The organism is Rhizobium sp. BR 317 (genome assembly GCF_047445835.1).
Classification (GTDB): Bacteria; Pseudomonadota; Alphaproteobacteria; order Rhizobiales; family Rhizobiaceae; genus Rhizobium; species Rhizobium paranaense.
In genome coordinates this window covers 288,358-402,535 of the sequence record NZ_JARWLB010000003.1, presented here as the reverse complement: position 1 = coordinate 402,535, position 114,178 = coordinate 288,358, and the positions used below count along the sequence as shown (strand labels likewise).

The 114,178-nt window shown below is 60.7% G+C and carries 110 protein-coding genes (2 of these 110 running past the window's edge); 62 read left to right on the top strand and 48 right to left on the bottom strand.

Going from position 1 to position 114,178, the window contains the following annotated elements:
* Positions 1-262 carry the 3' portion of a hypothetical protein gene (locus tag QD357_RS06940; protein WP_245407524.1) on the top strand. It extends 176 nt beyond the left edge of the window, so only the last 262 of its 438 coding nucleotides appear in the window; its start codon lies beyond the left edge, outside the window; its stop codon occupies positions 260-262.
* 141 nt (positions 263-403) lie between these two features.
* Positions 404-1,045, top strand: a complete 642-nt coding sequence (locus tag QD357_RS06935) for a DUF1007 family protein (RefSeq protein ID WP_107109676.1) — start codon at positions 404-406, stop codon at positions 1,043-1,045.
* Between the two features lie 112 nt (positions 1,046-1,157).
* Here QD357_RS06935 and QD357_RS06930 read toward each other — a convergent pair whose 3' ends face one another.
* Entirely contained in the window at positions 1,158-1,415 is a 258-nt protein-coding gene (locus tag QD357_RS06930) for a DUF1344 domain-containing protein (protein WP_107109677.1), read from the bottom strand.
* Between the two features lie 312 nt (positions 1,416-1,727).
* Between QD357_RS06930 and QD357_RS06925 the strand changes: the two genes are divergently transcribed.
* The 5 genes from QD357_RS06925 (at position 1,728) to QD357_RS06905 (ending at position 6,000) form a co-directional block, all read left to right on the top strand.
* Positions 1,728-1,988 carry a hypothetical protein gene (locus QD357_RS06925; RefSeq protein ID WP_107109678.1) on the top strand — a complete coding sequence of 87 codons (261 nt, stop codon included), beginning with the start codon at positions 1,728-1,730 and terminating at the stop codon, positions 1,986-1,988.
* A gap of 24 nt (positions 1,989-2,012) precedes the next feature.
* A complete protein-coding gene (locus tag QD357_RS06920; RefSeq protein WP_107109679.1) occupies positions 2,013-2,816 on the top strand; it encodes a hypothetical protein in 804 nt (267 codons plus the stop codon).
* Between the two features lie 139 nt (positions 2,817-2,955).
* The gene (locus tag QD357_RS06915; protein ID WP_107109680.1) at positions 2,956-3,633 is read left to right on the top strand and encodes a winged helix-turn-helix domain-containing protein; all 678 of its coding nucleotides are present in this window, start codon (positions 2,956-2,958) and stop codon (positions 3,631-3,633) included.
* A complete protein-coding gene (locus QD357_RS06910) occupies positions 3,620-4,981 on the top strand; it encodes a sensor histidine kinase (RefSeq protein WP_107109681.1) in 1,362 nt (453 codons plus the stop codon). Before QD357_RS06915 ends, QD357_RS06910 begins: the two co-directional genes overlap by 14 nt.
* 227 nt (positions 4,982-5,208) lie before the next feature.
* Positions 5,209-6,000, top strand: coding sequence for a MipA/OmpV family protein (locus tag QD357_RS06905; RefSeq protein ID WP_107109682.1), 792 nt, complete (start codon positions 5,209-5,211; stop codon positions 5,998-6,000).
* Here the strand turns inward: QD357_RS06905 and QD357_RS06900 are convergent.
* The 11 genes from QD357_RS06900 to QD357_RS06850 form a co-directional block, all read right to left on the bottom strand.
* Positions 5,941-7,281 carry an SAM-dependent methyltransferase gene (locus QD357_RS06900; RefSeq protein ID WP_107109683.1) on the bottom strand — a complete coding sequence of 447 codons (1,341 nt, stop codon included), beginning with the start codon at positions 7,279-7,281 and terminating at the stop codon, positions 5,941-5,943. The two genes, QD357_RS06905 and QD357_RS06900, sit on opposite strands and share 60 nt — an antisense overlap.
* Positions 7,281-7,706, bottom strand: coding sequence for a DMT family transporter (locus tag QD357_RS06895; protein ID WP_181316109.1), 426 nt, complete (start codon positions 7,704-7,706; stop codon positions 7,281-7,283). Before QD357_RS06895 ends, QD357_RS06900 begins: the two co-directional genes overlap by 1 nt.
* Entirely contained in the window at positions 7,707-8,855 is a 1,149-nt protein-coding gene (locus QD357_RS06890; protein ID WP_107109684.1) for a GNAT family N-acetyltransferase, read from the bottom strand.
* Positions 8,836-9,651 carry an alpha/beta hydrolase gene (locus QD357_RS06885; RefSeq protein WP_107109685.1) on the bottom strand — a complete coding sequence of 272 codons (816 nt, stop codon included), beginning with the start codon at positions 9,649-9,651 and terminating at the stop codon, positions 8,836-8,838. Before QD357_RS06885 ends, QD357_RS06890 begins: the two co-directional genes overlap by 20 nt.
* On the bottom strand, positions 9,641-10,516 hold the full coding sequence (locus QD357_RS06880; RefSeq protein WP_107109686.1) for a fatty acid desaturase family protein: 876 nt from the start codon (positions 10,514-10,516) through the stop codon (positions 9,641-9,643). The genes QD357_RS06885 and QD357_RS06880 overlap by 11 nt, the downstream gene beginning before the upstream one ends.
* Positions 10,513-10,866 carry an EamA family transporter gene (locus QD357_RS06875; RefSeq protein WP_107109687.1) on the bottom strand — a complete coding sequence of 118 codons (354 nt, stop codon included), beginning with the start codon at positions 10,864-10,866 and terminating at the stop codon, positions 10,513-10,515. Before QD357_RS06875 ends, QD357_RS06880 begins: the two co-directional genes overlap by 4 nt.
* A complete protein-coding gene (locus QD357_RS06870) occupies positions 10,863-11,816 on the bottom strand; it encodes an arginase (RefSeq protein ID WP_107109688.1) in 954 nt (317 codons plus the stop codon). The genes QD357_RS06875 and QD357_RS06870 overlap by 4 nt, the downstream gene beginning before the upstream one ends.
* A gap of 4 nt (positions 11,817-11,820) precedes the next feature.
* Positions 11,821-13,242: an aspartate aminotransferase family protein gene (locus QD357_RS06865; protein ID WP_028751404.1), complete on the bottom strand. Its 1,422-nt coding sequence runs from the start codon at positions 13,240-13,242 to the stop codon at positions 11,821-11,823.
* Positions 13,243-13,262: 20 nt separating this feature from the next.
* Positions 13,263-13,946 (bottom strand): MtnX-like HAD-IB family phosphatase, encoded by a 684-nt coding sequence (locus tag QD357_RS06860; RefSeq protein WP_107109689.1) that lies wholly within the window; start codon positions 13,944-13,946, stop codon positions 13,263-13,265.
* A 170-nt stretch (positions 13,947-14,116) separates the two neighbouring features.
* The gene (locus QD357_RS06855; protein ID WP_414124121.1) at positions 14,117-15,496 is read right to left on the bottom strand and encodes a sensor histidine kinase; all 1,380 of its coding nucleotides are present in this window, start codon (positions 15,494-15,496) and stop codon (positions 14,117-14,119) included.
* Complete coding sequence (locus QD357_RS06850; RefSeq protein ID WP_107109942.1) at positions 15,493-16,149, bottom strand: response regulator transcription factor; 657 nt, start codon at positions 16,147-16,149, stop codon at positions 15,493-15,495. Before QD357_RS06850 ends, QD357_RS06855 begins: the two co-directional genes overlap by 4 nt.
* 239 nt (positions 16,150-16,388) lie before the next feature.
* Between QD357_RS06850 and QD357_RS06845 the strand changes: the two genes are divergently transcribed.
* A complete protein-coding gene (locus QD357_RS06845; protein ID WP_107109691.1) occupies positions 16,389-16,673 on the top strand; it encodes a hypothetical protein in 285 nt (94 codons plus the stop codon).
* 63 nt (positions 16,674-16,736) lie between these two features.
* Here the strand turns inward: QD357_RS06845 and QD357_RS06840 are convergent, their stop codons facing one another.
* The gene (locus QD357_RS06840) at positions 16,737-18,155 is read right to left on the bottom strand and encodes a PLP-dependent aminotransferase family protein (protein ID WP_107109692.1); all 1,419 of its coding nucleotides are present in this window, start codon (positions 18,153-18,155) and stop codon (positions 16,737-16,739) included.
* A gap of 106 nt (positions 18,156-18,261) precedes the next feature.
* Here QD357_RS06840 and QD357_RS06835 point away from each other — a divergent pair, with 106 nt between their 5' ends.
* The 7 genes from QD357_RS06835 (at position 18,262) to QD357_RS06805 (ending at position 22,786) form a co-directional block, all read left to right on the top strand.
* Positions 18,262-19,125: a DMT family transporter gene (locus tag QD357_RS06835; protein ID WP_107109693.1), complete on the top strand. Its 864-nt coding sequence runs from the start codon at positions 18,262-18,264 to the stop codon at positions 19,123-19,125.
* Between the two features lie 82 nt (positions 19,126-19,207).
* Entirely contained in the window at positions 19,208-19,672 is a 465-nt protein-coding gene (locus tag QD357_RS06830) for a DUF1348 family protein (protein WP_107109694.1), read from the top strand.
* A gap of 10 nt (positions 19,673-19,682) precedes the next feature.
* Positions 19,683-20,246, top strand: a complete 564-nt coding sequence (locus QD357_RS06825; protein WP_107109695.1) for a TetR/AcrR family transcriptional regulator — start codon at positions 19,683-19,685, stop codon at positions 20,244-20,246.
* A 56-nt stretch (positions 20,247-20,302) separates the two neighbouring features.
* Entirely contained in the window at positions 20,303-20,557 is a 255-nt protein-coding gene (locus tag QD357_RS06820; RefSeq protein ID WP_107109696.1) for a type II toxin-antitoxin system HicA family toxin, read from the top strand.
* A complete protein-coding gene (locus QD357_RS06815) occupies positions 20,554-20,910 on the top strand; it encodes a type II toxin-antitoxin system HicB family antitoxin (protein WP_107109697.1) in 357 nt (118 codons plus the stop codon). The genes QD357_RS06820 and QD357_RS06815 overlap by 4 nt, the downstream gene beginning before the upstream one ends.
* A gap of 80 nt (positions 20,911-20,990) precedes the next feature.
* On the top strand, positions 20,991-21,302 hold the full coding sequence (locus QD357_RS06810; protein ID WP_280951180.1) for a TetR-like C-terminal domain-containing protein: 312 nt from the start codon (positions 20,991-20,993) through the stop codon (positions 21,300-21,302).
* A gap of 158 nt (positions 21,303-21,460) precedes the next feature.
* On the top strand, positions 21,461-22,786 hold the full coding sequence (locus tag QD357_RS06805) for a glucoamylase family protein (RefSeq protein ID WP_107109699.1): 1,326 nt from the start codon (positions 21,461-21,463) through the stop codon (positions 22,784-22,786).
* Between the two features lie 265 nt (positions 22,787-23,051).
* Here the strand turns inward: QD357_RS06805 and QD357_RS06800 are convergent, their stop codons facing one another.
* The 3 genes from QD357_RS06800 to QD357_RS06790 all read right to left on the bottom strand — a co-directional run bounded on the left by QD357_RS06800 (position 23,052) and on the right by QD357_RS06790 (position 27,054).
* On the bottom strand, positions 23,052-24,041 hold the full coding sequence (locus QD357_RS06800; protein ID WP_107109700.1) for an Ldh family oxidoreductase: 990 nt from the start codon (positions 24,039-24,041) through the stop codon (positions 23,052-23,054).
* An 89-nt stretch (positions 24,042-24,130) separates the two neighbouring features.
* The gene (locus QD357_RS06795) at positions 24,131-25,666 is read right to left on the bottom strand and encodes an aldehyde dehydrogenase family protein (protein WP_107109701.1); all 1,536 of its coding nucleotides are present in this window, start codon (positions 25,664-25,666) and stop codon (positions 24,131-24,133) included.
* A 104-nt stretch (positions 25,667-25,770) separates the two neighbouring features.
* Positions 25,771-27,054, bottom strand: a complete 1,284-nt coding sequence (locus tag QD357_RS06790) for an NAD(P)/FAD-dependent oxidoreductase (RefSeq protein WP_107109702.1) — start codon at positions 27,052-27,054, stop codon at positions 25,771-25,773.
* A 211-nt stretch (positions 27,055-27,265) separates the two neighbouring features.
* On the opposite strand from QD357_RS06790, the gene QD357_RS06785 reads away from it, so the two are divergent.
* The gene (locus tag QD357_RS06785) at positions 27,266-27,502 is read left to right on the top strand and encodes an Lrp/AsnC ligand binding domain-containing protein (RefSeq protein ID WP_107109703.1); all 237 of its coding nucleotides are present in this window, start codon (positions 27,266-27,268) and stop codon (positions 27,500-27,502) included.
* A 402-nt stretch (positions 27,503-27,904) separates the two neighbouring features.
* A complete protein-coding gene (locus QD357_RS06780) occupies positions 27,905-29,107 on the top strand; it encodes a glycosyltransferase family 4 protein (protein WP_107109704.1) in 1,203 nt (400 codons plus the stop codon).
* Here the strand turns inward: QD357_RS06780 and QD357_RS06775 are convergent.
* On the bottom strand, positions 29,074-29,928 hold the full coding sequence (locus QD357_RS06775) for a glycosyltransferase family 2 protein (RefSeq protein ID WP_107109705.1): 855 nt from the start codon (positions 29,926-29,928) through the stop codon (positions 29,074-29,076). The two genes, QD357_RS06780 and QD357_RS06775, sit on opposite strands and share 34 nt — an antisense overlap.
* A 187-nt stretch (positions 29,929-30,115) precedes the next feature.
* Between QD357_RS06775 and QD357_RS06770 the strand changes: the two genes are divergently transcribed.
* The 4 genes from QD357_RS06770 (at position 30,116) to QD357_RS06755 (ending at position 35,584) form a co-directional block, all read left to right on the top strand.
* Entirely contained in the window at positions 30,116-31,630 is a 1,515-nt protein-coding gene (locus QD357_RS06770) for a lipopolysaccharide biosynthesis protein (protein WP_107109706.1), read from the top strand.
* A 10-nt stretch (positions 31,631-31,640) separates the two neighbouring features.
* Entirely contained in the window at positions 31,641-33,428 is a 1,788-nt protein-coding gene (locus tag QD357_RS06765) for an alpha/beta hydrolase (protein WP_107109943.1), read from the top strand.
* An 82-nt stretch (positions 33,429-33,510) separates the two neighbouring features.
* A complete protein-coding gene (locus QD357_RS06760; protein WP_107109707.1) occupies positions 33,511-34,179 on the top strand; it encodes a response regulator in 669 nt (222 codons plus the stop codon).
* The gene (locus QD357_RS06755; protein WP_414124126.1) at positions 34,169-35,584 is read left to right on the top strand and encodes a sensor histidine kinase; all 1,416 of its coding nucleotides are present in this window, start codon (positions 34,169-34,171) and stop codon (positions 35,582-35,584) included. The genes QD357_RS06760 and QD357_RS06755 overlap by 11 nt, the downstream gene beginning before the upstream one ends.
* 39 nt (positions 35,585-35,623) lie before the next feature.
* Here the strand turns inward: QD357_RS06755 and QD357_RS06750 are convergent, their stop codons facing one another.
* Both QD357_RS06750 and QD357_RS06745 read right to left on the bottom strand, forming a co-directional pair.
* Positions 35,624-36,337 (bottom strand): DNA helicase, encoded by a 714-nt coding sequence (locus tag QD357_RS06750; RefSeq protein ID WP_107109708.1) that lies wholly within the window; start codon positions 36,335-36,337, stop codon positions 35,624-35,626.
* A 317-nt stretch (positions 36,338-36,654) separates the two neighbouring features.
* Positions 36,655-37,335, bottom strand: coding sequence for a peroxiredoxin-like family protein (locus tag QD357_RS06745; RefSeq protein WP_107109709.1), 681 nt, complete (start codon positions 37,333-37,335; stop codon positions 36,655-36,657).
* A gap of 350 nt (positions 37,336-37,685) precedes the next feature.
* On the opposite strand from QD357_RS06745, the gene QD357_RS06740 reads away from it, so the two are divergent.
* Positions 37,686-38,177, top strand: coding sequence for a GNAT family N-acetyltransferase (locus QD357_RS06740; RefSeq protein WP_107109945.1), 492 nt, complete (start codon positions 37,686-37,688; stop codon positions 38,175-38,177).
* A 232-nt stretch (positions 38,178-38,409) separates the two neighbouring features.
* Positions 38,410-38,673 (top strand): hypothetical protein, encoded by a 264-nt coding sequence (locus QD357_RS06735; RefSeq protein ID WP_107109710.1) that lies wholly within the window; start codon positions 38,410-38,412, stop codon positions 38,671-38,673.
* Positions 38,674-38,864: 191 nt separating this feature from the next.
* Here the strand turns inward: QD357_RS06735 and QD357_RS06730 are convergent, their stop codons facing one another.
* From QD357_RS06730 to QD357_RS06715, 4 genes are all read right to left on the bottom strand, one after another.
* A complete protein-coding gene (locus tag QD357_RS06730) occupies positions 38,865-39,746 on the bottom strand; it encodes an ABC transporter permease (RefSeq protein ID WP_107109711.1) in 882 nt (293 codons plus the stop codon).
* Between the two features lie 13 nt (positions 39,747-39,759).
* Positions 39,760-40,578, bottom strand: a complete 819-nt coding sequence (locus tag QD357_RS06725) for an ABC transporter ATP-binding protein (protein ID WP_107109712.1) — start codon at positions 40,576-40,578, stop codon at positions 39,760-39,762.
* Between the two features lie 109 nt (positions 40,579-40,687).
* Positions 40,688-41,701 (bottom strand): ABC transporter substrate-binding protein, encoded by a 1,014-nt coding sequence (locus QD357_RS06720; RefSeq protein WP_183937750.1) that lies wholly within the window; start codon positions 41,699-41,701, stop codon positions 40,688-40,690.
* Between the two features lie 234 nt (positions 41,702-41,935).
* On the bottom strand, positions 41,936-42,949 hold the full coding sequence (locus QD357_RS06715) for an ABC transporter substrate-binding protein (RefSeq protein ID WP_183937747.1): 1,014 nt from the start codon (positions 42,947-42,949) through the stop codon (positions 41,936-41,938).
* A 1,310-nt stretch (positions 42,950-44,259) separates the two neighbouring features.
* On the opposite strand from QD357_RS06715, the gene QD357_RS06710 reads away from it, so the two are divergent.
* The 6 genes from QD357_RS06710 (at position 44,260) to QD357_RS06685 (ending at position 49,669) form a co-directional block, all read left to right on the top strand.
* Entirely contained in the window at positions 44,260-44,718 is a 459-nt protein-coding gene (locus QD357_RS06710) for a helix-turn-helix domain-containing protein (protein ID WP_107109714.1), read from the top strand.
* A gap of 352 nt (positions 44,719-45,070) precedes the next feature.
* The gene (locus QD357_RS06705) at positions 45,071-47,023 is read left to right on the top strand and encodes a DNA-binding protein (protein ID WP_107109715.1); all 1,953 of its coding nucleotides are present in this window, start codon (positions 45,071-45,073) and stop codon (positions 47,021-47,023) included.
* Between the two features lie 71 nt (positions 47,024-47,094).
* Positions 47,095-47,310, top strand: coding sequence for a hypothetical protein (locus QD357_RS06700; RefSeq protein WP_107109716.1), 216 nt, complete (start codon positions 47,095-47,097; stop codon positions 47,308-47,310).
* A 40-nt stretch (positions 47,311-47,350) separates the two neighbouring features.
* The gene (locus QD357_RS06695) at positions 47,351-48,571 is read left to right on the top strand and encodes a YcaO-like family protein (RefSeq protein WP_245407535.1); all 1,221 of its coding nucleotides are present in this window, start codon (positions 47,351-47,353) and stop codon (positions 48,569-48,571) included.
* On the top strand, positions 48,568-49,290 hold the full coding sequence (locus tag QD357_RS06690) for a TfuA-like protein (protein WP_107109718.1): 723 nt from the start codon (positions 48,568-48,570) through the stop codon (positions 49,288-49,290). Before QD357_RS06695 ends, QD357_RS06690 begins: the two co-directional genes overlap by 4 nt.
* Before the next feature lie 136 nt (positions 49,291-49,426).
* Positions 49,427-49,669 (top strand): hypothetical protein, encoded by a 243-nt coding sequence (locus tag QD357_RS06685; protein WP_028751435.1) that lies wholly within the window; start codon positions 49,427-49,429, stop codon positions 49,667-49,669.
* Positions 49,670-49,809: 140 nt separating this feature from the next.
* Here the strand turns inward: QD357_RS06685 and QD357_RS06680 are convergent, their stop codons facing one another.
* Positions 49,810-50,493, bottom strand: coding sequence for a TetR/AcrR family transcriptional regulator (locus QD357_RS06680; RefSeq protein WP_107109946.1), 684 nt, complete (start codon positions 50,491-50,493; stop codon positions 49,810-49,812).
* Between the two features lie 99 nt (positions 50,494-50,592).
* Here QD357_RS06680 and QD357_RS06675 point away from each other — a divergent pair, with 99 nt between their 5' ends.
* The 3 genes from QD357_RS06675 to QD357_RS06665 are packed head-to-tail and all read left to right on the top strand — an operon-like array spanning position 50,593 to position 56,102.
* On the top strand, positions 50,593-51,888 hold the full coding sequence (locus QD357_RS06675; protein ID WP_245407525.1) for an efflux RND transporter periplasmic adaptor subunit: 1,296 nt from the start codon (positions 50,593-50,595) through the stop codon (positions 51,886-51,888).
* Between the two features lie 8 nt (positions 51,889-51,896).
* Positions 51,897-55,040, top strand: a complete 3,144-nt coding sequence (locus tag QD357_RS06670; RefSeq protein ID WP_107109720.1) for an efflux RND transporter permease subunit — start codon at positions 51,897-51,899, stop codon at positions 55,038-55,040.
* Positions 55,041-55,079: 39 nt separating this feature from the next.
* On the top strand, positions 55,080-56,102 hold the full coding sequence (locus QD357_RS06665; RefSeq protein WP_107109721.1) for a zinc-binding alcohol dehydrogenase family protein: 1,023 nt from the start codon (positions 55,080-55,082) through the stop codon (positions 56,100-56,102).
* A 26-nt stretch (positions 56,103-56,128) separates the two neighbouring features.
* Here the strand turns inward: QD357_RS06665 and QD357_RS06660 are convergent, their stop codons facing one another.
* The 5 genes from QD357_RS06660 to QD357_RS06640 all read right to left on the bottom strand — a co-directional run bounded on the left by QD357_RS06660 (position 56,129) and on the right by QD357_RS06640 (position 66,727).
* Complete coding sequence (locus QD357_RS06660; RefSeq protein ID WP_107109722.1) at positions 56,129-59,233, bottom strand: efflux RND transporter permease subunit; 3,105 nt, start codon at positions 59,231-59,233, stop codon at positions 56,129-56,131.
* Entirely contained in the window at positions 59,230-62,349 is a 3,120-nt protein-coding gene (locus QD357_RS06655; RefSeq protein ID WP_107109723.1) for an efflux RND transporter permease subunit, read from the bottom strand. The genes QD357_RS06660 and QD357_RS06655 overlap by 4 nt, the downstream gene beginning before the upstream one ends.
* Entirely contained in the window at positions 62,346-63,890 is a 1,545-nt protein-coding gene (locus QD357_RS06650) for an efflux RND transporter periplasmic adaptor subunit (RefSeq protein ID WP_107109724.1), read from the bottom strand. Before QD357_RS06650 ends, QD357_RS06655 begins: the two co-directional genes overlap by 4 nt.
* 363 nt (positions 63,891-64,253) lie before the next feature.
* Positions 64,254-65,417 (bottom strand): amidase, encoded by a 1,164-nt coding sequence (locus tag QD357_RS06645; RefSeq protein ID WP_107109725.1) that lies wholly within the window; start codon positions 65,415-65,417, stop codon positions 64,254-64,256.
* A 200-nt stretch (positions 65,418-65,617) separates the two neighbouring features.
* Entirely contained in the window at positions 65,618-66,727 is a 1,110-nt protein-coding gene (locus QD357_RS06640; protein ID WP_107109726.1) for an RHE_PE00001 family protein, read from the bottom strand.
* A 172-nt stretch (positions 66,728-66,899) separates the two neighbouring features.
* Here QD357_RS06640 and QD357_RS06635 point away from each other — a divergent pair, with 172 nt between their 5' ends.
* Entirely contained in the window at positions 66,900-69,383 is a 2,484-nt protein-coding gene (locus QD357_RS06635; RefSeq protein WP_107109727.1) for a heavy metal translocating P-type ATPase, read from the top strand.
* 11 nt (positions 69,384-69,394) lie between these two features.
* Positions 69,395-69,781 (top strand): Cu(I)-responsive transcriptional regulator, encoded by a 387-nt coding sequence (gene cueR / locus QD357_RS06630; RefSeq protein ID WP_107109728.1) that lies wholly within the window; start codon positions 69,395-69,397, stop codon positions 69,779-69,781.
* A 252-nt stretch (positions 69,782-70,033) separates the two neighbouring features.
* Here the strand turns inward: cueR and QD357_RS06625 are convergent, their stop codons facing one another.
* The gene (locus QD357_RS06625; protein WP_107109729.1) at positions 70,034-71,224 is read right to left on the bottom strand and encodes an acetyl-CoA C-acyltransferase; all 1,191 of its coding nucleotides are present in this window, start codon (positions 71,222-71,224) and stop codon (positions 70,034-70,036) included.
* A 197-nt stretch (positions 71,225-71,421) separates the two neighbouring features.
* Between QD357_RS06625 and QD357_RS06620 the strand changes: the two genes are divergently transcribed.
* Positions 71,422-71,652 (top strand): type II toxin-antitoxin system VapB family antitoxin, encoded by a 231-nt coding sequence (locus tag QD357_RS06620; protein WP_107109730.1) that lies wholly within the window; start codon positions 71,422-71,424, stop codon positions 71,650-71,652.
* A complete protein-coding gene (locus QD357_RS06615) occupies positions 71,652-72,047 on the top strand; it encodes a type II toxin-antitoxin system VapC family toxin (protein ID WP_107109731.1) in 396 nt (131 codons plus the stop codon). The genes QD357_RS06620 and QD357_RS06615 overlap by 1 nt, the downstream gene beginning before the upstream one ends.
* 16 nt (positions 72,048-72,063) lie before the next feature.
* Here the strand turns inward: QD357_RS06615 and QD357_RS06610 are convergent, their stop codons facing one another.
* From QD357_RS06610 to hutI, 7 genes are all read right to left on the bottom strand, one after another.
* Positions 72,064-72,372: a hypothetical protein gene (locus QD357_RS06610; RefSeq protein ID WP_107109732.1), complete on the bottom strand. Its 309-nt coding sequence runs from the start codon at positions 72,370-72,372 to the stop codon at positions 72,064-72,066.
* A gap of 104 nt (positions 72,373-72,476) precedes the next feature.
* The gene (locus tag QD357_RS06605) at positions 72,477-73,916 is read right to left on the bottom strand and encodes an MFS transporter (RefSeq protein ID WP_107109733.1); all 1,440 of its coding nucleotides are present in this window, start codon (positions 73,914-73,916) and stop codon (positions 72,477-72,479) included.
* A 203-nt stretch (positions 73,917-74,119) separates the two neighbouring features.
* A complete protein-coding gene (locus tag QD357_RS06600) occupies positions 74,120-74,782 on the bottom strand; it encodes a sulfite oxidase-like oxidoreductase (protein ID WP_107109734.1) in 663 nt (220 codons plus the stop codon).
* 78 nt (positions 74,783-74,860) lie between these two features.
* Positions 74,861-75,424, bottom strand: coding sequence for a HutD family protein (locus QD357_RS06595; protein WP_107109735.1), 564 nt, complete (start codon positions 75,422-75,424; stop codon positions 74,861-74,863).
* Position 75,425: 1 nt separating this feature from the next.
* A complete protein-coding gene (gene hutU, locus QD357_RS06590) occupies positions 75,426-77,111 on the bottom strand; it encodes a urocanate hydratase (protein ID WP_104824744.1) in 1,686 nt (561 codons plus the stop codon).
* 1 nt (position 77,112) lies between these two features.
* Positions 77,113-78,648: a histidine ammonia-lyase gene (gene hutH, locus QD357_RS06585; RefSeq protein WP_107109736.1), complete on the bottom strand. Its 1,536-nt coding sequence runs from the start codon at positions 78,646-78,648 to the stop codon at positions 77,113-77,115.
* Positions 78,645-79,901 carry an imidazolonepropionase gene (gene hutI / locus QD357_RS06580; protein WP_107109737.1) on the bottom strand — a complete coding sequence of 419 codons (1,257 nt, stop codon included), beginning with the start codon at positions 79,899-79,901 and terminating at the stop codon, positions 78,645-78,647. Before hutI ends, hutH begins: the two co-directional genes overlap by 4 nt.
* Positions 79,902-80,002: 101 nt before the next feature.
* Between hutI and QD357_RS06575 the strand changes: the two genes are divergently transcribed.
* Positions 80,003-81,346, top strand: coding sequence for a formimidoylglutamate deiminase (locus tag QD357_RS06575; RefSeq protein ID WP_107109738.1), 1,344 nt, complete (start codon positions 80,003-80,005; stop codon positions 81,344-81,346).
* 83 nt (positions 81,347-81,429) lie between these two features.
* On the top strand, positions 81,430-82,149 hold the full coding sequence (hutC, locus tag QD357_RS06570) for a histidine utilization repressor (RefSeq protein ID WP_107109739.1): 720 nt from the start codon (positions 81,430-81,432) through the stop codon (positions 82,147-82,149).
* Between the two features lie 74 nt (positions 82,150-82,223).
* Here hutC and QD357_RS06565 read toward each other — a convergent pair whose 3' ends face one another.
* Positions 82,224-82,376, bottom strand: a complete 153-nt coding sequence (locus QD357_RS06565; protein WP_181316122.1) for a hypothetical protein — start codon at positions 82,374-82,376, stop codon at positions 82,224-82,226.
* 197 nt (positions 82,377-82,573) lie between these two features.
* Between QD357_RS06565 and QD357_RS06560 the strand changes: the two genes are divergently transcribed.
* The 7 genes from QD357_RS06560 to QD357_RS06530 all read left to right on the top strand — a co-directional run bounded on the left by QD357_RS06560 (position 82,574) and on the right by QD357_RS06530 (position 87,136).
* Positions 82,574-83,158, top strand: a complete 585-nt coding sequence (locus QD357_RS06560) for a TetR/AcrR family transcriptional regulator (protein ID WP_107109740.1) — start codon at positions 82,574-82,576, stop codon at positions 83,156-83,158.
* A 206-nt stretch (positions 83,159-83,364) separates the two neighbouring features.
* Positions 83,365-83,988: a hypothetical protein gene (locus tag QD357_RS06555; protein WP_107109741.1), complete on the top strand. Its 624-nt coding sequence runs from the start codon at positions 83,365-83,367 to the stop codon at positions 83,986-83,988.
* Positions 83,989-84,179: 191 nt separating this feature from the next.
* A complete protein-coding gene (locus tag QD357_RS06550) occupies positions 84,180-85,037 on the top strand; it encodes a cytochrome b/b6 domain-containing protein (RefSeq protein WP_107109742.1) in 858 nt (285 codons plus the stop codon).
* Positions 85,034-85,810, top strand: a complete 777-nt coding sequence (locus tag QD357_RS06545) for a molybdopterin-dependent oxidoreductase (protein WP_107109743.1) — start codon at positions 85,034-85,036, stop codon at positions 85,808-85,810. Before QD357_RS06550 ends, QD357_RS06545 begins: the two co-directional genes overlap by 4 nt.
* Positions 85,811-85,919: 109 nt before the next feature.
* The gene (locus tag QD357_RS06540; RefSeq protein ID WP_107109744.1) at positions 85,920-86,174 is read left to right on the top strand and encodes a hypothetical protein; all 255 of its coding nucleotides are present in this window, start codon (positions 85,920-85,922) and stop codon (positions 86,172-86,174) included.
* Between the two features lie 303 nt (positions 86,175-86,477).
* A complete protein-coding gene (locus tag QD357_RS06535; RefSeq protein ID WP_245407526.1) occupies positions 86,478-86,810 on the top strand; it encodes a type II toxin-antitoxin system RelE/ParE family toxin in 333 nt (110 codons plus the stop codon).
* Complete coding sequence (locus QD357_RS06530; protein ID WP_107109746.1) at positions 86,810-87,136, top strand: helix-turn-helix domain-containing protein; 327 nt, start codon at positions 86,810-86,812, stop codon at positions 87,134-87,136. Before QD357_RS06535 ends, QD357_RS06530 begins: the two co-directional genes overlap by 1 nt.
* A gap of 143 nt (positions 87,137-87,279) precedes the next feature.
* Here the strand turns inward: QD357_RS06530 and QD357_RS06525 are convergent, their stop codons facing one another.
* On the bottom strand, positions 87,280-87,750 hold the full coding sequence (locus QD357_RS06525) for an Lrp/AsnC family transcriptional regulator (RefSeq protein ID WP_107109747.1): 471 nt from the start codon (positions 87,748-87,750) through the stop codon (positions 87,280-87,282).
* A 147-nt stretch (positions 87,751-87,897) separates the two neighbouring features.
* Between QD357_RS06525 and QD357_RS06520 the strand changes: the two genes are divergently transcribed.
* Entirely contained in the window at positions 87,898-88,647 is a 750-nt protein-coding gene (locus tag QD357_RS06520) for a tryptophan 2,3-dioxygenase family protein (RefSeq protein ID WP_107109748.1), read from the top strand.
* A gap of 16 nt (positions 88,648-88,663) precedes the next feature.
* Here QD357_RS06520 and mntR read toward each other — a convergent pair whose 3' ends face one another.
* On the bottom strand, positions 88,664-89,119 hold the full coding sequence (gene mntR / locus QD357_RS06515; protein ID WP_414124119.1) for a manganese-binding transcriptional regulator MntR: 456 nt from the start codon (positions 89,117-89,119) through the stop codon (positions 88,664-88,666).
* A 203-nt stretch (positions 89,120-89,322) separates the two neighbouring features.
* Here mntR and QD357_RS06510 point away from each other — a divergent pair, with 203 nt between their 5' ends.
* From QD357_RS06510 to QD357_RS06500, 3 genes are all read left to right on the top strand, one after another.
* The gene (locus QD357_RS06510) at positions 89,323-90,678 is read left to right on the top strand and encodes an Nramp family divalent metal transporter (protein WP_107109750.1); all 1,356 of its coding nucleotides are present in this window, start codon (positions 89,323-89,325) and stop codon (positions 90,676-90,678) included.
* Between the two features lie 132 nt (positions 90,679-90,810).
* Positions 90,811-92,622: a M23 family metallopeptidase gene (locus QD357_RS06505; RefSeq protein ID WP_414124118.1), complete on the top strand. Its 1,812-nt coding sequence runs from the start codon at positions 90,811-90,813 to the stop codon at positions 92,620-92,622.
* Positions 92,623-92,817: 195 nt separating this feature from the next.
* The gene (locus QD357_RS06500; RefSeq protein ID WP_107109752.1) at positions 92,818-93,231 is read left to right on the top strand and encodes a GFA family protein; all 414 of its coding nucleotides are present in this window, start codon (positions 92,818-92,820) and stop codon (positions 93,229-93,231) included.
* A gap of 4 nt (positions 93,232-93,235) precedes the next feature.
* Here the strand turns inward: QD357_RS06500 and QD357_RS06495 are convergent, their stop codons facing one another.
* From QD357_RS06495 to QD357_RS06480, 4 genes are all read right to left on the bottom strand, one after another.
* Positions 93,236-94,159, bottom strand: a complete 924-nt coding sequence (locus tag QD357_RS06495; protein ID WP_107109753.1) for an SMP-30/gluconolactonase/LRE family protein — start codon at positions 94,157-94,159, stop codon at positions 93,236-93,238.
* A gap of 256 nt (positions 94,160-94,415) precedes the next feature.
* Positions 94,416-96,704 carry a xanthine dehydrogenase family protein molybdopterin-binding subunit gene (locus QD357_RS06490; RefSeq protein WP_414124117.1) on the bottom strand — a complete coding sequence of 763 codons (2,289 nt, stop codon included), beginning with the start codon at positions 96,702-96,704 and terminating at the stop codon, positions 94,416-94,418.
* The gene (locus QD357_RS06485) at positions 96,701-97,684 is read right to left on the bottom strand and encodes an FAD binding domain-containing protein (RefSeq protein WP_107109755.1); all 984 of its coding nucleotides are present in this window, start codon (positions 97,682-97,684) and stop codon (positions 96,701-96,703) included. The genes QD357_RS06490 and QD357_RS06485 overlap by 4 nt, the downstream gene beginning before the upstream one ends.
* Positions 97,681-98,148 (bottom strand): (2Fe-2S)-binding protein, encoded by a 468-nt coding sequence (locus QD357_RS06480; RefSeq protein WP_107109756.1) that lies wholly within the window; start codon positions 98,146-98,148, stop codon positions 97,681-97,683. Before QD357_RS06480 ends, QD357_RS06485 begins: the two co-directional genes overlap by 4 nt.
* 304 nt (positions 98,149-98,452) lie before the next feature.
* Between QD357_RS06480 and QD357_RS06475 the strand changes: the two genes are divergently transcribed.
* Entirely contained in the window at positions 98,453-99,097 is a 645-nt protein-coding gene (locus QD357_RS06475; protein WP_107109757.1) for a TetR/AcrR family transcriptional regulator, read from the top strand.
* Positions 99,098-99,385: 288 nt separating this feature from the next.
* On the top strand, positions 99,386-99,763 hold the full coding sequence (locus QD357_RS06470; RefSeq protein ID WP_107109758.1) for a DUF427 domain-containing protein: 378 nt from the start codon (positions 99,386-99,388) through the stop codon (positions 99,761-99,763).
* Between the two features lie 54 nt (positions 99,764-99,817).
* Here the strand turns inward: QD357_RS06470 and QD357_RS06465 are convergent, their stop codons facing one another.
* The 4 genes from QD357_RS06465 to QD357_RS06450 all read right to left on the bottom strand — a co-directional run bounded on the left by QD357_RS06465 (position 99,818) and on the right by QD357_RS06450 (position 104,063).
* Positions 99,818-100,888: an ABC transporter ATP-binding protein gene (locus QD357_RS06465; RefSeq protein ID WP_107109759.1), complete on the bottom strand. Its 1,071-nt coding sequence runs from the start codon at positions 100,886-100,888 to the stop codon at positions 99,818-99,820.
* A 21-nt stretch (positions 100,889-100,909) separates the two neighbouring features.
* Positions 100,910-101,758 (bottom strand): carbohydrate ABC transporter permease, encoded by an 849-nt coding sequence (locus QD357_RS06460; RefSeq protein ID WP_107109760.1) that lies wholly within the window; start codon positions 101,756-101,758, stop codon positions 100,910-100,912.
* The gene (locus tag QD357_RS06455) at positions 101,751-102,689 is read right to left on the bottom strand and encodes a carbohydrate ABC transporter permease (RefSeq protein ID WP_107109761.1); all 939 of its coding nucleotides are present in this window, start codon (positions 102,687-102,689) and stop codon (positions 101,751-101,753) included. The genes QD357_RS06460 and QD357_RS06455 overlap by 8 nt, the downstream gene beginning before the upstream one ends.
* A gap of 72 nt (positions 102,690-102,761) precedes the next feature.
* Complete coding sequence (locus QD357_RS06450; protein WP_107109762.1) at positions 102,762-104,063, bottom strand: ABC transporter substrate-binding protein; 1,302 nt, start codon at positions 104,061-104,063, stop codon at positions 102,762-102,764.
* 220 nt (positions 104,064-104,283) lie between these two features.
* Between QD357_RS06450 and QD357_RS06445 the strand changes: the two genes are divergently transcribed.
* From QD357_RS06445 to QD357_RS06395, 11 genes are all read left to right on the top strand, one after another.
* On the top strand, positions 104,284-105,486 hold the full coding sequence (locus tag QD357_RS06445; protein ID WP_107109763.1) for an ROK family transcriptional regulator: 1,203 nt from the start codon (positions 104,284-104,286) through the stop codon (positions 105,484-105,486).
* Positions 105,487-105,629: 143 nt separating this feature from the next.
* Complete coding sequence (locus tag QD357_RS06440) at positions 105,630-106,730, top strand: Gfo/Idh/MocA family protein (RefSeq protein ID WP_107109764.1); 1,101 nt, start codon at positions 105,630-105,632, stop codon at positions 106,728-106,730.
* Positions 106,731-106,754: 24 nt separating this feature from the next.
* Positions 106,755-107,396, top strand: coding sequence for a ThuA domain-containing protein (locus tag QD357_RS06435; RefSeq protein WP_107109765.1), 642 nt, complete (start codon positions 106,755-106,757; stop codon positions 107,394-107,396).
* 181 nt (positions 107,397-107,577) lie between these two features.
* Entirely contained in the window at positions 107,578-108,615 is a 1,038-nt protein-coding gene (locus QD357_RS06430; protein WP_107109766.1) for a CorA family divalent cation transporter, read from the top strand.
* 53 nt (positions 108,616-108,668) lie between these two features.
* The gene (locus tag QD357_RS06425) at positions 108,669-108,851 is read left to right on the top strand and encodes a hypothetical protein (protein WP_107109767.1); all 183 of its coding nucleotides are present in this window, start codon (positions 108,669-108,671) and stop codon (positions 108,849-108,851) included.
* Positions 108,852-109,514: 663 nt separating this feature from the next.
* Positions 109,515-110,597, top strand: a complete 1,083-nt coding sequence (locus QD357_RS06420) for an ABC transporter ATP-binding protein (protein ID WP_107109769.1) — start codon at positions 109,515-109,517, stop codon at positions 110,595-110,597.
* Positions 110,598-110,612: 15 nt separating this feature from the next.
* The gene (locus QD357_RS06415) at positions 110,613-111,683 is read left to right on the top strand and encodes an ABC transporter ATP-binding protein (RefSeq protein WP_107109770.1); all 1,071 of its coding nucleotides are present in this window, start codon (positions 110,613-110,615) and stop codon (positions 111,681-111,683) included.
* 2 nt (positions 111,684-111,685) lie between these two features.
* Positions 111,686-112,558, top strand: a complete 873-nt coding sequence (locus QD357_RS06410) for a carbohydrate ABC transporter permease (RefSeq protein ID WP_107109771.1) — start codon at positions 111,686-111,688, stop codon at positions 112,556-112,558.
* Entirely contained in the window at positions 112,555-113,481 is a 927-nt protein-coding gene (locus QD357_RS06405; protein WP_181316110.1) for a carbohydrate ABC transporter permease, read from the top strand. Before QD357_RS06410 ends, QD357_RS06405 begins: the two co-directional genes overlap by 4 nt.
* Before the next feature lie 12 nt (positions 113,482-113,493).
* Positions 113,494-113,781, top strand: coding sequence for a DUF2160 domain-containing protein (locus QD357_RS06400; RefSeq protein ID WP_107109772.1), 288 nt, complete (start codon positions 113,494-113,496; stop codon positions 113,779-113,781).
* 127 nt (positions 113,782-113,908) lie between these two features.
* Positions 113,909-114,178, top strand: the start of a protein-coding gene (locus QD357_RS06395) for an ABC transporter substrate-binding protein (RefSeq protein ID WP_107109773.1). It continues 1,461 nt past the right edge of the window; the window shows 270 of its 1,731 coding nt (coding positions 1-270); the start codon lies at positions 113,909-113,911; the stop codon falls past the right edge of the window.

Sequence of the window (114,178 nt, the reverse complement as noted above, 5' to 3'; positions counted from 1 at the left end):
ACGGGCGGCGACAGCCGAAGGGGTGATTGCGGTAGTTCTGTTTTGCGGGGTATTCGCGTGCCTTTTCCAACCGGCATGGACCCGCTCCGTGGCTCTCGCGGTCCAGAGTTTTGCCCTTTTCGCAACGCTGATCGGCGCGTTCACCATCGCCATCGGCATCGGCCCACAGACAACGGCAGACCGTGTCTTCCACCTGCTCCTGCTGCTGGTACTGATCTCAGGCTTTGTCGCCACCTTCCGATGGAACAGTCCGGTAGAATGAATGCAACCAGGGCAGCGAATCTCGGTTCGACTTCGCCCGCATCAGCCACCGCGATCGCAACCCTCCAGGGTCTCAAATCAGTCTCAATTGAAGTTCAGGCCTCGACATCAGAGCCCCAGACGGATCACGGACAGAGCCTGAATGAAACGATTGATGATTTTGCCGATCGCGATGCTGTCGCTTCTGCCTGTCCCGGCTCTTGCCCACCCGCATATATTCATCGACGCCAAGTTCGAGGTGGTTGCAGCACCGGACGGCTCGATCGCCGAGCTTCGCAATGTCTGGCGTTTCGACGAGGTGTTTTCCTCGTCAGTGCTGCTGGATTTCGACAAGAACGGCAACATGACGCTGGATACCGGTGAGCTGAAGGCCGTGGGCAAGACGGTCAGGAATTCGCTTGCGCAGTACAACTACTACACAAACGTCACCAGCAACGGCAAAGCGGTCGCGATGGCGAAGCCCGAGACGATACAGGCGGACTATAAGGACAACGCCCTGATACTGACCTTTTCACTGAAACCAGAGCAGAAGACCTTCCTCAAGGGAACCACGATTTTCGGCATTTACGACACGACGCTTTATACGGCGGTCGATTTCGCCACCGATAGCGACATGGCTACCTCCGGCGAGGCATTTGCCCGCTGCAAGCGCAAAGTGGTGCGGCCCAACCCGAAAGAGATCATCGCCCAGAACCAGGCCACACTCACCAGCATGTTTTTCAACGACCCGATGGGAACGAATTATTCACAGCTCGTGGCGACGAGGCTGGAAGTCCAGTGCTGAGATTGCCGCTGGCCTGAGGAACCGTCCCTTTCGCCGGACTGCGTGTGCCGAAACACAATCCCCTGACCCTGTTTCGGGCTAAGGGATCATGCGCTATCACACTGCCAATGTCCTACATAACGGGACGGACGCTTGATACCGTTGTCTTGCCGGCTTTTGTCGTGGAATAGTTGACCCGGACCTTCTCGCCGGCCTTGAAGCGTTCCACTTCAATCTTCTCCGGCAGCCTCACGACCTTTCCGCTCATCAGCGTAATCGAGTCGCCTTTTTTGTCGACGCTCTTGATCGTATCGGTAATTCCCTTTGCAAAGGCTCCCGTCGACGACGCGACCGCAAATATTGCCGCTGCGATGATGACTGATCTTTTCATCTTCCTGATCCTTTTCGAGTTGATTCATTGTTTTGACTCAACGAGTCATTCGCGCCGTGAGAGGCGACAAATCCAACGTGAACTCGCAATTTTGCAGCGAGATTGCCTGGAACATACGGATGCGTAACCTCGCGGGCAGAGACCGCTTGGCGAGACCGAAATGACCGGCGACCGCGCCAACCTTACGAAACCGTATCCTGGCGGCAAAGCCGCCGTAGAGGCACCGCGCTAGATCGCTTGCTCACCGGCTGAGAACATTTCGCCGGTCGATCAATTTGGGCCTGCCGGCCCGCAGGAGCAAAGGAATCTTCCATGAAAAAGATCATCGCCGCCGCCATTCTCACCGTCATTGCAAGCATCGGCTTCGTCGTATCCGGAGCTCACGCCGCCGCCACACCCTGCGAAGAGATGTTGAAGGATATGCGCACAGCCAAGGCAACGGCCAAGCTCAGCGATGCCGATATGACAAAGGTCAACGACCTCGAAGCCAAGGCTATCGAGCGCTGCAATGCCGACGACGACACCCGCTCCGACAAGTTTCTGGCCGACGCCATGAAGATCATGGGCAAATAAGCCGCAAACACCTGGAGAAATCCGATGACACATACTCACACGGCGCCGGTTCAGCAGAACCGGGTTCCCGAGGTCACTATCGATTTCTGGCTGATCAAGCTGATGGCCGTGACCATGGGCGAGACGGCTGCCGACTATCTTGCCGTTAATCTCGGCCTCGGCCTCACCGTCACTTCCCTATTGATGACCGCAGTACTGATTGTCGCCCTGGTGTTTCAGTTTGCACAAAGGCACTACGTTCCGCCCTTCTATTGGGCAGCCGTCGTTCTCATCAGCATCGTTGGCACGCTCGTTTCCGACAATCTCGTCGACAATTTCGGGGTCGCACTTCAGACCACGGCCATCGCATTCACGATCGCGCTCGCTGTGACCTTTGCGGTCTGGTATGCGGTCGAGAGGACATTGTCGATCCACTCCATCTTCACGACGCGCCGGGAAGCCTTCTACTGGCTCGCCATCCTGTTCACCTTCTCTCTCGGAACGGCCGTGGGCGATTTGGTGGCCGAAGTCTTCGCGCTTGGCTATCTCACCACCGGCATTCTCTTCGGAGGCATCATCGCGGCGATTGCGGTTGCCTATTTTGTCTTCAGAATGAACACCATCCTGGCCTTCTGGCTTGCCTATATTCTGACGCGGCCGCTCGGAGCCTCGTTCGGCGATCTGCTGTCGCAGCCGCAGGAATATGGCGGCCTGGGTTTCGGCACGATCGTCACCAGCCTGCTGTTCCTCGCCGTGATCGCCTGCCTGGTGATCTACATGACCATTGCCCAAAAACCTACGGATCAGGAGCCTATGGAGGCGGAGCTCGGAGAGTCCCGGGAGATATGACCTGCTGCGCTTCAGGTTGGTGAAATGAGTTTGCAGTAATCGATATATTCGCACTCGCCAGTCGCCATGAGACGCCGGCGGACGGCGGACAAACCCGCTTTCAAACGGCGCCATTGCCGAAATAGGAACAGATCGTTTCATGCGCATATTGCTCATAGAAGACGACATCAAAATCGGGGAATTCGTCTCGCGCGGGCTGCGGGAAGCAGGGCACGTATGCGACATGCTGTCGGATGGGCAGGATGGACTTTTCCATGCCATTCGCGAGACCTATGACATCTTTATCATCGACCGCATGTTGCCCGGTCTCGATGGCCTGTCAATCATGCGGTCGATGCGCGCCGCCGGCGTCAAGACGCCTGCGCTTTTTCTAACCGCGATCGCAGGCATTGATGACCGGGTGGAAGGTCTCGAGGCCGGCGCCGATGATTACCTCGTCAAACCCTTCGCGTTTTCCGAACTTCTGGCGCGGGTCAACGCGCTCGCCCGCCGTCCGCCCACCGTTTCCGAAAAGACCATGCTGCAGGTTGCCGACCTGACGATGGACGTGATGAAACGCCGTGTCACCAGGGCCGGGGTCGAGATCGAACTGCAGCCGCGGGAATTCACGCTTCTGGAGGTGCTCGCCCGCAACGAAGGCAGGGTTCTCACCCGAACGATGCTCCTTGAACGTGTATGGGATTTCCACTTCGATCCGAAGACCAGCGTGGTCGAAACGCATATCAGCAGGCTGCGCGGCAAGATCGACAAGCCGTTCGACGTACCGCTCCTTCATACGATCAGAAACACTGGTTATTCGTTGCATGCGCCGCGATAGCATTCTGCGCAGCACATCGTTTCGTCTGGCGCTGATCTTTTCGCTGATGTTCATCAGTGCTTTCATAGTGACAGGCTTGATCGTCTATCAGCTTGTCAAATGGGAACTTCAGCAGCGTCAGGACCAGACGATACAGGAGACCTTTGCCGTGATTGCCGCAGCCTACGGCGATCAGGACATCCAGGACCTGCTGGATACGGTTGAGACCTACGCCAAGGCAAGCGACGACCGCCAGCGCGTATTTTCGCTCGTCGATCCCTCGGGAAAGATTCTTGCCGGCAATATCCCCGACCTCAAATTTCCGGAGGGCTGGAGCGACGTTGACGGCGACAAGATGCAATTACAAGGGGACCAGCAATACCGGATCTTCTCCGGCACAGTCGACGAAAATCGCCTGACCGTGGGCCTCAGTCAGAGGGAAACCAAAAACATTGAAGCAATCATGCTGCAAAGCTTCGGCTGGGCCTCGATCATCGTCCTGCTACTTGCAATTTTCGGCGGCGGATTGATTGCTCTGCGCGTGCAAAGGCGTTTTGGCGCCGTTCGAAGCACGATGGAACATGTGGCGCGTGGAAACCTGGATGCGCGCGTTCCAATCGTCGGACGCGGCGATGACGTCGATCTGCTGTCCTATGACATCAACGACGCCCTTGCCCGCCTTGCGGCGACCGTCGATGGAATGCGCCAGGTCAGCACCGATATAGCCCATGACCTGAAATCCCCGCTCAACCGCCTCAAGATGACCGTCGACGAAGCCCTCGCGAAACAGGAAACGGGCATGATGGTGGTTCAGGAACTTGAGGCCGCGAGTTCGGAAGCCGACCGCATCAACGAAACTTTCGAGGCATTGCTGCGGATCGCACAGATCGAAGCGGGAGCCCGAAAGTCCAGATTCGGCAAGGTCGATCTCGGCGATATGCTGCAATCGCTCGATGATATTTATTCCAGCGTCGCCGAGGACAATGGTCAAAGGCTCAGAACCAGCCTTGACCAGCCGCACGAGGTCATTTGGGGCGATCGGGAGCTCCTGACCCAGATGTATGCCAATCTCATCGAGAACGCCATTCGCCATTGTCCGGTCGGGACCGATATCGTGGTCCGGAGTGAAGCAGATGCCAAAACGATCATCACGAGTGTCGAAGACAACGGCCCCGGCATTCCCGAACACGAGCACGACAACGTCTTCCGCCGCCTCTACAGGCTGGAAAAAAGCCGTACATCCAAAGGAAGCGGGCTTGGTCTCAGCCTGGTAAAAGCCATCGCTGACCTCCATGGCGCCGGGATCCTGGTGGAGAACTGCAGACCTGGGCTGCGAATAAAAATCGTTTTTCCGAGGATCGGTCCATGAAGCCTCAAAGAGGTTACAACACGTTTCCCGCAAATTGTACAAGCCGTTCCAACCGCCAAATGGATGCAGCCATCGTCGCTCAAGTTTTTTCTATTTGTATAACATCAGGTTGTGTTAGTAATGCCGCCGGGGCAATCCGCCTGCAAATTGGGCGATTACGAACGGGTGTCGGCAGGGTGTTCAGCGTCAACACATCTTTGTTCAACAGGTTCTCGGCGTTTGCCGGGATGGCTTTGCTGGCGACATCCGCAGCCGGCGCGCTTCCGGCACTGGCGCAGGAAGCGGCGAAGTCTGATTCAACCACCTGGGTCGTGACGCTCGGCGGCACGGTGGAATACGGACCTTCCTACGAAGGATCTAAGCATCTTTCTTTCAGCGGCATGCCATCTTTCGACGTCCATCGCCTTGGTGAAACACAGGACTACAGCGCCCCGGACGACAACATCGACTATAGCCTGTTCGAGGTCGGCGGCATCGAAGTCGGCCCGGTCGTCGGCCTGAGAAGCGGGCGCTCGGCATTCGACGATTCTCATCTGGACGGGCTGCGCAGGGTTCGCTGGAATTTCGATGCAGGCGCGTTCGCGCAATATTGGCCGATGGAAAATCAGTTGCGGGTGCGGGCCGAGACGCGCCAGGCGCTCTGGGGCGGCGATGGTCTCGTTGCCGATCTGTCGCTCGACTGGTTCCAGCCCGTCGGAGACAGTTGGCTTCTCTCCGTAGGCCCGCGCATGTCGCTGGCGAACTCCACCTACATGAGCAACAATTTCGGAATCTCCGAAAGCGAGGCGGCGAAAAACGGTCATATCAACGCCTTTGACGCCGGCGGTGGCCTGAAATCCGTCGGCTTTACGGTCGCGGCGACCTATACGTTCTCGCCCGCCTGGAGCGTGCAGGTCTATAACAAATACAGCCGTTTGGTGGGCGATGCCGCCGACAGCCCGATCACCTCGCAGATCGGTTCACCCAACCAGAACGTTATCGGCTTTACGCTCAACAGAACGTTCGACGTTCGATTTTGAAGCTTGCTCCACTTCGCTGCGGGCGATGTAGTCCCGCGTGACGGGGACAATGTCGTTGCGCTTGCTGATCTGGATCTGGAAGACGACGAGATCTTCGTAGCGGAACGCAGCCTCTGCGGTCGAAAGATAATATTCCCACATCCGACAGAAGCGCTCGTCATAGAGTTTCGTCACCTCGGCCCAACGCGCCATGAAGCGCTCGCGCCAGTTGGCGAGCGTCCAGGCATAGTGCAGGCGCAGCACCTCGACATCGGTGATCGTCAATCCCGCTGCCTCGACTTCCGGTACGATCTCCGAAAGTGCTGGAATATAACCGCCGGGGAAGATGTATTTGTCGAGCCAGGGCGTGGTGAAGCCGGGCGTCGCCGAACAGCCGATGGTGTGCAGCACCATGATGCCATCATCCTCCAGCAACTCGGCGCATTTGCGAAAGAAGGTCCGATAGGATGCCAGGCCGACATGCTCGAACATGCCGACCGAAACGATCCTGTCGAAATGGCCGGTCAGGCTGCGATAGTCCCTGAGCGCGAACTGAACTTCCGCCAGCGATCCGTCCATCGCGCCCGGCACCCGTTTCGAAGCATACTCGTGCTGCTCTTCGGACAGGGTAACGCCGAGGACATAGCCGCCCGGCGCCTGCTCGGCTAGGTGCCGGGCAAGACCGCCCCAGCCACAGCCGATGTCGAGAATGCTGTTGTCCGGCTCGATCGACAGCTTGGCGGCCAGATGCCTTTTCTTCGCCAGTTGCGCCTCTTCCAGCGATTGGTCGGGATGCTCGAAATAGGCGCAGGAATATTGCCGATCCGGATCCAGGAAAAGCTCGTAGAGCCGGCCGTCGAGATCGTAGTGATGCGCGACGTTTGTCTTGGAACGCCCCGGCAGATTGCGGTGACGGAAAATCCGCAGCCTCGTGCGGATATGATCTATGACGCGAGCAATGAGCGGATGCGTGCTATTCTGCGCCTCCCGCAGCATCATCGCGACGAAATCGTAGAGCGAGCCCTGTTCGACGAGGAAACGGCCATCCATGTAGAGCTCGCCGAGCCGCAGGTCGGCATCGACAAGGAAAGCCCACTCAGCGCGGGTATCCGCGAAGCGGACATGGACCGGCTGACCGGCGCCGTCGCCAAACGTCAGGACGCGGCCAGCGGCCGTCGTCACCGTCAGAGATCCCCTTGTCACGATATGCGACAGCGCGCGTTTCAGGCTCCAGTCCGCAAGGCCGGACAAGATGCCGACGCCCTTGTTTTGGCGATGGTCTTCAGCTTGCAATCGGGACATCACTTATCCTTACCCGTGTCGGTACTGAGCGAACCGTGCTTTGAACCCCAGTCATTTTGCTCGGACGGTTCACCCGCGGCGCTTGCGATCAGCCAGACGCCCGTCAGGATCAACCCGCTGCCGATGACCTGCAGGCCCACCACCGGTTCGCCGAAGACGAACCAGCCGGTGGCGATGATCAAGACGTAGCTGATGCCGGAAAGGGGGAAGGCCCGGCTGAGATCAAGCTCGGAAAGCACATTCATCCAGATGAAGAAGCAGAGGATTTCCGCAGCGATCGCCGCCAGGATCCAATGCGACGCCAGCGCCTGCCACAGCCAATCCGCTCCGGCAGCAGCGTCCAATTGCGCGGCCCCGTGCTTGATGAAGAATTGGTACAGCGTGTTCAACACCGGCACAGCCAGCCAGGATAAGCGCATCGACATCTACTCAACCACCTCATCTGTCGAAAACAGCGGAGACACCAGCCGCAATATTTTCTGAAGAACGGGATTGCGATGGCGAAAGAACATCGCATTGGCGGTGAGAGTGCTGCCGAGCCGCACCTTGTTCTCATAATAGGCCTGGCCGCTCTGGTAACGGCCTATGCCGTGTTCCAGGCAATAACGCAGATTGGTGAACCAGCTCAGGAAATAGAGATTGTAGGGTCGGCCCTCTTCGCCATCCATGCAGAAGAATTTATCGATGGCGACGCGCCCGTCATGGACGATCAGGTTGGCGGCAAGGAGCCTGTCCTCGACGAAATAGAAGGCGCAGAAGGAACGACCTTCCATGCGCGAGAGAATTCCCTCGAAATAGCCGGCCGTCAGCTCCTCGAACTGCCATTCGCTGCGATTACGGGTATCGTGGTAGAGCCTCATGACCTCAGGCAGGAAATCGCCGAAATCCGTGCGGATCTCGACCCTGACCTCCCCAAAGGATTTCAACTTGCGGCGCATGTCCTTGCGCGTGCCCGAGGAGAGCCGGGCGAGATATTCGTCGATCGTCTTGAAATCGATATCAAGCCAGGCGGTCGGCAGGCCGCCGATCATGGCGTAACGGCGGGCGGAGAGTGGGCCATCGAGCGCGGGGACAATCGGCTGGGGAATATCCTTCAGGCCCATCAGCGCGCAGTCTTCCGTCGCCGCAAGCTGTTCGAAGAACGACAGCAGCTCCGCAAACAACGCTTCGCGGCGTTCCAGCGCCACATCAGGATGAAAGCCGACCGCGCCCGTTTCCGTGCAGGGCGAGCCGAGACAGGCAAGGCGCAGCGTCAGGAAGCCCGGGAAGCGTTGCCGCACGCGACGTACCATCCTGCGCAGCGCGCCCTCTTCCAGAGTCGTGTCCAGCGCATAGGGGCAGAGGAAAGCCGGCATGGCGGCGCTGACCCGCCCGTCTTCGACGATCGTGATATAGCGCCATTCGAAGCCCTCGATGCCGGCCTCCTCGATGGCCAGCAGGCAATCATAGTCCTCGACCTGATCTTGAAAGCACGCGTTCCAGGCATCGCGGCCGATGGCGCGAATGCTGAAATGCACCTCGGCGACGGGATCGCGGACCGGTGCCGGCGAAAGGCTAGGCAAGGGCTGTGACATGGCTCGTCTCGAAGAAATCTGCGGTGAAGTCGGCTACCTGCCGATGCTGACGGTCGACATGGATCATATGGTAACTATCCTTGATCCATCTGAGTTGGTGCGGACCGCCGATATGGTCGGAAATATAGCGGGCATGCCGGGGATTGCTGAGGTCGTCGTCCTCGGCGTGCAGGATCAGCGTCGGCGTCTTGATCTCCGGCAGTCTGCCCCTGAGGGCCTTGCCCAGCCGATGCATCTCGACGAGCCCCCTGCCGGGGAATTTCTCAAGAACACCCTCACCCCCCATGGCTTCGATCAGCTTGCGCATCCGCTCGTCCTTGATCCCGAGAGATGCGGTCTCGCGAAAATTGAGGCGGTCGAGAAAAGGAATGCGGGATAGCCAGCCGATTTGCGACGACAGCAGCGGATAATAGAAAGGAACGTCCCACCCGTCATAATGAAAGCACGGGGAATAGATGGCCACGGCGCGGATCGTATCGGGGCGGCTTTCGGCCGCCAGCATCGAAAGCTTGCCACCGACGCAGATACCGGCGGCAAAGACCTGCTGCGTTCTCTGCGCGAGCAATTCCGACGCCTGCACGACGCTCTCCAGCCAATCCTCCCATCGCGTGCGCCGCAACGTACCAGCGTCGACGCCATGGCCGGCCAGCAGCGGCGCATAGACGCTATAGCCCTTGCGATGGAGATGGCGGGCGACCAGCTTCATTTCCGCCGGAGCCCCCGTCAGTCCGTGAACAAGCAGCACGCCTTTGTCATTCGAGCCTTCGAGAAAAAAGCTCAGTCCATCAGCCTTCATGATGCGAAAGCTCCGCCTGCCGATTTTCCTTGGCCATGAAGCCAAGCGCGTGGCAGGTGCTGATGACGTGCGTGCCGGCCTTTTCCTGCTCTTCCCTGATCTGCTCGTGCAGCGTGCGCAGTTTCGTCCAATGGGTCCGCGGCCGGTAATGGTGCTCGGCGTGATAGCCGTTGCCGAACCACAGCCAATTGTAGAACGACTTGTGGCTGCTGACGCCCCAGGCGATCGGCTCGTCCGGATCGCCATGCAGATGCTCATAATAGCCGTTGAGCGACGACAGGCAGTTGCCGAAATAATAGAAGGGCACGAAGAACAGCACGGCCTTCCAGTCGTAGATCAGTGCAATCGCAGCAAGGCCAAGGAAGAAGAAGAGCTCGAAACGGCCCCAATTCGCATCGAACGGACGGTTGCGAGCGATGGCCTTATGGATATCGCCGAGGCTGTCACGGAAGAAGCTCAGAAGCGTGTAGGACCACACATTCTCCGGCTCGCCGTTGCGACCGTGGCGATAGATCGACAGCAGATCGATCGTATCGCCCTTTTCATCCGGCCGGTCGCTGTTGCCGGAGTGATGGCGCATATGCACCCAATGATAATAGGTCTGCGAGAAGCCGATCGCGACCGATTCCAGCAGGCTGAACGCATAGTTCATCCAGCGCGGCTTGAAATAGGGCGTGTGGATGAAATTATGGGATATGCTGTTGATATTCCACGAGATCGACACGGCATACAGGCAGCCGAGGACAGCCGAAAGCCACAATGGCCGGCTTTCGAAACCGACGATCAGGTAGATGTCGAAGACGAGATGCGCCGCAGCGGCCAGAACCGGCACGACGTCCCATCTCGAGTGCGCGAAGATTTTCATAGTCCGGTTACTCCCACACAAGCCACGCCGGCGGTCACGAGGAACACACCCGTCGCGTGGCGGAGGTTGATATTTTCTTTGAAGACCAAGGCTCCGGCGAAGACGATGACGACATAGCTCAGCGCCATCAGCGGAAAGGCGATGGATAGGGGGACGTGCTCAAGCACCGCGGTCCAGGCCAACAGCTCCACCGCCCAAAAGAAGATGCCGAGCCATGTCACGGGCTTGGCCAACGCCGAAAGCAAGGTGTTTTGGCTTGCGGACTGCTTGAAGCAGACCTCGCGCGCCGTTTCCGCCAGCACGCAGAAAAGGATCAGGCCAAGCATGGGAAGGGTCAGGCTGCCGCTCATGCCATGTACTCCGCCAAGACCTCCAGCAGCGCGTGGTTGGCGGCACTGTTGATGTTTCTGATCGCGTCGGCCTTCGGCCGGATATGCGGCTGATCGATAAAAATCTCGGCCCTTTTCAAAAGCCTGGTTTGCAAGCTGCCGGCATAGTTCGGGGCGGAGTAGTCGCCGATGACGTCTGCGCCGATAATGCGATGGCGGTTGCCGATTTCGCTGATCAGCGCCAGGAGATAGGGCAACCGCATGCGCCCCTGGTCCCAGTTCGTCACGGCGTCGTCCGCGGCCAGCACGTCCTTGTCGATCGTCAGATAGACGGCTTCGGTACGAATCCGGCTCAGCATCCGGTCGATGAAATTTTCCTCGCCGATCTCGGAGATGGATTTCCAGTGCAAGGCGCCCTTTTCCTGCCGATAGCTGGCGCCGCTGCCGTAATCGGCCAAGACCCGGCTCGGCGGATGTTCATAGGGATAAAGTTCGAGCTTGCCTTCGCCGAGCCAGTGCAGGTTGGCACCCTTGCGCTCCGGGCTGCGAAGGTCGTGGCTGCAAACACCGATGGTAATGACCTTCTGGATATTGCGGTTGGCAAGCGCACTGTTGACCCAGGATCCGCAATGCATGCCACCATTGAAGGTCACCCAGTCCGGGTGGTTGTCAAAATGAATGAGCGTCGCCGACACGGATTGCCGCTCCAGCGCCCCGTCAAGAAGCAGCGCCGTTATGTGATGAAAGTCGCCCGAGCCCATGAAGCAGAGCTGCGGATCCTTGCCGACTGCCGGCGTGTTCCGCACGATATTGCGGCTGAGTTCGGAAAGCGCCGTCTGCTTGCTCCAGAGACGGACCGCCTTGCCGCTTGCTTTATCGACATATTGGCACGCGCCCGCAAACTTGCAGGCGCGCACGAAATCTGGTTGCAACTCCAACGCATCATCGAGATGAAGAAGAAGGAGTTGCACCGACTTACCTCCGGGCCGCGCGCGTGAGAAGCTGATCGAGCAGTGCAATCGCCAGATCGATCTCCTCGCGGGTGATGAGCAGGTTCGGCGCAAAGGTGATGACGTTCTTGTGGTAGCCGCCGACGTCGAGCACGAGGCCGTACATCTTGGAACCGACCTGAATGTCGCCCTTCATGCCCTCGTCGCAGAGCCAGTCCATCGTCGCCTTGTCCGGCGTGTAGCTGTCGTCCTTGCAGATCTCCATCCGCAAGGCCAAGCCGAGACCGTCGACTTCGCCGACAATGGCATGGCGCTTCTGCAACTGTTTCAGCCCATCGAGGAAATAGGCGCCCTTGGCCATGATGGCCGCGCCGAAATCCTCCTCTTCCAACATCTTCATGGTTTCGAGAGCCACGGCGGTCCCCATCGGGTTGCTGGCGAAGGTGGAATGTGTCGAACCGGGCGGGAAGATCTCTGGATTGATCATCTCTTCCCTTGCCCAGACGCCTGAAAGCGGGTTGAGCCCGTTGGTGATCGCCTTGCCGAAGACGAGAGCATCGGGCGAAACGCCGAAATGCTCGATCGACCAGAGCTTGCCGGTGCGGTAGACGCCCATCTGAATTTCGTCGACGACGAGCAGGATGCCGTGATCGTCCAGCACCTTCTTCAGTTCGACGAAGAAGTTCATGGGCGGAATGACGTAGCCGCCTGTGCCCTGGATCGGCTCGATGTAGAAGGCGGCATATTCGGACTTGCCGGCCTTCGGGTCCCAGACGCCGTTGTATTCGCTCTCGAACAAGCGGGCGAACTTCTGGACGCAGTGATGCCCGTATTCTTCCTTCGACATGCCCTTCGGGCCGCGGAAATGATAGGGGAATTCAACAAACTGCGCGCGGTCGCCGAAATGGCCGTAGCGGCGGCGGTAGCGGTAGCTGGAGGTGATCGCCGAAGCGCCGAGGGTACGGCCGTGATAACCGCCTTCGAAGGCGAACATCAGGCTCTTGCCGCCGGTGTAGTTGCGCACCAGCTTCAGCGAATCCTCGACGGCCTGCGAGCCACCGACGTTGAAATGGACGCGGCCCTTGTGGCCGAATTTGCTCTCGGCATCCTGGGCGATCATCGCCGCAAGCTCCACCTTTTCACGGTGCAGATATTGCGAAGCGACCTGCGGCAGCCGGTCGAGCTGACGGTGTGCGGCGGCGTTCAGGCGTTCGTTGCGGTAGCCGAAATTGACGGCGGAATACCACATCTGCAGATCGAGGAACGGCGTCCCGGCCTTGTCGTAGACATAAGAGCCTTCGCACTCCTCGAAGAATTTCGGCTTTGCTGTGTAGTGGACCGTATCGCCATGGGAGCAATAGGTCTCTTCAAGGACACGCAACTCCGCCTCAGATTTGACGTGCGACTCCATCTCGCCACTGAAGGCTTCGACTACATTGGTTTTCATTAAATGCCTCTTGATCTAGTTCATGCGATCTTGGATTGCAGCAGCGCGCGGGGTCCCCGGGCGACGCTCGGAAGAATGGCTTTCATCTTTGGAAGCAGGTCGACGAAGCTTTCGAAGCCGACATAGGGAATGCCCTGGTCCTCGCAATAATCGGCGAGCTTGGCTTTTGCGAAGACAAGGTCGACCTTATCGGAAACACAGAAATCGCTTCGCCCATCGCCGATGTAGATCTGCAGTTCGGTGCCTTTGACAACCCGGCATTTGCAGACGCCTGAACCGGACATGCATCCGGCTGCCGTAAGCGACGGAGAAAGAGAATACAATTCTCGGCCATGAGCGAAGCGATAGGTGAGGACGTTGGCGATTATCCGCAGGTCGTCGATGCCGTGACGCGCCAGGATGTGGCGAATGAAATAGTCGACACCGTCGCTGACGATCGTCACCGGCAAATCACTGCGGTTGCAGTATGAGAGAAAGTCCTCAAAGCCGGGGTCGATGGACACCTCGTCCAGGAGAGCATTGAGATCTTTCCGGCTTGCCTGCACGAGGGCAATCTGCCGGCGCATGCACTCGGCCGACCCGATCAGCCCGCGTTTCCACTGCTGTTCTATATCTTCCCATTCGGAGCCGGCGAAACGGGATAACACCATATCCGTCGCGTCTTCGATGGATATGGTTCCATCAAAATCGCAAAACACCTGCATGAAAATATCCCTTCGCCTTATCCTGAAGTTGCGTTTAACAACGACGGATGAGCCAGGCATGAGGGCAGGATGATGCGAAAATGAAAAATGGAGCGGCTCAAGATTCCGTGAAAAGCTGAACCCGTCCAGCTATGAGAATCGCATATTCAAGGGAAGGTGCAGAGGGCGCTTTATGGGTTTTTGGGCAGCCGCAGGTCGACCCGCAGGCCCGTGCCCCAACGCGGCGTCGATAGCTGGATGGATGCAGCAAGTCGGTCAGCCGTATCGGCGACGATCGCAAGACCGAGGCCAGACCCTTCGGTGTGGAGCGTATTAAGCCGGTAGAATCGCTGGAAGACCGCCGCCCGCTCATCGGGTGGAATGCCGGGTCCGCTATCGCTGATCGATATCCGCCAGAGTGCGCTTTCGGAGGAGATCACCACTTCGATCTTGCCGCCGACGGGCGTATATTTGATGGCATTGTCCAAAAGGTTGCCGATCATCATGCGCAGCAGCGATTCATCTGTTTTGACCTGCGCCGTCTCGTCGCCATCAAGCAAGACATCGAGCTGCCGGCTGGTGATGATATTGCCGAATTCCGCCAGAACCGACGCCACAATATGATAGAGCGTGACGGACGTCGGATTGAGGGGATGGTGGCTTACCCTGGCAAGCCGCAGCAATTGCTCAATCAGATGTATGGCGCGATTGTTGCTGGCCACGAGATCGGCGATGATCGTCTGCCTCTCCTGCTCGCTGTCGCTGTTGCCCAGCATCTGCAGCAACAGCTTCACGCTGGCCTGCGGAGTGCGCAATTGATGTGCCGCAAGGTCAGAGAAGCGCCGCTCGAGTGTCAATGAATGACCGAGTTTTTCGAGAAGCTGGTTGATTGAGCGGCCGAGCGGCAACAGGTCGCGCGGCAGATCTTTGACAGGGATGGCGGAGAGATCGTCGGGCGACCGGGTGCGGATCTGGCGTACCAGCCCATGGATCGTGCGCAAGCCGCTGTTGATGCCGAGCCAGATGAGAAAGCCGATGACCGGCACGAGAACAAGCAGCGGAAAGAAGAGATTGAGCAGGATGTTGGAGACAAGCGTTTCCCGCAGGGCAATCTTTTCGCCGATCTCCATGACGATGGTCGTGTTCGGTATCGGCAGCGAATAGACGCGCCACTCCTCTCCACGGTAGGTAATGGTGGTGAAGCCGACCTTCTGCTGCGGCACGTCGGACATGAAGGCCGTGCTGCTGTAAAAGCGGATGCGGCCATCCACCCAGGCGCGAAACATGTGAGCGTCGGCATAATCGTCAGCGTCCTCGTTGAAGGCTAGCTGATTGTCCATGTTGAAGTCGATATCGTCGATCTTCTTCGGAGAGCGGTCGGGCGATCGTTCCAGAGGGCGGCGCAGCAAGCTCCAGATAACGTTCGCATCGTCGATGAGCTGGGCATCGTAGATATTGTTGATCTCGCGCGTCGCACTGTTGAACGCGAAAGCGCCGATCACCACGATCGTCACCACCACGACCGGCGCGATCCTGAAGAAGAGTTTGCGGGTTAGTGTGGAGGTGCTCATCGCTCGATCATGTAGCCGACGCCGCGGATCGATTTGATGAAATCGGTGCCGAGTTTCTTGCGCAGATTATAGATCGTCACCTCGATGGCGTTGCTTTCGACGGTGTTCTCGGCATCGTAGAGCGCATATTCGATATCATTCTTGGTCACGTATCGGCCGCTGCGCTCCATCAGCAGCTTCAGCAGATGGAATTCCTTGGCGGTGGTATGGACCTGCGCATTGCCCTTGCGGGCGACCATCGCCGATGGGTCGACCTCGACATCGCCGCATCGAATGAGGCTTTCGGTCCGCCCGTCGCGGCGGCGGATCAGCGCGCGCAGGCGGGCAAGCAGCTCGTCAAGATCGAACGGCTTGACCAGGTAATCGTCGGCGCCCTCATCAAGCCCTTCGACTTTCTGCCGTACCGCATCCAGCGCTGTCAGCAGCAGAACCGGCACCGCATTGCCCCGCTGCCGAATGCCTCTCAGCACCTCCATGCCATTGAGCTGCGGCAGGTTGATATCGAGAATGACCGCCGCAAAATGCGAATGCTGTGCGGCTTCGAGACCGGACTCGCCATCGCGCATCCAATCGACGCCGTAGGCATGCTTCTCCAAAGCCTTCTTGAGGGATGATCCAAGAATATTGTCGTCTTCAACAAGCAGAACACGCACGGTCGATCTCGTCTGGTCAACGGGGATTATGAAGCCGATGTGAACCGCAATTGAAGCGGCCTTGTGGCAGAGGTATAATGTGATGCTTGAGTTCAGCAAGACCTGCAAGAGCCTATCCGAGCTGCTTCCTAGTGTCCGATTGTCTTTCCCATCTCTTCCCCGGCGTCAGGCCATACCCAGAGACGCTTGCTTTTTATGTCCTGTCCGTAGATCGCGGACGGAGCTGAGGATGCCGGGATATGAAAACGCTCGCTCTTGTCATTCCGTCGCTCATCTCCGTCACCTTCGCCCTTGCCTTCACCGTCTTGGGCGCCAACGCCGCAACCACGGGAAACAACAATTCCGCCCCATGCGCGAAAATGGTGGACAGCATCAATGAGGGCTTGAAGACATCGACGGTTAGCCCCGCCGACAGAAAGCGGGCACGCGAACTGGTGGCCGAAGGTCTCAAGCGCTGCAAGGCCGACGACTATTCCGGCGCCGACAGCTATTTTCTCGAAGCTTTGAAGATGCTGCACAAGTAACACATCCGGCAGTCTCGCCGGCCGGATCGTCATCGCCCGGGACCTGAGCAGCTACGCCGCCGATCATCCAGACCCCAATCTCCGCATCGACGCCGCCAGCACGTCGAAAATGCGGGCATCCGTCGATTGCGCGACATTGAAGCGGAGGAAATTGCTTGCCGTATCCCTCTGGCTGAAGGCGTTGCCGGGCGCCAGGATGATGCCTTCGGCAAGGCAGGCGCGGGCGATGCCAGTGGCATTCAGGCCCTCCGGCAGCCGGCACCAAAGGAACATGCCGGCCTGCGGCTTCAGCCAAGGCGTGATGCCGATTGCCTCCAATCGGGAGATGGTTTCGCTCATGGCCTTGGCAAGCCGGACCCGCAGCGCCTCGATATGCTTGCGATAGCCTCCGTCCTTCAGGGCCGCAAACAGCAGCTCAGCCCCCAATTGGCCGCCGCTGAAGTTGGTGGCGATCTTCAGATCGACAAGGCTGTCGATCCAATCCTGCCGGGCCGCGATGAAGCCGCACCGGACCGAGGCCGACAGCGTCTTTGAAAAACTGCCGATATGGATCACCCGATCGAGCCCGTCATAGGCGGCAAGCCGTGGCGCTGGCATGTGCTCGAAATCGGCGAAAATATCGTCTTCGATAATGATCAGGTTGGAAGCGTCCGCCAGCTTCAACAGGCGATGCGCCGTCACCGGCGACAATGCGGCACCGGTCGGGTTGTGAACGGCAGAATTGGTGATGTAGAGGCGCGGCTTATATCTTTCGAGCGCCTGAGCGAACAGCTCGATATCCGGCCCCGTCGGCGTGAAGGGCACGCCGACGATATTGGTCCTATGCGCCCGCAAGAGGGCGTGGAAATTGAAATAGCAGGGATCGTCGACCAGCACGGTATCGCCGGGTTCGAGCAGGAACCGGCAGAGAAGATCGATGGCCTGTGTGCCGGATTCCATGAGCATGACCTGATCGGGCGACGCGGTGATACCGTGCTCACCCATGCGCCGAGCCAGAAGCTGCCGCAAAGGCGGCAGACCGAGCGGCGTCCCATAGTTGGTGAGAATGCCGCTGCCGCCGTTTCGCGCCAGGCTTCGCATCGCGCGACGCAACGCCTCCTCCGGCATCCAGGAGGGCGGAAGCCAGCCGCAGCCGGGCTTCAGAACACCGTCGTCCACCTCGAGCGATTGCCGCGAAATCCAGAGCGGATCGACATCGCGTTCGAGCCGGGGAGCGATCTCCGACAGAGAAAGCGGCGCAAGCGGCCCGCAGACGTAGAAACCCGAACCGGGCCGCGAGCGGATGACGCCCTCGGCCGCCAGCCGTTCATAGGCTTCGACCACGGTGGAAACAGACACCTGCATCGTCTTGGCGAAGCTGCGCACCGAAGGAAGCCGCGCACCCGGCGCCAGGCTGCGCGCGGCGATACGATCCGCAATCGCCGCCATCACACCCTGGATACGCGTGCCGCTGGCCGCTTTCATGACGATGACATCGTTCATCCGTACTGCACCTCATACCATAACAGTTTGCGGAAATTGTACTGCACCGTCTCTGGAATGACCAGCCGACTTCGTCGATACCGGCTAGCAAACTTGGAGCATCGCAATGGACAAGACGACAAGCGGCTGGATCTACGGAATGACGGGCGTGCTGATTTTCAGCGGCTCATTGCCGGCAACACGGGTGGCGGTCATGGATTTCGATCCCGTCTTCCTGACGGTCGCCCGCGCCGCAATCGCCGGCATTCTGGCGCTGTGCCTGCTGCTTGCCTTTCGGGAGAAACGGCCCGTTCGCAGCGATATCATCCCCCTTGCCGTCGTGGCATTGGGCTGCGTCGTCGGCTTTCCGCTGCTGACGGCGCTGGCGCTCAAGCATGTCACTTCGGCGCATTCGATCGTCTTCATCGGATTGCTGCCGCTGGCCACGGCCATATTCGGCGTATTGCGCGGCGGCGAACGGCCGCGGCCGGCCTTCTGGCTATTTTCCGCCATCGGCAGCGCCATCGTCTGCGGCTATGCGCTCGCCCAGGGTATCTCCGCCTCGCCGGTCGGCGATCTGCTGATGCTGGCGGCAATCCTCGTCTGCGGGCTCGGCTATGCCGAGGGTGCGGTGCTGTCACGCCGGCTGGGAGGTTGGCAGGTTATTTCCTGGGCATTGGTCCTGTCGCTGCCGGTCATGATCGCGCTTTGCCTGTTCACCATGCCGCAGGCGATCGGTGGCATCGGCGAGCCAGCCTGGATCGGCCTGATCTATGTCTCGCTCTTCAGCATGCTGATCGGCTTCGTCTTCTGGTATCGCGGACTGGCACAGGGCGGCATTGCTGCCGTCGGGCAATTGCAGTTGCTGCAGCCCTTCTTCGGCTTGGCGCTCGCCGCCACGCTGCTGAAGGAAAGCGTCAGTTGGTCAATGCTTGCGGTGACCCTTGGCGTTGTCTGCTGCGTCGTCGGTGCAAAGAAATTCGCGCGATAGCCTCTTGAAGGCGCTGAACTCACTCTTGCTCTTATAAACCGATCGGTCTAGTGTGGCTACATCGGTCTAAAAGGAGCAAGCCATGGCCACCCCACTCGTGCCGCCGTTCACCCGCGAAACCGCGATCGCCAAGGTCCGCCTAGCTGAAGACGGTTGGAACAGCCGCGATCCTGAACGTGTCTCGAAGGTCTATACCGAAGACAGCCAGTGGCGGAACCGCGCCGAATTTCCGCGCGGCCGCAAGGAAATCATCGAATTCCTCACCCGCAAATGGGCCAGGGAGTTGGATTACCGGCTGATCAAGGAGCTATGGGCCTTCGACGGCAATCGCATCGCCGTGCGTTTCGCTTATGAATGGCACGACGACAGCGGTCACTGGTTTCGCTCCTATGGCAACGAGAATTGGGAATTCGACGCTGACGGCCTGATGCAGCGCCGTTTCGCCTCGATCAACGACATGCCGATCAAGGAAGAAGATCGGAAATTCCATTGGCCGCTCGGTCGCCGCCCGGACGATCATCCGGGACTGTCCGATCTCGGGCTCTAAGACGAAGGCGATGACACGCACCATCTTCGAAAAATCGGATGCCATAACCCTCGTCGCCGAAGTCTTTCGCGAACTCGGCTACGAGGGCGCATCGATGAGCAACATCACGGCGCGCACCAGATTGTCGAAAGGCAGCCTCTATCATTTCTTCCCCGGCGGAAAGGAGGAGATGGCGGCGGAGATCATGGCCAACATCGACGCCTGGTTCGTCAACGAGATGTTCAAGCCGCTCGAAGAGGACGACCCGCGCGCCGCCATCGCCCGCATGTGGGAGACGACAGACACGTATTTCCGCTCCGGCCGCCGCATCTGCCTCATCGGCGCCTTCGCACTCGACGAAACACGCGACCGTTTCGCAGGCGCGATCCAGGCCTATTTCTACCGTTGGATCGAAGCGCTTGCCGGCGCTTTGATGAGAGCATGCGTCACGACGGCGGAAGCAAATGCGCTCGCCGAAGAAGCGGTTGTCGGCATCCAAGGCGCGCTGACACTCGCGAGAGCGCTCGGGGACGATGGGATTTTCGGGCGGACGCTTCAAAGGCTGAGGGAGCGGGTGGAGGCTAGGTTGACCTGAGCTATGCACTCAACCTACCGCTTGCATATTCTGCTAGCATCCTCTATATTGCTAGCATAAATAGCAAGCAGATCAGAACTTTTGCCGCGGTTTTCAGAAACCCGATATCTGGCACGATTGATTGGGCCGATATCGAAAGTCTTCTCATCGCAACAGGCGCAAATGTCATCGAAGGAAGTGGCTCGCGCGTGAAGTTCGAAAAAGATGGCGCGGTTGCGAGCTTTCATCGCCCCCATCCGGACAAGGAAGCCAAGCGATATCAAGTTCGTGATGCCAGAGAATTTCTGATCCAAATCGGAGTAAGGCCGTGAACACCATGAGTTACAAGGGCTATCACGCCCGCATCGAATATGACGATGAAGATGAAATCTTTTTCGGCAAGATCGCCGGCATTTCCGACGTTATCGGCTTTCATGCCGAAAGCGTCACCGAACTTAAGAGAGCCTTTCACGAGGCAGTCGATGATTATGTCGCTACGTGTCATCAGATTGGTAAGGAGCCGCAAAAGCCCTATTCCGGCAAGATGATGTTCAGAGTTGACCCGGAAGTTCATCGTCGTGCCGCCATGGCTGCCGAGCTTTCCGGCAAGAGCCTGAATCAGTGGGCGGAAGAAACCCTTGAAAAAGCCGCCGAGCAGGCAGGTCAGACTCGACGGGCCGGATAAGTTTCCAGAACCAAACTCGGCTTCCCGCTAAGCCAAACAACAGGATGTCTCATGCTCGGTAAGACGAAAAGCGCGCGAGCATTTACTGTCCCGCCAATTGCCGCCGCACGCGCTGCGGATACCACCCCGTAAATCTTACCGCACCGGCAAGCGCCGCCCTCGCGGCGCGCCAGGCGCTTATGGCCGCCGTCCAGGCCCGCACATCAGACACATCGGCATCGCCGCTGAAGATGGCGGCACAGGCGACGGCCCTCTGGTCACTGGTGCATGGCTTCGCTATGCTCCGGCTAGAGGGACGTCTGAACGGCATGATCAGATCGCTTCCCGGCGACGAAACGGCCGATGGTTTGCTGGACGCAGTGCTCGCGGCTATTCGTCTTGTCGATGATTGAGCTTTCTGGAGGCGGCCGCCTGCCGGTATATCCGGCGGACGTTTCCATCTTAAACAATCGTCCACAAAAGCGTGGCAGCATCAATCATCTTTGATTTGCAACTGTCCGAGCTCTTGTGCTCAGCAGAAACGGGGGGCGCCGAGGAGATGGATCAGACAATGCTGCAACAGACCAACGAAGCCGACGATGTGCTGATCGATCGCTTGCAACGTTCAGCCTTCGACTATTTCATGCTCTACACCAATCCGGAAAACGGGCTGGTGGCGGATACGTCGATCAAGACGAGCCACTGCAGCATCGCCGCCGTTGGTTTTGCACTGTCGAGCTACCCCGTCGCCGTCGAACGCGGCTGGATCAGCCGCGCGGAAGCGGCAGAGCGCGTGCTGACCACACTCAATTTCTTTGCCGAAAGCCAACAGGGCGAAGAACGCGGCGCCACCGGTTATCGCGGCTTCTACTATCACTTCCTCTATATGGCGACCGGCAACCGCGCCTGGAACAGCGAACTCTCGACCATCGATACCGGCCTTTTCCTGATTGGCGTCTTGACGGCGGCTGCCTATTTCAACGGCCCCGACCAGGACGAAGTGGACATCCGTAAGCAGGCGCAGTTTCTCTACGAGCGCTGCGATTGGCATTGGGCCCTGAACAAGGGCCAAACGATCAGCATGGGCTGGAAGCCGAGCAGCGGTTTCCTGCGCTGGCGCTATCAGGGCTATGACGAGGCGATCTTCCTTTATGTGCTGGCGCTCGCTTCGACCACCCATTCCGTGCCGTCCTCGAGCTACGACGCCTTCGCCTCGACCTATACCTGGATGATGTTCAAGGACACGCCCTATCTCTATGCCGGGCCGCTGTTCATCCATCTCTTCTCGCACGCCTGGATCGATTTTCGCGGCATTGCCGACCGGCATGTGGCCGACAAGGATACGGATTATTTCCGCAACACCCAGACGGCCATCGCCGTTCAACGCGATTACACCGACCGCAACCCCGGCCACTTCATCGGCTATGCTAAGGACATCTGGGGGCTCTCGGCCTGCGACGGCCCGAACCCGACGGGCACCAAGCACAGCCGGCGTTACAGCCCGAAGGTTCTCGGCTATGCCGCCCGCGGTGCGCCGCTCGGTCCCGACGACGGTACGATTGCGCCCTGGGGGCCGCTATCCTGTCTGCCGTTCGACCGCAAAGCCGCGCTCGATGGCACCAGGGCTATCCTTGCCACCTATCCGAACCTGTTGCTGGACGGCCGCTTTCCCGGTGGCTTCAACCCGAGCGTCAGGGGTCCCGGCCCGGAAGGCTGGGTCGACGACCGTTCGGTTGCCATCGATCAGGGCCTGCTCGTCATGATGATCGAAAACGAACGCACCGGGCTGATCTGGAACCTGATGCGGCAATCGCCGATCCTGCGCCGCGGCCTGGAACGCGCCGGCTTTACCGGCGGCTGGCTGGACGAAAAGCAGGCAGCGCCGGCGATCGCCTGAGCTTTGGATCGCGGGTGAACGTCAGGCATCTCTATCAATGTCGCAGCCATGTGCCTGGCCCCTCACCCTAGCCCTCTCCCCGCAAGCGGGGCGAGGGGACGATCGAGTCAAGCAAATACCCTCTCACGCGTACAAGCCTCATGCATGTAGCGCCTTGTTTGCGCGATAGCTCCCTCGCCCCGCTTGCGGGGAGAGGGCTGGGGTGAGGGGCCGTGCACAAGAGCGCGGCAAAAAATACATTCACCCGACCATCACCGTCGGCGGTTCAAAGCCTCTCTATCGCGGCAATCACTGCGTCCTCGACGTCGATGCCCTCACTTAGCGCAAGACGCCGCGCCGTCTGCCCGCGCCGACCCGGCAGGCGGACATTGGGATCTTGGGTGATCTCGCTTGCCAGCAATGCCAGCCGCTGCGCCGTGTCGACGGCGCTCGTGGCTGCCGGATTGATCGCGATGATCATATGGCCGAGTGCCGGAGGCGCCCCTTGATCATCGAAGAGCGAAGAGGACTCGAAGGCATAATTGGCACCGGTCAGGCCAGCCGCCAGTATCTCGACCATGAGGGCGAGGGCTGCTCCTTTCGAATCGCCAGCGGGAATCATCGTGCCGGCCAAGGCTTCTTCGGCATTGGTGGTCGGCTTGCCGCTGTGGTCGAAGGCCCAATCCGGCGGGATCGGCACCCCTTTCTGCCGGGCGGCCATGACCTTGCCGCGCGCCACTTTCGAAAGCGCTAGATCGATCACGATCGGCTCGTCATCGGGAAGCGGCGCGGCAAAGGCGATCGGGTTGGTGCCGAAGACAGGTCTTTTGCCGCCCCAGGGCGCCATGGAAGCCGGGGCATTGGCAACCATCAGGGCCACCAACCCCTGATCGGCAAAACGCTCCACGGTGAGGCCCATGACGCCGGCATGATGCGAACGGCTGATGGCCGCGAGCGCAATCCCCTGCTCGCGGGCAATGACCGAAAGCTCGGCAACGGCAAGGTCGAGCGCCGGATAAGCATAGCCGTTGCCGGCATCGATGCGCAGCACAGCAGGATAGGGCCGAACGAGCTGCGGCTTGGCGAAGCCGTCGGTCTTGCCGATCTTTGCCTGTGCGGCATAGGCGGGCACGCGGCGCAGACCGTGCCCACTCTGCCCGGCCGCCTCCGCCGCCACGAGGGCAACGGCCACCGAACGGGCGTTTTCGGGACTGACCCGATTTCGCCGCAGCGCCTCAGCAACCAGCGTTTCGGCCTCGGCGAGCGACAGATACATGGGGAGGAACCTTGGAACGATTAAGGAGGGCGAAAGCGATCCTACGCCCACGCCCTCCTCATCGCAACGCGACGATTGCCATGCTCGCCTTACTCGACGTCGAACTTGACGCCCTGTGCCAGTGGCAATGTCCTGCCATAGTTGATGGTGTTGGTCGCCCGGCGCATATAGGCCTTCCAAGCGTCGGAGCCGGATTCACGGCCGCCGCCGGTCTCCTTCTCGCCGCCGAAGGCACCGCCGATTTCAGCGCCGGAAGGGCCGAGATTGACATTGGCGATGCCGCAGTCCGAACCGCGCGCCGAAACGAAGGCTTCCGCCTCGCGCATGTCATTGGTGAAGATCGACGACGACAGGCCCTGCGGCACGGCGTTGTGCAGCGCCAGGACCTCGTCGAAATCGCTGTACTTCATCACATAGAGGATCGGCGCGAAGGTTTCATGCTCGACCGGACCGGCCTGCTGAGGCATCTCGACCAGGGCCGGACGAACGTAGAAGGCATCGGCGGTACCGTTTTCGACGCGTTCGCCGCCGGTCACCTTGCCGCCGGACGACTGCGCCTCTCCAAGCGCCGCCTGCATCTTGTCGAAGGCCTGCTTGTCGATCAGCGGGCCAACGAGCGTGCCCGTTTCCAGCGGATTGCCGATGGTGACCGAGCCGTAAGCCTTCTGCAGCCGCGGCACGAGCTGATCGTAGACGCTTTCATGCACGAAGAGGCGGCGCAGCGTCGTGCAACGCTGGCCGGCGGTGCCCATGGCGGAAAAGGCGACGCCGCGCAGCGTCAGGTCGAGGTCGGCCGTCGGGCAGACGATCGCGGCATTGTTGCCGCCGAGTTCGAGGATGGCGCGGGCGAAGCGGTTGGCAAGACGCGGGCCGACAGCGCGGCCCATGGCTGTCGAGCCGGTTGCCGAAACCAGCGGAATCTTCGGGTGATCCACCAGCACTTCGCCGACGTCGCGGCCACCGATGATCAGGGTCGAGAGATTAGCCGGCGCCTCGCCGCCCTCGGCGACATAGCGTTTCAGCGCCTTTTCGAACAAGGCCTGCACGGCAAGCGCCGTCAGCGGCGTCTTTTCCGATGGCTTCCAGACGGTGGAATTGCCACAGACAATGGCGAGCGCTGCGTTCCACGACCAGACGGCAACGGGGAAGTTGAAGGCGGAAATGATGCCGACCGGCCCCAGCGGATGCCAGCTTTCCATCATCCGATGTTCCGAGCGCTCGGTGGCAATGGTCAGGCCGTAGAGCTGGCGCGACAGGCCGACGGCGAAATCGCAGATATCGATCATCTCCTGCACTTCGCCTAAACCTTCGGAGGTGATCTTGCCGACTTCGATGGAAACGAGGCGGCCAAGCGCGGCTTTGCCGGCACGCAACTCTTCGCCAAGCAGGCGGATCAGCTCTCCACGTTTCGGCGCCGGCACGGCGCGCCAGGAGAGAAATGCCTCATGCGCCTTGTCGATTGCGGCTTTCGCTTCGGCAGCCGAATGCTCCCTGAGCCGGCCGATTTCAGCGCCGGTCACGGGTGAGGTGACGGCAAGTGTTCCGCCCGTATAACGATCGGCGGCAACGCTGAGTTCGGTCAGGATTGCCTTTGTCTCGGCGGCGAGATCGAGTGTGGCGGTCATGTCGTCTTCCTCTTCTTGTTTTGATGGTCCAGTTCCCGTCCCCAGGACGTCACTCGCACGCGGACCGGAGCGACCCTTGTGCGTTCAAACGAACTCACGGCGCTTCAGCCCCTCGCGCCAACAAAATGCGCGGCCTGGGCGCCGGCTTCGTACCACATTTCCTTCAACGCCCGAAAGCTGGGCTCTTTGGGATCGGTCGGCGGCAACGGCAGGTCGGCTTCGGAAACGCGGCCGAGAACATGGTCGGACAATATTTTGCCGAACACCGTGCCGGGCGCGATACCACGCCCATTATAGCCGGAAAAGCCGACGACATTCGGCGCAAATCGGTGGAAGCGCGGCAGGGCGTTGTCGGTCATGCCGATCTTGCCGTACCACTCGCTTTCAAAGGCGATGTCTCCGAGTTGCGGAAACAGCTTCTTCAGCGAACGTCGCACCCAGTTCTTGTGGATGGCGAGCCCGGTATTGCGCAATGCCCCGACGCTGCCGAAGACAAGGCGGCCGGCCTGATCCATGCGGAAGGACGACAGGATCTCCTTCGTATCCCACGCCCCCTCGCGTCCCGGCAGGACCGATTTGCGCAGGTTGTCGCCAAGCGGCACGGTGGCGAAATTGAAATAGGGAAGATGCACCTGCTCACTGCGCACCTGTTCCCAGGGGCCGGTGCTATAGGCATCCGTCGCGACGATGATCCAATCCGCACTGACAGTGCCGCCGGCAGTCCCGACGATCCATCGCCCACCGTTCTTCTCGGTCGCCGTCACGCGACTGCCGGTGTGGATGACAACACCGGCCTTGGCCGCCGCATGCGCCAGACCGCGGACATAGGCCAGCGGCTGCAATGTGCCGGCCCGCATATCGAGCAACGCCCCCGCATAGGCAGAACTCCCCACCCGCCGCGCCGTCTCGCCAGCATCGAGGACGGTGACCGGGGCACCGCGCTTGCTCCATTGACGGGCACGCTCCTCGATCTCCTTCAGCCCCTCGGATCCAACGGCGCAATGCAAAGTGCCGTTGCGCTCCAGCTCGCAGGCGATGCCGTGTTTCTCGATCAGCGCCATCACCAGCTTTGGCGCATCGCCCAGAAGCTCCAGCAGCCTTTCGCCATAGACCGGGCCGAGCACGCCGGGCAGGTCTTCGGGCATGACCCACATGCCGGCATTGATCAGGCCGACATTGCGCCCTGCACCGCCAAAGCCGATTTCATTGGCCTCCAGCAGCACGACCTTGGTTCCAGCTTCCGCCAGATGTAGTGCCGAGGAGAGCCCCGTATAGCCGCCGCCGACCACCACCACATCGGCCGAAACATCGCCGGCAAGCGGCTCTGTCGCAGGCGGCGGCGGAGCAGTTTTCTCCCAGAGTCCGTGAGAGCGAGGGTCATTCAGCATCGAGTCGATCCAATTGCCTAAAAGAATCCGGCCAATCTAGCGCCACCTCCCGACTTGCGGAAGCAGGAACAACGACATCCGGTGGATAGAGAAAAACTTGCATGGCCACGCCGCTTTCGACCATTATAGAGCAAAGCGGCGGCCGCCATCGCGGCCGGGACAGAGTCAAGACAGCCGCCATCGCGGTCGCGGACAGAACCAGGACAATCTCATGAAGCCCATTTTCGTTCAGCTCCAATGCGCCCCCGGCAAGACCTACGAGGTCGCCGATGCGATCTACCAGACGGAGCTGGTCTCGGAACTCTATTCCACCAGCGGCGACTACGACCTGCTGCTGAAGGTCTACATCAAGGACGAGCTGGATATCGGCAAGTTCATCAACGACAACATCGCCAATATCCCCGGCATCGTCCGCTCGCTGACCACATTGACGTTCCGGGCGTTTTGAGAGGTCCGATTGAGTGACGGGTTATGCCTCTCTTTCCGAGATGGCCCCTCACCCCAACCCTCTCCCCGCAAGCGGGGCGAGGGGGCATACAGAGTTCTGTGTCCAGGAGCACGGTCACGCCGCGAACACCGAAGCAGTCCCCTCTCCCCGCCTGCGGGGAGAGGGCTAGGGTGAGGGGCCCGGAGCCGCCGGGCACAAAACAACACCCGCCTGACAAGCCCAACCTTCCCTAACGGAACGCTCCGATATTAACCCTCTTGCTTGAAACGCCGCGGCCTCTCGTCCGCAATTAAGCTCTTTTTAACCGGCAAGATGATGTGCTTTGCGCGCTGATCAAGAGACGGCGCCTTCGTGCGCCTGATCGCCGCGGCTTTGCGCGGCTTAGGGATCGAGGGCGGGTCAATGACATCGGCTATTTCGGATATTCAGGCACAGAATGCCGCGGGACCGCTGATCGTGCATGTCGTGCGCCAGTTTTTGCCCAACAAGGGCGGGCTGGAAGACGTGGTTGCCAATCTCTGCCGGCAGTTGATCGGCCGCGGCTATCGTGTCCGGGTCGTCACCTGCAACAGCCTGTTCTCCGATCCCACCCGCGAACTGGCGCCGGCCGAAACGATCGACGATATCGAGATCGTCCGCATCCCCTGGTCCGGCTCCAGCCGTTATCCCTTGGCGCCGCAGGTGTTCAAGCATATCGCCGATGCCGACCTCATCCACGTCCATGCCGTCGATTTCTTCTTCGACGCACTTGCTTGGGGCAAGCTGTTCCATGGCCGTCCGATGGTTGCCACCACCCATGGCGGTTTCTTCCACACGCCGAAATATGTCGCCATCAAGAAGCTCTGGTTCAACACCGCAACCCGGCTTTCCGCCCTCGCCTACGCTGAGCTCATCTGCTGCAGCCTGTCGGACGAACGGCTGTTTTCCAGCATCGCCGGCCGCCGCACCCGCCTGATCGAAAACGGCGCCGATGTCGGCAAATTCGCCAATTGCGCCGCGCTCGAAGCCCGCCGCCGCATCGTCACCATCGGTCGTTTCTCCGTCAACAAGCGGCTCGACCGCATGCTTGATGTCATGAAGGTGCTTGCTGCCCGCAATCCGGATTGGCATCTCGACATTATCGGCGCCGTCTCCGATCTCGATCAGCCGACGCTGGAAAAGGAAATTGCCGTCCGCGACCTTGGCCGCCATGTGTCGCTACATATATCGATCGACAATTGCGCCATCCGCAACATCATCGCCCGCGCCTCGATTTTCGCCTCGGCCTCCGAATATGAGGGCTTCGGCCTTGTGGCGATCGAGGCGATGAGTGCCGGCCTGCTGCCGGTGCTGCACACGAACGACGCCTACAAGGCGCTCGCCGAGACCCATCCGATGCTAATGCTGTCCGATTTTTCCAATCCGGAAACTGCTGCCGACGCCCTAGCCGCCGCTTTCGCACGCTTAGGGGCCGAAGGCCTCGGCCTCAGGGAAGAACTCATTCATGACGCCCGCGCCTATGCATGGGATGAGGTCGCGCAGCGCTATATCGATGCTTATGCCGAAGCCATGACGCCGCGCGGCGAACGGCATCAGCCCCTGCCCCACCGCGGCCAGGTCGCATAACCTTCCAGAATGCCCATCAGCCAGGCCCGCTTGTAACGGGCCGTATCGGCCCTGCATCGTACCAGCGCCGCCAGCCAGCCGGCGACGGGCCGGCACAGGCGATAGCCGACATAGGCGAGCGGAAAGCGCTGCTTGCGCATCAGCGCGCCGAAGCCGCGGCCATACTTGCGCGCCCGCTCGATCTGACGCGGACCGTATTCACTGGTGACCTGATCGTGATGAACGATCAATTCGGGAAAGAACATCAGCCGCTTGCCGGCAGCAAGCGCCCGCAACAGAAAATCCGCCTCCTCGCCGCTTTGGAACGGCGAGTCCGAACCGACCCCGAGATTCTCGTCGAAGCCGCCGATATCAGGCAGTGCTGCACGGCGCACAAAGATGCTGTTGGAATTGCCGCACTTCAGGTAGTTCCAGCGCGTCACCGCAAGCGAGATTTCGCCCGTCGGGCTGACGGAGGCCAAGCCGCCGGCATCGAGCGTGCGGCCGGTGACGATGGCAAGCTCGGGATGCTCGGCGAACAGCCGCTCCGCCATCTCCAGCGTATCCGGCTCATACCAGCAGTCATCGTCGGGAAAGCAGACATAGTCGCCATTCGCTGCCGCCATCCCATTGTTGCGTGCCCGCGAAAGGCCTTTGGGCGAACGGATATGGCGGATCGCGAAAGAGGGCGAAAAGCTTCCGATCAACTCCAACAGCCGATCGTCCGGATTTTGATCGACGAGGATCACCTCGAAATCCCTCTGGCGCTGATTCATCAGCGACAGAAACAGCCTTTCCAACTGGTCGAAACGGTCGATCGTGCAGACGACGAGGCTGAACAAGGAGGACCCTCCGAACAAACGGCAAGCCAGCCAATATGGGGATATCGCATATTAGCTGAAGTAAAAATGAAAGTTACATTAGGAATAGACGGTAAATATTAAGGCATATGAAATACAGCAGACGCTATTCCATGAAGAGCCGGACATTTGCGGCCACTTTCTGCGACCTGGGAAAACGGTAATCTTCATGACGAAGAGCATCATGGCGAATTCGGCGTTGAACGCAGCGGCGGGGCTGACCCTGCTGGCGACCGGTTTTGCCTGTTCGATTATCGCGGCCCGCCTGCTTGGCCCGGAGGCCAACGGCATCATCGCCTTTTCGCTCTGGTTGACGACGACGGGCGCGCTCGTTGCCGAACTTGGCACCGGCATCACGCTGCTGCGCATCCTGCCGCAACTGAAGGTCCAGGGCTATTCGACGGAGGAGCGGCGCGGTTTTGCGGCCTATCTCCTGCATCCAACGATCCTGTCGACGCTGATCCTGCTTGCCGGCTATGCCGCCTATTATTGGGAAGCGGAGCGGATGCATTGGGCAAACGATGCATCGTCCATCATCGTCATCACCGGCGCGTTTTTCGTCCTGCAGTCGCTCGGCGCCTACAGCAAGAACTATCTGGTCGGCGAACAGCAGCTCGGCGCTTTCTTCCGCATGACCCTGACCAGCTCGGTGCTGCAGCTCGCCACCGTGCTTCTCGGCGCCATCTTCTTCGGTGTCACCGGCGCCCTTGCCGGCTATGCCATCGGTCAGATCCCGATGTTCATCTCGAGCCTGAGGATCGCCGCCGCTCCCCGGAACAGTTGCGGCGTCGGCCTTGGCTATCTCGTCCGTTCCTCGCTCATTCTCTCGGCCGAATTCATCAACAGCTCGATCTTCCTGAATCGCATCGAGCTGGTGTTCCTGCAGCATTATTGGGGCATCGAAGCCGTCGGCTTCTATGCTGTCGGCCTGTCGCTTGCCAATCTGGCGCTGCAGCTTCCGGTACAGTTGAGCGGCAGCCTGCTGCCCTATTACTCCGAGCAGATGCATTCGCAGGCGTCGGGCAAGCTGCCGGTCCATGTCTTCGAAGGTGTGGCGCGCGCCATTTCCTATATCACCCTGCCGATGAGCTTCGGCCTTGCGGCGATCGCCCCCGAGCTGGTGGTGACGATCTTCGGCAAACCCTTCGGCCCGAGCGGTGGCATGGTGGCGCTGCTGTCGCTGACCGCAGCCCCTTACGTCTTCATGCAGATCTGCACGCAATATCTCTATTCCATCGACCGCATGCGTGAGCGTACCATTATCGGCGGCGTCGCCAGCGCCATCATGGTCGTCGGTTGCTTCATCGCAGTGCCTCTCTATGGCGGCGAAGGTGGCGCTCTGGTGCGGCTGCTCGCCTTCACCGCCATGTGCGTGCTGATGGTGCGCCGTATGGAATTCGAAGGCTCGATGCACAGCATGTTCGTTAGCCTCGCCAAGGTGACCGGCGCATCCGCGCTCTGCGCCGCCGCGGCCTACGGTTTCGTTCATGTGCTGCCCGGTATTCCCGGCCTCGCCAGCGCCGTCATCGCCGGCATCCTGGTCTACGGCCTGGCGCTCCGGCTGCTGAATGCCGTGCCGCCGGAGGATATCGCCGCCCTGCAACAAATTGCTGCGCGTCTACCCCGGCGCGCGCATCCATTTGCCGTTCACGCGCTGGCATGGCTGGCGCCGCGCCGAATTTGAGGAGAATGCCATGGCTGCGTTGGGAGCCGCCGAATACCAGGGTCCGCTTAAGGAGATGACCGCCGCCGCCATGCCGGTGACCTTCTCCCGAACTGTCGGCCTGTTCACGCCCGCCGTCGCGCCGACGAGCCAGACGGCCGTATTGTTCCTCAGCCCCTGGGGCTTCGAGGAAATGTGCACCCGCAAATTCTGGCGCATCCTCGCCGAAGATCTCGCCAAGACAGGCATCGCCAGCCTCCGCTTCGACTATGCCGGCACCGGCGATGCGCTCGACGTTGACGATCCAGGCGAAGGATTGGCGCTGTGGGAAAATACGGCGCGCGACGCCGCGGCCTTGCTGCGATCGCTCTCCGGCTGCGAACGCCTGATTCTGGTGAGCCAAGGGCTCGGAAGTGTCGTCGCCCTTAATATTGCAGAGCAGCTCTCCACCGCCGACGGCATCGCGCTGCTGGCCCCCACCATCTCCGGCCGGGCTTATCTGCGCGAATTGACCATGTGGTCGAAAATGATCGACGAGGGCATGGGGCTCACCGAAACACAGCGCCGGACCGAAGGCGTCACCATCGCCAGCCTACATATGCCGGACACTACCGCCGCCGCTGTCAAAAAACTCAACCTGATGACGCTTGCCCATGTCGGCGTGCCGGATTGCCTTGTCCTGACACGGCCCGGTCGCCCCGCCGATGCCGATTTCGCTGCTCATCTCGAAACCCTCGGCCCGCGTGTCGAACGCGCTGCCTATGAGGGTTATGACGAGCTGGTGTCGAACCCGACTATCGCCACCATGCCGCTCGAAGCCGGCCGGAAAATTCTGGATTGGGCGCGGTCGATCGCGACGGAATCCACGACGGCATCGCGCAGAATTCTCCGCACGCCCCGTGCCGAAGCGCTTGAGGGCGATGGTTTTCGCGAGACGCCGCTGCGTTTTGGCGAGGGCGACCGCCTCTTCGGCATTCTCTGCGAACCCGCAGGCGCCCGTGCGGGCGCGACAGCATTGCTCTTAACGACGGCCTATGACCGCCATGCCGGCTGGGGCCGGATGTCGGTGACCATGGCGCGGACACTCGCCCGCGACGGCATCCCCTCGCTGCGTTTCGATACCGCCAATGTTGCCGACAGCCCGCCGCTTCCCGACGCGCAGGAGCAGGTGCTTTATTCCCGCGATCAGCAGCAGGACGTTGACGCCGCACTCAACTTTCTGGAGAATCGTGAGCTGCTGCCCGCCTTTGCCGTCGGCCGCTGCAGCGGTGGTTATCTCGCCTTTCAGAGCGCTATCCGCGATAGCAGATGCCGCGGTCTGATCACCGTCAATCCTTACGCTTTCTTCTGGGATGAAACCCAGCCGGTCGACGAAGCCCTGCGCTTCGTGCCGCGTTCGCTTGAGACCTACGGCCTGAAATTCCTGCAGTTCGAGACCTTGAAGCGGCTCTATGGCGGCCAGATCGACGCCAAGAGCGCGGCGCGCAACATCGTCGTGGCGCTGGCGCGGCGCGCCGTCCGTCTCGGTCGCCCGCTGCTCGGCGTTCTCCCCTTCTTCGCCGGCGAGCATGAAACCGTCATCAACGGCTTCCGCACGCTTACAAAACGTCAGGTCGATATTTCGCTGATCTACAGCGCCCACGACATCGGTCTGGATCATTTCCGCGAACACTTTGGCGAAGACGCCGCCGGCCTGAAGAACTTTCCGGACATCCGCCTCACCATCATCCCCGACGCCGATCACAATCTGACACCGTCCTATGCGCGGAAAGTGTACTTGCACGAGGTGAGAGAGATGGCATTGAGGCTCGGCAAATGAGTGCCTATCTCGCCGCTGGCGAGATAGGTGTCGGGCGGCCCAAAACACTCGCAACACCCTGCACTTGCTGTATACTCGCCCCATGAGGCTCCTGATCGTCGAAGACAACCGCGAACTGGCGTCCTGGCTCGGCAAGGCGCTGCGTCAGGCACAATATGCCGTCGACATCGCCTATGACGGCGAGGACGCCGAACATATGTTGAAAGTGGCGGGTTACGCAGTCGTTATCCTGGATCTGTCACTGCCGAAAATCGACGGGTTGACGCTGTTGAAGCGGTTGCGCCAGGGCGGCAACAAAGTGCCGGTCATCATCCTGACCGCCAATGCCAGCCTCGACGGCCGCGTTGCCGGGCTCGATAGCGGCGCCGACGACTATCTGGCAAAACCTTTCGAAATCGCCGAGCTGGAAGCCCGCGTCCGCGCGGTCGTCCGCCGCGGCCATGACCGCGCCGCGCCCGAAATCGCCGTGGGCGACCTGCTCTTCGACGGCGGCACGCGGCAGTTCTTTCTCGGCGGGGAAACCCTGGCGCTCACGCCTCGCGAACATGCCGTGCTCGAACATCTCATGATGAAGGTCGGCACGACGGTCACCAAGACCGCGCTCTCCGAAAGCGTCTTCGGCTTCGACGATCTCGCCGATACCAGTGCCATCGAAATCTACGTGCACCGCGTCCGCAAGAAGCTCGAAGGCAGTGCCGTGCAGATCGCCACGCTGCGTGGCCTCGGTTACCTCCTACGCCATGCGCAATGACGAAAGCCGCCCCCGCAAAGGACATTTGCGCCGCGCCGTCGCAGGGCTGAGCTCCAGCCTGCGGGCGCAACTTTTTGCCTGGGTGGTGCTGACGCTGATCGGGGCGATCTGCATCAATCTCTATCTCAGCTTCCACTCGGCGAATGCCACTTCGGACCTCGTCACCGACCACACGCTGCTTGCCTCAGCCCGCGTCATCGCCGAAGCCGTGCATGTCGACGGCAACGGCACCGTCCAGGTCGATATCCCACCGGCTGCGCTGGAGATGTTCGATACGGGCTATGGCGATCGCGTCTTCTATCAGGTGGTGACCGCCTGGGGGAACCTCGTCGCCGGCTATCCCGATCTACCGCAGCCAAAGAAACCGCAGGTCGGTGAAGACACGGCATTTCGCAACGATCAGGTCCGCGTGATGATGCTGAACCACCCGATCGTCGGCCTCAGCGAAGACAGCACGATCTCCGTTACCGTCGCCGTCACCCATAACAGCCAATACGCCATGCGTCGCAGGCTGTGGCTCTCGGATTTCACCAAGCAGCTCGTGCTCGTGCTGCTCGCCGGCCTGGTCACCATCATCGGGCTGCAGCGCGGTCTGGCGCCGGTACTCCGGCTGCGCGATGCGGTGCGCGAACGCGGCCGCCAGCGGCTGGACCCGCTGGAACCGGACATGGTGCAGAGCGAGCTGCGCCCCCTGGTCCATGCCCTCAACGATCATATGGAGCGGGTGCAGAACCAGATGGCGGCACAGCGTCGCTTCGTCTCCAACGCCGCTCACCAGTTGCGCACGCCGCTCGCGCTGATCTCGACGCAAGCAAGCGTGGCGGCACGCGAGGATGATAATGCCAGGCGCGACGAAGCGTTGACGGCGTTGCGCTCCAGCACGCGACAAGTGACACGGCTGGCGAGCCAGCTTCTCACCCTCTCGCGGGCCGAGCCCGGCAGCCGCCGTCCGCGCAGCGACACGATCGACCTCGTCGCGACCGCCCGACAGGTCCTGGAGAACCTAGCGGAGGAGGCCCTGAGGCGCAACATCGACCTGGGACTGGAGGCCGATGATGCGCCGGTTCATGTCGAAGGCGACGGCACCATGCTGCGCGAAATGCTGGTTAATCTCGTCGACAATGCCCTGCGGTATACCCCCGCCAGTGGCCGGGTCACGGTCGGCGTCCGGCGCGATGATGACAGCGCCTTGCTGTGGGTGGAGGACAACGGTCCGGGTATCCCCGAGGCCGAGCGCGGCCAGGTGTTTGAGCGCTTCTACCGCATCATCGGCACGGAACCAGAGGGCAGCGGCCTCGGGCTCGCCATCGTCCGCGAAGTCGTCGACGGCGCCGGCGGCACGATAGCGCTGAGCGATGCGACCGGCGGCGGCCTACTGGTGACGGTAAGGCTGCCGGCGGTTTGATCGATTCCCAACTGCCGGCAACCGGATTAAGCGGAACCGCTACCCAGCCACCTGAAGCTGGACTTCGCCCCTGTTCAGGAAAAATGTCTTGTCGAACAGCGCCAGATCCAGCGGATTGGGCAAGCGGACATCCTCCAGACCAGGATAGGCTTTCGCCGACGGATCGTAGGACCGGTCGATCTGCGAGAGGAAGACGATGATCAAACCTCGCTCCTGCGCAAAGGACCTCAACGCCCGAACCTGCACCATCAATTCCGGCTTCTGCCGGTTCTGGTCGAGTATTTGCAGGTAATCGATGACGACAAGCGTTCCCTCGGGCGCCGACGCCAGTTTGTCGACAATATAGTCGGCGCTGATCGCGTCCGAACTGTCAAATTCGAACAAGCCTTCAAAAAGCTCGAACTTAGCGCCGATCACCCGGAAACGATCGAGAACATCACTTTCGGTATCTTCCAACGTGAAGAAGGCGCCCCGATTGCCGGATTTCATCGCCTCGACCGCCAGCCTGAGGCTCATCAAGGTTTTACCGTGGCCACGGCGGGCGCCCAGAAGCACCAGATCGCCACGGTCCAATTGAGCGAACATCTCTTCGGCTGACGTGGTCGTCTCGGCACGCGCTGCGAGCAAGCTCCAGCCGCGGAAACCTTCTTCGACTGCTATCCGGTCAAGTGCTTCGTGCAAGGGAATGTTCTCCTCGCGCGACATGAGCCGGGCTTTACGCTTCAAACGATAGATTGGGCCAGAAAGCCTCATGTGAAAAACCTCCTATTGCGAGCAACGACCGCAACCCCTCCTTATGCTTGGCGCCCGAACAGTCGGTTCGATGATCGATCAGCCCCGCATGAATGATACTTTCCCAGATGGAGGGGGGAGGCATGGGCTTTGCCGGAATCGGACCATAAGCTGATTCTCGTTCGGTGAAAATTGCGCGATTGGGGACCAACCATCACCCGGCGGTTCCGCCGCATATGGACCCAGCTTTGCGCCAAGAGCGGTCATCGCCCGATCAATGCGTCACGCCGCCCTCATTCGACATCGCGCAGCAACGCCGGCAGACGGTTCGCTGCAGGTTAGCGTCCAAGGTCGCTCGCGGCGGCGATGATCTCCGCTGCCGTCGGGAAGATGGAGATGCTGTTCGGTCCGTCCAGCGCCTCAATTTGTACCCAGCGGATTGTGCCGTTCGCATCGACCAGGAAGTGGCCGACGAGCTGGGTAGCGTGGTTCGCGAAGATCGCATTATCGGCTTCATCAAGCTCGAAGCGGTCCTTGGCGTTGAGTATCGTGTTGGCTTCCATCGGGTGTAGCGGTTCCGGCAACTCGCCTGTGGGGTTGATGCGCGCCGCCTGGAACTGCGCCATCGTCGCGCTATAAGGCCATTCGGGCTGCTCGCTGCTCCCATCGGGCAGGAACTCAGCATACGGCACACCGTAGGCCCGATGTGTGCGGCAGTCCGGATCGCAAAGTAGCGTTACTGGCGTCGGACGGTGGCGGAAATACAGGCGAGCGCGTTCCACCGGCGTGTTGATAACGGCCACAGTCTCCACCCCGGCAGCGCGCAGGGTGGGCTGAATGCCGGCGAGCTGTTCTACCTGACGCCGGCAGAACGGACAGTGCAGCCCGCGAAAGAAACCGATCAAGAACGGGCGATCGCTCAAGTCGGCGAAAGAGACCGTTCCGTCGAAGTTGGCCGTGGCTAGCGCGAACGCGGGCGCGGTTTCTCCAGGTTGCAGCGGGCGCTTTTGGTCTCCCATGGAATAATTCCTTTCTCGTATCGTCCAAGATGAAACGACCGAAATTGAACTATATCACTTGTCGCAAGAAGGCCCACCGCCCGATGTTGATCGCCGAGAGTGGCCAGGCACGCTGCTCACCGCTCCGACCGGTGTCAAAGCTGCCCCCGCATCTTGCCTCTTCGGCCGGTAGAAGGTCCAAGAGCCCGTAAGGAAGAACAGGCGGAAGGTCGTCACTTCCGGAATGTGCCAACAGCGGACGAACCACGAAGGGACTAGGCGCCGAAACGATACAATCGGGAAATAGAGATGACATGGTTTGCCTGCCGATATTATGGTGCGCAAGCGAACCGGCGGATAGGGGCCCCTTTATGTCTCGGCAGATCAAGACCAACGCGCGCGACGACGCCTTTGCGGTGCGGCGCGCTGTCTTTATGGACGAGCAGGGCTATGAGAACGAGTTCGATGGCATCGACGACAACCCTTCCTGTGTACATGTAACCCTCTATATCGATGGCGAGCTAGCCGGGTGCTCACGCCTGTTCCCCGAGCTACTGGAGCGCGCCCTTGCGCCCGATAGGCCACCGTCGCCCACATGCACGTTCGACGAGGGCGTGATGGCAGGGGAGACGTACCTGCTGGGCCGCGTAGCCGTGATGCCGGCGTTTCGCCGCCGGGGTTTGGCGAGTGTGATCATCGCTGCGAGCGACGAGGCCGCGCGCGAGGCCGGCGCCAAACTGGTGAAGCTGCATGCCCAGGAATACGCGCACGATCTGTACGCCAAGCAGGGCTATACGCAGATCAGCGATGTCGATTGCGAGGACGAGGGCCAGCCGCACCTTTGGATGGCCAAGCGGCTGTGATCGCGGACAGTTCCCTCAGCAGCAGATCAGACAGTAGGTGTCCCCACCGCTCCGTGTCCACCATAGGACAACTTCAACAGAGGCGACCCGGCGCAGGTGCCGCTTTAGGGCCGGAAGCAGGCGAGAACATCGACATCTCTGCCATTTGCGACGATGCGCTCCGCCCATCCGGGTAATATCAATGTGATCAATCGAGGCGTAGTGTTCCATTTGGCTTTGAGAGGAGGATGCTATGCCTACCATATTGGCCTATCACGACGTCAAAGACGTCAAACACTGGCTTGCTTCACCACGCCGTAAAGAGGTTTTCGAACCCCTCGGGTGCGCAAACATACGCACGTTTATCGATCCGCAAGCGTCGAACCGAGTAGGCCTAGTCATGGACGTTCCCGACATGGACCGCTTGGCGGAATTTATGAAGTCCAAGGCAGCGGCGGATGCGATGGAGTATGACGGAGTATTGCCGGAGACCTTGGTGATCCTCGTTCAATCGTAGCGGGGATGCTGAAGGCATTTTGGCGGATGGAGTTTCTGGCGACGCGGTGACGACTGCTGCAGAGTTCCGGAAAATTGTTCCCATAAGCGTCTTCGCATAGCCGTCGTCCACGCCGGGGCGGCCAACTGGCGGCAAAAAAGAGGCCGGGTGGGGGTGCCCGGCCTTGGGAGGAAACTGAATGCCTCGATGGCTTATTGCACGTCCATGTGCTGCTGCGGACGCCATCTGGTGATGCGGTTTTCGACAAGCGTCATCACGTATTCGGCGCCGAGCGTCACCACCATCACTAGGATGATCGCGGCATAGAGGCCGGCGGCATCATAGGTGCCCTTGGCGATCGAGATCAGGTAGCCGATACCGGCAAGCGAGCCGACGAATTCGCCGACGATCGCACCGATGATGGCGAACGAGAAGGAGATGTGCAGGCTTGCAAAAATCCAGCTCATCGCCGACGGCAGGATCACATTGCGGGTAACCTGCCAGTTCGAGGCGCCGAGAATGCGGGCATTGGCGATCATGTTGCGGTCGGCCTCGCGAACGCCCTGGAAAGCGTTGGCGAACACGACGAAGAACACCATGATGAAGGCAAGCGCGACCTTGGAGGCAAGGCCGAGGCCCATGATCATCACGAAGATCGGCGCCAGCACGACGCGTGGGATCGAGTTGATCGCCTTGATGTAGATCGACAGGATATCGGAAGCCAGCTTGTTGCGGCCAAGCGCCACGCCGACGAGAACGCCGGTGACCGAGCCAATGACGAAGCCGATCAGCGCTTCTTCCATGGTGACGCCGAGATGGTACCAAAGCGAGCCACTTTCGGTGCCTTCGCTGATCCAGTCCCAGAGGCGCAACGCAATGCCATAGGGGCTGGAATAGAAGAACGGATCGATCCAGTGCAGATCGGACGCGACCTGCCAAAGGCCGAGGATGGCAAGGAGAATGCCGACTTGCCAAGCCACGACAACGTACTTGCGGCGGGCGAGCGCCTTCAGCGCTGCAGCTTCGATTTCCGCGTCCGAGGTACCGGCGCGGAAGATCGGGGCATTGCCTGTTTCGAGGGCTGTGTTTGCCATGATCAATCCTCCCTTATGCCGCTTCCGCGGCGCGGCGATAGCTGGTCTCGACCTCTTCGCGCAGGTCATCCCAGATCGTCTTGCAATAATCGATGAAGTTCTGCTCGTAACGGATTTCCGAGACGACGCGCGGACGCGGCAGGTCGATCGTATAGACCGACTTCACCGTCGCCGGGCCTGCCGTCAGCACATAGACTTTGTCGGCGAGCGCCACGGCTTCTTCAAGGTCGTGCGTGACGAAGACGACAGACGCCTGGCGTTCTGCCCAGAGCTTCAGGAGCTCTTCATGCATGACCGTACGGGTCTGGACATCGAGAGCCGAGAAGGGTTCGTCCATCAGTAGGATTTCCGGCTCGTTGATGAAGGTCTGCGCCAGCGAAACGCGCTTGCGCATGCCGCCCGAGAGCTGATGCGGATAGTGATGCAGGAACTTCGAGAGGCCAACGCGGGCAAGCCAGTCCTTAGCGCTCTTTTCGGCTTCCGCCTTCGACTTGCCACGGAACAACGGGCCTGACATCACATTGTCGATGACGTTCTTCCAGGGGAAAAGCGCATCCGTCTGGAAGGCGAAGCCGACGCGTGGATCGATGCCGCTGACGGGTCCGCCCATCAGTCGAACTTCACCGGCGCTGGGTTTGGCCAGCCCGGTGACGAGATTGAGCGTCGTCGACTTGCCGCACCCGGTCGGGCCGACGACGGCGACGAACTCGCCGCGTTCGACGGTCATGTTGAAATCGCGCAGTGCCGTCAGCGACTTGCCGGTTGGGGATACGAAACGGCGGCTGACATTGATGAGCTCGATCGCCGGTGTACGGCGTTCATCCTGTTGCATGGTGCTGATCCTGACGCGTGCCTTCGGGGCGTGCACGCAAAGCCCAGTGAACTGCAAAGTCTCTTGAACTACCGCTTCCGGAACCGGCCGGAAGCGGCGTTATGACTGCTTACTTGACGTTCTTGACGAATTCCGTCGTGTAGGTCTTCGACAGGTCGATCGTCTTGCCCTTCACGTTCTTGGAGAACTGCGAGAGCACGGCGAGAACGGTCTTCGGACCATCTTCCGGCATCACGCCGTCGGCCGTGAACATTTCCTTGCCGGCGTCGAGAGCCTTGATGTAGCCCTCCTTGTCGCCGACGTAGAAATCCTTCGGCATCTTTTCGGCAATCTCGGCCCCGGAATGGGTGTTGATGAAGCGCAGCGTCTTGACGAAGGCGTTTGCAAGCTTCTGCACTTCTTCCTTGTGACCATCGACCCATGCGGCATCCATATAGAGCGACGCGGCCGGGTAAGTACCGCCGAGCGCGGCCTCAGTGCCCTTCAAGGTTCTGAGATCGACGAGAACCGAAGCTTCGCCAGTCTTCAGCATGCGCGAGATCGTCGGTTCGGTGGTCATGCCGGCCTGGATGGCGTCCTGCTGCATGGCAGCGATGAAGGTCTGGCCGGCACCGACCGGAACCGGGGTGACGTCAGCCGGCGATAGGCCTGCCTTTGACGCCATGAAGAGCGTCAGGAAGTTGGTGGATGAACCGAGGCCGGTAACGCCGACGCTCTTGCCCTTCAAATCGGCGAAGGACTTGATTTCCGGATGCTTGGCCGACACCAGCTCGACTTCGCCCGGCGCCTGGCTGAATTGCACGACCGATTCGATGAACTTGCCCTTGGCCTGCAGGTCGACGCAGTGATCGTAGAAACCGACGACGCCCTGCACAGCGCCGGCGAGAAGCTGGTTTTCGGCATCGACGCCGGCGGATTCGTTCAGAAGCTCGACATCAAGACCTTCATCCTTGAAGTAGCCGAGGGATTCCGCCAGCTTGGCCGGCAGATAGATCTGCTTTTCATAACCGCCCACCATGATGGAGATCTTGTCGGCGGCATGCGCCGCTGTCGCGCCGAGGGATGCGGCGGTCATGACCAGCGAAAGGGCTACGGTATGAAAAAGCGTGCGCGATGAACGCATGAATGTCTCCTCCTGTTAGGATGCCTGCGTCACATGTATTCGCGCACGGCATGTGCTTCCTCCACGAAGCTTGGCAAGCCTAGCGCGGGCAACCTTTCAGTAAGCTTTCAGCGGAAATTTCGCGGGACGGCAGTGCGATTTTTTTCGCAGCGCCGCCTGCAGACAGGGTCGAGACGGATAATCCGAGGCGATCGCCGCCGCCGGCATTTGCCGGAAGCGGCACGATGGAACGCCTTACTTGGCGTTATTTACGAACTCCGTCGTATAGGTCTTCGACAGGTCGATCGACTTGCCCTGAACATTCTTGGAGAACTCGGAGAGCACGGCAAGCACGGTCTTCGGCCCATCTTCCGGCATCACGCCATCGGCGGTGAACATCGCCTTGCCGTTTTCGAGCGCCTTCACGTAGCCTTCCTTGTCGCCGACATAAAAGTCTTTCGGCATCTTGTCGGCGATCTCGGCGGCGGAATGTGTGTTGATGAAATGCAGCGTCTTGACGAAAGCGTTCGCAAGCTTCTGCGTCTCCTCCTTGTGATCCTTGACCCACGACTCCTGCATATAAAGAGACGCGGCAGGATAGGTTCCGCCCAGAGCGGCCCTTGTTCCGTCCATTGTGCGCATGTCGATGAGGACCTTGGCCTCGCCGGTCTTCAGGAGGCGCGAGACCGTCGGCTCGGTGGTCATGCCGGCCTGGATGGCGTCCTGCTGCATGGCGGCGATGAAGGTCTGGCCGGCGCCGACCGGAACGGAGGTGAAGTCACCAAGCTTCAAGCCGTTTTTCACCGCCAGATATTGCGTCAGGAAATTCGTGGAGGAGCCGAGGCCGGTCACGCCGAGGTTCTTGCCCTTGAAATCGGCAGGCGACTTGATTTCGGGATGCTTGGCCGACACCAGTTCCACTTCGCCGGGCGCCTGGCTGAACTGCACGACGGATTCGACGAATTTACCCTTTCCCTGCAGGTCGATGCAGTGATCGTAGAAACCGACGACACCCTGAACGGCGCCGGCAAGCATTTCGTTTTCCGCATCGACGCCCGCAGGCTCGTTCAGAAGCTCGATATTCAGACCTTCGTCTTTGAAGTAGCCGAGGGATTCCGCCAGCTTGGCCGGCAGATAGATCTGCTTTTCATAGCCGCCCACCATGATGGAAATCTTGTCGGCGGCATGAGCCGCCGTGACACCGAGTGAGCTGCCGGCGATAACGAGGGAAAGGGCCGCAGAATAAAGGAACATGCCTGACGAACGCATAAATATCTCCTCCTATGGATGCCGAGCGCTTGATCGCTACCTCGACAAATGCTTCTTCCCGAAGCGGGACAGGCATGCATCAACAACCTTTCAGTGAGCTGAAAGGCGTCGGTTACCTTTGAAGCTGGAAGAGCATTGCGGTTCGCAATGCAAATATTTGCGAGTACCGGCGTTTTGCAATGCTTGTGCGAGTTGCATCACCAGCAATTAAAGCAGGAGTTTGTGGACGGCAGAGGAGTTCTGGTGGATCGTCGTGCCGCCGTGCTTGGACGGCCGGGGCTCGCTGACCCCCCTGCTGTGTTGGCATGGCGGGCCCCGCAAAAATAACCAATGAAGGTGGGAAAAAAGGACCCGCTGTTCTTGGTGCAGCGGGCCTAAGGACTCCAGCAACTTGTCCGGGCGCGGGCACGACCGGACGATGGGCATTAAGACCGTCTAATATAACAGGGTCAAGACGCGAATCCGACCAATTTTGGTAATGTCACTCAACCGAAAATAGAGTCGTCCGTTGCGAAATACGCTAGAGCGTTGATTTTATAATAAGAAATATAGCCAAGCCTATCTCGCAAAGAAAAAGCTTTCCCGTAAAAAATTTTTGCTTCCAACCCCGCTCGACTCCTCCAAAGGATGGGCAATTCCCTCATTGACATAGTTGAAAAGACTGACGTTACGTTAAGTAAGAAAAACTTAATGTAACGATCCGATGCCAATTGACCGCTTGAGGCGGCTAACGTGCACGTAAGATGCTGAGCAGCCACAAGAATATTTCGACGTCAATCTTCATCGCAGGAGCGGGATTGCTAATCCGGGAATAGGAGGAGCGCAGAACGGGTCATCGGATTGCGAATGATTTCGCCGGAAGCATTGTCGCAAACGGGCGAATATGATTTTGCGCGTATATTAGAAAACCATAGTATATTGGAATTTTTTTCCAAGAATCCACAGATAGTTTTCAGTATCTCCGCAACAATAGTGACCCTATACGATCGCTACTTCGCCAGTAACTGCCGTGCAAAACCGGCCTATTTTGCGGCTCACGCCAGTGTACCTAGCAAGGATAACCCGATAGGCCGCTGTACAATTTCAGGTCGTCATCAGCCTTTAGTCCACATTGACGCGAGGAATCTTTTCTGACGTTTATCTATCTGACGCTTGAAGGAAAAACTCTGGCGTCAGGACTTTTGGTTGAACTTTATCGACATTTAATACACACTGAACGGGCAGATTGGGGACGTGTCCTTGCCTCTTCCCCGGGCATCTGTAAGGTGGCGCCCGCTGGGGTACCCCCGTTCGAATGAGGAGATTGCGCAGTGAGTGCAAAAGTACCAAATCCGATTGACGCCTATGTCGGCTCACGCGTGCGCATGCGCCGGCTGATGCTCGGTATGAGCCAAGAACGGCTCGCCGAACAGATCGGCGTTACCTTTCAGCAGGTGCAAAAATACGAAAAAGGCACCAACCGCATCGGCGCCAGCAGATTGCAGGCGATCGCGGGGGTTCTGGCTGTCCCAGTCGCTTTCTTCTTCCAGCAGGACAATTCGCAGCCCCTGTCGACGGAAGGGCTGGGCGCCATCAGTGGCCTTGAAGATTTGTCCGATTTTCTGACGTCCAAAGAAGGACTTAGCCTCAACAAGGCCTTCATGAAAATCAACGATCCCACCGTCCGCCAATCCGTGCTGATGCTTATCAAGTCGCTGGCCAATGCCTCCGAACCCTCGGTCGTGCATGCGCCGCCTGCGGCCGAAGCTCCTTTCGGCCTCAGAAACTGATCTCCATGCCTCGCCCCGTTAAAACGGGTGAGGCGCGGATCTTGATCGAGGGGGCAGATTGTCCCCATATCGACGATCGCGGCATCCGCAATCGCAGAAAGTGCTTGAGCGCGATGCGTTCATTCGACCCTAGACGGATGGCTGCGACTTTTTGATCCAGAGCATTTTCCCGCTTTCAGGTGATTCATCTCAAAGCAGGATGTTCTAGCGATTGCGATAGGATAGCAGTCATCGTAGTGTGAAATTCATGAATCGCAGATGACACCTGTGATACACATGACACTGTTGATCGCAAGCAAAACGGGAAATCGCGGTTGCGATATCGGGACGCTGCTAAATGCAGTAGGGGCGTATGGATTTCAGGCTGCTGACATTCGGAGATCTACGTCTGGTGGACGGAACAGGCTCGACAGTGCCTTTTCCGGAAAAGGGCCTGCTGTCGATCTGCTTTCTGCTGACGAGCCCCTCGCCGCAAAAGACCCGTGCGGAGCTTGCAGAATTTCTTTGGGGCGACGTTCCCCTGGATAAGGCGCTCGCCAATCTGCGGCAGACTCTGTCCCGCATCAAAAACCGGCAGGACGAACTCGGAATCACGCTGCTGCTGATCGAGCAGGCAACCGTTAGCGTGAATGTGCAAGCCTTCACCAGCGATCTCACGCTGTTGAATGCGGTTTCGCAAACCAATCCCCACACCGCGCTGGAAGAATTGTTGCAACTCGGCCGCTGGGATTTTCTCGCCCGCACGGAAGTCATCGGTGGTCAGGCCCGCATGTGGCTGCACGCACAGCGGGATCGCATCAAGGCGCAGCTATTGACGACGCTTGGCGATGCCATTGCGGCCATGAGCAAAGACGCGGACCCCACGATCATCAAGGAAGCGGCGCTGCGACTGTTCGAGGCCCATCCCGAAGATGAGGCGGTCTACCAGATCCTTGGGGAGACCTATGCCGGCGAACCCCAGCTTGAAAACGCTCGCCACATTTTTGAGAGCCGCAGAAAATACCGCTGGGGCGAATTGCCTGTCGACCCCGACCAGCAGACGCTCAGCGTTGCGCGACGGTTGTTCGAACGCCAGCGCAGCGTCGTGCCTCAGCTTCGAGAGGTACCAGGCCAGCAGGTGGAAATCGTTCCGCCCGAGCCCCGCGGGCCGCCCAAGCTCGCGCTGCTGCCGCCGGTGAACACCGCCAGCAACCATCAAGCGGCCGTCTTCCTCTCATCGGCACTGCTGGAAGATATCACCGTCGGCCTGTGCGTGCTGAAGACTGTGACGATGGTGGCGCATTACACCGCGGAAAAGATTGCGCTGCACTTCGATCGCGCGGCAATGCTGGACAAATACGGCATCAATTATGTGCTGGACACCAGGCTTAGCTTCGACGGCAACGCCTACTGGCTTTTCGCGCAGCTAATCTACGCCGGCAACGACGAAGTCATCTGGGCGGCGCGCTTCAGTATGGAGGCCCAGGATCTGCCGCGCCAGCATCGCGAAATCGCGCAACGCATCGTGGCTTTTGTCGCCAGCTATGTCGAGCGCAACGAATTTTCCCGCGACTACTTCGAGCGCAACCCGACAGTCTATCACCAATATCTGCAGGGTCAGCGTCATCTGAAGCATCTCGGCCTGCCGGACATTCGTCGAGCTCGCAAGGCATTCCAGGCAGCTTTGAAGGAAAACCCCTATTTCTCGCCGGCCCTAAGCGGCATGGCCCGCACCTATCATCTCGAGTGGTTCTTGACGGCGCGCGGAGATGCGGACCTGCTGAAGCGCATCGAGGAAGAGGCAGGCAAGGCGATCGCCACGGGCCAGGATCTCGCCAACGGCTATCGTGAATTTGCCGCTGCGAAACTCTTTCAGGGCGACTTCGACGAAAGCCTCAATTCCTTTGAACTCGCCGAGACCATCAGCCCACATCATGCCGATATCATCACGGACTATGCGGACGCGCTGGTTCATGCCTCCCAGCCCGGTAGGGCTCTGGAGAAGATGGAGCGTGCCATCAAGCTCAATCCGATGAGCCCGGACTTCTATTACTGGACGGCCGCCGGAGCCAGCTACTTTCTTGAACAATATGATCAGGCAATGACTTATATCGACCGCATGGCCGATCCCGCACCCGCGGCGCGGCTCGCCGCCGCTGTCGCTGGCATGGTAGGCGATACACGCAAGGCGAAACGCCTCGTGCGCAAGGTCAAGGAAACCTATCCAGAATTCGAGGTCGACAAATGGCTTTCCGTCGTGCCCATGCGCGAGCAATGGCAGAAGGAACATTATAGGGAGGGGCTAAAACGCGCAGGCTTTAGTTAGGCGCCGATAAACACCAATTCACACTTTTCCTCAGCTCGTTCTTAACCATCGATCAAATTGGAGATTTAGAAATGGCACACGTCGTAATCGGCATCCCCGGCGATCCGCAACTTTACCTCGCCGACCTCAGCGCAGGCACAGTCACGCCACTTGCACCGCAGGCGCAAAGTCCACTCCACGCAGCCGACCAGTTGCGCCATGCCGGCGCAACCGTCGTCAAGGGCGTCAACTTGGCTGTTGTTGTTGGCGGCGCCGCGAAGGCCGCAAGCGGCGTATTTGACGGCTGATATCGTGACGGCAGACCTATCCCTGTCTCTTGCCGAATTCCTGGCACGGAATTCCAGTGAGCGGGATCTTGTAGCCGCGTCTCTTTATTCAGATCGCGTCTGCACTGCCGAAGAAACGTTTCGGCGCATCGAGCCCTGTCTCACCGGCCACGGCATCACCCGCCTTGGCCGGCTGACGGGGCTTGATCGCATTGGCATTCCGGTCTGGCAGGCCATTAGCCCGAATGCCAAGTCGATCGTCATCAACAACGGCAAGGGCATCACCGATCTCGACGCGAAAGTTTCCGCGGCCATGGAGGCGCTAGAACGAACGGTGGCCGGCGCCCCTGCGGTCAAGACGATCTCTGCCAGTCAACGGGAGCTCTTGGCCAAAGGACAGCATGCCGATCCGCTCTCGTCTCTCATTGCAAGCGGCCAAGCCGACATTGGCGATGACGAAGAAATCGCCTGGACTGAGGGTCGCGATCTCATCGCCGATCGAAACGTCTGGATTCCCTTCGGCGCCATCACGCTTGATCGAACCCCTCTTAACGCACGCTTCTGGCAGTCCTCCGATGGCCTCGCCTCCGGCAATGTGCTGACAGAGGCCATCCTCCACGGCCTGCTTGAACGCATCGAGCGGGACGCCAAGGAACTGTGGGATGTTTCCGAGCCGGCCCTGCGCACGAAAACCTGCGTCGACCCCGCTTCGCTGGCAGATCCAGTGTTGAACGAATTGCTCCGAAAGATTGAGGATGCCGGTCTAACGCTCAAGCTGTTCGACATGACAAGCGATGTGAAAATACCGGCCTACACCGTCTTTCTCGGCCCAGGCGAAATAAACCGGGCAAAGCATGTCCGTTATATCGACGTGACCATGGGCTGCGGCGCGCATCCATCGTCGGTGCGGGCAGCAATCCGCGCTGTAACGGAGGCGGCGCAATCGCGCCTCACCTTCATCAGCGGCGCCCGCGACGATATTCATCCCAAGGATTTCACTCGGGAGCTGCCGGAAAGCATCCGCCGTTATTTTGAGGCGGTGCCCAAAGCGGCGGCAAGACCGGATGAAGCCCTGCCGGATGGCGCAGAGGCCCTGCTGCACCTGACCATCGACCGTCTGCGCCATGCGGGCATCAATTCCGCCATCGCGCTTTCCCTCGGCGATGCCTCGCTTCCCTTTGCCGTCGCCAAGCTCATCCTGCCGCAACTGGAAAATCCGGCTGGGGACCGCAAGCGCCGCTTCGGCTACCGCGCCATCTCGAAAACGTTGCAACTCCTATGAAGATCCTGTTTGTCGGCCCCACGCTTCCCGATGCCACCGAGATTGCCGGTCCCGGCATCGTTCTGAGGCCGCCGGCAAAGCAGGGCGACATCGTCGGCGCCATGGAAGAGGGAGCCAATGTCATCGGCCTGATCGACGGGCTTTTCGAAAATGTCGCGCCCGTCTGGCACAAGGAAATCCTCTTTGCGCTGTCGAAGGGCGTCCGCGTCTATGGTGCGGCCAGCATGGGCGCGCTGCGCGCCTCCGAATGCGCCGCCTTCGGCATGGTCGGCATCGGCCGCATTTTCGAGGCCTATGCCTCCGGTGCGGTTGCAGACGATTCCGCCGTGGCGCAGATTCATGGTCCGGCCGAACTCGGACACCTTCCGCTCAGCGAGCCGCTGGTGAATGTGCAGGCAACATTGGGGGCGCTTGCCGAGACCGGCGCGATCAGTGACGCCGAACATGCCGCTCTGCAGGCGCGCGCCGAAACTATGTTCTTCAAATCACTGACCTATCGCTCCCTGGCGGAAACCGCTGATCTGCCAGATCCAGCACGCCGGCAAACCATTTACGATCTCCTGCGCACCAAGGCGGTCAACCAGAAGCGCATCGATGCGCTGGAATTGCTCCGTGTGATTGCCGACTGCCCGGACGAACCGCAACAACCGCCGCGTGACTGGACGTTCAAGGCCAATAGTTTGTGGCGCAGCGCCTTCCACCGTCTTGAAATTGCATAGTAAAAACTCGTTCGCAATCTCACCTCGTGTCACGCTGTATGTCACGCGCCAACACATTCGACTTGAGTTAATGTCTGCTCATGTTCCTGGCGATGAGTATCTAGTTCTCCAGGAACTGAGGTCAAAGGGGCGTGAAATGACAGCAATACTTCCTATCGAAATGGCACACCACGATTCGGATTCACTGAAAGAACTGGCGTCGATCGCGCGGTTGATCACCTATGCGCGCCAGAGCGCCAAGAGCATGAACGCCGAATTCCCGGTCTGGTGCCTGGATCTCGCACTCGGTGCCGTATTGCAGGAAATGTATGCAAACGGCCTGCAGATGCCACTTTTCGAAGAGGGTATGGACAAAGTGAATAGGGCTGTCGCACACTAAGCGCAGTTTCTCGGATTTCTGGCGGGGGGCCGGAGAAAGATGCCGGTATGGTTCTTCGGAGCCATGCCGGCATTGCTCTTTTGGTGAGAGCGTAGGCTCGAAACGTGCGCGGCTGTTTTCCTGGAAAAGAGCACTGAACCCTATCGCGGCTTCCGATGCGGCTGCACACCCGCGACGAAGATTGCGATGCATTGACGTAAGTGCCGCAGACGGGTTTCGCGGTCGGGCCAGTCGTTCAGCTTGCCGGGATGCGAAATCATCGCGCCGAAGATCATGTTCATCAGCATGCGCGCACCGCTAATGGCATCGACAATTTCGATGAGACCGCGTTTCTGCTGCAGATGGAGCCAATCGGCGAGCATTTGTCGCGACTGTTCGGCGCCGTAGGTGCGCAACAGCGCTGCCATCTCGGGAAATTGCTGCGCTTCGCTCACAATGAGGTGAATGAAAGCTTCGCGGTCCCGCTCCGCCGCCTCATCGATATCGATCATGAAAATTTGTTCCAACGCCCTGTCGAGCGGCAGATTTTCCTCGGGATCGCGCGGCAGGGCCAGCATCGAGGCGCGATGCCTGGCGATGATCGCCATGAAAAGTTCGGTCTTGCTCGAAAACAAGCGATAGAGGGTTTGCTTGGAAATCCGGCACCGTGCCGCCACGAGATCCATGGTCGTACCGCCGTAACCAAGCTCATGAAACGTCGCGCGGGCCTCCGTCAGGATCTCCGCCCGCTTTGCGTCGTCACTCGCCGTCTTCGGACGGCCGCGCGGCCGGCGAGCGGCGGTTTGATCTGCATCTCTTGCCCTTAGCTCCGTCCGAGCTTCCATCTTCACCTCAAAAAAAGCCAAATGAGATTGACATTTACAGCGGTAGAAATATTTTCCGTACTAATTGGTACTGTAATTAAGACGATGGGAAATAGCAACGTGGGAAAGCTCGCCTCTTCTACCCGTGTATTCATACGTCCGGCGACATCCGAACGCCTCCTAGCCTCGCGGATCTCACTGATCGCAGCCGGGGTCGCCGCCACGTTGCTGCTGGCGGGCTGCAATGAGCAGAAGGCTGCTCAAAACAATGCACCGGCCGTCAAGACCGAAGTCAGCGCCATGACGCTGCATCCGCAATCGGTTGCGATCACCGCCGAGCTGCCCGGCCGCACCAGCGCCTATCTGATTGCCGAAGTGAGGCCGCAGGTCGGCGGCATCATTCGCAGCCGTAATTTCAAGGAAGGCAGCGAAGTCAAGGCGGGCGACGTGCTCTACGAAATCGACCCCGCCACCTATCAGGCCGCCTTTGACAGCGCCGCCGCCGCTCTGCAGAAGGCGGAAGGCGCCATACCGAGTGCGCAGGCCAAGATGGACCGTTACAAGGGCTTGAGTGCCCAGAACGCCGTCAGCCAGCAGGATTACGACACTGCGCAGGCGACCCTGGTCCAGGCGCAGGCCGATGTCGCCTCGGCCAAGGCCGCGCTCGAGACTGCACGCATCAATCTCGACTATACGAAATTGCGCGCACCGATCGGCGGCCGCGTCGATGCCTCGACGGTCACCGTCGGCGCGCTCGTCACCGCCGACCAGACGACGGCGCTGACCACGATCCGCCAACTCGATCCGATCAATGTCGACGTCACGCAGTCGAGCACCAACCTGCTTGAGTTCCGCCGCGCCATTGCGGAAGGCCGATTGAAGACCAGTGGCGACAACGTCTCCGTCCACCTGACGCTGGAAGACGGTTCCGAGTACAAGGAAACCGGTAAACTCCAATTTTCGGAGGCCTCTGTCGCCGAGACCGTCGGAACGATCACCGTGCGCGCGGTCTTCCCCAATCCGGAACGCGTATTGCTGCCCGGCATGTATGTTCGCGCCAGCATCGAGGAAGCCATCGCGGAAAACAGCTATCTCCTGCCGCAGCGTGCAGTCTTCCGCAACACCAAGGGCGAACCGACGGCGATGTTCGTGACCGCCGACAACAAGGTGCAGCAGCGTGTGCTGAAGGTGCAAAGAAGTGTCGGCAATAGCTGGCTGGTAAATGAAGGCATGGCCGATGGTGACCGCCTGGTCGTGGAAGGCAGCCAGCGCGTCCGGGACGGCCAGGAGGTCAATGTCGCCGCTGTCACGATCGACGACGCGACCGGCGAAGTGAAGCAGGTCGCCGGGGAGCCCGCCGAACAGGCCAAGCTGGAAAAGACCGATCCCCAGCCCGCCTCCGGCGCTCAGAAGTGAGGTAAGCGATGTCGCGCTTTTTCATCGACCGGCCGATCTTTGCCTGGGTCATCGCCATCGTCATCATGCTGGCGGGGGCGCTGTCGATCTTCACCTTGTCGATCTCGCAATATCCGCAGATCGCCCCGACGACGGTCAGCATCAACGCGACCTATCCCGGCGCCGATGCCGCAACCGTCGAAAATTCGGTGACCAAGGTCATCGAGCAGGGCATGACCGGTATCGACAATCTCGACTACATGACGTCGACGTCGACCTCGACGGGCCAGGCATCCATTTCGCTGACCTTCACCAACAAGGCCGATTCCGACGTGGCGCAGATGCAGGTGCAGAACAAGCTGCAGCTCGTCACGGCGCAATTGCCGCAAACGGTGCAGTCGACGGGTATCACCGTTTCCAAGTCGACATCGAACTTCCTGATGGTCGTGGGCTTCGTGTCGAAAGACGGCAAGCTGAATTCCAACGACCTTGCCGACTATGTTTCCAGCACGCTGAATGACACGCTGAAGCGCATCGAAGGCGTTGGCAACACGCAGATCTTCGGCGCCGGTTATGCCATGCGCATTTGGGTCGATCCGGATAAGCTGGCCAAATACCAGTTGATGGTCAGCGACGTCACCAGCGCGATCCAGTCGCAGAATTCGCAGGTCTCGGCCGGCCAGCTCGGTGCGCTGCCGCAGCGCAAGGGCCAGCAGCTCAACGCGACGGTTACGGCCAAGAGCCGCCTGCAGACGCCCGAACAGTTCAACAACATCATCCTGAAGAGCCAGTCCAACGGCTCGCTGGTCCGCCTCAACGATGTCGCGACGGTCGAGCTCGGAGCAGAAAGCTACAACACGTCGAGCACCTATAACGGCCATCCCTCGGCCGGTCTCGCCGTCATGCTCGCGTCCGGCGCCAATGCCATCAATACCGCAGAAGCCGTGAGATCGACCATCGACAGCCTGAGGCAGACCCTGCCGCCGAATGTCGAAATCGTCTATCCCTACGACACGACGCCCTTCGTCAAGCTATCGATCGAAGATGTGGTCAAGACGCTGTTCGAAGCCATCGTGCTCGTCTTCATCGTCATGTTCGTCTTCCTGCAGAACATTCGCGCCACCTTGATCCCGACGCTCGCCGTTCCGGTCGTGCTGCTCGGCACCTTCGGCGTGCTGTCGCTGTTCGGCTATTCGATCAACACATTGACGATGTTCGGCATGGTGCTGGCGATCGGCCTCTTGGTCGACGACGCGATCGTCGTCGTCGAAAACGTCGAGCGCGTGATGGAGGAAGAGGGGCTTTCGCCACGCGAGGCGACGATCAAATCGATGCAGGAAATCACCGGCGCGCTGATCGGCATCGCGACGGTTCTCTCTGCCGTGTTCATCCCGATGGCCTTCTTCTCGGGCTCCGTCGGCGTCATCTACCGTCAGTTCTCGGTGACGATCGTCTCAGCGATGGTCCTGTCGGTCATTGTCGCGCTGATCCTCACGCCGGCACTCTGCGCCACCATTCTCAAGAAGCCCGAGCACGGTTCCAAGCAACGTGGCGCCTTCGGCTGGTTCAACCGCAATTTCGAACGCGCAACGCTTCGATACCAAAGCGGCATTCACGGCATGATCCGCCGCGCGGCCGTCTTCCTGCTGTTGTTCGTGTTGATCGGCGGCGCCGTCGGCTATCTGTTCAACCGCCTGCCAAGCTCGTTCCTGCCGGATGAGGATCAGGGCATCCTCCTGACCGCGATCCAGCTTCCGCCTGGCGCCACGGAATCCCGCACCTGGGCCGTGCTCAACCAGGTGAAGGACTATTATCTCAACAACGAGAAAGACTATGTCGAAGGCGCATTCGCTGTCGCCGGTTTCGGCTTCAGCGGTCAGGGCCAGAATGTCGGCATCGTTTTCGTCCGGTTGAAGGACTTTGCCGAGCGAAAGACGCCGCAATCGAAGGCGCAAGCGATCGCCGGCCGTGCCATGGGCGCCTTCTCGAAGATCAAGGACGGCAGCGTCTTTGCACTCGCGCCGCCCGCCATTCCCGGCTTCGGCAGCTCTAGCGGCTTCGACTTCTTCATCAAGGACATCAACGGCTCCGGCCATGCCGCGCTGATCGCCGCCCGCAACCAGTTGCTCGGCGCCGCCGCGAAAAGCCCGCTGCTCTTCGGCACGCGTCCCAATGGCCAGGAAGACACGCCGCAATATTCCCTGAACATCGATCAGGAGAAGGCGAGCGCGATGAACATCACGCTCTCCGACATCGACACGACGCTGTCGACCGCTTGGGGCGGCACCTATGTCAACGACTTCATCGATCGTGGCCGCGTCAAGAAGGTCTATGTCCAGGCGGATAAGAAGTTCCGCATGCAGCCCGAGGATTTCGGCCGCTGGTATGTGCGCAATTCCGATGGCGCCATGGTGCCCTTCTCCGCCTTCTCGAAGGGCGAATGGACCTATGGCTCGCCACGTCTCGAACGCTACAATGGTTCCTCCGCCGTCGAAATTCAGGGCGCTGCCGCTCCCGGCGTCTCGTCCGGCGTCGCCATGAACCAGATCGACCAGATCATGGCGTCTCTGCCGCCGGGCTTCAGCCACGAATGGACCAGCCTGTCAGCCCAGGAAAAGCTTTCCGGCAACCAGGCGACCCAGCTCTATGCCATCTCCATCCTGGTGGTCTTCCTGGCGCTGGCGGCCCTCTATGAAAGCTGGTCGATCCCGCTTGCCGTCATGCTTTCGGTGCCGATCGGCATCTTCGGCGCCCTTCTCGCCGCCACCATTTTCGGCCAGTCGAACGACGTCTATTTCAAGGTGGGCCTGCTGACGACCATCGGTCTGGCGGCGAAAAACGCCATCCTGATCGTCGAATTCGCGATCGAGCAGCAGGCGAACGGCAAGGATCTGATCCCGGCGACGTTGGAAGCAGCCCGTCAGCGCCTCCGACCGATCCTGATGACCTCGCTCGCCTTCATCCTCGGTGTGATGCCGCTGGCGATCGCTAACGGCGCGGGTTCCGGCAGCCAGAATTCGATCGGTATCGGCGTCATGGGCGGCATGATCTCGGCGACCGTGCTCGGCATCTTCTTCATCCCCTTGCTCTTCGTATCGGTGCGTCGCATCTTCAAGGGTGGGAAGCGGCCGACGACCGCGGCATCGGAGCCAACTCCGGACACGGCGCACTAACAAGCGTCACCTGCATGCGGCTTATGGGAGGAGAATGCTGTGATCAAGGCTTTGATGATCGAGGCGGAAAACGTGACGCGCTTCCACGACGTCGCGGAAGCGTCGCTCGGCGCCGGCCAGGTCCGTGTCGGTGTGCGGCACATCGGCCTCTGCGGCAGCGATCTCAACACCTTCAAGGGCCTCAACCCGCTGGTGAAGCTGCCGCGCATTCCCGGCCATGAAATCGGCGGCGAGATCCTTGCCGTCGGCCCTGGTGTCGATCCCGCCTATGCGCCCGGCCGCCGCGTCATCGTCATGCCCTATACCAATTGCGGAGAGTGCACCTCCTGCCGCAAGGGCCGCCTCAACGCCTGCCGCTACAACAAGACTCTCGGCGTGCAACAGGATGGCGGTTTGGCTGAAGAGATCGTGCTGCCGGCTGAAAAACTGATCCTCAACGATACGCTGCCGCCGCGCCACCTGGCACTGGTCGAGCCGCTATCGGTCGGCTTTCACGCTGTCGAACGCGGGCGCGTAGCAAAAGGCGAGCGCGTCGTCGTCCTTGGCTGCGGCATGATCGGCATGGGCGTCCTGATCGCCGCCGTCGCCCGCGGCGCCGAGGTCATTGCCGTCGATCTTAGCGAGGAAAAACGCGCGCTCGCCCGGCAATTCGGCGCCGTCGAGGCGATCGATGCCGGCAGCGAGGATGTTGTCGCCAAGATCAGCGAACTGACAGGCGATGACGGCGTGGATATTGCCTTCGAGGCCGTCGGCCTGCCCGCGACCTTCACCCAGGCCATCGATCTCGCATGCTTCGGCGGCCGCGTCGTTTATGTCGGCTATTCCAAGGCGCCGGTCACCTACCAGACGCAGTTCTTCAACCTGAAGGAACTCGACATCATGGGTTCCCGCAACGCCCTGATGCGCGATTTCCAAAACGTCATCAGCCATCTTGAGAAAATCGGCGACAAGGCCGACGCGCTGATCTCGAAGGTCTTTCCGTTTGAAGAGGCCGAAAAAGCGCTGCCCTATTGGGACAGCAACCGCAATGCGCTGAAGATCGTGATTGAGCGCGGCGCCTGACATTCGCACATTCCCGAACCGCCCACTCAAGACGTCGAAGATATCGGCGTCTCTACTTGCTGCTTCGTCGACCACCTACTGTGCAGTTTGGCTAGCATCAGGTAGATGATCGGCGTCGTGTAGAGCGTCAGGACCTGCGATACGATCAGGCCGCCGACGATGGTGATGCCGAGGGGACGGCGGAGTTCTGCGCCGGGGCCGGTGGCGATGATCAGCGGGATGGCGCCCATCAGGGCGGCGAGCGTGGTCATCAGGATCGGACGGAAGCGTTTCAGGCAGGCTTCGTAGATTGCCTCGTCCGACGGCAGGCCTAACATGCGTTCGCCCTGCAACGCGAAATCCACCATCATGATACCGTTCTTCTTGACGATGCCTATCAAGAGAATGATGCCGATGAAGGCGATGATCGTCAGTTCCGTGCCGCTGATGACCAGCGCCAGCAGAGCGCCGAGACCGGCTGAGGGCAGCGTCGAGATGATTGTCAGCGGATGCGCCAGGCTCTCGTAGAGGATCCCGAGAACGATATAGACCGTGAGCAACGCCGCCAGAAGCAACAGTGGCTGGCTGCTCGAAGATTGCGTGATGCTGGCCGCATCGCCGGCAAAATCCGCATGCAGCGTATCCGGCAGATGCATTTGCAGCACCGCCTGTTGGATGGCATCGTTTGCTGCTTCAAGCGTCGTATTGAGCGCCAGATTGTAGGAGATGGTCACGGAGGGATATTGCCCCTGGTGATTGACCACCAGCGGCGCCAGGGTCCGCTCGACCGACGCCACGGCACTGAGCGGAATCTGAATGCCGCCCGACGCCGGCACATAGAGCTTGGAGATATCGTTGGGATCGCGGGCGTAGCTGGGATCGGCCTCCAGCACGACGCGATATTGATTGCGCTGGGTATAGATGGTCGAAACTTGCCGCTGCGCAAAAGCATTGTTGAGCGCTGCGTCGATCGACTGGATACTGACGCCGAGCCGCGAGGCTTCGGCGCGGTTGATGTTGACCGTCGCCTGCAAGCCGTTCGGCTGCCGGTCGGTGGCGACATCGGTTAGCCCTGGCAGCTTCTGCATGCGAGCGAGCACTTTCGGCGCCCAATCCACCAGCTCGTCGTAGTTCGCACCCCAGAGCGTGAATTGATATTGCGACTGCGATTGGCGCCCGCCAGCGCGGATATCGCCCGGCGAAAACAGGAAGGTGCTGAGACCGGGAATGGCCATCAGTTGCTTACGCAGCCGGTCGATCACCTCGGCGGTCGAAACGCGTTCCGATTCGGGTTTCAGCGAAATGAACAATTGCCCGCGATTGATCGAACTCGAAAAGCCACCACCACCCACGGAAGAGCCGACACCGGAGACGGCCGGATCCCTGCCGACCATATCGGCCGCCTGTTGCTGCAACTTGGCCATGGCGGGATAGGAAATATCGGTTGCCGCCTCCGTGCCGCCCTGGATGTAGCCTGTATCGTCCTGCGGAATGAAGCCTTTCGGCACCTTGACATAGAGATAGCCGGACATGACGACGCAGGCGAGGATGACGAGGACGGAGAGCACGCGATGATGCAGCACCGCCTTCAGCGTCCGGCCATAGAAATTGGTGATTGCGCCGAGCGTCCCTTCGACGATCCGGCCGAACAAACCCGGTCGGGCTTCCATATCGCGCGCCCGCAGCCGGTGGCCGCAGATCATCGGCGTCAGCGTCAAGGACACCAAGGTCGAGACCACGATGGTGAAGCCGAGCGTCAGCGAGAACGTCTGGAAGAAACGGCCGACGATGCCGCCCATGAAGAACAGCGGAATAAAGGCGGCAAGCAAGGAGAGGCTGATCGAAACGACCGTGAAGCCGATCTGTTTCGCGCCTTCGAGTGCGGCCCGCATCGGCTTCATGCCGATTTCGAGATTGGCGTAGATGTTCTCGATCATCACGATGGCATCGTCGACGACGAAGCCGACGGAAACGGCAAGCGCCATCAGCGACAGATTGTCGATCGACAGTCCGAAGAGCCACATGGCGGCGAAGGTGCCGCAGAGCGACAATGGCACGGTGACCCCGGCCGCGAAGGTGGTTGTTGCGCGCCGCAGGAAAACGAAGACCACAGCCATGACCAGGCAGATGGTGGCGAGCAGCGTCCATTGCATGTCGGTGACGCTGGCATGGATCGTTGTGGTGCGGTCGGAGAGAACCGCGATGCGGACACCGGACGGGATGAGGCTCTGCAATTCGGGGATCAGCGCCTTGACGCCATCAACCGTGGCAATGACGTTGGCGTCCGCTTCCTTGGTGATGTTGAGCAGCACGGCCGGTTTGCCGTCATACCAGGCATCCGAGCGGCTGTTGCGCACGCCCGGCTCGACCGTGGCGACATCGGAAAGGCGAACGGCCGTGCCGTCGCCGCTTTGTACGATGATCCGGCCATAAGCCTCAGGGGTCCGTAACTGACCATTCATGGAAATGGAGAAGGCAGCGCTGTTGCCGTCGATCGAGCCTATAGGGCCGAGCACATTGGCATTGACGATTGCCGTACGGATGCTGTCCAGCGACAGGCCCATGGCGGAGAGCCTATCGGGATCGAGCCTCACGCGCACGGCCGGCTGATCGGCGCCGCTGACGGTGACGCCGCCGACGCCGTCCACCTGCGAGATGCGCTGCACCACCACGGTATCGGCCGCGTCGTAGATGGCGCTCGGCGATACATTGTCCGATGTCAGCGCCAGGATCAGCACAGGTGCTGCGGCCGGGTTGATCTTGCGGAAGGAGGGCAAGGTCGGTAGATCGCCGGGCAGATCGGTCGCGGCCGCGTTCAGCGCAGCCTGCACATCCTGCGCCGCGCCATCGACACTGCGCGACAGATCGAATTGTGCGACGATGCTGCTCGATCCAAGTGAGCTGACCGAGGTCAACTGCGTGATGCCGGCGATGGTGCCGAGATGTCGCTCAAGGGGCGCTGCGACGCTTGCCGCCATGCTGGCGGGGTCGGCGCCGGGACGGCTGGCGGAAACGACGATCGTCGGCAGATCGACGGTCGGCAGGCTCGCCACCGGCAGGAAGCGGTAGGAAACGATGCCGAGGATCATCAACCCGATCGCCAGAAGCGTCGTCCCGACAGGACGTTTGATGAACGGCTCGGAGAGATTCATGTCCCGCCACCCGCAACTTCGTCCAGTTCCTGAGCCGGCGTGCCGGTCGGCCGTCCGACGATCCGGGCTCGCAGGTTTTCGAAAGCGAGGTAGATCACCGGCGTCGTATAGAGCGTCAGAAGCTGGGACAGCACCAGGCCGCCGATGATGGTGATGCCGAGAGGGATGCGCAGCTCCGCTCCGGTGCCTTGCGCCAGCGCCAATGGCAGGGCGCCGAAGAGGGCCGCGAGCGTCGTCATCATGATCGGGCGGAAGCGCAGGATCGAGGCTTTCAGTATAGCCTCGCGCGGCGCCAGCCCCTCCTTGCGTTCGGCCTCCAGCGCGAAGTCGATCATCATGATCGCGTTCTTCTTGACGATACCCATCAGCAGCACGATGCCGATGAGCGCGATGATCGACAGGTCCTGTCCGAACAGCATCAGCGCCAGCAGCGCACCGACGCCCGCCGACGGCAAGGTCGACAGGATCGTCACCGGATGCACCGCGCTCTCGTAAAGCAGGCCGAGAACGATATAGATCGTCACGACAGCGGCGAGGATCAGCCAGGGCTCACCTGCAAGCGACGAGGCGAACTCCTCCGCATCGCCGGAATAGTTGCGCTGAATCGTATTTGGCATGCCGATATCGCGTTCCGCCGCCTGGACTTCGGTAACGGCCTCGCTGAGCGACGCGCCCTTGGCGAGATCGAAACTGAGGGTCACGGCCGGAAACTGTTCGTCATGGCTGATGACCAGCGGCGCCGTCATGAACGAAGCTGTCGTAAAGGCGTTGAGCGGCACCTGCGTGTCGCCGGCGCCTGCGACATAGAGCTTGTCGAGCGATTTCGGGTCGGATTGATATTGCGGTGCGGCCTCGAGGATGACGCGGTATTGATTGGCCTGACCGTAGATCGTGGCGATCTGGCGCTGGCCGAATGCATCGTTCAGCGTGTCGCTGACGGCCTGCATCGACACACCCAGTCGAGAGGCGGTTTCGCGGTCGACATTGACGAAGATGCGGCCGCCGCCCATCTCGACCTCCGAGGCGACGTCGATCAGCTTCGGGCTCTCCTGCAGCCGCTGCGCCAGTTTCTCAGCCCACTCCACCACGGTCGCGGTGTCCGTGCCGGTTAGCGTATACTGATAGGGTGCGCGGCTGACACGCGTACTGATCGAGATGCCACGCACGCTCTGGAAGGTAACGTGGATGCCCGGCAGATCGACCACTTCACCACGCATGCGGTCGATGATTTCGGCTGCCGACGCCGCGCGCTGGCCCCTGGGCTTCAATATGAGGCTGAGATTGCCGGTGTTGGACGTCAGGTTGCTGGCGCTGGTGCCGACGACCGAGACGATACCGGTTACGTCAGGGTCTTTGCGCAGCCGCTCAGCCACAGTCTCCTGCGTCTGTTTCATCGCTTCGAAGGAAGTGGTGGGCTCCGTCTCGACGACGGCGGTGATCAGGCCTGTATCCTGCGCCGGCAGGAAGCCCTTGGGAATGACGATGTAAAGCGCGATCGTAGCGGCAAGCGTCACCACCGTGACCAGCAGCATCAAGGCGCTGCGGTCCACCACCCAGACGAGGCTGCGGCGATAGCCCTCGATCAACCGTCCCATGCCGCGATCGGTACCCGCCAGCAAACCGCCGCGATGCTCTTTCGGCTTGCGCAGGATGCGGGCGCACATCATCGGCGTCAATGTCAGCGAGATCACCGCCGACACCACCACAGCGATGGTTAGCGTCAACGCAAACTCGCGGAACATGCGCCCGACGATGCCGGTCATGAACAGCAGCGGGATGAAGACGGCGATCAGCGAGAAAGTCAGCGAGATGATGGTGAAGCCGATTTCGCCGGCGCCCTTCAGCGCCGCCTGCATCGGTTTCTCGCCCTCCTCGATGTGGCGGGCGATGTTCTCGATCATCACGATGGCGTCGTCGACGACGAAGCCGGTACCGATCGTCAGCGCCATCAGCGATAGATTGTCGAGGCTGAAGCCGGCAAACCACATGACACCGAAAGTCGCGATCAGCGACAGCGGCAAGGCTACGCCGGCGATGAAGGTCGCCGTCACCGTTCGCAGGAACAGGAGAACAACGAGGATGACCAGGCCGATACTGACGACGAGCGTCCATTGCACGTCATGGATCGAAGCGCGGATCGTCTCGGTCCGGTCGTTGACGATGTCGAGCGAGATACCGGCCGGCAGCGCCTGCTTTAGTCGCGGAAGCTGCTGCAGCACGCTCTCGACCGTCTGAATGACGTTGGCGCCCGGCTGACGCATGATGTCGAGGATAACCGCTGGCTGGCCCTGATACCAAGCGCCGACGCGATTGTTTTCCAGCCCTTCGACAACGGTGGCGACGTCCTTCAACTGGACCGGCGCGTTGTTGCGATAGGCGACAATGACGGATTTATAGATGTTGGGATCGACGATCTGGTCGTTGGCGGCGAGCGTGAAGCTCTGCTGCGTACCGTCGAGCGCCCCTTTGGCGCCGGCAACACTGGCATTGGTAATTGCTGTGCGCAGATCCTCCAGTGCCAGGCCGTAGGAGGCAAGCCGTGGAAGGTCGGCCTGGATGCGGATTGCCGGCTTGACGCCGCCCTGAATGTTGACGTCGCCGACCCCTGTGACTTCGCTCAGCCGCTGCGCCATCATCGTATCGGCGAAATCGCTGAGTTCGCGGATCGAATAGCTATTGGAGCGCAATGCCAGCGTGACGATCGGCGTATCGGCCGGGTTCACCTTCGAGTAGGTCGGCGGATAGGGCAGCGTGCGCGGCAATGTCGAACCGGCGGCATTGATTGCCGCCTGAACGTCCTGAGCCGCGCCATCGATATCGCGGCCGAGATCGAATTGCAGCGTGATCTGGCTGATGCCGAAGGCGCTCGACGAGGTCATCGACGCCAGCGACGGGATCTGCCCGAGCGGCCGTTCCAGCGGCGCGGTCACCAATGCCGCCATCGTATCGGGATCGGCACCTGGCAATTGCGTCGTCACCCGGATCGTCGGAAAATCCACCTGCGGCAGCGGCGCCACCGGCAGGAAGAGGTAGCCGAGAATGCCGCCCAGCAGCACCGCGACCCCGAGAAGCGAGGTGGCAACCGGCCTGGAGATGAAGAGCGACGAGACGTTCATTGCTGTTGCGTTGACGTAGCGGATGGATTGGTGGAAGCGGCGTCGCCCCCGCCTGTATTACCGTTGGTATTGGCGTCATTGCCGCCGGCACCGTCCGCATTGTGCCTGCGGTGGCCACCGTTGCCGGCACCCTGGCCGCCATTACCGTTCTGGCCCCCACTACCGCCCTGGCCATTGTGCTGGCGATGCGGACGCTGGCCATCGCTGGCCGTATTGCCGTCAGTTTGAGCCTGATTGGGTTGAGCTGCGTTTTCGGCAACCGGCTGACCATCGACCGCGGGCGGCGTTGCGGCCGGTGCAGCCGCGCCGGCTCCGGCGGAAATCTGCACTTTCGAACCGTCCTGCAGCCGGGCAAAGCCCGTCGTCACCACCTTGTCGCCGGGGGCTAGACCATCGGCGATGACAGCCTGCACATCGTCCTGCTGGCGCACTGTTACCGGCTTCATGGCAACCGTTTGATCCTGCCGGACGATATAGACAAAGGTGCCGTTCGGGCCGCGCTGCACGGCGGCGGTCGGAATGACCGTCACACCCTTCAGCGTCTCGACGAGCAGGCGAGCGTTGACGAAGGCGCCCGGCCACAGCGCCAGCTTGTCGTTCGGGAAATTGGCTTTCAGCTTCACCGTACCCGTGGTCGGATCGACCTGGTTGTCGACCACCGCCAGCGTGCCGTTGTCGATCACCGTCTGGCCGTTGCTCGCGATCGCCTGGACGGAAAGTGCCCCCGTCGCGCTCGCTGCGTTAACGCGGGCAAGCTGCTGCTGCGGAATGGAGAACAGGACGGAAATCGGCTTGATCTGCGACAGCGTCACGATGCCCGTCGCATCCGACGAGCTGACGAGATTGCCGACATCGACATTGCGGATGCCGGTGCGCCCGTCGATCGGCGCCTCGATCGTCGTATAGTCGAGCGTCGCCTGCGCGCTTTCGATGGCTGCCTGGTCGGACTGGATCTGCGCCGTATATTGCGCCACCAGGGATGTCGAGGTATCGACCTGCTGCTGGGTACCCGAAGCGGTCGCCACCATGCGCTGAAAACGCTCGAGATCGCGTTTCGCACCAGCCAGCAAGGCCTCGTCCTGCGCCTTCTTGGCGATGGCCTGGTCGAGCTGGGCCTTATAGACGGCATCGTCGATGCGGGCGATGACGTCGCCCTTCTTGATATCCTGGCCTTCCTCGAAACCGATTTCGACGATCTTGCCGCTGACCTGGGCGCGCACCGTCACCGTGTTCAGCGCCTTCACCGAGCCGACACCGTCGATATAGACGGGCACATCGGTGGATTTTGCATCCGCCGCCAGCACCGGGACCGGGCCAGTGAATTGCGAAAGGCTGCCACGCCGCCGTCCGCCGCCTTGACCAAAACCCTGACCCTGATTGCCACGGCGTTCGCCCTGGGCCTGCTCGCCGGGCGCAGCCGCGCTCTGATAGCCGAGCAGACGCTCGGCGCTGCCAAGCCAGCGCTCACGCGTCACATAGGCGCCATAGGCCACGGCGCCAATCACTGCTATCGACATCAGGACCCGAAATGTCCGAGCCATCAACACACCTTCCTTCACAGCTCCGGCTTCAATGATCTGCCGGTGCGATACAGGCGCGACTTTAGCTTGCAGCTCGTCGCTAAGGAATTTGGTATGGCCATTAAATTTTGTCCATTTTTGTGTGGCTTAGCGCAACAAACTGTTACATTGGACGAAAATCAAGATTGCGGTTGTAGGCGAGGAAACCGCGGAGCACGTCCTCCTTGTCTTACAAACTCTGGGCAACGCCTATGGTTCGAACGCCTTGGTGTTTCCACTCAGGCCTTGCCGCCGGCGCCTCTCGCTTTACGTGTGGACGCCGATAAAATGCGGATATTAGGTGGGCTAGTCGTCCGGCAATCGACGGGCCTGCTGGGACAGAAGTCACAGGCCTTCCAGCAGTTCCAGAAGGCCACCGTCGCTGTTGCGGCGGCCGATGACCGACAGCCCTACCGGTCCGCCATCCATCTTGCCGGCCGGCATGGAAATCTGCGGCAGGCCGGCATGGCCGGCGATGGAGAGAATACCGAGAGCCTGCTGGCGGTAGACTTCGAACATCTCTGGCGATGAATCCTTGCGGGGAGCAGGCCCCGGCGCCGTCGGAATGATGATCACCAGGCCGCCGGCAAGGGCTGCGTCCATCGCTCCGGCAATCTCGCGGCGAGTGGCATCCACCCTGGCAAAGGTCTCGTCGCTGACGGATCGGGCCGCAGCAAAACGCGAGGCGATATCCGGGCCGAGTTCGGCATCATGCGCCTTGACCCAGCCGCCCAACGCTTTCCATGCATCATAGCCCTGCCAGAAGCGATAGACCTCGGACCTTTCTTCCGGCCCGACGATCGGCAGCGGATCGGTAACGGTTTTGCCGAACCGGGCCGCGATCTTTTCCGCCGCCGGCCGCAGCAAGGCCGCAAGCCCCGGATCGATGCCTGTCCAGATATCCGAAGGCAGCCAGGCGGCCGAAAAATCCGTCTTGCCGGCAAGGCCGAGCGCGCGGCCGACACGAACCAATGTCCCGGCATCGCGGGCGAACCAGCCGAGCGTATCGAAACCCGGCCCGAGCGGCACCACGCCGCCCATGTCGATCGCCCCGTGACTGGGCCGCATGCCGAAAATGCCGTTGAAAGAGGCCGGCAGCCGCACCGAGCCGCCCGTATCCGTCCCCAGCGCGAAATCCACGAGACCGGCGCCGACCGCCGAAGCCGAACCAGAGGAGGAGCCGCCGGGCACACGGTCGGGCGCGGCACTGTTCAGCGGCGTGCCGTAGTGCGCATTGGTGCCCATCAGGCTATAGGCAAATTCATCCATATGCGTCTTGCCGGCAAGCACTGCGCCCTCGGCCAGCAGCCGGGCGACGACAGGTGCATGCGCCGCCGCCGGGCCATGCGCGCGCCGCCAGACCGGATTGCCATTGCCGGTGATCCGCCCTTCGACATCGATATTGTCCTTGGCGGCAAAGGTCAGCCCGGCCAACGAGCCGCTATCCCCGGTGCGAACGGGTTGCGCGAAGAGTTCGATGAAGGCATTGGCGGTATCGATCAGCGGCATGGGTGCCTTTCCGTGAAGGTAGGATAATAGGCTAGCGGCATTCCGCTCTGCGGACAATGACGGCTCTACCTTTCGATGAGCAATCTAGTGCAAGTCGCGCAAAAGTGTGCGGCGGTTTTGCGAAAATGACATGCAAAAACAAGGAGCTAAAGCGTTGGAGCGAATCTGAAGGATCGCGACGAGCTTTAGCGCTCACCGCGTCAAAGGACACCCCAGCCGCGATAGCGCCCGCGTCCTGTCATCTCGCGTATGCCGAGTTCGGCCACCAGATTGAGAGCACCACGGGAGGTGACGCCGACATGGCGTGCAACCATGCTGGCGGAGACGATGGGCCGGGAAAGCACGATCTCGATAACGCCGGGCAAACTGCTGTTCGACCGCCGATCCTTCAGCCGCTGTTCCATCTGTATCTTGGCGAGCGACAGGCGATCGAGCTCCTTCAGCCCCGCCTCCGCTGACAGTGCCATGGCCTCGAGAAACGCCGCCAGCCGTATCGTGCCGTCAGACGAGCGGCGGCGCTCGCGCCGAACGGACTTGAGGCCGGTATTGAGGCAGAAAAGATGTGACGTGACCTTGCCGCGGCTGCGAAGATAGGCACTGACGAGCAGGCTGCCCAGCCAGTGCTGCCGCCGCAGAGGCTCGATTCGCTCCCAGGCATCGAACAGCACGGCAGCCCCCAAAGCCGGCGGCAGGAGATCGGCCTGATGGATGACGGCGCGCCAGTTCTCCAGCCGCTCGTTTTCGTCCCAATCCTGATCTCGGATCAGGCCGAGCGGATCGTCCGTGGTCACAACCTTGGCTTCCGGGATCTTTCCATCCAGCACTTGGCCGGAGCGGGCGATGATGGCATCGATTTCGGCAAAATCCATGCCGAAATCATCTGCGTCATCGTCGTCGCCATCTTCTTCTGCTTCCGCCCTCTCCACGGAGATGAAGCGCGGCGTGGCCGTTTCCTCGGCATCACCGACATCGCCGCGCAAGGCGGCAAGACCGGCCATTCCCAGCCCCCAATCCGGCTCGCCGCTCCATAGCCGCCGCCGGGCGCGCAGCACGGCATGGGCGATGGTCAGCTCATGCGTCGGCGCGCGGGCATCCACATGCGCATCGTGCAGCACCAGATCCTCGACATGCACCAATTCGCCGCCGACCCAGAGCGCGCCGACCGCATCGAAAAAATGCCCACGTTCGCGAAAACCGTTGCCGACCACATGCCGCAACACCCGCTCATCCAGCCGCGCCAGCATATCCTCCGCCCTGGTCATCGCGGGCAGAAGCGTCGTCAGCGGTAGGGTGGCAAGATCATATCGCATTGGAATCACATGATTGATTCGATCTTACGGAAGTTAACACCCCTGGCGGCACCGGGATAGAAAGCAGCCTCTTTCAACTGTGGACGGTGATCACCATTTTTCCTCTTGACCTTCCAGCAACAGGAAGGTTCATAAACCTATCCGACGCCCGCTTCCGGTCACTGGAGTTCCCATGACATTGCATGACGAACACGAACACCACCACCATCAAGATGCACCGCAGGATGCGGTCATCCGCGATCCCGTCTGCGGCATGACCGTCGATCCTAAGGCCGGCAAGCCGTCATTGGATTATCGTGGCCATACTTTCCACTTCTGCAGCGAAGGTTGCCGCAGCAAATTCGAAGCGACGCCTGAACATTATCTGACGGCCAAAGACCCGGTCTGCGGCATGGATGTCGACCGCGCCACCGCGCGGCATTTCCTGAAGCATGAGGGCGAGAAATTCTATTTCTGCTCCACAGACTGCAAGGCCAAGTTCGAAGCCGATCCCACAGCCTATCTCGACGGCAACAGGCCGGCACCGAAGCCGATGCCGAAGGGCACGCTCTATACCTGCCCGATGCACCCCGAGGTCGTCAGCGACCATCCCGGCGATTGCCCCAAATGCGGCATGGCCCTGGAGCCAATGGGCGTACCGGCCGCCGATGAAGGCCCGAATCCGGAACTGGTCGATTTCACCCGCCGCCTCTGGGTCAGCGCCGCGCTGTCGCTGCCGCTGTTGACCCTTGCCATGGGGCCGATGCTCGGCCTGCCCTTGCGCGACCGGATCGGCGAGCCCGCTGCCACATGGATCGAGCTGCTGCTGGCGACGCCGGTCGTGCTCTGGGCCGCCCTGCCCTTCTTCCGCCGTGCATGGAATTCGGTTGTCAACCGCAGCCCCAACATGTGGACCTTGATCGGCCTCGGCGTCGGCACAGCCTATCTCTACAGTCTCGTGGCGACGCTGGCGCCCGGTATTTTCCCGATGAGCTTTCGCGGCCATGGCGAGGCTGTGCCCGTCTATTTCGAGGCGGCTTCGGTCATCGTCGCCCTGGTCTTCGTCGGCCAGGTGCTGGAGCTGAAGGCCCGCGAGCGCACCGGCTCGGCAATCCGCGCCCTGCTCGACCTCGCGCCAAAGACCGCCCGCCGTATCGGCAGCGACGACAGCGAGACGGACGTGCCTGTCGATGATATCCAAGCCGGCGACCGGCTGCGCGTACGGCCCGGCGAGCGCGTGCCGGTGGACGGCTCAGTCATCGACGGACAGTCGACCATCGACGAATCGATGATCACCGGCGAACCGCTGCCGGTCGAAAAGGCCGAGGGCGATGCGCTGACGGGCGGCACGATCAATAAAAACGGCACGCTGATCATGATTGCTGAAAAAGTCGGCGCGGAAACGACGCTGTCGCGCATCGTCGAGCTGGTCGCCAAGGCGCAGCGGTCCCGTGCGCCGATCCAGACGATGGTCGATCGTGTTTCGGCCGTCTTCGTGCCCGCCGTCGTGGTGGCCGCCATCATCGCCTTTGCGATCTGGGCCTTTGTCGGACCGGAGCCAAGGCTGGCGCATGCGCTGCTTGCCGCCGTCGCCGTCCTGATCATCGCCTGCCCCTGCGCTTTGGGGCTTGCAACGCCGATGTCGATCATGATCGCCACCGGCCGAGGCGCGCAGGAGGGAGTCCTGGTGCGCGACGCCGAGGCGCTGGAGCGCTTCGCCAAGGTCGACACCCTGATCGTCGACAAGACCGGCACGTTGACGGAGGGCAGGCCGAACCTGACCGATATCATCCCTGCCGCCGGCGTAGACGAGGCCCGCCTGCTGTCGCTTGCTGCGAGCCTGGAACGCGGCTCCGAACATCCGCTCGCCGAGGCGATCGTCGCCGGCGCGCAGGAGCGCGGCGCGAGCCTCGTCGATATATCCGACTTCGCAGCAAAAACCGGCAAGGGCGTGGAGGGTCGCGCCGGCGATACGGCGATCGCTCTCGGCAATGCCGCGATGATGACCGATCTCGGCGTCGCGACCGACGCGCTGCAGGCTGAAACCGAGCGTCTGCGCGGTGATGGCAAGACCGTGATGTTCGTCGCCCTCGATGGCCGATTGGCCGGCATTGTTGCCGTCGCCGACCGGATCAAGCCGACGACAGCGGCAGCCATCAAGGCGCTGCACGACAGCGGCCTGAAAATCATTATGGCGACCGGCGACAACGCCCAGACCGCCAAGGCCGTCGCCGCCCATCTCGGCATCGACGAAGTCCGCGCCGACATGTTGCCCGAAAGCAAGAAGGCACTGATCGACGAGCTCAGGGCCAAGGGTAATGTCGTCGCCATGGCCGGCGACGGCGTCAACGACGCGCCGGCGCTGGCCACAGCCGATGTCGGCATCGCCATGGGGACCGGCGCCGATGTTGCGATGGAAAGCGCCGGCATCACTCTGGTAAAAGGCGACCTCAATGGCATTGTCCGGGCGCGGCACCTTTCGGAAGCCACGATCCGCAACATCAAGCAAAACCTGGCCTTCGCCTTCGGCTACAACGCCCTCGGCGTGCCGCTTGCTGCGGGCGTGCTCTACCCGGTCTTCGGCCTGCTTCTTTCGCCGATGATCGCGGCGGCGGCCATGAGCCTTTCCTCGGTCTCTGTCATCGCCAACGCGCTGCGGCTGAGACTGGCGAAATAAGGAGAGTTCAGATGAATATCGGCGAAGCATCCCGCCGTTCCGGCCTGCCGGCGAAGACGATCCGCTATTACGAGGATATCGGCCTGATCAGCCCCGATCGCTGTGAAAATGGCTACCGCGACTACGGCTCGGACGACGTGCACAAGCTGCGTTTCCTGCACCGCTCCCGCAGCCTGGGCTTCTCCGTCGACGAGTGCCGGCAACTGCTGGCGCTCTACGAAGACAAAAGCCGCGCCAGCGCCGACGTTAAGGAAATCGCCACATCGAAGCTCACCGAGATCGACCGCAAGATCCGCGAACTGACCGAGCTGCGCCGCACACTGGAGCATCTGGTGCATGCCTGTCATGGCAACGATCGGCCGGATTGTCCGATCCTCGAGGAGCTATCGGAGGGGTGAAGTTGCTGCCTCGGCAGGTCAGGCGAATGCGTTGATGCCGGAACGACGTACCTGGCCCCTCACCCCCCTCTCCCCGCAAGCGGGGCGAGGGAGCTTTTCGTGCCCTACACTGCCCTCCGGCGGAGTGAAGAGGCGTTGTTTTGCACCGTCGTCCCTTCTCCCCGCATGAGCGGGGAGAAGGCTAGGATGAGGGGCCATGCCCGCAGGCGCGGCATCGGCAGACGCGCCTGACTTGCCCCATAATCCCTCCGGTCAATTCACCCGCTCCACCGCAATCGCCGTCGCCTCGCCGCCGCCGATGCAGAGGGCGGCGACACCCCGCCTCGCGCCCTGGCGCTGCAGCGCATGCAGCAGCGTCACGATCAGCCGTGCACCGGTGGCCCCGATGGGATGACCCAGCGCACAGGCGCCGCCATTGATGTTGAGGCGGTCGCGGTCGATACCGAGATCCTTGGCGGCGGCCATGGCGACGACGGCGAAGGCTTCGTTGATCTCGAAGAGATCGACATCGCCGACTTTCCAGCCGGTCTTGTCCAAGACCTTGCGGATCGCGGGGATCGGCGCGGTTGTGTACCAGGCCGGCTCTTGGGCATGGGTCGCATGCGCTCTAATCTCGGCGAGGATCGGTAGTCCTTCACGCTCGGCGATCGAGCGGCGTGTCAAGACCAGCGCAGCCGCGCCGTCCGCATTGGCCGAGGCGCTGGCGGCGGTGATCGTACCGTCCTTGCGGAAGGCCGGCTTCAGCGTCGGGATCTTTTCCGGCGAGACCTTCTGCGGATGCTCGTCCTTGTTGATCGTCACCGGACCGCCCTTGGCGGCAACGGAAATCGGCGTGATCTCGGCTTCGAACGCCCCCGTCTCGATCGCCTTGCGCGCACGCGTCAACGTCTCCACAGCATAGGCATCCTGGTCGTCGCGGCTGAACTGATAGGCTTCGACGGCCATCTCGCCGAATTCGCCCATCGAGCGGCCTTTTTCGTAGGCGTCTTCCAACCCATCGAGCATCATGTGGTCGAAGATGCGGTCATGGCCCAGGCGGTAGCCGCCCCGTGCCTTGGCGAGCAAATAGGGCGCGTTCGACATCGACTCCATGCCACCGGAAACCGCGATCGAGGCGGAGCCGGCAAGGATCAGATCATGCGCCAGCATGGTCGCCTTCATGCCCGAACCGCAGACCTTGTTGATCGTCGTAGCGCCGACCGCATCCGGCAATCCTGCGCCTCGCGCTGCCTGTCTGGCAGGGGCCTGCCCCTGCCCCGCCGGCAAGACGCAGCCGAACAGCACCTCATCCACCTTCTCCGCGGACAATCCGGCACGCTCCAAAGCAGCACGGATGACATACGAGCCAAGTTCCGGTGCCTGCAACGGAGACAATTCGCCTTGGAAACGGCCGAGCGGCGTGCGCGTAGCGGAGACGATGACGACAGGATCGGTGACAGACATGATGGCTCCTCACAATTTGCAAGTTAAGTGATCAAAACCATTGCTACCACGTTAAATGATGTTCGTCATGTAAATATCTCGGAAACATTTCCTCGCACAAAAAGCGTCCGCTATTGCACGATTTGGAATTGCCGGAATGATTGTTCGTTTCGCCGACATGCATTATGAATATCCATAATTTAGAAATTGGATATCCCATGCCTCTCTACATCAAAGACGATGCCATCGACCTGTTAGCGCGGCGCTACCAGGCGCTGACGAAAACGTCCACTAAAACCGAAGCCGTGCGGCTGGCATTGCAAAAGGCGCTGGACGAGGAGCTTGCCAAACCGTCGCTCGTCGATATCGCCGTCACCTTCTGTCGTAACCTGAAGCAGAAGGCAGCCACCAAAGAGACGGCCAATCCTCTTCCCGGGGAGGATGCCTGATGTTCATCGATGCTTCTGTGCTTGCCGCCATGATGACCGATGAGAATGATGCGCGTGAATTTGCCACGCGCATGCAGGCCGATACGGTGCGTATGACCTCACCTTCGACAGTGGCGCAGGCGGCGATCCATGTCGCCGCCATGCTCGATCTGTCTTTTATCGATGCCGGCGACGCGATCAGAACGTTTTTGACGCTGGTAAACATTCAACTGCTGGCCACGCCCCCGCGCGCGGCTTTTCTCGCGCTCGAAGCCTATGAGTGTTTCGGAAAAGGCCGCCATCCTGCCGATCTCGACTTGGACGATTGCATGGCCTACGCCTGCGCCCGCTATTATCGGCAACCGCTATTGGCGAAAGGCGACCGGTTCGGCCATACGGATATCGATATGGCCTAACCGGTCTGTATCGAAACTACTGTCCAGGGCAACGCGAGGTCGGACCGGCGGCATATGTGTTCGAAACGCCAACGGCGTTCGGCGCTGCGGCGCATTGCAACCTCGTTATCGCATCACCCGCACGGATGGGACCGGTGACCGACGGATCGGTGTTGATCGTGCCATCCGGAAGGATTGCGTCCTTGGAATGATCGACGACGCCAAAGTCGGTCTGGATTGCCTGTGCGTCGAAGGTCGTTGTGCGATGTTTGTGAGCGGGGCCAGCCAAAGCTACGCTGGATGCGCCAACGATGAGGGCGGAGATGGTAAGAGCCTTGAGCAGCATGGCACGTGTCTCCTATGAAGTTGAAACCCATTTTATATTATGAATCACGAAGATATTTTACACCATCGCATGGCCACACGTCACGCTTGTTTGATGGACCTGCATCACGTGTTCACGCGATGCCGCGACACTTCCGCGCCCGCATCATGCGGCAGGCGGAGGAATCGCAACGCCGACACGGCCCCGATCAGGCTGACAACGATGAACGCCCAGTGGAAATCGACCAGGGAAAGGCTTTCACCGCCATGAATGGTGCGCGAGAGATTGAGAACTGCGGCAGCGACGGCCACGCCGAGCAGCAACGACACTTGCTGCAGCATGCTCGATAGGGTCGAGGCGGAACTGCGCTGTGCGGCATGAATATCGGCAAAGCCGAGCGTATTCAGCGCAGTGAAGTTCATGGACCGCGAAAGTCCGGCAATGAATAGCAGGCAATATATTACGATGTCCGGCGTCGACGGGAACAGAAACGCACATGCGCCGATGCTGGCCGAGGAGATCAGGCCGTTGACGACGAGCACGTTGCGGAAGCCAAAGGCTTTCAACATCTGCGTGGTGATCGCCTTCATGCCGAGATTGCCGACGAAGTAGAACAGCAGATACGTACCGGCAGAGATCGCCGTCCGCCCAAAGCCCACCTGGAAGAGCAACGGGACCAAAAAGGGCGTGGCATTGATCGCCACCCGGCTCGCCGTTCCCGCCGAAAGCGTCGACATGGCGAAGGTCTGCACCTTAAAGGCGGAGAGATCGAGCAGCGGCGCATCGACCTTCATGAAATGCCGGGTGGCGATGACGGAGAAAAGCACGCCCGCAGCGATGAGCCCGAAGCTGGGAACCAATCCGGTCGTACCCTGCACGACGAATTCCAAACCGGCGAGCAGGAAGGTCAGCCCTGCCGCCGACTGGAGGAAACCGATAAAATCAAGCGGCGCAACCTTCTGCTCCCGCTGATCCGGCACGAACCGCAGCACGAGACCGAGACCGATGATGCCGATCGGGATGTTGATCAGAAAGTTCCAATGCCAGCTCAGATAGGTGGTGATGAAGCTGCCGAGCACCGGGCCGATAACGGGCGCCGTCAACGCCGGCCAAGTGATCATCGACATGGCATGCACGAGATCGGATTTGCGCGCGTTTTTCAGCACGATGATGCGACCGACCGGCGTCATCAACGCGCTGCCGATACCCTGCACCGCACGGGCGATGACGAATTCGGTCAAATTGCCGGAGAGGCCACAGAACAGCGATGCCACGGTGAAAACCGTGATCGATGCCAAGAACACCCGCCGTGCTCCATAGCGATCGCCGGCCCAGCCCGCCAGCGGCACGAAGGCAGCCATGGTGAGCAGATAGACCGTGATGCCGATGCTCATCGCCACCGGCTCGACACCGAACGTCGCCGCCATCTGCGGCAATGAGGTCGTGACGATCGTGCCGTCCAGGATCTGCATGAAGAAGGCGACGGCGACGACGAAAGCGATGATGCGGGATTGCCGGCCGAAATTTTCTTCGGAAGGCTGCTCTGTGGTCCGAACAACGGTCATGACATGAAATTTCAGAAAATGGCGTTAAGGGGCCGGGTGTCCCCGACAACAATCATACGATCATTGAATACGCCTGTAGGCATTGCTTGCAAAGCCGCAAACCCATGCCGGAGCCATCAAAAACTGGCACGGTGACATAAAAAATCGCGATCTCTGCCGGGTTTTCTTCGGTCGCACCTTCGGCCTGCAACGTCGTGCAGGGGTCAATCGTCCGAGTATCGCTGCTCCCGCCAGGGGTCCCCATACATGTGATAGCCGTTCTTTTCCCAGAAGCCCGCCCTGTCAGCACCGATGAGCTCGATGCGGCTCAACCACTTGGCGCTTTTCCAGAAATAGAGATGCGGCACGACGAGGCGCATCGGCCCGCCATGCTCGCGCGTCAGCGGCTGGCCTTCCCAGGCGGTGGCAAGGATCGCATCCTCGGCCGCGAAGTCCGCAAGGGGCAAGTTGGTGGTGTAGCCGTCATAACTCGTCAGCAGCACATGCTGCGCCTCGGGCGTCGGCATGGCGAGATCGAGCAGATCGCGCGTCGAGACACCCTCCCATCGGATATCATAACGCGACCATGTGGTTACACAGTGGATGTCGCTGACATGGGTGCTTTGCTCGATCGCCTGGAAAGCCACCCAATCGAGACTGAGCCGCTTTTCCACAAAGCCGAACACGTCGAGCCGCCAGCTCAAAAGCGACACCTGCGGCTGCTGACCGAGATCAAGCACCGGCCAGTTCCTGACGAGATGCTGCCCCGGCGGCAAGCGCTCTGTTTCCGGCCGGCTGATCCGCCCGGTCAGAAACTTGCCCTCCGCCGCCCAGCGGCGCTTGGAGGTAGTGAGCTTGCTATCGGCGGGGATCGGATCGTCGCTCATGCAGGTATCCTCTCTGCGGCGCAGAAATAGGATAGCGGAGCCGGGTGGGTGTCAAGTCGGAGGGCTGCTGATAGCCGACTATATTGCCTCGATGGCGATGCAGAATAGCTGCGCCTGGCCGGAGACCAAATGTCGCGTGGCGCCATCGTTAGAAAGCAAGAGACAATCGCCCACGGCAAGTGCCGTACCATCGATTTCGACATTGCCACGATGGCAAAGAACTACGCTGGTCCCGCCCTTGAAAGCGACTTCGCTGTTTCCATCAACCGAAACGCGCCATACCGAATGCGTATATCTGCCCCGCCGCGTCATCACGTTGAGGTCCGTGATCGTCCCGTCGATTAGAGTCGCCGAGGTCGGCGCATCGGCCGCGAAGGGCAGCGGATCGCTCGCCTGTGTCAGGCGTTCAGGCTCCCGCCCTTCGATGAAAAGGGTCATGCCCTCGCCCTCGAGAATGGATAGCGTGCGATCTATGCCTGGAAAGACTGAAAACGGTCCATCCGTGGCAACGGTCGCCATGCTGACGCGCCAGTCGAAGTCGGCAAGCCCGGCGCCGTCGGGCGAAACGGCGATCTCCACCGTTTCGCCGCCGCCGTTTTTCCAGGGCATGCGCTTATGGTCGCTGGCGCGCAGCAGCTTCATCTTAGTTCCCCAGGATGGCCGGCAGGCGCAGGCCCTGCTTCTTGGCCCAGTCGAGGGCAATGTCGTAGCCTGCGTCGGCGTGGCGCATGACACCGGTTGCCGGGTCGTTCCAGAGAACGCGTTCCAGACGCTTGGCCGCATCATCCGTGCCGTCGGCGCAGATGACCATGCCGGAGTGCTGGCTGAAGCCCATGCCGACGCCGCCGCCGTGATGCAGCGATACCCAGGTGGCGCCCGATGCGGTGTTGAGCAGCGCGTTCAGCAGCGGCCAGTCGGAAACGGCATCTGAGCCGTCCTTCATGGCTTCCGTTTCGCGGTTCGGCGAGGCGACCGAGCCGGAGTCGAGATGGTCACGGCCGATGACGACGGGCGCCTTCAGCTCGCCGTTCCTGACCATTTCGTTGAAGGCGAGGCCAAGACGGTGACGATCGCCGAGACCGACCCAGCAAATGCGTGCCGGCAGGCCCTGGAAGGCAATGCGCTCGCGCGCCATGTCCAGCCAGTTGTGCAGGTGCTTGTTGTCCGGCAGCAGCTCCTTCACCTTGGCGTCGGTCTTGTAGATATCCTCCGGATCGCCCGAGAGAGCAGCCCAACGGAACGGACCGATGCCGCGGCAGAAGAGCGGACGGATGTAAGCCGGCACGAAGCCCGGGAAGGCGAAGGCGTTTTCGAAGCCTTCATCCTTGGCGACCTGGCGGATGTTGTTGCCATAATCGAGCGTCGGCACGCCAGCATCCCAGAAGGCGACCATGGCTTCCACATGCACCTTCATAGAAGCACGGGCGGCAGCTTCGACGGCCTTTGGATCGCTCTCGCGCTTTGCCCTGTGTTCGGCGACCGTCCAACCGGCCGGCAGGTAGCCGTTCAGCGGGTCGTGGGCAGAGGTTTGGTCGGTGACGATATCCGGGCGTGGGCCGCCGGCCTTCATGCGCTTCACCAGTTCCGGGAAGATTTCGGCGGCGTTGCCAAGCAGGCCGACAGACTTGGCTTCACCGGCCTTCGTCCATTTGTCGATCAGGGCCAGCGCTTCGTCGAGCGTCTTTGCCTTCTCGTCGACATAGCGGGTGCGCAGGCGGAAATCGATGCGGGTTTCATCGGATTCGACGGCGAGGCAGCAGGCACCGGCCATGACAGCCGCCAGCGGCTGTGCGCCGCCCATGCCACCGAGACCACCGGTCAAGATCCACTTGCCCTTGAGGTTGCCGTTGTAATGCTGGCGACCGGCTTCAACGAAAGTCTCATAGGTGCCCTGCACGATGCCTTGGGTGCCGATATAGATCCACGAGCCGGCCGTCATCTGGCCGTACATGGCAAGGCCCTTCTTATCCAGTTCGTTGAAGTGATCCCAGGTCGCCCAGTGCGGCACGAGGTTGGAGTTGGCGATCAGTACGCGCGGCGCATCCTTGTGGGTGCGGAACACGGCGACCGGCTTGCCGGACTGCACCAGCAGCGTCTCGTCCTCGTTGAGCGTCTTCAGCGTCGCAGCGATGCGGTCGAAATCGTCCCAGGTGCGGGCAGCGCGGCCGATGCCGCCATAGACGACCAGCTCATTCGGGTTTTCCGCAACGTCCGGATCGAGGTTGTTCATCAGCATGCGCAGCGGCGCTTCGGTCATCCAGCTTTTGGCGTTGAGCTCCGGGCCGCGAGGTGCGCGGATTTCGCGGATATTATGGCGTGGGTTGGTCATGTCATATCTCCAGAGAGGGCAGGATGCCGGCGGATACGGATGCGTTGAGGGCGCCGGAAGCGACGAGGTCGCTGGCGGCCTTGAGGTCGTTTGCCATGTAGCGGTCTTCATCCAGCGTGGGTGCTGCGGCGCGGATGGTGGCAATGGCAAGGGTCAGTTCGGGACTGGTGGTCAGCGGCGCGCGAAGCTCGACGCCCTGCGCCGCCGTCAGCGCCTCGATGCCGACGATGCCGAAGAGATTGTCGGTCATCGGCAGGAGCCGGCGTGCGCCATGGCAAGCCATGGACACATGGTCTTCCTGATTGGCGGAGGTCGGCGTCGAATCGACCGAAGCCGGATGCGACATCTGCTTGTTTTCCGACATCAACGCGGCGGAGGTGACCTCGGCAATCATCAGTCCAGAGTTCAGACCGGGCTTTTTCGCGAGGAAAGCCGGCAAGCCATAGCTCAGGGCCGGATCGACCAGCAGAGCGATACGGCGCTGCGAGATCGCACCGATCTCGCAGATAGCGATCGCGATCTGATCGGCAGCAAAAGCCACCGGCTCGGCATGGAAATTGCCGCCGGAGACTACGGAATTGTCCGACAGGACAAGCGGATTGTCGGTGACGGCATTGGCCTCGATTTCAAGCGTGCGGCCGGCCGAACGCAGGAGATCCAGGCAGGCGCCATCGACCTGCGGCTGGCAGCGGATGCAGTAGGGATCCTGAACGCGCTCGTCGCCCTCGATATGGCTTTGACGGATCACCGAGCCGGCAAGCAGGCCACGAAGGGCAGCAGCAGTGTCGATCTGGCCCTTATGGCCGCGCAGCGTGTGGATATCGGAATGGAACGGTGCGGAAGAGCCCATGGCGGCATCCGTCGACATCGCGCCGGTGATCAATGCTGCCTGCGCGGCGCGATGGGCGCGGAAAAGGCCGGCGAGCGCGAGAGCCGTCGAAACCTGCGTCCCGTTGATCAGCGCCAAACCTTCCTTGGCGGCAAGCACGACCGGCGTCAGTCCAGCCTTTTTCAGCGCGGCTGCGCCATCCAGCCGTTCGCCGGCATAGAAGGCCTCGCCATGGCCCATCATCACGGCGGTCATATGCGCGAGCGGGGCGAGGTCGCCGGAAGCGCCGACGGAACCCTTCTCGGGGATGACGGGCACGACGCCCTTTTCAAGCATCGCCTCGATCAGCCGCACCAGCTCCAGCCGTACGCCGGAAGCACCGCGGCCGAGCGAGATCAGCTTCAGCGACATGATCAGGCGAACGACGTTCTCCGGCAGCGGCTGGCCGACGCCGCAGCAATGCGAAAGAATGAGATTGCGCTGCAGCGTGGCGACATCGGCGCTGTCGATCTTGATGGAGGCCAGTTTACCAAAGCCGGTGTTAATGCCGTAGACCGGCGCGTTGCCGGCGGCGATCTCGGCAATACGCGCAGCGGCTTTGAGAATGCCGGCATCGAAGGAGGCATCGAGCTTGGCAGGCTCGCCAGTCCAATAGATCGCGGCCAATTGTTTCAGCGAGACGGAGCCTGGATGGAGTGTGACGGTCATCGGTCGAATTTTTCTCCCTTGAAGACGCGGGCATGAAGCGGATTGAAGCCGATGCGATAGACAAGCTCGGCAGGGCTTTCGATGTTCCAGATGGCGAAATCGGCCGATTTTCCGGCCTCCAGCGTCCCGGTCTTGGCGAGCAGGCCGAGAGCACGGGCACCCTCACGGGTGGCACCCGCGATGCATTCCTCGACGGTCAGGCCGAAGAGGGTCGCTGCCATGTTCATCGTCAGCAGCATCGAAGTCAGCGGCGAGGTGCCGGGATTGCAATCGGTGGCGATGGCGATCGCAACACCTGCCTCGCGCAGCGCCTTGACCGGCGGCTTCTGCTTTTCATGAATGGCATAGAAGGCGCCGGGCAGGATGACGGCGACCGTGCCGGCATCCGCCATGGCCTTCACGCCGTCCTCATCGAGATATTCGAGATGGTCGGCGGAAAGAGCGCCATAGGAGGCGGCAAGCTTGGCGCCGCCGAGATTGGAAAGCTGCTCGGCATGCAGCTTCACCGGGATGCCAAACGCCTTTGCACGATCGAAGACGCGGGCGATCTCGGCCGGCGAAAAGGCAATCCCCTCGCAGAAGCCGTCGACGGCATCGGCCAGGCCCCTGGCATGCGCTTGCTCCAGACCCGGCAACACGACGTCGGAAATATAGTCGTCGTTCCGACCCCTATAGTCCGCCGGCGTCGCATGCGCGGCGAGATAGGAGGTGACGACGCGGATCGGACGGGCGTCTTCCAGCGCACGAGCGGCTTGCAGCATCTTCAATTCGGATTCGACGCTGAGACCATAGCCGGACTTCACCTCGATCGTGGTGACACCTTCGGCAAGCAGCGTATCGAGGCGGGGCAAGGCCGTCGCAATGAGATCATTGACGGAAAGCGCGCGCGTTGCGTTGACGGAGGAGACGATGCCGCCGCCGGCCCGCGCGATTTCTTCGTAGCTCGCGCCTTCCAGCCGCATCTCGAATTCGCGGGCGCGGTTACCGCCGTGAACGATGTGCGTGTGGCAATCGATGATACCGGGCGTGATCCAACGACCTTCCAGATCGACGACTTCGGCATCGCCGGTCTCAGGCACATCGCTTTCATTGCCCGCAAAAACGATGCGGCTTCCCTTGGTCAGGATCGCACCCTTCTCGACAATGCCGAGCCCTAGCCGATCGCCTTGCAAGGTCGCCAGACGGGTGTTGCGCCAAAGGCGGCTTTTGCCCTCGGATCTCACGCTATCGCTGGAAAAATTGTTCCCACTCATCAGCTTTACGCCTTTCCTTATGGGCTCATAATGTATATACATATTAAAAGAGCTGACAAGAGGGATTTTGGACTCAGTATCCAAAAGGAAAGAGCTAGGTCATGACGAAACTTCATGCACGTTCGGCGCTGCTTCACGATGGCTGGCGGGAAAATGTCCGCCTGACTCTGGAGGACGGCCGCATTGCCGGCATCGAGGCTGATGTTGCAGCAGAGGCCGGCGACGAGCGGCACGACATTCTGGTCCCTGCCATGCCCAATCTCCACAGCCATGCCTTTCAGCGCGCCATGGCCGGCCTTGCGGAAGTTCGTGGCCCGGCTAACGACAGCTTCTGGAGCTGGCGGACCGTCATGTACAAGTTCGCGCTCTCGATGACCCCCGATCATGTCGAGGCAGTGGCCGCGCAGCTCTATATGGAAATGCTGGAAGCGGGCTTCTCCCGTGTCGGCGAGTTCCACTATCTGCATCACGACAAGGACGGCAGCCCTTACGCCAATGTCGCCGAGTTGGCCGAGCGCATCGGCGCAGCAAGCGCCGAAACGGGCATTGGGTTGACACTGCTGCCGGTCTTCTACGCCCATTCCGGTTTTGGTGGCGCGGCTCCCATCGATGGCCAGCGGCGCTTCATCAATTCGCTCGATCGATTCGAAGCGCTGATGGCCGGCTGCCGGACGATCGTTGGCCGGTTGCCAGGCGCCGAACTCGGCCTCGCCCCGCACAGCCTGCGGGCGGTAACACCGGAAGAGCTGGAAAAACTCGTGCCGCTCGCCGGTAACGGGCCGATCCATATCCATGTCGCCGAACAGGTGAAGGAAGTGGAGGATTGCATCGCCTGGTCGGGTGCCCGCCCCGTGCAATGGCTGCTCGATCACGCCCCGGTCGACGGGCGCTGGTGCCTCATCCACGCAACCCATATGACCGATGACGAAACCCGGCGAATGGCGAAAAGCGGCGCGATCGCCGGCCTCTGCTCCGTGACGGAAGCCAATCTCGGCGACGGCACTTTTCCGGCGCCGCTCTTTCTGGAAGAAGGCGGCCGCTATGGCATCGGCTCGGATTCCAACATTCTGATCTCCGTTCCGGAAGAACTGCGGCAGCTCGAATATTCCCAGCGCCTGGCGCTGAGGGCCCGCAATGTCATCGCCTCGTCGGGCGGCTCGACGGCGCGCGCGCTGTTCGACCATGCCATTGCCGGTGGCGGCGCAGCCTTGAAGGCACAAGTCGGGCTCGCTGTCGGCCGTTACGCCGACGTTGTCTCGCTCGACGTCAACGCCGTTCCCTACCTCTCCGGCGATCAGATCCTCGATCAATGGATGTTCGCCGGCGGCGTTACAGTCGACAGCGTCTGGGCACAGGGCCGCAAGCAGGTCGAAGGTGGCCGACATAAGCAGCGGAAAACGATCGCTGCCCGATTCCGCGCCGCTATGACCGAACTAATCGGTTGAAAAAGCACTTTTCCTCGCGACAATGAAATCCTAAATGAACACAGTGGCGATCACCCAGGTCTCACGAGGAAACGGTCGGCGGCATGACCACAGCTAAAGAAGCGACCCTGCATCAGCGTATCCTGAGCGATATCGAGAGCCGGATCGTTTCCGGCGATTGGCCGCCCGGCCATCGGATACCCTTTGAGCTTGCTTTGGCGGAACAATATGACTGTTCGCGCATGACGGTGAACAAGGTGCTGACGCAGCTTGCCCGGGCAGGCTTGATCGAGCGGCGCAAGCGTTCGGGAAGCTTCGTCACGCAACCGCAGGCGCAATCGGCGGTGTTGGAAATCCACGACATCAAGTCCGAAATCCTGTCGCTGAACCTGCCCTACTCCCATAAGATCGTGAAGCGCGCCAAGCGCAAGGGCCGCCCCGACGATGCGCGGAGGCTGCAATTTGCCGGCGCAGTCTCGGTACTGGACATCACCTGCATTCACTATGCCGGCCGCAGGCCTTTCTGTCTGGAAGATCGGGTCATCAATCTCGATGCCGTCCCCGAGGCGGCTCAGGTCAATTTCGACGAATTGCCGCCGGGACCGTGGCTGATCAATCAGGTGCCTTGGAGCACGGCCGAACACCAGATCCGAGCCATCCCGGCCGAGGGCGAGGCTGCCGCAAGCCTGGATATCGCCAAGGGCACCGCCTGCCTCGTCATCGAACGACGCACCTGGAGCAACCTCGGACCGATCACGCACGTCCGCCTGACCTATCCCGGCGATCGTCATACATTGGTGGCGCGCTTCACGCCCTCGAGCTGAAACCGCGCGATCCTTTGTTTTTACGCATTCCGAACGGAAAACCGCTTCGCACTTTTCCTGGAATTGCTTAGCCGCTACTGGCGCTGCACGGGCTCGCTCTGCATCGGGATAAGCGTGTCGGATTGATGGATGGGCTTCACGGGATTGACCAACAAGATACTGAGCGCAATCAGCACGAGCGCCAGGATAAGGATAATGCCGATCAAAAATGGACGAATGGCGATCATTTCGGTTCTCCAATCTTCCGCGTTTGATGCCATAACGTGACAGGAAGGGGATTTTGAGGCAACCGGCTTTTTTGCGCTCAGACATTGCGTGAAACTATAAAGTTTCAACCCTATTCCCCTATTTGCTGAATTCTCGGCGACGAAACGGATAATCCGAGCGACTTGACAGGCACCCTACCAATAGGTAGGCAAAACGAATGAGCAATATTTCGACAAAAGCCGACGAGATCGTCCAATCCGCACGCGGCCTGATCATCGCCGGCGGCTACAACAGCTTCAGCTTTGCCGATATTTCGGCAGAGGTCGGCATTCGGAAAGCCAGCATCCATCACCATTTTCCGACCAAGGCCGATCTCGTCAGGATCGTCGTGGCGCGCTATCGGGAGGAGGCACGGCAAGGCCTCGCGAGGGCCGACGCCGATATTGCCGATCCCGTCGCGCGCCTTCGCGCCTATACGGGCTTCTGGGAAGCCTGCATCAAAGACGATACCGCCCCCTTCTGCCTCTGCGCCATGCTTGCCGCCGAACTGCCGGTGTTGCCGGCCGATGTTGCCGCCGAAGTGCGCGGACATTTCCGCGATCTCTCGGGGTGGCTTGCCACTGTCATGGAAAAAGGCGCGGCCGAAGGCCGTCTCGTTTTGCCCCGCCCGGCAGCCGAGGAGGCCCTGTCCTTCATGGCAAGCGTACATGGCGCCATACTCTCGGCGCGAGCCTTTGGCGACCCGGCGGTCTTTGCCACCATTGTCGAACCGCTGTTCGACCGACTGGCCTTTCCCCATTGAAATTATTCATCATTTCGTGATTTCGATGGGTAACGTGCCTCTCACGCTTGTTTGATTGGCGAAGCTACCGAGTGGTAGATAGGATCGCCCCCGTTGCAGATCGGGATGACGATCTTCCGATCCTCCCATGCAAAGAACTCTATTGGCCGATCCCGGCCGTCTGTCGAAAAACCTACCGATTAGTAGGTATATCAAGGAGACTAATCATGGATCGCAAGCTTCTGACCAAGGGCATGTTGGCCCTGGCCGCCGGCGCTGTCGTAACGCTGGCCGCACTGCAGGGGGCCAATGCCGCCGACCGTGTCCGTGTGCGCGGCACGATCGAAAGCCTCGATGGCGATACTCTCAAGGTCAAGTCCCGCGACGGCAAGGACATCAGCGTGATGCTGAAATCGGGCTGGGCCGTCACCGGCGTAACCAAGGCTTCGGCAACCGATATCAAGCCCGGCGATTTCGTTGGCATCGCTAATGAGCCGACGAACAGCGGTGTTGCAGGCGCCATCGAAGTCGTGATCTTCCCCGCCGCGATGAAGGGCACGGGCGAAGGCGACCGGCCCTGGGACTCGAAGCCAAACAGCTCCATGACCAACGCCACGGTGGCCAATGCCGTCAAGTCGGTCAACGGCCCGACGCTGACCCTGACCTACAAGGGCGGCGAGAAGAAGATCAACATTCCGGACGGCACTCCGGTCGTGACCCTCGTCTCGGCCACCAAGGACGATCTGAAGGCCGGCGCCGGTGTCTTCATCACCGGTGAAACCTCTGGCGACGGCATGGTTTCCAGCGATCGCGTCGCCGTCGGCGTCAACGGCACCATTCCACCCATGTGATCTTCCCGTCAAAAAGATCTTCCCGCCAAGGGAAGCTCGCAGGCCAATCGGCATCCGCCCGCCGTCGGCCTGCCACGCGGCGCTCCATGTTTAGCCCCTGGCGATGGAGCGCCGCCACATTCCCGGTCGATTTATGGTACTATGCGGCCGGGTTTCCAGAGGGTTCGTTAGATTTCGAGAGGAGCCTAGCCATGGCCGACATCGATGCGACCGGTGCGCCGCCTGCGCACCCCCGGACGATCTACATTCGCCGGCATTCGATCGTCACCCGCCTGACGCACTGGCTGAATGTGCTCTGTCTCTCCCTGCTGCTGATGAGCGGCATGCAGATTTTCAACGCCCATCCCGCCCTCTATTGGGGTCAGTACGGCGCCAATGCCGATCCGTCGTGGCTGCAGATATCGGCCACCGATGGCGACAACCAGCCCTACGGCACCTTCCGCATCGGCAACCTGACGATCCCGACGACCGGCATTCTCGGCGCTTCGAAAGAGGACGGTGAGTGGACCGAACGCGCCTTTCCCGCCTGGGCGACGATCCCAAGCTACCAGGATTTGGCCGACGGCCGACGCTGGCATTTCTTCTTCGCCTGGCTCTTTGTGTTCAACGGCCTGATTTATCTGCTCTACGGCTTCATTGCCGGCCATTTTCGACGTGATCTGGCGCCCTCGGGTGCCGAAGTTTCGCTGCATAATCTCTGGCACGAGATTGTCGAGCATGCCCGCCTTCGCTTTCCGAAAGGCGAGAAGGCCAAGCGCTACAATGCGCTGCAAAAGCTCACCTATCTCATCGTCATCTTCATTCTGCTGCCGCTGATGCTGGCGACCGGGCTTACCATGTCGCCCGGCATCGACGCCGGCTACCCATTCCTACTCGATATCTTCGGCGGGCGGCAGACGGCGCGCAGCATTCATTTCATCACCGCCTGGACGATCGTGCTCTTCGTCCTCGTACATGTGGCGATGGTCATCCTGTCCGGCCTCTGGAACAACATGCGCTCCATGGTGACCGGCCGCTACGCCATCCGCACGGAAGGAGAGGACGCATGAGCAAGATCGTCAGCCGCCGCCGCTTCCTCATCGGCTCCGCCGCCAGCCTCGGCGCCATCGGCCTTACCGGCTGCGACGACATCACCGAGAACCAGAACGTCCAGAAGGTTTTGGCATTGGCCGAAGGCCTGACCATGGGCACGCAACGCCTGCTCGTCTCGCCGCAGGCGCTTGCCCGTGAATATACCGACAAGGACATCTCGCCGACCTTCCGCCCGAACGGCACGGATAATCCCGGTAGCGAAGACTATGCCGCGATGGTGGAAAACGGCTTTTCCACCTGGAAGCTGAAAATCGACGGCATGGTCAACAAGCCGATGGAATTTTCGCTGGCCGATCTGAAGAAACTGCCGTCGCGCACGCAAATTACCCGCCATGACTGTGTCGAAGGCTGGAGCGCCATCGGCAAATGGACCGGCGTACCGCTCGGCCTCATCCTGCAGAGCGCGGGGCTGAAGCTGGGCGCGCGCTATGCAGTGTTCTACTGCGCCGACGAGTTGGAGCAGACGCTCGACGGCAGCGGCCGCTACTACGAGAGCATCGACCTGATCGATGCCTTCCACCCGCAGACGATCCTCGCCTATTCGATGAACGGCAAGGATCTCGAAGTCGCCCATGGCGCGCCGCTGCGTCTGCGGGTCGAGCGTCATCTCGGCTACAAGCATGCAAAATACGTGATGCGCATCGAAATCCGCGACAAATTCGACGATATCTGGGGCGGCAAAGGCGGCTTCTGGGAGGATCGCGGCTACGAATGGTATGCCGGAATCTGAAACAGCATCGCGTCGGCATGATCCAATTTGTCGCAGGCCGGCGCCGGAACACTCATGGCGGGTATGCGTTTGTTAAAAGGGCGATTATGCCCTTTCGGAGGAAATGCACATGCTGAGATCGATTTTGATCGCTGCCGTGCTTGCGGCTGCGGGCACTATGCCTGCCTATGCTGCATCTATGGCGAAATGTGACGATGCTTCCATTTCGGCCTTGCAGACCAAGGTGGATGCAATGACCGACCAGACGAAAAAGACAGCCGCCACCAAACAGGTGGCCATGGCGAAGGATGCCATGAAGGCCCACAAGATGAAAAATTGTGTGACCCACATGGAAAATGCCGAGAAGGGCATGAGCAAGATGTAATGGCTCGCCGCCACTTTGGTGGATCCGGAGGATGAGGCCCGGACTTCCGGGCCTTAAGTTTGTTAGGGCGCGAGAGGGCATATGTTTCGGTGGCAATAGGCTCTCCCTACAAACCGGCCCGTTTTGAAAATCGCAGCTATATCGCCCGGGGCATTCTGCCCAACTTCCTTATCGGCGCTCATGTGGCTATCGGCGGCTTCTCCGTGCTGAAGGGCGACAGGATGGATTTGCAATAGCGGCGCACCTAAACTTTCGCAAGAAAATGCTTGCGATAATGTTGTCATATATGACAACATGCGCCCCATGAGAGAGATTGCATGGGTTCGGGCAGCGCTGAGAGATTTTGAGGAGTTCCCTCAATCCGTTCAGGATAGAATGAAAGATGCCCTCGCTATCGCAAGCATGGGCCAAAAGGCTGATATCGCGAAGCCCATGAAAGGCTTGGGGTCGGGCGTGTTTGAAATCGCCCTGCCATACCGCACGGATGCTTACCGGGCTATCTATGCGGTTCAGTTGGGAGATGCCATTTGGGTGGTTCACGCCTTCCAAAAGAAATCCACCAAAGGGATAGCAACGCCTCAAAAAGAGATCGAGCTGATTCAAGCCCGTTTAAAACGAATAAAGGAGATGTTGTGATGAGCGACAATGACTTTGAAGTCGTCCGGGGCAGCGGCAACATTTACGCTGATCTAGGCGACCCCGACGCCGATGCAAAGCAAATGAAGACGCAGCTTGCGGCCGAGATCATTGCGGCGCTCGATCGGCGTAAGCTGACCGTGCGCGACGGAGAAAAGCTAACTGGCGTAACTGCCGCTGACCTTTCCCGCATTCGCAATGCAGACCTAAGCCGCTTCACCATTGATCGGCTTGTGCGAGTTCTTAATGCACTCGACCGCCATGTAACCGTCAAAGTCACGCGAATGCCTAAACGCTCCAAGGAACCGGCCGCCGCGTCAGCTTGATAAGCGAAAAGTAAGGCGGAGGAAAGCTTGTGGGGTTTCCCCCGCCTTTTCCGTTAGAGGTATTTCGACGCAAACCTACGCCACAGCGACGGCCACCTGGTCCGCGACCTGACTGCTTTATGCACCCAAACGCCGGCTAACGGCTACCCGCGGATATGCCGCGCCGCATCGGCAAACGAGATATCCGACTTGATCTCCCGCGTCGACATCGACGTCACCGTGTGCCGCACGCCGGGCAGCCGGTTCAGTTCCTGGCGCAGCAGCCGGTCGAGGGCGGCCATGTCGGCAGCCAGTATATGCAGGAGATAATCGGCCTCGCCCGTCGTCGCATGGCAGCGCCAGATCAGCGGATGGCGGCGCACAGCGGCTTCGAAGGCATCGAAGCGCTCGACGTCGATCGATACTTGCACGAAGGCTTCCAGACCGAAGCCGAGCTGCGCCGGATCGAGAATCGTCCGGTAGCCTCGGATCACACCGGCCTCTTCCAACGCCTTCACGCGCTTCCAGCACGGCGTCTTGCTGAGACCGACCCGTTCGGCAAGCGCGGCAAAGGAGATGCGGGCATCGGCTTCCAAAGCGGAGACGATTTTGTGGTCGAGCGCGTCCAAGTCCATCGTTCTCTCCATTGTCCCATTCAAAGCCATTCGTACTCTCAATTGCCAATTTTGAATGACAATCAGGAACAATGTTCAAGCGAAATTTTCGTATCCTTCCACAAGGGCAAAATGCCAGCGGCAATGGCCGGGATAAAGGGAACGAAGATGCAGAAGAAAGAATATTACGCGCGCATCGAGGCGCCAGACATGCGCGACTATGGTGTCTATCTGCAATGCGACAAGCTGCTCGCCTGCCAGAAACCATTAAACGAGATGGTCAATGGCGACGAGCTGCAGTTCCAGATCGTCCATCAGGTGGAAGAGCTCTGGATGAAGCTCATCGCCTATACGCTGGTCGATGTCATTGCCTTCATCGAGGAAAACAATACCCATCGCGTCGTGACGCTCCTGGGCCGCGTCCACCGGCTGATGCGGATGATGACGGCGCAGCTCGATCTGCTCGAAACCATGTCGCCGAAGGAATATCAGCAGATCCGCCTGCAACTCGGCAACGGCAGCGGCCAGGAATCGCCCGGCTTCAAGTTCCTGTTGCGCCTGCCGCCCGATCTCTGGCGGGCCTTCAAGGCCTATTATCTCGATGCGCCAGGATTGACGGTAGTGGACCTCTATGACGGCAAATACGATCACGGTGACGGCTATGTCGTGGCCGAGGCGCTGGCGGAATTCGACGAGCTCTTCCAGAAATTCCGCGCCAACCACATCTACCTGATCCAGCGCTCGATCGGTCTCGGCTCGAAATCCCTCAAGGGCCGGCCGGTGGAGTTGCTGCAGGCCGGCGCCCACCATCGCTTCTTCCCCGATCTCTGGGATATCCGCGCCGAGATGACCGATCGCTGGGGCAGCCAATACGGCGTGGTGCGCGATTCCATTTCCAAACACGACGCGGCGGAATAAAGAGCGAGCGCCCTGATCACCCGTCGCGCTGCATGGCGCGACGGAATGCTTTCAGCGTTTCGGCGCTGACGTGATGCTCCATGCCCTCGGCGTCGATCCGCGCCGTCTCGGCGCTAACGCCGAGCCACCGCAGGAATGCCTCGACGGTCTGATGGCGGGCGCGGATGTCCTGGGCGATCTTGCCGCCCGCCTCCGTCAGAAAAACGCCGCGATAGGGGCGCCGCGATACGAGCCCATCTTCGCAGAGCCGCGCGAGCATCTTGGCGACCGTCGGCTGCGACACGCCAAGCCTTGCCGCGATATCCACCTGCCGCGCCTCATTGCCGTCATCGATAAGATCGGCGATCAGCTCGACATAATCCTCCACCAGAGCGCCACGGTTGGCCTCCCGCGTATGGCGGAAACCCTCCGAATGCGTCTCGGCATCCGGCAGCGGCTCTTCCCGATGGATTGGCAGTTTTCTCTTCGGCAATGCGTTCGGCTCCCCCGAGATACGGATAAACTCGCTTTTATCTTTATAGCACCGGCTTCAATCTTGAAAGCGGATGATGATTTTTGCGGGTGGCAGCGTGATCGCGCCACTACAATGCCGATACTATAAAATATAGCCTATTGCATAATGTTGATATCCGGCATATTTGTTTAGTCATGTCATAGACGATCCCGGAGCCCCGCATGACGCAGATTCAGGAAGCAGCCGCACCGAGCGCGTGGAAATTTGCCCACCCCGATGAAGATGCGCGGCCGAGCCTTCCGGAAGTCAATGCCACAGTTCATGTTCCGCACACCGGCACTTGGGTTCGGCGGCTGATCGCCTTCCTCGGACCGGGCTACATGGTTTCCGTCGGTTATATGGACCCCGGCAACTGGGCGACGGATCTCGCCGGCGGCGCGCAATTCGGCTACACGCTGCTTGCCGTCATCATGCTGTCCAATCTGATGGCGATCCTGCTGCAAGCACTCGCAGCCCGGCTCGGCATCGTCACCGGCCGCGATCTGGCGCAGGCCTGCCGCGACCATTATTCCAGGCCGGTCAATCTGGCCCTGTGGTTTGCCTGCGAACTTGCCATCATCGCCTGTGATCTCGCCGAGGTCATCGGCACGGCGATCGCGCTGCAATTGCTCTTTGGCATCCCCTTGATCGGCGGCGCGCTGATCACCGCGCTGGACGCCTTCCTGCTGCTGCTCCTGATGAATAAGGGCTTCCGCTTCCTGGAGGCCTTCGTCATCGCGCTCCTCATTGTCATCGCCACCTGTTTCGCCATCCAGATTGCCGCCGCCGCTCCTCCGGTCGCCGCTATCCTCAACGGCTTCATCCCCTCGCCCGAGATCGTCACCAATCACGAGATGCTCTACATCGCCATGGGCATCATCGGCGCGACCGTCATGCCGCATAATCTCTACCTGCATTCCTCGATCGTGCAGACCCGCGCCTACAAGCGCACCGACGAGGGCCGCCGCGATGCGATCAAATGGGCGACGACCGACAGCACCATTGCCTTAATGCTGGCGCTTTTCGTCAATGCTTCGATCCTGATCGTCGCAGCCGTCGCTTTCCACAACAGCGGGCATTCGGATGTCGCCGAAATCGGCCAGGCCTTCGAGTTGCTGTCGCCGCTGCTCGGTCTTGGCATCGCCTCGACGCTTTTTGCCGTGGCGCTTCTTGCTTCTGGCCTCAATTCCACCGTCACGGCGACGCTCGCCGGCCAGATCGTCATGGAAGGCTTCCTGCGCCTGCGCATTCCGCACTGGGCAAGGCGGCTTTTGACGCGTGGCCTCGCAATTATTCCAGTTGTTTTTGTTACCGCATTTTATGGTGAAAAAGGTACTGCGGATTTGCTGGTTTTGAGCCAGGTCATCCTGTCCATGCAACTGCCTTTTGCCGTCATCCCGCTCGTCCAATTCGTCACAGATCGCGGAAAAATGGGCAGATTCACCGTTTCAAGGAGTGTTGCCGTCCTCTCCTGGCTGGTTGCCGGCGTCATTTTGGCGCTGAATTTCAAGCTGCTTTACGACACCATCTTCGGTTGACGAATCGCTCGCAACGCGCGAATCTGCACGCGCTGAAGATCACGGTAATTAACCCATCTGTAATATTTGCCCAGATTTTGACATGATTTGCCCTAGTTTGGGCCCACCGCCGTCTGCAGGGTTCCTCAATTCATGGCCGAAAGTCCATTGCGCGTCCAATTTCCTGCAGAGGCTGCGATTCAGGCGCGGCCACATCATGAATTTTATATTCCTTTTCTGCCCCACTCAGCCCATCTTCGCCATCTGATCGCCATCGGCCTTGCCGGCACCGCCTCCTTCGGCCTTCTCGCGACCGTTCTTTATCCGCTGCTCGCCCGCCACACGATCGAACAAGCCGTGCCGATCCACATAGCCCAGCTCGTCCGATCACAGCCGGCATTGCGCAAGAGCGACCGGCTTGCCACGAAACAGCGTTTCGACGGCTCCCGCTTTGCGCAGGTGGCGGAAAAGACGTCGAACGGCGAAACCCGCATCTTTACCTATCATCGCACGACGCTGGTCTTCAAAGCCGAGGATAGCGATCCTTCCGGCGGCGATGCCGCGGCCTTCAATGCGGCCTATGACGGCGATACCCAGTCCGAGCCTGCTCTCTTCTCAGCGCCGTCGCTCGCGGATATCCGCCCGGGTATCTATCCGCACGCCAATCGTTACGATGCAGTCCGGCGCTCACGCTTCCCGGTCCGTGGCGTACCGTTGAATGTCAGCGTGTCGAAGGCGACCACGGGCGAGGCAGGCCGCGAATTCAAGCGACTGGTTTCCATGCCGAAGGACCGGCAGGACCTGCAGGATATCCTCGCCTCCGCCGGTCTCGACGGAAATGCCGGCGACGAGCTGCAGCGAGCCTTGGAAACCGATACGGTTTCGCCCGGCGACAGCCTGGAACTGCTGCTCGAGAAAAAGACCGCTGATGCACAACCGAAGCTGATCATGGCCCGCCTTAGCGGCGGAAAAACGCCGGAGCGCATCGTCGCACGCGACGATGCCGACAGCTTCGTGCCGCTCACCGACGACCGGCTGTTTTCCACGCTCTATAGCGAGAGCCAGGCTGATGCGCCGTCCTCTTCGGAAGTGGCCGCCGTCGACCTCAAGAGCATCGACAGCGACGATCGGTCGACGATCCGCACCAAACTGGAGAAGGCGGGGCTTTCCGACGAATGCGCCGACCAGCTCATGAAGCTTGCCAAGGCAAATGGCGTTGCATTGACGGGTGACGATACGCCCGACAGCGTCGATCTGCTGTTCCGCAAGGCGGACAATGGCAAAAGCGAACTGATGTTCATCGAGTTCCACACCGATGGCGATACGCACCGCTTCTACCTGCACAAGGACGGCGGCATAGGCCCCTCGGAATTCTACGATGAGGGCGGTCATTCCGTCGCCAAAGTGCTGACCCACCGCCCCGTACCTAACGGCACGCTCGGTGACGGATTTGCCTGGCGCATTCATCCGATCCTCGGCGTCCGGAAATTCCACAACGGCGTCGATTTCCGCGCCCCGATGGGCAGCCCGATCATGGCCGCCGGCGACGGCACCGTCGAAAAGATTTCCTGGGAAACGGGCTACGGCAAATATGTCCGTATTCGCCACGATGGCGGCTACGAGACCACCTATGCCCATATTGCCTCGACACCGTCGGACCTGCGTGTCGGCGAGCGCGTCACGCAGGGCCAGGTCATCGCTTATGTCGGCTCCACCGGCTATTCCACCGGTCCGCATCTCTACTACGAACTGCGCGTCAACGGGCGCTACGAAAACCCGCTGACTGCTCAATTGCCGGCCGGCACCAATCTCACCGGCAAATCGCTGGACAGCCTGCGCTCGCAGGTCAGCCACGTCGACAATATCATGACCTATCTCGACGTGCCGCCGCCAAACGAAGCCCGCCCCTTCTCGGCTTTCGACCAGGGACCGGAGCGAGGCCCGGGCCATTTCGGCAGGCCCTGATCGGCGCGATTACGGCAGAGCTGCCTCGCTGGGCACCACCAGCATTTTTTCCCTTAAGTGACGAAATTTTGATTCAAGGCTGGAAAAGCAGACCAGCCTTGGACGCCTACTGCACGATGTTCAATGGGATCGCGTTGCACCGCCGTAGGTTTGAAATATCAACGCGACCCGCTTCAGAAAACGGAGGGTTTTCCCATGGCTGATGCCCGATGCACTTGCGGCGCTCTTACACTGACGCTTTCACAACCGTCAAAATTGGTGGTCGCCTGTCATTGTCTCGACTGCCAACGCAGGACCGGTGCGCCATTTGGCGTCGGCGCCTTTTATCCGGCCGACGCCGTTGCCATTTCCGGCACGTCGAAAGAGTTCACCCGCGAGGCCGCAAGCGGCGGAAAGGTCCACACCTACTTTTGTCCCAACTGCGGATCATCGGTGTATTGGAAGGCCGAAAACCTGTCGTCCTTCGTCGGAGTTGCAGTCGGCGCGATGGCCGACCCCAAATTCCCGGCCCCCGCCAGATCGGTTTTTGAGCAGTCGAAACACGATTGGGTTCAAATCGAAGGCGCCGAACACTTCCAGCAAAGCAGCGCAGCAAAAAATTCGAACTGAGCGCCTAACGCAAACGATTAGCCGGCTCAGCAGGGCCGCTATTCACATAGATCGCATAGAGCGAAGTCGTGGCGGTAATGTAGAGCCGATTGCGCTTCGGGCCACCGAAGCAGAGGTTTGATACGACCTCGGGAATGAGAATGCGGCCGATCAACGTGCCATCCGGCGCGTAAACCCGAACGGAATCACCGCTGGAGGCAAAGATGTTGCCGTGGCGATCGACCCGGAAACCGTCGAACAGGCCGATTTCGCAAGTGGCGAAAACACGCCCCTCACTGAGGCTGCGCCCGTCCGGATTGACCGAATAGGCCGTGATCGTCGGCGGCAGGCCGGGCACATGCGTACCGCCGGTGTCGGAGACATAAAGTACGCTTTCATCCGGGGAAAAGGCAAGACCGTTCGGTTTGACGCGGTCCCTGGCAACCAGCGTCACCGCTCCATCGGCCGGATCGATGCGGTAGACGTTGGACGCGTTGATTTCGGACGGTGCGGCAAAGCCCTCATATTCACTGTCGATCCCGTAGGTGGGATCGGTGAACCAGATCGAGCCATCCGACCTTACGACGACATCGTTCGGCGAGTTCAACCGCTTGCCGTCGAAGTGCTCGGCAAGCGGCCGCCAGCGGCCGTCATGATCAAGCCGGCTGACACGCCGACGTCCATGCTCGCAAGCGATGATACGACCTTCGAAATCGAGCGTGTGGCCGTTGTGATAACCGACAGGGCTCTCGAAGACGCCGGCTGCGCCCGTTACCTCGTCATAGCGCAGGATTCGGTCGTTCGGGATATCGGACCACACGACATGGCGCGCGGCCGGCACATAGACGGGTCCCTCGGTCCAACGCCCGCCCGTCCACAACTGCTCCAATTGCGCAGACCCGTTGATCAGCGCCTTGAAGCGCTGATCGAGAATATCATACTGGCTCATGATGCTCCGCCCTGTTCCTCACAGCCAGCCAACCTCCGACCGGCCTCCCATAATCAGAAGCCAGTCTAGTGACAGCAATCATCGGCTGTCAAAAACAAGCTGAGGATATGACACGCTTTTGACCGGCGTCATTGCGTCACTGGAAGTGTAGCGTCGTCCCCTCTCCCCGCGAGCGGGGAGAGGGCTAGGGTGAGGGGCCGGGCACAAGACCACGTCAACAGCGGCCTCGCCCGACCATCCCCAAAATCCCTCAAAATTACAGCAGCTTCTCCAGCGTAATCGGCAGCTCGCGTATCCGCTTGCCCGTCGCGTGGAAAACCGCATTGGCAATTGCCGGCGCCACACCGACGATACCCAGTTCGCCGACCGCTTTACCGCCGAGCACGGAGGCGTGCGTATCGGGAATCCCGACCGAGATCACTTCGATGTCGGGAATATCGGCATTGGTCGGCACGAGATAGTCGCCGAGGTTATTATTGATGACACGGGCGAAGCGCTCATCGACGATGCCCTCTTCCAGCAGCGCCTGGCCGATGCCCATGATGATGCCGCCCTTCCACTGGCTTTCGGCAAGCTTGGGATTGTAGAGCCGGCCGGAATCGAGCGCCGAGACGACGCGCGAGACGCGCACGGTGCCGAAATCCTCATCGACGCGCACCTCGATGAAGTGCGCGCACCAGCTATGCATCGAATAGTCGCCGTCCGTGGGCGACAGCATGGTCGCGATGGTCGAGAAGTTGCGATAGTGATCCGCATTGCTCTGCTTGTCTTCTGGCAGTGTGTTACGCAGCACCTCGATCTTGTCACGGCCGATCTGCCGCAGAAGCTCGGCAATGGCGATGCCGTCGCCACCATCGCGCGGCGGCAGAATGCGGCCTTCCGAAACGGTCAGCGTATTGGCCTGCAGATCACGAAGCGGAGAATTGGGATCGTTGATCGCCAGTCCCACCAGCTCATCGCGGGCGGCGACCGCTGCCTTGTAAACGGCGCCGGTCATCAGGTTGGCAAGCTGCGATCCGCCGGCGACGGGCGCCCGCGGCAGGGCGGAATCGCCAAGTTTGACGCGGACCTGTTCGACCGGGATGCCGAGCGTTTCGGCCGCCGTCTGCGCCAGGATCGTATAGGTGCCCTGGCCCATGTCGATGCCGCTGCTCGCCACTTCCGCCGAGCCGTCGGCAAGAATGCGCACCAGCGCTTCACCCGGCGTGCGGCGCACCGGATAGGTGCCGGCGCCCACCCCCCAGCCGATCAGATGCTTGCCGTCGCGCATGGAGCGCGGCGCATGCGAGCGCTTCGCCCAGCCGAAAGCCTTGGCCCCAGCCTCGAAAGCCTCGCGCAATTGCCTTGTCGACCAGGGCTTGTCGGCTTCCTGATCCCGCTCGGCATAGTTCTTGAGCCGGATTTCCAGCGGGTCCATGCCGAGCATGTAGGCGAGCTCATCCATAGCGCTCTCGATACCCCAGGCGCTCGGATTTTCGCCGGGGGCACGCAATGCGCCGGGCTTGACGGTGTTCACCGCCACAATGTTCTGCCGCGACGAGAGATTGGGCGTCGCATACATGAGCGAGGTTACGACACCCAATGGCTCAACTGCCACGTCGCCGATCGAAGTCTCGTTGGCGCTGGTATGGATGATGGAGGTGAGCCTGCCGTCCTTGGTCGCGCCAAGCGCAATCCTCTGGCGCGTGCAAGGCCGGCCACCGAAGGAGGTGAAGGTCTGTGGCCGGGTGATGACCAGCTTCACCGGACGGCCGAGCAGCTTCGCCGCCATGACACCAACAGCGCCATGCGGCAATGCCAGCGCCTTTGAGCCGAAGCCGCCACCGATATAGGGCGAGATCATCCGCACATTCTCGAAGGGAATGCCGAACCACTCCGCATAGGTGCGCGCCATGCCGTCGATCCACTGGCTTGGCTCCCAGAGGGTCAGCATGTCGCCATCCCATTTGGCGATCAGCCCATGCGGCTCGATCGGCACGTTGTATTCCCGCGGCGTCTTGTATTCGGCTTCGATCTTGACCGGTGCTGCGGCCAGGGCCGCTGCGGCATCGCCCCACTCCCTGGTCATCGGATCGATCGGGAAACCCTCGCCACCCTTCGGATCTTCAAGGCTGAAGATCGCCGGAGCTTCCTCATAGGTGACCTTGACCAGTGCCGCCGCGGCTGTCGCCTGCTCGAAGGTTTCGGCAACGACGATGGCGACATGCTGGCCGCTATAGGTAATCTCCCTGACAAGCGGCCGATACGGGCCTTCCGGGCCGGGGGTGTCGAGCCAGGTGGTCGGTGAATTCAGATCCGGCATCGTGTCCGGCGTCAGCACCAGCAGAACGCCCGGCGCTCCCTCCGCCGCCGCCGTATCGATGCCAGTCATGCGACCGGCGGCAATCGTGCTTTGCACCATCACCGCATGGGTCAGCCCCTCGAGATCGCGCTCGGCCGCATAGTCGGCCTCGCCTTTGATCTTCGCGGTTCCGTCCAGGCGGGACAGCCGCCCGCCGAGCGCGCCATCGGCAGCGCCATGTTTTCTGGTTTCCATGATGGTCATGCCATTTCTCCCATCGTCAGGATGGCGCGCTCGACGACACGCGGCGCAAGCGTAATCTTGTAGTGATTGCCGCCATGATAGACGGCGCCTTGGACAGCGAGCAGGCTGGCGCGCTTCACAGCAGCCGTATCGAGCACCTGGCCTTTCAATGCTTTTTCGACGGCGCGGGCACGCCAGGGCTTGGTGGCGACACCGCCAAGCGCCACCCTGATATCCCGGATCGTCCTGCCATCTGCCTCCAGTTCAAGCCCGACGGCGGCGCTGGCCGCCGCGAACTCGTAGGACTGCCGGTCGCGCACCTTGAGATAAGTCGAGCGGTGTGCAGCGTCGGAGGCCGGAATGGTGATCGCCGTAATCATCTCGCCCGGCTCGATCGCATGTTCCCGGTCGGGCGTCGTTCCCGGCAAAAGGAAGAAATCATCGATCGCGACCTGACGGCTGCCGAGATGCACGACCGCATCGAAGGCCACCAGAGCAACCGCCAGATCGCCGGGATTGGTGGCGATACAGGCCTCGCTCGTGCCGAGAACCGCATGATTGCGCGTGACGCCGCCGATTGCCGAGCAGCCGGAACCGGGCGCGCGTTTGTTGCAGGCGGCGAAGGTCGCCGGATCGCGGAAATAGGGACAGCGCGTGCGCTGCATCAGATTGCCGCCGATCGTCGCCATGTTGCGGATCTGCGCCGAGGCCGCAAGCGACAGCGCCTCCGAAACGGCCGGGAACTGCGCCTTGATATTGGCATCGTCGGCGACACGGCTCATCTTGGCGAGCGCACCGATCGTAACACCCTGATCGGTCAGGGAGATGGCATCGAGGCCAGCAAGATGGCTGATATCCACCACCGTCTCGGGCTCGGCAACGCCGCATTTGGCGAGATCGAGCAACGTCGTGCCGCCGGCAAGCAGCATGGTGGCGGAAGAGGCAGCGGCTTGCCGGACCTCATCGACCGAGCCGGCGCGGAGATAGGAAAAGGCCTTCATTGGGCGGCCTCCGCTGCTTCGCGCACGGCGGCAACGATGTGCGGATAGGCACCGCACCGACAGAGATTGCCGGCCATATATTCGCGGATTTCATCATCGGAACCGGCATGGCCTTCGCGGATGCAAGCGACCGCCGACATGATCTGTCCCGGCGTGCAATAACCGCATTGGAAGGCATCATGTTCCAGGAACGCGGCCTGGACCGGATGCAGATCGCCGTTTTCCGCCGCCAGCCCTTCGATCGTCGTGACCTTGCGGCCTTCGGCCTGAGCAGCCAGCGTCAAGCAGGAGAGCACACGTTCGCCGTCGACATGGACGGTGCAGGCACCGCATTGGCCCTGGTCGCAGCCCTTCTTGGTGCCGGTCAGACAGAGATGCTCGCGAAGAGCATCGAGAAGCGTGACACGCGGATCGAGCGAAAGCTCGTGCTCGTGTCCGTTGATATCGAGATAGACGGTAGTCATCAGCTCACTCCCTGTTCGGGTCATCATCTTTTGCAATCGTCAGGATCTGCCAGCCGTGACATCAGCTCTTGACGTCAGCCCGGCCGGCGCCAGGTAATCAGGCTACAGCGCTTTTGCCGGCGCGTGCGGCTTGTGGCGGGACGCCGGGGAGGGCCGCTCTTTCACCGTCTTCGATCCTCCGATCAGACGGCAATGGCATCCTGGCCCATTATGCGATAACAATCCTCTGGTACTCCAGATTAAACGGAGGCGCCTCCGTTTATTATCCTAGAGACTTGTCGGATATCGTCAAGTCGCAATCCGCATGGAGCGAAAATTGGCTTCGAGGCCATCGTCAGAGCTGAAGGACGACACGCCGCCAGGCGCAAAAACTCTACGCGCGGATGCACGCCGCAATCGCGACAAGCTCATCGAAGTCGCGGCGCAAGCCTTCGCCAACCACGGCACCGCCGCCTCGCTCGAAGACATTGCGCGCCGCGCAGGTGTCGGCGTCGGTACGCTCTACCGTCATTTTCCAACCCGCGAACATCTAGTCGAAGTCGTCTATCGCCATGAGGTCGAGGTGCTCTGCAATGCGGCCGAAGAGCTTTCGCGCGAACGCGCGCCGGATCAAGCGCTGGAAGAATGGATGCACCGCTTCGTCGGCTATATCGCCACCAAACGCGGCATGGCCGACAGCCTGCGCATCCTGCTCAACAGCAATTCCGAACTCTTCGCCGACAGCTACGGCATGGTACCAATCGCGCTCCGCGGCCTGATCGAACGGGCAGTGGCCGACGGCTCGATCCGCGCCGACGTCGACAGCACCGACGTGCTGCATGCCCTGTCCGGCACCTATTCCATGCCCAATTCGCCGGAGTGGCACGACCGCTCCCGCCGCCTCGTCCGCCTGCTGATGGACGGCCTGCGCTGGGGTGCACCGAAAGCGCTGAAGCCGCAGGGGGCCTGATAATCGGCAGGATGCTTCCTATATGCTTTTGAACTGAGATCGTCAGGCGAGTTTCTTGCTGTCGCCGCTTATGTGCCTGGGGGCCCTCACCCTAGCCCTCTCCCCGCCAGCGGGGAGAGGGGACGACAGCGCAAAATAGCGCGCTGCTTCATTGGGGCGGAAGCGCCTTAATCACCGTAGAGCCCCCTCTCCCCGCAATGCGGGGAGAGGGTTGGGGTGAGGGGCCAGGCACATAAGCACGGCAGAACCAATCTCACCTGACATTCAGCAAAGCTGAGGAGAGCAAGAATGTCCGAAAAGCTGGTCAAGATTCCCGGTCCCGATCATCCCATCACGATCGAGAACAAACGTGCCCATGTCACCGTTTCGGTTGCCGGCAAGGTCATTGCCGATACCCATGACGCGCTGTCCCTGAAGGAAGCCTCCTATCCGGCCGTCATCTACGTGCCGCGCAAGGATGTCGACATGTCGGCGCTCCAGAGAACCGACCATGCCACCTACTGTCCCTTCAAGGGCGATTGCTCCTATTACAGCATCCCCGTCGGCGGCGAGCGCTCGGTGAACGCTGTCTGGACCTACGAAAATCCCCACGCCTCGGTAAGCCAGATCAAGGATTACATGGCCTTCTACCCGGATCGGGTCGACGCCATTAACGTTGATGCCTAAAGCAATTCCAGGAAAAGTGCGCAGCGGTTTTCCGTCCGGAATTGCGTGAAAGCTCTAAAGAGCAAGCCCGCTTCCGCTGTCGAAAACGTAGACCTGATCGGCATTGACGGTGACCTTCAGTTGTTCGCCATAACGAACCGGAGCCTCACCGTCGACGACGGCCGTAACCTGCTCGCCAGCCAGATCGAACAGCACATGCGTCTGTGCGCCCGTCGGCTCGACCAGCAAGGTCTGGCCGGTGAGCGGCGAGCCATTGCCCGTTAAGCTCAGATGTTCCGGCCGAAGGCCGATCTTCACGCTTTGCCCGGACTTCACCTTGCGTTCGCCAGCGATGCGCACCGGCGTGCTATCCCTCAGCCGCACTGCAGGGGTGCCATCGACGCCTTCAACCACACCGTCGAGAAAATTCATCGCCGGCGAGCCGATGAAGCCGGCAACGAAGAGATTGGCCGGCTGGCGATAAAGTTGGATCGGCGTGCCCTGCTGCTCGATCTTCCCCTGGTTCAGCACAACGATGCGGTCGGCAAGCGTCATCGCCTCGATCTGATCGTGGGTGACGTAGATCGAAGTGGTCTGCACCTTCTGATGCAGCGCCTTGATCTCCGAGCGCATCTGCACGCGCAGCTTCGCATCGAGATTGGAGAGCGGCTCATCGAACAGGAAGACGGCAGGGTTGCGCACCACGGCGCGGCCCATGGCGACGCGCTGGCGCTGGCCGCCCGAAAGCTGCGCCGGCTTGCGGTCGAGCAACTTTGTCAGGTCCAGCATGCGCGCGGCCTCGTTGACCCGCTGCTCGATCACCGGCTTGGCCTCGCCTGAGAGCTTCAGGTTGAAGCCCATGTTCTCGGCGACCGTCATATGCGGATAAAGCGCGTAGGACTGGAAGACCATGGCGATGTTGCGCTCGCGCGGCGTCATGGCATTGACCACCTGCCCACCGATCGACACGTCGCCATCGGTGATTTCCTCAAGCCCGGCGATCATTCGCAGCAGCGTGGACTTGCCGCAGCCGGAGGGGCCGACGAGCGCGATGAACTCGCCGTCTTCGATCGCCAGCGAGATATCGTGAATGACGGTCAGCGCCCCATAGGCCTTGTGGATGTTGTGCAGTTCGACGGATGCCATTTGTTTGTGCTCCAATAAGGCTCAGGATTTCACGGCGCCGGCGGTAAGGCCGGCAATGATGTGCTTCTGCGCCAGGAAGAAGACGATGACGGTGGGCAGGATGGTCAGCGTGATGAAGGCAAGCACCAGCTCCCATTCCGTGCCGAATTCGCCGCTATAGACCATCATGCCGAGCGGCCAGGGATAGATCGAATCCGAATTCAGCATGATCAGCGGCAGGATGTAGCTGTTCCAACTGCCGACGAAGGAAATGATGCTGACGGTCGCGATGATCGGCCGCGAGAGCGGCAGCGAGATATGCCAGAAAAAGCGGATATAGCCGCAACCATCGACAAATGCTGCCTGGAACAATTCTTCCGGAAGGTTTCTAAAATAGTTCCGGAAGAGCAGGATGCTCATACCAAGGCCGAAAGCCACCTGCGGCAACACCACGCCCCAATAGGTATTGAGCAGGCCAAGATCGCGGATGCGGATGAAGAGCGGCAGGATGGCGGTGGCCGCCGGAAACATCAGCCCGATGAGGAAATAGTTCAGCAGGAAGTTCGAGCCGAAGAACTTCACATGCGCGAAGGCGAAGGCGGCCATCGCCGAGACCGACAGCGTCAGGAACACGGTCAGCACAGCGATGATCAGCGAATTCATCATCTGCCGCCAGTAGCGGTCGCCAAACAGGATGCCGGTATAATTCTCGAAATGCCACTCGGCCGGCAGGCCGAAAGGATTGGTGCGGAGATCGCCGAGCGTCTTGAAGCCGCCGAGCGCGGTCGTCAAAAGCGGGATCAAAACGATGGCGGCGATGATGGTCAGCGACACATAGAGATAGATCTTCGTGCCGGTGGTCATGCGAACGGATGAGGCCATATCAGTCATTGCGCATAAATATCCGTTTGTAGCCGAAGGCGAGGGTGACGCAGATCACGAACAGCACGACGCCGACAGCGCTGCCGAGGCCGACCTGCATGCGCGTGACGCCGAAATTGTAGAGGAAGGTCACCATCGTCTGCGTCGAGTTGAACGGGCCGCCGCCGGTGAGCGGCATGATCATGTCGAAAAGCTGCAGCGATCCCACCACCGCGAAGAAGACGGAAAGGCGCAGCGTCGAGCCGAGCAACGGCAGCGTCACGTAGCGGAACTTCTGCCAGCCGGTGGCGCCATCAATCTCGGCCGCCTCCAGCACGCTCTTGTCGAGCGACTGCATGCCGGCGATGAACAGCATCATGTGAAAGCCGAAATATTTCCACACGATCACGCCAAGCACGGCATACATCGCCAGATTCTTGTCGGCGAGCACGTAGGGCGTCGGGGTGCCGAGGAAATGCGCGATCGCGGCGAACAGGCCGTAGTCGCCGTCATAAACGAAGCGCCAGATCAGGCCGGCGGCCACTTCGGCCAGCACATAGGGAAGGAAGAAAATCAGTCGGAAGAGCACGACGCCGCGAATACGATGCGCCAGCATCGTCGCCAGCCAGATGGCGAGCGGCACCTGGATGGCGATCGAAACCAGAATGATCAGTGCATTGTTCTTCAGCGACGTCAGGAAGGCGTCGTTCTTGAAGAGAACCTGGAAATTGCGCAGGCCCACGAACTCGGTCGGTGGGCCATAGCCGTTCCAGCGATAAAGGCTGTACCAGGCCGCTTCCCCCATCGGCAGGATGACGAAGATGGTGAAGAGCAGCAGCGCCGGCGGCAGGAACAGTAGAATGACGGGCAGACGGCCGCGCGCGGCGGGCGATTTTCGCTTCGCTGTGGGCCTCGCTCTTGCGATGGAAGGCATGGCGGTCGTGGCGCTGACATCGGTCATGGGCGGTCTCGACGATTGTAATTCAAAGAAAAACCGGCGCCGGCGCAAGGGAGAGGCCGGCGCCGGATGGCGCTAGAGCTGGTCCTGTTCGAATGAGTCCTGAACCTGCTGCGCTCCATCCTTTGGCGAAATCTGGCCGGAGACGATACCAACAGCCACATCGTTGACGACGCGGCCGACCGAGGGGCCGAGATCCTGGTCAAAGAAGTTCTGGTGCCAGGTCGAATGCGCCAACTGGTCGGCGGCTTCGTGCATCAGCGGACCCTTGACACCATCTTCGGCGCCGACAGCGACCGGGACGATCATGCCGGCCTGCGCCAAGGTACGCTCGTTCTCGGCATTGGTCAGATAGGCAAGGAAATCGAGTGCTTCCGGTGGGGCCTTCTTGGTGACGGCCCAGCCGTTCAAGCCACCGAGCGTATCGGTCGGAAGGCCGGCGCCACCGGTCACGGCCGGGAAGGCGAAGCGGCCGATATTGTCATCCGCCAGGCCCTTAGCGTCGCCGGCATTGGTGCGCTGGTTGGCAACCGTATTTTCGAAGCCGAGGATCATCGCAGCCTTGCCGTCACCAAAGACGCCAAGCGCCTGCGGCCAGGTGATGCCGAGATAACCGGGCTGGAAGGGTTCGAGCTTTCCGAGTTCGGCAAGCTGCTCGCCCGCCTTGATGATCGCCGGATCGTTGAAACCGTTGCCCTTACCGTTCTTGGCATCGTTGAAGACCTGCTGACCGCCGTCGCGCATCACCAGATAGCTCCAGTAGAAGTGGATCGGCCACTTCTCACCGCCGCCGCCGGCGATCGGCGCAATGCCGGCAGCCTTGAGCTTCTTGACCGCGGCCAGATAATCGTCCCAGGTCTTGATGGCGCTAGCATCGACGCCGGCCTTGGCGAACAAGGCCTTATTGTAGAAGAAGGAAACCGTGCCGAGCTTATAGGGCACGGCGCTGATCTTGTTGTCGAACGTCAGGCCTTTCACCGCCGCGGGATTATAGCTCTTCACCCAGGCGCCATCCTTGGCATTCATCGCCGCAGTCAGGTCCATCAGCGTGCCCGTCGCCTGCTGCTGCTTCAGCACGCCACCGCCCCAGCTAAAGAAGAAATCGGGCGCGTCCTTCGATTGCAGCAGTGTCGGCAGCTTGGCCTTGAAGGCCTCATTGGCCAGGAACTGCATCTCGATCTTCGTACCGGGATGCTTGGCCTCATACTGATCCGCGATCTTGCGCCAAACGGCGACATAATTCGGATCGGTTTCCAGATGCAGCCATTTGACGACCGTGTCGGCGGCAGCGCTCGACACACCTGCGAGAATCGTCAGCCCGGTGGTTGCAGCAATAGCGGCGATGCGAAGGGCCTTGGCCCCACGTAGATGGATCATGATTTTCTCCTCCCAAGGGAACCAAGAGCCTCAAATATTTTTTCCCTTATGCGGAATAATTCAACGGAGCTTTGCTGAAATGTCAACCACCATCGTTAAATTTTGGCAGATTACCCGCAAAACGGCTTGACATTGGGCGATGACCATAGGTTATTTAATTCGCATTCCGTTAAAAATATCAGGCCGCAGCCGAGCGGGTCCATCATTCGGCACCATTCTCATGAAAACAGCAGATCCCGAGCTTATGCGGGCGATAAACCGCTTCAATGTGCTGGACACGATCCGGCGGGCGGGCTCCATCGCACGTATCGAAATCAGCGACCGCACCCAGCTTTCGACCACGACAGTCTCGGCGATCACCGCATCGTTGCTGGATGATGGGCTGATCCTGGCGCGCACCGAAGGCGACCTGCGCGAGGCCGCCGCCCGAGGCCGGCCCCGCGTCATGCTGGAGCTCAATCCGGACGCCGCGCGCGTCGTCGGCGCGAAAATCGCCGCCAACCGCATGGTCTTCGTCGTCACCGACTTTCGCGGCGAAGTTCTGTCAACGCTGACGCTGGCGCTCCGCGTCGACCGGCAGCCGATCGGCGTCATCGCCGATCTCATTGAGGATGGCGTGCGCCGCTGCGTCGTCGATGCCAACCTGGCTCTGGACGAGATCGATTCCGTCTGCCTCGGCCTGCCCGGCGTCGTCGAACACCGTACCGGCCATGTCCGCACCAGCCCGATCTTCCGCGAAACCGGCGTCGATTTCGCCAAGGAAATGTCCGAGCGGCTGGGCGTGACCACCATTGTCGAAAGCGATGCGCATGCCATCACGCTGGCGCATCACTGGTTCGGCAAGGCGAGAGACCTGGACGACATGGTGCTCGTGTCGTTGGAACAGACGCTGGGGCTTGGCGTTCTGCATGGCGGCCAGCTCTTTCGCGGCGCCGGCGGCCTCAGCCACAATCTCGGTGATCTCGTGCTCGGCATGGGGCCACAGGGCATTATCCGATTGGCAAGCCTTGCCGGCGAAAGTGCCATTCTCGGCGATCAGCCGAGCGGCCGTTTTGCCGAAGCTATCCGCCTCGGTCGCGGCATGGCCCATGCCAAGACACTGATCGACGCCGAAGACAACGCGCTGATCAATGCAGCAATCCGCGCCGGCGAAGCCTGCGGCATGGCGCTCGCCAATATCGTCACGCTGTTTGCTCCGCCGCGCGTCATTCTGGTCGGTTCGAGCCTGGCGCTCGGCCAGCCCTTTCTCGACAGCCTGCGGGAGGCCTATTCGCTGGCGATCCCGCCATCGATCAAAGGCGTGACCGAACTCGTTTTCGACCAGTCGACCGACGAGACCTGGGCGCAGGGCGCCGCGGTCGTGGCGCTGCGCGAACTCTACGAATCGCCCTGGGGAACGACGGGACCGGCACCGGCCCTCTGATCCCCAAAGCAATTCCAGGAAAAGTGCGCAAGCGGTTTTCCGTCCGGAATTGCATCGAAACAATAGGATGGAGCGGTTCAGCGAATCCGTGAAACGCTGAACCGCTCCAGGACAGCCAAAGACAATTCATCTGGAGGAAACCTATGAACAAGGTCGGCATCGGCATTATCGGCTGCGGAAACATTTCCGGCGCCTATCTCACCGCCATGAAATCCTTTCCCATTCTCGACATCAAAGGTGTGGCCGACCTCAATCGCGAGCTCGCCGAGGCAAAAGCTGCCGAATTCGGCCTGAAGGCAGTCGATATTGCGGTCTTGCTCGCCGATCCCTCGATCGAGATCATCGTCAACCTCACGATCCCGAAGGCGCACGTCGCCGTTGGTCTGCAGGCGCTGGACGCCGGCAAACATACCTATTCGGAAAAGCCACTCGGCATCAATTTCGCCGAAGGCAAAAAGCTTGCTGATGCAGCGGCCGCCAAGGGCCTGCGCATCGGCGCAGCCCCCGATACCTTCCTCGGCGGCGGCCACCAGACGGCGCGTGCCATCATCGACGAAGGTGCCATCGGCATCCCGGTCGGCGGCACCGCCACCTTCATGTGCCCTGGCCACGAACGCTGGCATCCGAATCCGGCTTTCTATTATGAAGTCGGCGGTGGCCCGATGCTCGATATGGGTCCCTATTACATCACGGATCTCGTCAACCTGCTTGGCCCCATCTCCCAGGTCGCCGGCTTTGCCGTCACGCCGCGCAAGGAGCGCATCATCACTAGCGAGCCGCGCAACGGCGAGCACATCCCCGTGCATGTGCCGACGCATGTCGCCGGCGTCATGGCGTTTGCCAATGGCGCGGTCGTCCAGATCGGCATGAGCTTCGATGTCGCCGGCCACAAGCATGTACCGCTCGAAGTCTACGGTACCGAAGGCACGCTGATCGTGCCCGATCCGAACCGTTTCGGCGGCCCGGTGGAGTTCCTGAAGAAGGGCGGCGAATTTGCCGAATGTGAGATCACAGCGCCCTATGCCGATGGCAACTACCGCTCGCTCGGCGTTGCCGACATGGCGCATGCCATCCGCTCGAACCGTCCGCATCGCGCCAATGGCAGCCTCGCGCTGCATGTGCTCGAAGTTATGGAAGCCTTCCAGACGGCCTCCGACAGCGGGCGCACGGTCACCATCACGACGCAAACGGAGCGTCCGGCCGCTCTGTCCGACTCCCTGGTGGATGGACAGATCGGCCGCTAATCGCACAATTTCAGGAGGATTATCATGCGGGAAGCACTTATCGTCTGGGGCGGCTGGAGCGGCCACGAACCGCAGGAATGCGCCCATATCATCCGCGACATGCTGGAAGAGGACGGCTTCAAGGTCTACCTCGAAAACAGCACCGAAGCCTTCGCCGATCCCTCGATCCACGATCTCAGCCTGATCGTGCCGATCGTCACCATGTCGAAGATCGAGAAGGAAGAGGTGAAGAACCTTGCCGATGCGATCGAAAGCGGCGTCGGCATTGCCGGCTATCATGGTGGCGCTGGCGACAGCTTCCGCGAAAGCGTCGAGTATCAGTTCATCATCGGCGGCCAATGGGTCGCCCATCCCGGCAACATCATCGATTACACGGTCAATATCACACGCCCGGACGACCCGGTCATGGAGGGGATCACCGATTTCCCCTACACGTCGGAGCAATATTACATGCATGTCGACCCGTCGAACGAGGTGCTGGCGACTACCACCTTCACCGGCGATCACGCCTACTGGATCGACGGCGTCGTCATGCCGGTTGCCTGGAAGCGCAAATACGGCAAGGGCCGCGTCTTCTATTCCGCGCTCGGCCACCAGGCCAAGGAATTCAACGTGCCGCAGATGAAAACCATCTTCCGCCGCGGCGCCAACTGGGCAGCGCGCTGAGGGCGCCTGCCCCTTCGGAGCAAGCATTGCCCCTAACCCTAGCCCTCTCCCCGTTTTGACGGGGAGAGGGGACGACCTCTGTATCCATCTCATCTTGCCACCCGGACCCGAACTGATAAAATGCTGCCAGCACGCCGCAAATACCTGTGCTGCTTGCGCTTTTTGCTGTCATGGGGGATGGATGGGTCAAGGCGAAGTATCGAAGACCTCGACAGTCAGTTACGGCACAGAACCGGGTTTGCGTTTCGCCTCCCAGCTCGACGGACATGGCGGCTGCAAGCAGCTCTGCATGGACGAGGTCAGCACCTGGAAACACGGAGAGGGCGTGACCTGGCTGCATCTCGAGCGCGACCACCCCGCCGCAGCCGACTGGGTTACACACAAAAGCGGCTTCGACCCCTTCGTCATCGAAGCCCTGCTCGAAGAAGATTCCCGCCCTCGCGTCGAACCGGTGGGCGACGGGCTGTTGATCATCCTGCGCGGCGTCTGCGCCACGTCGCCGGATGGCGCGACGCAGAAACCCGACGATATCGACCTTGTGCCCATACATCTCTGGGTCGATGGCGAGCGCATCGTTTCGCTCCGCGACAGCGGCCATTACATCACGGCGCTCCGCGATATCCGTCTGTCGCTGGAGAAGAAAAAGGGACCGCAGCGCACCGGCGACCTCCTCGCCCTCATCGGCGACAAGTTGGTGCGCGACCTCGAACCCGTGCTCGACGCCATGGACGAAGAGGTGGACGAACTCGACGAACTGATCTTCCACGGCGAAGCCGGCCAGGTGCGCGAACGTCTGAAGCTGCTACGCCGGCGGGCCGTACAGCTTCGCCGTTATCTCGCCCCGCAGCGCGACGCGCTGAACCGCATCGAGCACGACGATGCGCCCTGGCTTGCCGAGCGGGATAAGCTGCGCATGCGCGAAGTCATCGACAAGCTGATGCGCTATATCGAATATCTCGACGCCATCCGCGACCGTACCAGCATCCTGCACGACGACTTGTCGACCGTCATCAGCGAACGCATCGCCCGCAACTCCAACCGCCTCGCCGCCCTCGCCGCCCTGCTTTTACCGCCAAGCGTCGTGGCCGGTCTCTTCGGCATGAATGTCGGCGGCATTCCCGGCGTCAACGACACCTGGGCCTTCGTCATCATCGTCGTCTTCGTCACGGTAAGCTCGATTGCGACCCTCTGGGTGCTGAAGCGCATCAACTGGCTTTAGAGTACTCTGATACTGGTCAGCTTCAGGTTTCGGCCACGCTTCCCGCGAACTTTATGGCTTTCGAATACACGATTAGCGATCCGGACCATTGGCACGACACCATCGAAGGACTACCGGAGGTAATCGCCAAGAACGGCTTCATCGAAGTCATCGACCAGCCCGGTAAGGGCGTCGATCTCATTCCCGAAAAGGCCAGGCGCTATCTCGCCGAGGACAATCGCGACTTTTCCGCCTGATTTTTCGACCTATTTATAGAGTGAAAGCCGGGCATACGTCACAAAATCGCCGCCTCGGCTTTTCGCAATCGGGGCGGATTTCAGGGCCATTCTCGATGCCGAGCAAGCGAGTATATTGCAGTTAAAAGCATGTGCCCCGATACGGTTTCGGCCGGAAATTGCAGCTAACCCAATTTTCGTTTGACATTCCTTTATCTTCATTTATCGTCATTCTAGTTTCGGTTTTCGCGTGAGGGGTGGAAATCGAAACGAGGGGAGATACAATTGTCCAAAACTCAAATCGACGTCACGGATGTCATTGATTGCGGTGCGAGCCGCAGTCGCGTCGAGTGCGCTTGCCGCATCCTTCCAAGCGAGATGCAGGCGTCCGCTACACGCGTTCCGAACCGTATTCGCCATGATTTGCGCCATCGCGAATTCCTGGCATCCGGATTGACGCAATTCGTTTCCCCACGACCATCACGCCGCGCCCGAATCTGTCGAAAGGGCGCGGCTTTCGGTGTCGGTGCCCGAGTCAATTTGGCAACAGGCATCGCTCAGTGAAGACATAAGCGATCGGGGCGGGGTCATATCCTCCGGATCGTTACCCAATGGGCAATAAACAGGCCTTACGGCCAGCAATCCGTCGCAGCGTCGCCATACGACGCACGGAAGGAGCATATCGTGCTTGAACTTAGAAATGTGTCGAAGGCGGTCGGCGGCGAAATGCACATCGCCGAAACGAACCTGACGCTGCAGCGCGGCTCGTTGAATGTCCTCCTCGGACCGACACTTTCGGGCAAGACGTCGCTGATGCGTCTGATGGCCGGGCTGGACAAGCCGACTTCGGGCACGATCCACGTCGACGGCGCCGATGTTACGGGCGTGCCCGTGCAACGCCGCAACGTCGCGATGGTTTACCAGCAATTCATCAATTACCCCGCCATGACCGTTTACGACAATATCGCATCGCCGATGCGCCTGCGCGGCGTCAATGCGGCGACGATCGACCGCGAAGTGAAGAAAGCGGCCGATCTCCTGCGGCTCGGTCCCTTCCTTGACCGCCTGCCGCTCAGCCTCTCCGGCGGCCAGCAGCAGCGCACGGCTCTAGCCCGCGCCATCGTCAAGAATGCCGGCCTGGTGCTGCTCGACGAGCCGCTCGCCAATCTCGATTATAAGCTGCGCGAAGAGCTGCGCGCCGAATTGCCGAAAATCTTCGCCGAATCCGGCGCCATCTTCGTTTACGCCACGACCGAACCCTCGGAAGCTCTGCTTCTGGGCGGCAATACCGCCACCTTGTCGGAAGGCAGGATCACGCAGTTCGGACCGACGATCGATGTCTTCCGCAAGCCGAAAGACCTGATCACTGCCGTCACCTTCGCCGATCCGCCGCTGAACACGATCTCGCTCGACAAGCGCGGCAATCTGTTCGTGTTGAACGGTAATATGAGCCTGCCCGTACCGCAGGGCCTCGAAGCCCAGCCGGACGGCCCCTACACCATCGCCTTCCAGCCGCATCATCTGGCGCTGAAGCCGCAGACATCCGAGGCGGTCGCAGCACCTGCCAGGGTGATGGTGACCGAAATCACCGGTTCGGAAAGCTTCATCCACATCGATTTCGCCGATCGGCGCTGGGTCATGCTGACCCAGGGCGTCGAGGACATCGATGTCGACGACGCGATCGATGTCTACATCGACCCGCGCCACATCATGGTGTTCGACACCAACGGCGCCGCCGTCACACCCGCCCTGCAACGGGCCGCCTGAGGAGAGACACGGCCAATGGCACGCATCGACCTTGACCACATAAGACACGCCTATAACGACCATCCGAAATCCGATGCGGACTATGCGCTGAAGGAAGTTCATCATAGCTGGGAGGACGGCAGCGCCTATGCGCTGCTCGGGCCGTCCGGCTGCGGCAAGACCACTCTGCTCAACATCGTTTCCGGCCTCGTGCGCGCCTCGGAAGGCCGCATCCTCTTCGACGGCAAGGACGTGACCAAGCTGTCGACGCAGGAGCGCAACATTGCCCAGGTCTTCCAGTTTCCGGTCGTCTACGACACGATGACGGTCTATGAAAACCTCGCTTTTCCCTTGCGCAACCGGCACGTTCCGGAAGCCGAGGTGAAGCGCAAGGTCGACGAGATCATCGAGATGATCGGCCTTTCCGACAGCGCCCATCGCAAGGCGCGGGGATTGACGGCCGATGCCAAGCAGAAAATCTCGCTCGGCCGTGGCCTGGTGCGCTCCGATGTCAGCGCCATCCTGTTCGACGAACCGCTCACGGTCATCGACCCGCATATGAAATGGGTGCTGCGTTCGCAGTTGAAGCAGCTCCACCGCCGCTTCGGCTTCACCATGGTCTATGTCACCCACGATCAGACGGAGGCGCTGACCTTCGCCGACAAGGTGGTGGTGATGTACAACGGCGAGGTGGTGCAGATCGGCACGCCGAATGATCTGTTCGAGCGGCCGCGCCATACCTTCGTCGGCTATTTCATTGGTTCGCCGGGCATGAACGTCATGCCAGTAGAGATCGAGGGCCGCAACGCCCGTCTCGCCGGCAGCACTGTCGCATTGCCCGGCGCTCCCGTGAATGGCCAGGCGGGTAAGACCGAACTCGGCATCCGCCCGGAATTCGTCCGCCTCGGCCGTGAGGGCATGCCGGCGACCGTGACCAAGGTCGAGGACCTCGGCCGCCGCAAGGTGGTGCGCGCCAAACTACAAGGGCAGGAGATCACGGCGATCATCGGCGAAGATCAGACCGTGCCGGCCGAACCGCACATCGCTTTCGATCCTGCCGGCATCAATATCTACGCCAACTCCTGGCGCGTCGAGATGGGAGCCTGATCATGGACAAGACCTGGAACAACAAAGCCTGGTTCATGCTCATTCCCGTCCTGGTACTGGTCGGCTTCTCGGCCGTCATCCCGCTGATGACGGTGGTGAACTATTCGGTGCAGGACACCTTCGGCAACAACGTCTTCTTCTGGGCGGGCACACAGTGGTTTGAAGAGATTCTTCATTCCAGCCGCTTCTGGGATTCGATGTTCCGCAACCTGATCTTCTCCTTCGTCATTCTGGCGATCGAGGTGCCGCTCGGCATCTTCATCGCTCTCAATATGCCGAAGAAGGGTATCGGCGTGCCGGTCTGCCTCGTGTTGATGGCGCTGCCGCTGCTGATCCCGTGGAACGTCGTCGGGACGATCTGGCAGGTGTTCGGCCGCAGCGATATCGGCCTGATGGGTTATGTCCTCGTCAATCTCGGCATCGACTACAACTACGTATCCAATCCGGCCGATGCCTGGGCGACGATCATCATCATGGATGTCTGGCACTGGACCAGCCTCGTCGTGCTGCTCTGCTATGCCGGCCTCGCCTCCATTCCCGACGCCTTTTACCAGGCCGCCAAGATCGATGGCGCCTCGCGCTGGTCCGTCTTCCGCTACATTCAGCTCCCGAAAATGAACCGCGTGCTTTTGATCGCCGTGCTCCTGCGCTTCATGGACAGTTTCATGATCTATACCGAACCCTTCGTCGTCACCGGCGGCGGCCCCGGCAATTCGACCACCTTCCTGTCGATCGATCTCGTCAAGATGGCCCTCGGTCAGTTCGATCTCGGCCCGGCGGCGGCAATGTCGCTCATCTACTTCCTGATCGTGCTTCTGCTGTCCTGGGTCTTCTACACCGTCATGACCAATTACGATGCGGGAGCGACGCGATGAGCGGCAAACCTCTTATGACCTCCGCAGGCGATAGCGCCGTGAACAAGGTGGCAGCAGCTTCGACCCCGGTCGCCGGCGTCACCGCCACGACCGGCACGCAGCCGGTCAGCCGGCACCGCGAGGAAGGCCGCTGGTCCTGGGTGGTGCCGACGCTCTACATTATCTTCCTGCTTCTGCCGATCTACTGGCTCGTCAACATGAGCTTCAAGACCAATGAGGAGATCGTCAGCGGATTGACGCTCTATCCGCATCAGCCGACGCTGCGCAATTACACGATCATCTTCACCGATCCGTCCTGGTACAAGGGCTATATCAACTCCATCACCTATGTCGTCATGAACATGGTGATCTCGGTTGCCTGCGCCCTGCCCGCGGCCTACGCCTTCTCGCGTTACCGTTTCCTCGGCGACAAGCACGTCTTCTTCTGGCTGCTAACCAACCGCATGGCGCCGCCGGCGGTCTTCGCGCTGCCTTTCTTCCAGCTCTATTCGGCCTTCGGCCTCATCGACACCCACATTGCCGTGGCGCTGGCGCACTGCCTGTTCAACGTGCCCTTGGCGGTCTGGATCCTCGAAGGCTTCATGTCCGGCGTGCCGAAGGAAATCGACGAGACGGCCTATATCGACGGCTATTCGTTCCCGCGCTTCTTCCTGAAGATCTTCATTCCGTTGATCGCAAGCGGCATCGGCGTCGCGGCCTTCTTCTGCTTCATGTTCTCCTGGGTAGAACTGTTGATCGCCCGCACGCTGACGACAACGGACGCCAAGCCGATCGCAGCCATCATGACGCGCACGGTCTCCGCCGCCGGCATGGATTGGGGCCTGCTTGCCGCCGCCGGCGTGCTGACGCTCATCCCTGGTGCGCTCGTCATCTATTTCGTCCGCAATTACATCGCCAAGGGCTTCGCGCTCGGCCGCGTCTAAGAGGAAACCGCCATGAATACCGATTTCTCCTGGATGGCCTGGACGCTGCCGACGGTGCTGTTCTTCGTGACCATCCTGCTGCTTCTGCTCGGCATGGCCGTTTGGGAATATTTCTCGCCCGGCGGCAATCCGCGCGTCGGCATCCTGCATTTCGAAACGACGCGCGGCGACCGGCTGTTCGTCTCGCTGCTCGGCGCCGCCTTCATTCATGTCGCGTGGCTGGGCCTGGGAGGGCCTAACCTGTGGTGGGCGGTTGCCATTTCCGTGGTCTACGCCATTGGCGTTTTCCGCCTGGTCTAACGGTTTCAAAGAGTTACCGCGCCCCTTTGCCCATTTCCGGACAGGTGGCGCCGTAAGAAAAGTCGATACAGATGGCCGGGGGGTCTGGCCGTCTGACAATGCACTCGCAACCTGTAGGGAGGAATATATGCGAAGACATCTCTTGACGACGACGGCTGTCGCCCTGCTGGCCTTGGCCGGTACGGCCCACGCCGGCATGAACGAAGCCAAGGCGTTCCTGGACAAGGAGATCGGCGATCTTTCGACGCTCTCGCGCGCCGACCAGGAAAAGGAAATGCAATGGTTCGTCGATGCGGCCAAGCCTTTCCAGGGCATGGAAATCAAGGTCGTTTCGGAAACCCTGACGACGCACCAGTATGAATCGCAGGTTCTGGCGCCGGCCTTTACCGCCATCACC

Bases quoted from the DNA above. Each gene is read 5' to 3' on its own strand.
- QD357_RS06510 (WP_107109750.1), top strand. From the start codon at position 89,323: ATGACGCAGATTCAGGAAGCAGCCGCACCGAGCGCGTGGAAATTTGCC.
- QD357_RS06470 (WP_107109758.1), top strand. From the start codon at position 99,386: ATGTCCGAAAAGCTGGTCAAGATTCCCGGTCCCGATCATCCCATCACG.
- QD357_RS06565 (WP_181316122.1), bottom strand. From the start codon at position 82,376: ATGATCGCCATTCGTCCATTTTTGATCGGCATTATCCTTATCCTGGCG.
- QD357_RS06525 (WP_107109747.1), bottom strand. From the start codon at position 87,750: ATGGACTTGGACGCGCTCGACCACAAAATCGTCTCCGCTTTGGAAGCC.
- QD357_RS06450 (WP_107109762.1), bottom strand. From the start codon at position 104,063: ATGATCCATCTACGTGGGGCCAAGGCCCTTCGCATCGCCGCTATTGCT.
- QD357_RS06635 (WP_107109727.1), top strand. From the start codon at position 66,900: ATGACATTGCATGACGAACACGAACACCACCACCATCAAGATGCACCG.
- QD357_RS06715 (WP_183937747.1), bottom strand. From the start codon at position 42,949: ATGCGTTCGTCAGGCATGTTCCTTTATTCTGCGGCCCTTTCCCTCGTT.
- QD357_RS06485 (WP_107109755.1), bottom strand. From the start codon at position 97,684: ATGAAGGCCTTTTCCTATCTCCGCGCCGGCTCGGTCGATGAGGTCCGG.
- hutC (WP_107109739.1), top strand. From the start codon at position 81,430: ATGACCACAGCTAAAGAAGCGACCCTGCATCAGCGTATCCTGAGCGAT.
- QD357_RS06605 (WP_107109733.1), bottom strand. From the start codon at position 73,916: ATGACCGTTGTTCGGACCACAGAGCAGCCTTCCGAAGAAAATTTCGGC.
- QD357_RS06575 (WP_107109738.1), top strand. From the start codon at position 80,003: ATGACGAAACTTCATGCACGTTCGGCGCTGCTTCACGATGGCTGGCGG.
- QD357_RS06660 (WP_107109722.1), bottom strand. From the start codon at position 59,233: ATGAATCTCTCCGAGCCGTTCATCAAACGTCCTGTCGGGACGACGCTT.
- hutH (WP_107109736.1), bottom strand. From the start codon at position 78,648: ATGACCGTCACACTCCATCCAGGCTCCGTCTCGCTGAAACAATTGGCC.
- QD357_RS06440 (WP_107109764.1), top strand. From the start codon at position 105,630: ATGAACAAGGTCGGCATCGGCATTATCGGCTGCGGAAACATTTCCGGC.
- QD357_RS06625 (WP_107109729.1), bottom strand. From the start codon at position 71,224: ATGTCTGTCACCGATCCTGTCGTCATCGTCTCCGCTACGCGCACGCCG.
- QD357_RS06640 (WP_107109726.1), bottom strand. From the start codon at position 66,727: ATGCGATATGATCTTGCCACCCTACCGCTGACGACGCTTCTGCCCGCG.
- hutI (WP_107109737.1), bottom strand. From the start codon at position 79,901: ATGAGTGGGAACAATTTTTCCAGCGATAGCGTGAGATCCGAGGGCAAA.
- QD357_RS06845 (WP_107109691.1), top strand. From the start codon at position 16,389: ATGAAAACGCTCGCTCTTGTCATTCCGTCGCTCATCTCCGTCACCTTC.
- QD357_RS06800 (WP_107109700.1), bottom strand. From the start codon at position 24,041: ATGTATCTGTCGCTCGCCGAGGCCGAAACGCTGGTTGCTGAGGCGCTG.
- QD357_RS06725 (WP_107109712.1), bottom strand. From the start codon at position 40,578: ATGCAACAGGATGAACGCCGTACACCGGCGATCGAGCTCATCAATGTC.
- QD357_RS06885 (WP_107109685.1), bottom strand. From the start codon at position 9,651: ATGAAGGCTGATGGACTGAGCTTTTTTCTCGAAGGCTCGAATGACAAA.
- QD357_RS06875 (WP_107109687.1), bottom strand. From the start codon at position 10,866: ATGAGCGGCAGCCTGACCCTTCCCATGCTTGGCCTGATCCTTTTCTGC.
- QD357_RS06550 (WP_107109742.1), top strand. From the start codon at position 84,180: ATGGCCGACATCGATGCGACCGGTGCGCCGCCTGCGCACCCCCGGACG.
- QD357_RS06745 (WP_107109709.1), bottom strand. From the start codon at position 37,335: ATGGGAGACCAAAAGCGCCCGCTGCAACCTGGAGAAACCGCGCCCGCG.
- QD357_RS06490 (WP_414124117.1), bottom strand. From the start codon at position 96,704: ATGACCATCATGGAAACCAGAAAACATGGCGCTGCCGATGGCGCGCTC.
- QD357_RS06475 (WP_107109757.1), top strand. From the start codon at position 98,453: ATGGAGCGAAAATTGGCTTCGAGGCCATCGTCAGAGCTGAAGGACGAC.
- QD357_RS06690 (WP_107109718.1), top strand. From the start codon at position 48,568: ATGAAGATCCTGTTTGTCGGCCCCACGCTTCCCGATGCCACCGAGATT.
- QD357_RS06530 (WP_107109746.1), top strand. From the start codon at position 86,810: ATGAGCGACAATGACTTTGAAGTCGTCCGGGGCAGCGGCAACATTTAC.
- QD357_RS06740 (WP_107109945.1), top strand. From the start codon at position 37,686: ATGTCTCGGCAGATCAAGACCAACGCGCGCGACGACGCCTTTGCGGTG.
- QD357_RS06890 (WP_107109684.1), bottom strand. From the start codon at position 8,855: ATGTCACAGCCCTTGCCTAGCCTTTCGCCGGCACCGGTCCGCGATCCC.
- QD357_RS06555 (WP_107109741.1), top strand. From the start codon at position 83,365: ATGGATCGCAAGCTTCTGACCAAGGGCATGTTGGCCCTGGCCGCCGGC.
- QD357_RS06910 (WP_107109681.1), top strand. From the start codon at position 3,620: ATGCGCCGCGATAGCATTCTGCGCAGCACATCGTTTCGTCTGGCGCTG.
- QD357_RS06930 (WP_107109677.1), bottom strand. From the start codon at position 1,415: ATGAAAAGATCAGTCATCATCGCAGCGGCAATATTTGCGGTCGCGTCG.
- QD357_RS06655 (WP_107109723.1), bottom strand. From the start codon at position 62,349: ATGAACGTCTCGTCGCTCTTCATCTCCAGGCCGGTTGCCACCTCGCTT.
- QD357_RS06430 (WP_107109766.1), top strand. From the start codon at position 107,578: ATGGGTCAAGGCGAAGTATCGAAGACCTCGACAGTCAGTTACGGCACA.
- QD357_RS06825 (WP_107109695.1), top strand. From the start codon at position 19,683: ATGACACGCACCATCTTCGAAAAATCGGATGCCATAACCCTCGTCGCC.
- QD357_RS06405 (WP_181316110.1), top strand. From the start codon at position 112,555: ATGAGCGGCAAACCTCTTATGACCTCCGCAGGCGATAGCGCCGTGAAC.
- QD357_RS06410 (WP_107109771.1), top strand. From the start codon at position 111,686: ATGGACAAGACCTGGAACAACAAAGCCTGGTTCATGCTCATTCCCGTC.
- QD357_RS06760 (WP_107109707.1), top strand. From the start codon at position 33,511: ATGAGGCTCCTGATCGTCGAAGACAACCGCGAACTGGCGTCCTGGCTC.
- QD357_RS06465 (WP_107109759.1), bottom strand. From the start codon at position 100,888: ATGGCATCCGTCGAACTGCACAACATCCACAAGGCCTATGGGGCGCTG.
- QD357_RS06650 (WP_107109724.1), bottom strand. From the start codon at position 63,890: ATGGCTCGGACATTTCGGGTCCTGATGTCGATAGCAGTGATTGGCGCC.
- QD357_RS06680 (WP_107109946.1), bottom strand. From the start codon at position 50,493: ATGGAAGCTCGGACGGAGCTAAGGGCAAGAGATGCAGATCAAACCGCC.
- QD357_RS06520 (WP_107109748.1), top strand. From the start codon at position 87,898: ATGCAGAAGAAAGAATATTACGCGCGCATCGAGGCGCCAGACATGCGC.
- QD357_RS06790 (WP_107109702.1), bottom strand. From the start codon at position 27,054: ATGCTGAATGACCCTCGCTCTCACGGACTCTGGGAGAAAACTGCTCCG.
- QD357_RS06460 (WP_107109760.1), bottom strand. From the start codon at position 101,758: ATGACTGATATGGCCTCATCCGTTCGCATGACCACCGGCACGAAGATC.
- QD357_RS06685 (WP_028751435.1), top strand. From the start codon at position 49,427: ATGACAGCAATACTTCCTATCGAAATGGCACACCACGATTCGGATTCA.
- QD357_RS06855 (WP_414124121.1), bottom strand. From the start codon at position 15,496: ATGAGCACCTCCACACTAACCCGCAAACTCTTCTTCAGGATCGCGCCG.
- QD357_RS06495 (WP_107109753.1), bottom strand. From the start codon at position 94,159: ATGAGCCAGTATGATATTCTCGATCAGCGCTTCAAGGCGCTGATCAAC.
- QD357_RS06400 (WP_107109772.1), top strand. From the start codon at position 113,494: ATGAATACCGATTTCTCCTGGATGGCCTGGACGCTGCCGACGGTGCTG.
- QD357_RS06670 (WP_107109720.1), top strand. From the start codon at position 51,897: ATGTCGCGCTTTTTCATCGACCGGCCGATCTTTGCCTGGGTCATCGCC.
- QD357_RS06595 (WP_107109735.1), bottom strand. From the start codon at position 75,424: ATGAAGCTGCTGCGCGCCAGCGACCATAAGCGCATGCCCTGGAAAAAC.
- QD357_RS06865 (WP_028751404.1), bottom strand. From the start codon at position 13,242: ATGAAAACCAATGTAGTCGAAGCCTTCAGTGGCGAGATGGAGTCGCAC.
- QD357_RS06545 (WP_107109743.1), top strand. From the start codon at position 85,034: ATGAGCAAGATCGTCAGCCGCCGCCGCTTCCTCATCGGCTCCGCCGCC.
- QD357_RS06830 (WP_107109694.1), top strand. From the start codon at position 19,208: ATGGCCACCCCACTCGTGCCGCCGTTCACCCGCGAAACCGCGATCGCC.
- QD357_RS06895 (WP_181316109.1), bottom strand. From the start codon at position 7,706: ATGTCGATGCGCTTATCCTGGCTGGCTGTGCCGGTGTTGAACACGCTG.
- QD357_RS06770 (WP_107109706.1), top strand. From the start codon at position 30,116: ATGACGAAGAGCATCATGGCGAATTCGGCGTTGAACGCAGCGGCGGGG.
- QD357_RS06735 (WP_107109710.1), top strand. From the start codon at position 38,410: ATGCCTACCATATTGGCCTATCACGACGTCAAAGACGTCAAACACTGG.
- QD357_RS06455 (WP_107109761.1), bottom strand. From the start codon at position 102,689: ATGACCGATGTCAGCGCCACGACCGCCATGCCTTCCATCGCAAGAGCG.
- QD357_RS06805 (WP_107109699.1), top strand. From the start codon at position 21,461: ATGCTGCAACAGACCAACGAAGCCGACGATGTGCTGATCGATCGCTTG.
- cueR (WP_107109728.1), top strand. From the start codon at position 69,395: ATGAATATCGGCGAAGCATCCCGCCGTTCCGGCCTGCCGGCGAAGACG.
- QD357_RS06415 (WP_107109770.1), top strand. From the start codon at position 110,613: ATGGCACGCATCGACCTTGACCACATAAGACACGCCTATAACGACCAT.
- QD357_RS06755 (WP_414124126.1), top strand. From the start codon at position 34,169: ATGCGCAATGACGAAAGCCGCCCCCGCAAAGGACATTTGCGCCGCGCC.
- QD357_RS06645 (WP_107109725.1), bottom strand. From the start codon at position 65,417: ATGCCGCTGATCGATACCGCCAATGCCTTCATCGAACTCTTCGCGCAA.
- QD357_RS06425 (WP_107109767.1), top strand. From the start codon at position 108,669: ATGGCTTTCGAATACACGATTAGCGATCCGGACCATTGGCACGACACC.
- QD357_RS06705 (WP_107109715.1), top strand. From the start codon at position 45,071: ATGGATTTCAGGCTGCTGACATTCGGAGATCTACGTCTGGTGGACGGA.
- QD357_RS06620 (WP_107109730.1), top strand. From the start codon at position 71,422: ATGCCTCTCTACATCAAAGACGATGCCATCGACCTGTTAGCGCGGCGC.
- QD357_RS06540 (WP_107109744.1), top strand. From the start codon at position 85,920: ATGCTGAGATCGATTTTGATCGCTGCCGTGCTTGCGGCTGCGGGCACT.
- hutU (WP_104824744.1), bottom strand. From the start codon at position 77,111: ATGACCAACCCACGCCATAATATCCGCGAAATCCGCGCACCTCGCGGC.
- QD357_RS06900 (WP_107109683.1), bottom strand. From the start codon at position 7,281: ATGTCCCGATTGCAAGCTGAAGACCATCGCCAAAACAAGGGCGTCGGC.
- QD357_RS06730 (WP_107109711.1), bottom strand. From the start codon at position 39,746: ATGGCAAACACAGCCCTCGAAACAGGCAATGCCCCGATCTTCCGCGCC.
- QD357_RS06445 (WP_107109763.1), top strand. From the start codon at position 104,284: ATGAAAACAGCAGATCCCGAGCTTATGCGGGCGATAAACCGCTTCAAT.
- QD357_RS06920 (WP_107109679.1), top strand. From the start codon at position 2,013: ATGACACATACTCACACGGCGCCGGTTCAGCAGAACCGGGTTCCCGAG.
- QD357_RS06765 (WP_107109943.1), top strand. From the start codon at position 31,641: ATGGCTGCGTTGGGAGCCGCCGAATACCAGGGTCCGCTTAAGGAGATG.
- QD357_RS06600 (WP_107109734.1), bottom strand. From the start codon at position 74,782: ATGAGCGACGATCCGATCCCCGCCGATAGCAAGCTCACTACCTCCAAG.
- QD357_RS06750 (WP_107109708.1), bottom strand. From the start codon at position 36,337: ATGAGGCTTTCTGGCCCAATCTATCGTTTGAAGCGTAAAGCCCGGCTC.
- QD357_RS06915 (WP_107109680.1), top strand. From the start codon at position 2,956: ATGCGCATATTGCTCATAGAAGACGACATCAAAATCGGGGAATTCGTC.
- QD357_RS06835 (WP_107109693.1), top strand. From the start codon at position 18,262: ATGGACAAGACGACAAGCGGCTGGATCTACGGAATGACGGGCGTGCTG.
- QD357_RS06925 (WP_107109678.1), top strand. From the start codon at position 1,728: ATGAAAAAGATCATCGCCGCCGCCATTCTCACCGTCATTGCAAGCATC.
- QD357_RS06780 (WP_107109704.1), top strand. From the start codon at position 27,905: ATGACATCGGCTATTTCGGATATTCAGGCACAGAATGCCGCGGGACCG.
- QD357_RS06435 (WP_107109765.1), top strand. From the start codon at position 106,755: ATGCGGGAAGCACTTATCGTCTGGGGCGGCTGGAGCGGCCACGAACCG.
- QD357_RS06560 (WP_107109740.1), top strand. From the start codon at position 82,574: ATGAGCAATATTTCGACAAAAGCCGACGAGATCGTCCAATCCGCACGC.
- QD357_RS06840 (WP_107109692.1), bottom strand. From the start codon at position 18,155: ATGAACGATGTCATCGTCATGAAAGCGGCCAGCGGCACGCGTATCCAG.
- QD357_RS06785 (WP_107109703.1), top strand. From the start codon at position 27,266: ATGAAGCCCATTTTCGTTCAGCTCCAATGCGCCCCCGGCAAGACCTAC.
- QD357_RS06480 (WP_107109756.1), bottom strand. From the start codon at position 98,148: ATGACTACCGTCTATCTCGATATCAACGGACACGAGCACGAGCTTTCG.
- QD357_RS06860 (WP_107109689.1), bottom strand. From the start codon at position 13,946: ATGCAGGTGTTTTGCGATTTTGATGGAACCATATCCATCGAAGACGCG.
- QD357_RS06700 (WP_107109716.1), top strand. From the start codon at position 47,095: ATGGCACACGTCGTAATCGGCATCCCCGGCGATCCGCAACTTTACCTC.
- QD357_RS06880 (WP_107109686.1), bottom strand. From the start codon at position 10,516: ATGAAAATCTTCGCGCACTCGAGATGGGACGTCGTGCCGGTTCTGGCC.
- QD357_RS06935 (WP_107109676.1), top strand. From the start codon at position 404: ATGAAACGATTGATGATTTTGCCGATCGCGATGCTGTCGCTTCTGCCT.
- QD357_RS06535 (WP_245407526.1), top strand. From the start codon at position 86,478: ATGAGAGAGATTGCATGGGTTCGGGCAGCGCTGAGAGATTTTGAGGAG.
- QD357_RS06500 (WP_107109752.1), top strand. From the start codon at position 92,818: ATGGCTGATGCCCGATGCACTTGCGGCGCTCTTACACTGACGCTTTCA.
- QD357_RS06505 (WP_414124118.1), top strand. From the start codon at position 90,811: ATGGCCGAAAGTCCATTGCGCGTCCAATTTCCTGCAGAGGCTGCGATT.
- QD357_RS06720 (WP_183937750.1), bottom strand. From the start codon at position 41,701: ATGCGTTCATCGCGCACGCTTTTTCATACCGTAGCCCTTTCGCTGGTC.
- QD357_RS06610 (WP_107109732.1), bottom strand. From the start codon at position 72,372: ATGCTGCTCAAGGCTCTTACCATCTCCGCCCTCATCGTTGGCGCATCC.
- QD357_RS06905 (WP_107109682.1), top strand. From the start codon at position 5,209: ATGGCTTTGCTGGCGACATCCGCAGCCGGCGCGCTTCCGGCACTGGCG.
- QD357_RS06795 (WP_107109701.1), bottom strand. From the start codon at position 25,666: ATGACCGCCACACTCGATCTCGCCGCCGAGACAAAGGCAATCCTGACC.
- QD357_RS06615 (WP_107109731.1), top strand. From the start codon at position 71,652: ATGTTCATCGATGCTTCTGTGCTTGCCGCCATGATGACCGATGAGAAT.